The sequence below is a fragment of the Pseudomonadota bacterium genome (assembly GCA_008501635.1).
GTDB lineage: Bacteria > Pseudomonadota > Gammaproteobacteria > QQUJ01 > QQUJ01 > QQUJ01.
In genome coordinates, this window is record QQUJ01000029.1 from 1 (window position 1) to 115,343 (window position 115,343).

Sequence of the window (115,343 nt, forward strand, 5' to 3'; positions counted from 1 at the left end):
TCCAGCAGATGACGAAAATTGAGAATCGTCGTCTCGTCGGGAACCGGCTCACGCCCAAGGTCAATGCCGGCGAAAAGACACATGGAGCGAGATTCATACAACGCTTCCTCGGCGCCTGGATCCGACAGGTTGAACCAGTGTTGGAGGAAGTAGATGCGCAACATCCGTTCCAGTTCAATGGGTGGGCGCCCGTTTCCCGCTTTGGGGTAGTGGGGTTTGATGAGCTCACAAAGCTGATCCCATGGAACCACAGCATCCATCTCCGAGAGAAACTTCTCTCGCCGGGTTGGTTTTCGAAATTGCTCAAATTCCCCCGCGGCAAACGTTTGCTGTTTCATCGTTTTCTACCGGTTCCAAATAATGCGTGTATTGTCGCAAACTTTGGGACTTAATCAGAGATGCCTTAGATGTGTAACCCCCCCCTAAAAAAAATCGCGGCAGGATGTGGAATTTTCTAGCAATAGGAGATTCTATGAATGAAGAAGCCGAGATTTAAGGGGAATCAGATATCTCAGGCGTAAGCTTCCCTGAAAGTTGGCGGATTAACTCCCGTCGAAGCCCTACAACAGGCCAGAGTCTCTACTTTTGAGTTGTCTACTTGACGGGGAAGCTTACGACTAAAGCGGGCTTTTGGTACTCCCGTCCCTCACAGCAGGCGGTCCACGCCCGGCTCCAGGTCGATCTGCAACGCGTCGTTGAGCCGGTTGAAGAAGTTGGCAAGACCGATACGCACGGTCAGTTCGACCAGCTGGGCTGTAGAGAATCGAGCGCGCAACTCCTCGAAAAGGGCATCTGGAACCCGGCGGGCGTCGAGAGTCATCTGCCGGGCATAGGCAATGACCAGCCGCTCGACGGACGAAAAATGGGGGCTGTCGGGGGCCGGGCCATTCTCCAATTCGGCCAATGCAGCATCGGAAAGCCCCGCGGTCTGGCCCAGGGGCGTGTGATGGCTGACGCAGTAGACGCAGCGGTTCAGATGGCTCACAGTCAACACGGCTAGTTCGATCAGCCTGCGATCCACCAGACTTGTCGTTTGAAAGCCTAAATAAAGCGTGATCAGATCGTGGCAGATCTGGGGATGATGGGCCAGAGTGAGTACTTGATTGAGAAAGGCGGGCAGCCTTTCTTCGGCCTGGGCCACTAACGAGGCAAGTGACGGCTCAACGGAGGCAGGATAAAGGGGTGGAATGCGGGCCATAGATTACTCCGGAAGTAAAAAAGTAGGAAACTGAAAAATAGTCGGAACTAGCCAATGGCATCCGCGTATAAGAAGGGTAAAAGCCCTTTTCCACACTGGTCAACCGTCAACTCACAGGCAACATAGGGCTATACCTCCTACCATCATCACATAAAGCTCGCCAAATTCAATCCTTGTCAACAGAATTCGACACCGTCAGCGTCACTTGCCAGCCTGGAGGCTTCCCCGTCAAGATGATGGTTCAAAATCAGAGTATCTGGCGGCTTGTTGGCGGGTTTCGATGGGTGTCAGGTCACCAAGCCCATCGTGATCTCTCTCCTCGTTGTACTCGATTACCCGCCGGTAGGTCGCCCCTCCAATATTGTCGGGCGATGTAAACAGATGTTGATTGAGCTACTCGTCCCGATAAGTACGAATCAACATCTCGACATAGGCGTTTTGCTTCGACTTGCCGAGCTGGATGTAGTGAATCGCCATACCAGCCGTCTTCACCCAATTCGCAAAAAATCTCGCCGAGGGACGCGGAATCACTATCCGTGCGCAGCACCTGGGGCAACTCGTGATTGATCCGAAGTTTCACGAAGATCCGAACTCGCCGTATCGAGGTGTCGATTTCTATATGCAACACCTGGCGATTAAAGTCATCGACGACATTGTAAGGTGCGGAAACGTCGACCATGGAGCCGTGCATCGCTCATACTGTCAACGAGCAAACCGTATCCGAAAGCCTGGGAACATACAGCGGGACACGAAGCCGCTTGGGCAGACGTCGCTTCACCCAGCGGCGCAGATAGTGTGTCGCTCGGCAGTACACTCGATAGATCCGTGTGTAATTCCAAGGCCGGCCCTCAACCAAAGTCGCCAGCATAGCGATGATCTCAGCATGCTGCACGGTCCAATCCTCGGGCACTCGATACCAGATGAATCGTGACAGACTGACGCAGCGGCAACTGACGGCGATCGATAGGCCTTGCTGCGACAAAAAAATCAGTTGCTTGGCGATTCTTCGACGGCCTCAAAGCTTTCTTCCGATCAGCAACCTCATTACATCGTTCTCACCCGCAAGTTCCGCGCGCATCCGCTTGTACTGCGAGAGCTCCACCTCGAGTTCCTTCACGTGCTGGAGGTCCAAAGCTTCCATTTCGCGTATTGAATTGCCTCGGGCTTTAAAGTGGCTTCAACTCTTGAGCGAATGGAGCCATGGACAAGTCGAACAAGTTTTCACCTGAGGTCCGTGAGCGTGCAGTTCGGATGGGGCAGGAGCATCACAGATGTTATCCGTCGTGGTGGGCAGCAGTAGAGTCGATTACACCGCAGATCGGGTGTCTGCCACAGACATTGCTGGAATGGGTAAAACATGCGGAGGTCGATGCCAGAACGCGAACACGTACGACCACCGCCGAGGCGCAGCGCATCCAGGAGCTGTAACACGAGAACAGGGAATTGCGGCGTGCAAACGACATTCTGCGTACGGCATGTGCGTTTTCACCCAGGCGGAGCTCGGCCGCAAACTGAAGTCTTGAACGCCTGCATCGACCAGCACCGGAATACCTACGTGGGCGGGCTAATCTGCAAAGTATTGCAGATCGCCCCGTCGACTTACCGGCGTCATGCGGCCCGGCATCGCAACCCTGAACTGCGCAGCGCCCATGCCAAACACGATGAGGTGCTGATGCTGCACATCGAACGTGTCTGGCAAGCCAATATGCAAGTTTACGGTGCCGAGAAGGTCTGGAAGCAGATGAACCACGAAGACATCGTGGTAGCACACTGTGCCGTGGGGCGGCTCAAGCGCCGCCTGGGTCTGGAGGGCGTACGCCGTGGCAAAACCGTCCGCAGTACCATGCCAGACACAGCGGCGCCTTGCCCGCTGGATCGAGTCAATCGACAGTTCCAGGCGAATCGCCCCAACCAGCTCTGGGTTTCGGATTTCACGTACCTGTCGACTTGTCAGGGTTGGCTCTACGTGGCGTTCGTCGTCGGCGCGTTCACCCGATGCATTATGGACTGGCACGTCAGCACCACCATGACCACGGAGGAGGCAAACTACTACAGGCAACTTAGCCGTCAGCCCGCCCTTGCGGCGTGACTTAAACCAAACAGCCGCCACGATACCCGGAGCGATTCAATTCCTTGGTCAACAAGTGCGTCTAGTTGATCACAGTAGGCCTTTCCCTTTTCCTCATTATCAAAGCTCAGGCAAATCGGTTTTGGTAGCAATTTGCTGCGTTTGATCCAAAACTCAAAATGGTTGCCTCGCCTTCGACAGGCAGCCATCTGCATCCCCCAAAACTTGTGTACACAACAATTTGGTCCGATAAGGGTCATTTTGCTGCCCGGAATCGGGTGTTTTTAGACCATGTTAGGCGGTTTTATCAGGTATTATTTGTAATAATTACAATGGAAAAAGGCACCCGTAGGTGCCTTATCTATTTGTTTTGTTTGATCATTATAATGGAGGCTGGGGTCGGAATCGAACCGGCGTCCACGGCTTTGCAGGCCGCTGCATAACCACTCTGCCACCCAGCCTATATTGGAACGAAAACGGCCCGTGAGAGGGCCGTGTTCAGAATACAAGAACTTGGAGCGGGAAACGAGACTCGAACTCGCGACCCCAACCTTGGCAAGGTTGTGCTCTACCAACTGAGCTATTCCCGCCCGAACAGAGGCCGCTTATTCTACCGGCGGTCCCCTGGTTGTCAAGCGCTTGCAACCTTTTCATTTTTCGTTGGAATCCGACTTTCCGTGACCTGCCAGAATAGGCCAGGCAGCGCGCAGATAAAGGTACATAGACCATAAAGTCAGCACGGCTGCTGCATAAAGCGAAATCACCCCTACATCATGAGTTGGAAACCCCCAAAGCGGTTCGCGGTAGATCAACAACAGTAGTGCGATCATCTGGAATGTCGTTTTGATCTTCCCGATAACAGAAACTGCGACCTTGGTACTTTCCCCTACTCCTGCCATCCACTCGCGCAGAGCGGATACGGCAATCTCACGACCGATGATGACCACCGCCGGTAGAATCAACAGCCCGCTATTGTCGAGCTCCACCAGCAGCACCAGCGCTACAGCCACCATCAGCTTATCCGCCACCGGATCGAGGAAGGCACCAAACACCGAGCTCTGACGAAGTCGCCGTGCGAGGAAACCATCCAGCCAATCAGTCGCCGCCGCAAGCCCGAACACCGCCGTGCTTACCAGATTTGCCCAACTGAAAGGCAGATAGAAGACCACCATGAAAACCGGTATCAGCGCAATGCGCAGCAGGGTCAAGGCGTTAGGGATATTTAGCGGCAGGCTCATCGGGTTTCTTGTTGGGGCAAGATATGGTCGCAGCGCCCATTTCACTCCAGATGCAACGCATCGTAAATACGCTGCGCGAGGTTTTTGCTGATCCCCTGGATTCGAGCGAGATCTTCGACTCCCGCCCGGGTTACCCCGCGCAATCCTCCGAATTGCTTCAAGAGAACCTGGCGCCGTTTAGGACCGAGACCAGGGATCGCTTCCAGTGTCGATACCTGTCGACTCCGTCCGCGCCGTTGCCGATGTCCCGTGACGGCAAATCGATGCGCCTCGTCCCGGATCTGCTGAATCAGATGCAGGGCCGGTGAATCCGCTGGCAGTATAGTTGGGCCGGTGTGACCCCACAAGAACAGCTTCTCCATCCCGGGCCTGCGGCCTTCGCCTTTGGCGACACCCGCAAGCACGAGCCCGGTGACCTGTAATTCTTCCAGAGTTTCCGCCACCCGGGTGAGCTGCCCCTTGCCACCATCAATGAACAATACATCGGGAATCACGCCTTCGCCCTGTTGCACCCGCTTGTAACGTCTGTGGACTGCTTCGGCAAGCGCCAGGTAATCGTCACCACCGGTGGCGGCACGAATGTTATATCGGCGATAGTCGCTGTTTACCGGTCCTTCCGGTCCGAATACAACGCACGAAGCCACTGTCGCCTCGCCCATAGTGTGGCTGATATCAAAGCACTCCATGCGCGTTGGATAGTCATCGAGGCCCAAAGCTTCCTGTAATGCCTCGTAGCGCTGCCGCATGCCGGTGCGGCTGGCCAGACGGCTCTTGAGGGCCTGCTCTGCGTTGGTGTTCGACATGGCCAGCCAACGCGCCCGTTCGCCTCGCACGCGAGTTGCAATTGCCACGCGACGGCCTTTCTGCTCGGCAAGGACTGTTTCCAATACTTTTTGATCAGCCACAGGATGACTCAGCACGATACAGTCGGGTATGGTCCGGTCCAGATAGTGCTGACTGATGAAAGCTGCCAGTATCTCTGCCTCGTCACTCGATTCCGGCAACTTGGGGTAGTAGCTTTTATTTCCCAACACACGTCCCTGACGAATGAAGAGCACTTGAATACAGGCCATTCCCAGCTCTTGATGGCAGCTGACGATATCGACATCGCCCTGATCGCCGCTGACATACTGCTTCTCCTGCACCTTGCGCAATGCGCTGATCTGATCCCGTAGTCGTGCCGCCTCTTCATAACGCTGGGCACCTGATGCCGCCTCCATGAGGCGCACCAATTCATCGATAATCTCGAGATTCTTACCGAGCAGGAAAAGCTCTGTGCGACGCACATCCTCACGGTAAGCGTCGGATTCAATCAATCCAACGCAAGGACCAGAGCAACGTTTTATCTGATACTGGAGACAGGGCCGGGACCGGTTGCGGTAAAAGCTGTCCTCGCACTGCCGAACACCAAAAAGTTTCTGCAACAGCTGAAGGCTTTCACGAACCGCGTGAGAGTTGGGGTACGGGCCGAAGTAACGACCCTTTTTCCCCTTGGATCCGCGATGGAAACCGAGTCGCGGAAAATCGTCATCTGCTGAAAGAAATATGTAGGGATAACTCTTGTCATCGCGCAGCAGAATGTTATAGCGCGGGCGCAGAGCCTTGATCAGATTGTTCTCAAGAATCAGCGCTTCTGCTTCGGTGTGGGTAACGGTTATCTCGACGCTGCGTATCGACCCGACCAGGGCACGAGTCTTGGGGCTCGACAGATTGCGTTGGAAGTAGCTGGCTACGCGTTTTTTCAGATTGCTGGCTTTGCCGACATAAAGAACTTCGCCGTCGTCGGCAAGCATTCGGTATACGCCAGGGCGGGTCGTTAGCGATCTCAAGAAACCCCTGGCATCGAACTGTGCTGCTTGATCCGTTGACTGTCCCATAAGGTGTGATTCTATACTTCAGCCACTGGACTGGAGCCGTTCGCCAGCGAGGCGAAAGATCTCGCGGAACATCGATACGGTCAATCGCCGCGTTTGCGTGTTGTAGCGGCTGCAATGATAGGAATCGATCAGCCAATGTCCCGATCCAAGAGCGTGCTGATGTCCGTGACCGAACTTGAACTCGGAAACTTTGTGCCCACTGGCGCGCAACACCGCGTTGTGGGCTATCGTCCCGAGCGCGATCACCACGCTTGAACCGGGCAATTGCCTCAACTCGACTCCAAGATAGTCATTACATTGCGTGATTTCCCCCCCCAGCGGCTTGTTCTCCGGGGGCAGGCACTTGACTGCGTTGGTTATGCGACAGCCCCGCAGCTGCAAACCATCTTCACGACTCACAGATACCGGTTGGGTGGCGTAGCCAAAGTCGTACAGCGTCTGGTAAAGCAGTATTCCGGCATGATCTCCCGTAAAGGGGCGACCTGTGGCATTCGCACCATGCATGCCCGGTGCGAGCCCCACAATCAGCAGTCGTGACTTCACATCCCCAAAAGGGGCTACCGGCGCGCAGTAATAGGAGGGATGTTGCTTTTTTACCTGTTTAAGGAAGGCGGCGAGCCGAGCACATCGGGCACAGTTGGGATCGAATTGCGGCGCGTCAATCATGGGCACTGAGGAAATAGCTAACAGGCACGGAGCTGCAACATTCTAGCGCAGAACGTGTGGCGGCTGTGGCGGGCGGGTAGCGGGGTGCCGGATACGCTCAGGCCGAGCGCATTCCTTCGATGATCCCATGGCTGATGGCCAATCGAATCAGCTCCACATCGTTTTCGACATCGAGCTTGTCATACAATCTGTAACGATAAGTGCTCACCGTTTTGGGACTGAGACACAGACGATCCGAAATTTCCTGAATGCCCTGCCCCTCGGTGAGCATCAGTAGTACTTGCATTTCGCGCTGAGAAAGCGTGTCGAAGGGCGAGGATTCGGCACCGGGCAGCAGTGCCAACGCCAGATCCTGAGCCACGTCTGTTCCCACATAGCGCTGCCCGGCGTAAACGGCTCTTATCGCCTTTATCACCTCTTCGGCTGGGCACCCTTTGGTCAGGAATCCCTGCGCCCCGCCCTTGAGTAATTGGACGGCATAGGGTTTGTCGCCGTGCACTGTGAGCGCTATTACCTTGGTTTTGGCGTGAGAGCGCAGAATTTTGCGGGTCGCCTCAATGCCGCCTATGCCAGGCATATGAATATCCATGAGCACCACATCGGGTTTGTGGGCATTGGTGGCAGATACGGCCTCCTCACCACAACTGGCCTCCGCAACCACCGTGATTCCGCTCGCATCATCCAATATGCGGCGCACGCCTGTACGCACCAGTTCGTGATCGTCGACGAGAATCACTCGGATACTTGCCACTAACTACCCCCGCGCGATGAGCGTTCAGAATGACACTCTGAATCTGGCTGCCGAAAGCGCACCCGGTCATACCCCCTACTCACCTGGTGGCCATCTTCATACGTCGCCTTAAGCGGTTAAACATACACCATGATAAATATATTGCCTATCTATTGCACGGTGCCACGGTCCTTTGGCGAGCTTGCGTCAACCCATTGTAGCGAAGCGTATTTACCCTGAAGTGCCGGCTCAGCAGTTTTTCTGATCCGTTCATCGATTACCATCGACTAAATTGCAGAGATTCCGCCACTCTATACGCAGTGTTTGACAATCCTCGACATGATGAAAAATGCGGGCACGTAGCCTTGTTTTGATTCAAAAGGTGCGAGGAAGGCTGTGCCTGCCTGTAGTCTCCCAAGGCGGGTCAATCCAAACTTTCATAGGGGAACCCGAAGCCTCGAATCCGGCAATCGGGAAATGAAGGGTGCCCCACGCGGTGACTATTCTGTTTGGCTGAGAGGGCGGGTTGAAGGGCGTCGCCCCCTCGCCGCAGCGCATCCCGCCAAACCGGCTGACCGACTCCGGTTCGCATTGATGTTCGGCCATCCTCAAAAAACGGGGCACAAGGCCCCGCTCTTTGACAGCGATGGTGGAGAGGGTGTGATTACTCGGGCCCTTGGCCCTCACCCCTGCGGGGCCGCCGACGCTTGGCGTCGGCGTTCTGCGCCGCCTGCGGCAGCTGGTCGAACCCGCTGTTTGAATCGGCCCGTGGATTCGAATCCGGACCATCACAAACGATAGAAAACGGGGTGCAGGACCCCGTTTTTATTGTTGGCGGAGAGGGTGGGATTCGAACCCACGGAACCGCAAGGTTCAACGGTTTTCAAGACCGCCGCTTTCGACCACTCAGCCACCTCTCCAACACGGTTGAGCGATGCGCCGCAAGGCAGCGTTGTTCACCACTATGAAGTGGGGAGTGCACCCGCCAGGCATCACCGCAAAAACGGCTGGGAAGTCTAACATAGATAGGCCCGGTCTCTGAGTAGTACTCGCTGCCCACGAAGTCCGCTATTGATCTTTGATTGGCTACCGGTATGCTAGGAACCAATTCTACAAGAATCGTTCTAACTCACCCGAGTGGTATCCCATTATTTTCAGGAGGTTAAAGGCAATGAGACAGGTTCAATCGGCTGTTGCACGCAGCACCGAGAGCGTGCTTGGCACCAACAAGCTGATTCGCAACACCTACACGCTGTTATCGATGACACTGTTGTTCAGTGCGCTGATGGCCGGTGTATCGATGGTGCTGCAGCTGCCCCCCATGGTTTACATGATCAGTTTTGGCGGATCGATACTGTTGTTGTGGCTGGTGCTACCCCGTACCGCCAACTCCGCCGCCGGCATCGGCGTGGTATTTGCCATCACGGGCTTAATGGGCCTGGGTCTTGGTCCGATTCTCAATTTCTACGCCAACCTGCCCAATGGTCCGCAGATTATCGCGACGGCGATGGGTGGTACAGGTGCCATTTTCCTGGCGCTGTCGGGCTATGCGCTGACCACAAAACGTGATTTCAGCTTTATGGGCGGGTTTCTCTTCGCCGGACTGGTCGTGGTCCTCATTGCGATCCTGGCCAATATCTTCCTCGCCATCCCCGCGCTGTCGCTGGCGATCTCAACCATCGTGGTTCTGCTGATGAGTGGATTGATCCTGTTTGATACAAGCCGCATGGTTAATGGGGGTATTGATAACTACATCCTGGCAACGGTCTCCCTTTATCTGAATATCTATAATCTATTCATACACTTGCTGAGCCTGCTTGGCATCCTCGGCGGGGATGAGTAAGCACCTGATACGCCGCTCAAGCGCCCCGGCCCCGGCCGGGGCTTTTTCTGTCCGTGCACAGGAGTCATGCGTTGGAAACCTGGATGAAGATCGCCTGGGCGATTGCCATCGCGCTGATCATCGCTTTGACCTGGCCGATGGCACGACATTGGCTACGGAACGGCCCCAAGGGGAGCACTGATGACTGGAGTGCCGCCCTGCTTGCGCTCGCCGGCGTCGTGGTATTCGTGGTTCTCCTGATTTTGATGGTCAGGGGTTTTTAAGTGCCGCCAACGAATCGGATTATAGAATCTATCTCAACTCCACAGCCATCAGGCTGACGGCGGGACGCATGTATTGCTTGACCGCATAAGGGGCCTCCACTTCCACAACCTGTTCCATCAACCAGCGGCGATCGATTTCAGGGGCCGCTGCGCACACCCCCGCGCCCAGGCAACGAAAAAAGTTCATCCCCGGCGTATCCTCCTGCACCAGGCACTCAGCGTACTGACGCCCAATCTCGTTGACACGTGCGATAAACTTCTTGCGCCTGCCGACGCTGTCGACCCGATCCTGGGCGTTGTCTTCCAGCGTTTCCGCTAAACGGTTCGCCATGGCCTGTACCAGGCGTGCCCGTCGTAGATCATCCATACGACGCTGCGCCAGCCGATCGGTGAAGTGAATCAGGAATGCCAGCCATTCCTCGAGTATCGCAAACCGGTGTTGTTCGCCCAGGAAATCAAACTCGGCCGCCAACAGGCGTTCGACACTTTCGCGCGCCACCTTCCACGCGGATACGCCCAGCGCCTGCCCAACCTCTTCCGCCGTTCGGGCACGCGTGGTGCTGTGCCAGGCCTTACGCAGCCGCGCCATGGTCAATTCTCCACGAACAGATCGCGAACTGCTTTATGGGGTAGGAACACACCGCACCCCAAACGTCGCTCCTCTCCCATACCGAGTTGCTGGATTCGAATCGCATCCTCCTGGCGCAGATTGGCCAACATAAGGCTGCGCGTCTGGTAGCTGTGTCGCGGTGTCGAAATGACCGACTCGCGGCCTGCCATCATTTTGCGGCAGCGGATCCCCATCTCCTCCAGTGTTTCCGCGGCCCACGCCAGAAAGCTGGTCTCGGAAGGGTCTTGCGCGCCGCTCAACATATGACGGGCGTGCAGTGTGGTGTGGAGGCTGAGGAAACGAATCTCGCTTTCCCCGACCGTCAGCGGGTAACCGTCAATATCCAACGACCGGCCGGCAAGCAATCCCGCCTCCATAACGCGTTCTTGAGGAATCCTCAGGGTCAGTCGTGCACGACGCGGCAGGTACATAGTGATGCCATGAGCGTCCTCCGGGCAATACCACCCGTTCCCGGAAGCCGCGGGATGGATCAGATGCAACCCGTGGCACGGATCTTCGCCAAACCAGGGCAAATGTTCCCTGATTTCATTCATCAACGCCCAGGCATGGTCGCAGGGCAGCTCTCGCCCCTGAAGGTGAAACACCAGATCGACGATTTCGCCTGAGACCGTTTGTCCACCCGTTTCGGAATCTTCTTGCCAGTACATCGGCTGTTCACTCTCCTGTCGGCTGCCTGTCTGCCCAGTCCACCATCAACTGCCCCCAGTGCCGTGCGGTTTCAGCATCCAGATCGACCATGGTAAAGCGGCTCCGTTCCCGAATACGCACGCGAAGCAGATGAAACCCGTTGTCGTAGATCGCCTCCTGAACCTTGATTTGCTTGCTGAAGGGAGCAGGAAACTCCTCGATATCGATCACTTGCTCATTGGACATGCCAGCACCCTATTTGTTGGTAAACCGTGAAAACTGTTCAGGACTCATCGTACTGCAAGCTTAAGCCCCACGTTCGACCACCCAAAAGGAGATACGCTGCCCACCTCTTCGGCAAAGTCCCCTTTCTCATGCTTTATTACTTATAGTCATGTTTGTCGGATGTGTCGGACGCATTGCACCACCCGTCACTGACATACCGCCACAACCCTATCCATAGTGGATAGCTTGGGAAAGTGATCTATCTCCACAGAGACATGAGATTGGCCTTGCTCCCAAAAAGCAGTTCTCTTAGACTGCCACTACGTTAGGATCTACTTATATTCTAATACAAGATTCTAATTGGTAGGGTTTTTATGCATCTCGACAGGCTAGAGCCGCGAGGTGGAACTGAGGAGGAGGAAGGCAATACGCTCTAGGGGGCTACTGAAGCCTTCGGGATGCACGCAAGCCAAATTGTCGAGTCGAACTCGCTGCTGGCTGGAACGTCCCACCATGAGCCTGCCGCCATTCCTCTCCTTCGATTCATCAGACAGGAGCCCGGAATAATGGCAAAGAAACAGTACGACACACCGAATCTGGACCAGCTCGAAAGCGGTCCATGGCCCAGCTTTGTTACCGGCCTGAAGCGTCTGGCTGAAAACAACGACATGACCGTTGATCTGCTCGGACAGCTGGAAACCTCCTACCAGACCAAAAAGGGTTTCTGGAAAGGTGGTACCGTCGGTGTGTTTGGCTATGGCGGCGGCGTTATCCCGCGCTTTACAGAACTGCTGGACGAAAAGGGCAAACCCAAGTATCCAGACGCTGCCGAATTCCATACCCTGCGGGTCATGCCCCCACCGGGAATGCACTACGATACGGCCACGCTGCGCAAATTCTGCGACATCTGGGAGAAATACGGTTCAGGCCTGATCGCCCTCCATGGCCAGTCGGGCGATATCATGTTCCAGGGCTGCTCGACGGAAAATGTGCAGAAAGCCTTCGACGAAATCAACGAAATGGGATTCGATCTGGGCGGTGCCGGTCCCGCACTGCGCACCTCGATGTCCTGCGTTGGCCATGCGCGCTGCGAACACTCCTGCTACGATACGCACCGCGGCAATCGTCAGATCATTAACGCATTCCTTGACGATATGCATCGCCCGTCGCTGCCTTATAAGTTCAAGTTCAAGTGGTCGGGCTGCGCCAACGATTGCATGAACTCCATCCAGCGCTCTGACTTCGCCGTCATCGGAACCTGGCGTGACGACATTCAGGTCGATCAAAAAGAGGTCCAGGCTTTCGTCGCCCAAAAGGGCCGCAAGTATGTGGTCGACAACGTCATCACCCGCTGCCCGACCAAGTGTCTGAGCCTCAATGATGACGATACGCTGGATATCGATAACCGCAACTGCGTGCGCTGCATGCACTGCATCAACGTCATGACCAAGGCGCTGGCGCCGGGCAAAGACCGTGGCGTAACGGTGCTGATTGGCGGCAAACGTACGTTAAAGATTGGTGATCTGATGGGCACCGTGGTGGTCCCCTTCATGAAGCTCGAATCTGACGAGGATTGGGAGAAGATGGAAGAGTTGGGCGGCAAGGTCATCGACTTCTTCGCCGAGAACGCCCTGGAGCACGAGCGCACCGGGGAAATGATCGAACGTATCGGGCTTGCCAACTTCCTCGAAGGCATCGGTGTCGAGGTCGATCCCAACATGATCAGCCACCCACGTACCAATCCCTACGTCCGCGCCGACGGCTGGGAGGAAGAGGCTGCGAAATGGGAACAGCGCAAACGCACCGTGGGTAGCGACGAGTAACTGCAAGCAGCAGCGGTTCGTCTTTCGAATTAACGAGATCAGGATTAGTCGGAGGAAACGATGAGTCAGCCACGCCAACCTATTGAAAGCGGTGTACCGGACCACATGCCCTATCTGCACCCGCTGATGAAGAAGAATTACGGTCAGTGGAAGTGGCACGAACGTCCGCGCCCCGGTGTCCTGCGTCATGTCGCGGAGAGCGGCGACGAGATCTGGACCGTACGCGCCGGCACGCAGCGGCAGCTGGACGTCTTTACGATTCGCAAACTCTGCGATATCGCCGATGAGTTTGCTGAAGGCTTCGTGCGCTTCACCATCCGCAGCAACATTGAGTACATGGTGAGCGAACAGTCCAAGGTGCAGCCACTGATCGATGCACTGACTGCCGCTGGCTTCCCGATCGGCGGTACCGGTAACTCGGTGTCGATGATCTCTCATACCCAGGGCTACCTGCATTGCGATATCCCGGGAACAGACGCTTCGGGTGCAGTGAAGGCACTGATGGACGACCTTATTGAAGAGTTCACCAAAGAGGAGATGCCCAATCGCGTACGTATCACCACCTCCTGCTGCGAAATCAACTGCGGCGGTCAAGGCGATATCGCGATCAACATCCAGCACACCAAACCACCGAAGATTAACCACGATCTGGTGGCCAACGTTTGCGAACGCCCTTCCGTGGTGGCGCGTTGTCCGGTTGCGGCTATCCGCCCGGCACTGGTGAACGGCAAACCCTCGCTGGAAGTGGACGAGCGCAAGTGTATCTGCTGCGGCGCCTGCTACCCGCCCTGCCCACCTATGCAGATCAACGATCCGGAACATACCAAGTTTGCGATCTGGGTCGGCGGCAAGAACTCCAACACCCGCAGCAAGCCTACATTCCACAAGTTGGTCGCTTCGGGGATCCCCAACAACCCGCCACGCTGGCCAGAGGTCTCCGAGGTGGTGCGCAAGATCCTCTCTACCTACAAGCAAGATGCGCGCGAGTGGGAGCGGATGAGCGAATGGATCGACCGTATCGGTTGGCCGCGTTTCTTCGAGTTGACCGACCTACCGTTCACCAAGTATCACATTGATGATTGGCGCGGTTCGCGGGCGACATTGAACGCCTCAGCGCAGATCCGTTTCTAGGCCCTTGACTGTGGGGGGAAGGGCATGAAGTTTTCGATCATGGTCAGCGAAGGGCCATACACGCATCAAGCGTCGGACACGGCCTACCAATTCGCCAAGGCGGCGTTGGAGAAGGGGCACGAGATTTACCGTATCTTCTTCTACCACGATGGTGTGAACAACGCGACGTCCCTGACTACGCCACCGCAGGATGACCGTAACATCGTCAATCGGTGGTCGGAGTTGGCGGAAGCGCACAACCTTGATCTGGTGGTGTGTATTGCCGCTGCTCAGCGCCGTGGCATTGTCGATGAGGATGAGATGAAACGCCACCGTAAGGATGGCCATAATCTTGCCAAAGGGTTTCGAATCTCGGGACTGGGTCAGTTGATCGAGGCCGGCATCGATGCTGATCGCCTCATTGTATTCGGCGACTGAGGGGGCGGAACATGGCAACCAAAAAATTTCTCTATGTCAATCGCAAAGCCCCGTACGGGACGATCTATGCATTGGAATCACTTGAGGTCGTATTGATTGGAGCCGCTTTCGAGCAGGATGTCAGCCTGGTTTTCATGGACGATGGCGTCTTTCAACTCACCAAGGGCCAGAATGCCAAGAGCGCGGGGATGAAGAATTTTTCCCCAACTTATGCTGCTCTGGGAGACTACGATGTCAACAAAATCTATGTCGACAAAGAGTCCCTTGAAGAACGCGGCTTGACCCTCGACGATCTCCAACACCTGACCTGGGAAGACGAAAACGAAGATTGGGCGGAGAAGGATTCCATCCGTCTCGTCACTCGTGCCGAGATCGCCGAGATCATGGACACACAAGACGTTGTTCTTAGTTTCTGAGGGCCCCCAACAATGATGCTTCATGTGATCAACAAATCACCCTTCGAACGCAACTCGTTGGCCAGCTGCCTGCGGACAATCAAAGAGGGCGCCTCGGTACTGCTGATCGAAGACGGTGTCCTCGGGGCGCTTGAGGGTACCGCGGTATCCGGCAAAGTGCGCGAAGCGATGGAAAACGTGAAATTCTACGCTCTGCAGTCCGACCTTGAGACGCGTGGTGTCAGCGACAAACTCATGAAGGGTATCGAGTGTATAGATTTCGGCGGTTTTGTCGATCTAACCGCCGACCATGACCTGGTTCAATCCTGGTTGTAACGACTAGTTATCGGGGATTTGCTGCGACAGATACCCTGCCCAATAGAGCAAACCGGAAGGAGAGTACAATGGCAATTGAAATCAATGGCAAAGCGATTGAAACCGACGAAGAGGGCTACATCATCAACCTCGCCGACTGGAATGAAGACGTAGCCAACTACCTCGCCAAAGAGGAAAACGTGGATATGTCTGATAGCCACTGGGAGGTCGTCAACTTCCTGCGCGAGTACTACGATGAGTACCAGATCGCTCCCGCCGTGCGCGTGCTCACCAAGGCAATCGGCAAAAAGCTCGGGCCCGACAAAGGCAACAGCAAGTATCTCTACGAACTGTTCCCCTACGGACCAGCGAAACAGGCCTGTAAGATCGCCGGCCTGCCAAAGCCGACCGGCTGTATCTAGTTATAGATCGCACGTACTAAACAGCATATGACCGGGGGGCACCCGCCCCCCACGCTTTCACGACCAACGGAGGGGGAGATCCGCATGGCGTTGCTCGATATCGTCTACAGCTTGGCCTTTTACGCGGTCACGGCGGTGTTCGTACTCGGCCTCGCATTGCGTATTACGCTCTACGTCCGCTCCCCCGCGCCGCTCAAGATTCCCACCATGCCGGCACCGCTCACCAAACAAGGCGTGGCGTTGCGGATGTTCCGCGAGGTGGCGTTCTTCGAGAGCCTGTTCCGCTCCAACAAGTGGATCTGGCTCTTCGGTTGGGTTTTTCACGTCGCACTGGCTCTCGTGCTGTTACGCCACCTGCGTTACTTCACCGATCCGGTATGGAGTTGGGTGGTGCTGGTACAACCCTTTGGAATGTATGCGGGATTCGCCATGCTGGCAGGGCTTGTGGCCCTCTGGCTGCGCCGTGTGCTGCTGGAGCGGATTCGCTACATCTCGTCACCCTCGGATCATCTGATGCTGGCGCTGCTGATATTCATCGCCATCAGCGGTTTGATGATGAAGTTCGTCTCGCACACCGATGTCGTGGCGGTAAAGGCGTTCATGCTGGGTCTGATACGTTTCGATTGGCAACCCATGCCTCACGATGCACCATTCATGATCCATTTGACCCTGGTGATGCTGCTGATGGTAATCTTTCCGTACAGCAAACTTTTGCATGCGCCGGGGGTGTTCTTCAGTCCATCACGCAATCAGGCGGACGATTCACGTCAGCGCCGCCATCTCGCGACCTGGGCTCGCGATATGGAGGCTAACTAGTGGCCGACTTCGAGACACCGGCTCTGCGTGAATACCCCGTCATTCCGCATCTGAAGCGGGATGCGACGGCAGGGCTCTCACCCTTTGTTGCCAAACCCGAACACCAGGAGCGCCTTGGCTTTCCTGGTGAACTGCTGGACAACTGGGAAGATGTCGCCATCGCCAAGATGGGCGAGCTGCTGGAAAAGTATCGCGCACTCCGTGTCTATCTGGATAGCTGTGTCAAGTGCGGAGCCTGCACGGACAAGTGCCACTATTTCATCGGCACTGAAGACCCGAAGAACATGCCAGTCGCGCGCCAGGATCTACTGCGCAGCGTCTACCGCCGCTATTTCACCTTTGCCGGCAAATATTTCCCCAGGCTCGTCGGTGCCCGCGATCTGACGCGTGAAGTTCTCGATGAGTGGTACAGCTACTTTCACCAGTGTTCACAATGTCGTCGCTGTTCGGTCTTTTGCCCCTACGGTATTGATACCGCCGAGATATCCATGGCGGCGCGTGAAATCATGGATGCGGTTGGTCTCGGTCAGAAGTACTGCAACGAAATCATTGGCAAGGTTCACAAGATTGGCAACAACCTCGGACTTCCCGGTCCGGCAATGCAAGACACTCTGGAAGGCCTGGAAGAGGACATCAAGGATGACACCGGCATCGACGTAAAGCTGCCGTTGGATGTGGAAGGCGCCGACGTGCTGCTGGTCACCCCATCTGCCGATTTCTTCGCCGAACCACACATCGATGGACTGATCGGTTACGCCAAAGTGTTCCATCAGGCGGGCATATCCTGGACGCTGAGCACTTACGCTTCTGAAGCCGCTAACTTCGGGATGTTCATTGGCAGCTACGAGAACATGCGCCAGGTTTCACTGCGCATTCGCAAGGCGGCCCTCGATCTTGGCGTCAAGCGCATTATCTTCGGCGAGTGCGGACACGCCTGGCGTGTCGCTTACAGCTTCCTCGATACGCTGGCCGGACCCTTTGATTTTCTCGATCCGCGCTATCCGGTACCGCAACACATTTGCGAGTTCACCTACGATCTGATTCAACGGGGCGCACTGAACCTCGATCGATCCGCCAATGACCACATGGTGGTGACATTTCACGACTCCTGCAACGTGGCGCGCGCCTCGCGTATGGGGAGCATGCCGGGTGGCCAGTTCATCATCCCGCGCGAGGTGATCAAAGCGAGCTGCAACAATTTCGTGGATATGCGCCCTGACACCATTCACGATCAGACCTTCTGCTGCGGCGGCGGCGGAGGACTGCTGACCGACGACCTGATGGAGATTCGTGTCAAAGGTGCCCTGCCCCGCATGGAGGCACTGCGCGAAGTTCAGCAGGAGTACGGTGTAACCCACCTGGCAGCCATCTGCGCAATCTGCAAGAGCCAGTTTGCCAAGGTATTGCCCTACTATGACTTTCCTATGGACATGATCGTCAGCGTCCACCAACTGGTGAGTAACGCAATTCAATTGGGAACCAAAGAATAGCTGGAGTTTTCACTCCCCCGCTTCGCAGAGGAGACACTTACGATGGCCGCATCGCCCGACAAGATGGATCAGGAACAGAAAATAACTTGGCGCCGCTACAAGGATGGCGATTCCGAGTTCGATTCGATGACCGACATGATATTTCAGGCCAGCTGGACGCATAAGTGCCCGACCTATATTCAGCGCACGCCGCCGTGCCAGGCGAGTTGTCCGAGCGGGCACGATATTCGTGGCTGGCTCAACATCGTGCGCGGCCTGGAAAAGCCACCCGAAGGGATCACCTGGCAGGAATACGCCTTCCAGCGCTATACCGAGGCCAACCCCTTCCCTTCGGTGATGGGTCGAGTCTGCCCTGCTCCCTGCGAGGACGGCTGCAACCGCAATGAAGTGGACGATACAGTCGGCATCAACTCGGTCGAGCAGTTTATAGGCGACTACGCGGTGGCCAATAATTTCGCCTTCCCCACGCCGGAGAAGGAGAGCGGCAAGCGCGTGGCCATTATCGGTGGCGGACCTGCGGGACTCGCCTGCGCGCATCAGTTGCGCAGCATGGGCCACGGGTGCACGGTCTTTGAATCGGCCGCCGAACTGGGCGGTATGATGCGCTACGGAATTCCCGGCTACCGCACCCCGCGTGAACTGCTCGATGTCGAGATCAAACGCATCATCGACATGGGCGTCGAGGTCAGAACGAACTGCAAAGTCGGCCGCGATATCACCATGGACGAACTGGAAAAGGAGTTCGACGCCGTGTTCTGGGCCATTGGTGCGCAATCCGGTCGCGCACTGGATGTTCCCGGCGGTGATGCGCCCAATTGCATCACGGGCGTTGCGTTTCTCAACGCGTTCAACGATGGTCGACTCAAACACGTATCGGGCCGGGTGGTGGTAATCGGCGGTGGCGACACCTCCATCGATGTCGCTTCGGTCGCTCGCCGTTTGGGACACATCAAAAACATCCCCGAGAAGGATCGTCCCGAGAACGCCGTAATCGGTCAGGTCGCGCACGACGTTGCAACCACGGCCCGACGCGAGGGTGCCGAGGTCTTACTGGTAGCCCGCCGTCCGATCGAAAGCATGCACGCTGCCAAGAAAGAGATAGACGATGCCCTGCGCGAAGGTGTAGAGATCCGCGGCGGAATGAACCCGAGCGAAATCATACTTGGCGAAGACGGCCGTGCCGTAGCGCTCAAGCTCATTCAGTGCGAAGAAAAATCCGACGGCAGCGTGGTCTGCTACCCCGGAACCGATATCGAGGTGGAAGCGGATCTCGTGGTATCGGCCATTGGCCAGCAGGGTGACTTCGAGGGTATCGAGACACTCAAAAACAGTCGTAACCTTATCGATGCCGACAAGCACTTCCAGATTCCCGGCCACCAGGGTCACTTCGTTGCCGGCGACATCATCCGCCCGCATCTACTGACCACGGCGATCGGTCAGGCACGTATCGCCGCAATCAGCATCGATTATTACCTGCAGGGCAAGGAGATGCCCAAGCGGCCCAAGATCGACGCCAACCATTTCAGCCTGTTGCGCAAACTGCACGAGGCTGGGCTGGATCCAGAGGAGATTCACGAGCCCACGCACGGCACCTCTGAAGCCAAGTTCGCAGTTCATAATTTCGACTCGCGCGCAGCTCAGGAGGTAATATCCGCCGACGAGCTGTATCTCGGCTACTTTAACCACACGCCGCGTCTGCTCCGCGAGGAGCGTCACGTCACCGCCGACAATGTCTTGGGCGATTTCGGTGAACGCATCGTCAGCCTTACCGAGGAGCAAGCGATCGAAGAGGCTAAACGCTGCATGAGCTGCGGCCTGTGCTTCGAGTGTGACGCTTGCGTGATCTATTGCCCCCAGGTTGCCGTGTTCCGCGTTCCAAAGAACGAGCGTACCACCGGACGCTACGTGGACACCGATTACACGAAGTGCATCGGTTGCCACATCTGCCAGGATGTTTGCCCCACAGGCTATATCCAGATGGGTTTGGGTGAGTAGATACGGAGCCGGATGATGATGTCCTGCATGGTCAAACGCTTCACTTCGTTTCTGGCGTTGATGGCGCTGCTGGCAATCGCCGGAAGTGTCATTGCCGCAGAGTCGCGGGTACCGCTGCCACAGCTCAGTACCGCGTTGGGGGAGCGCTGCGTGGAAGAGACGGATTTCATGCGTCGCAACCATATGCAGCTCCTCAAGCACCAACGTGACGAGACCATGCACCGTGGCATCCGCACCGAGCGGCACAGTCTCAAGAACTGCCTTTCGTGTCACGCACCCGAGCGGCCGGCGGCTGATCAGCAGGAGCAACAACACTTCTGCCGGAGCTGTCATGTATACACAGGCGTGCGTCTTGACTGTTTTGGGTGTCATGCACGTTATGCCGAGCCCAAATAATAGGCAAACCGAGTCATGAGTGATACCAAATCTTCCACTCCGGGTGCCGTCAACGAAAACCGCCGCCGCTGGTTGCAGGGGGGTGCCGCTGCCGCGATGATCACAGTGGCACCTGGCGTGCTCCTCTGGCGCTCACCAGCCGCCCGCGAAGCGGATCAGGCCGTCACGTCAGCCGTACGTTGGGGCTTGTTGATCTACACCTCTCGCTGCGAGGAAAACTGTTCGGCGTGCGTTGACGGTTGCAACCAGGAGCACGGCCTGAAGGGTCATGGCCGTCCGCAAACAGATGCCCAATGGATACGCAAAATCACACTGCGTGACCCGACTAGCGGTCATGTCCGATCGCTGCCCGTGATGTGCCAGCACTGCGAACATCCTCCCTGCGTCGATGTCTGTCCGACAGGCGCCTCGTTCAAACGAGCCGACGGGATCGTGTTGGTTGACAAGCACATCTGCATAGGCTGCCGCTACTGCATGATGGCGTGTCCCTACAAAGCACGTTCTTTCGTTCATGAAGAACTGACCGATCAGAAACCCCACTCCCCTCGCGGCAAGGGGACCGTTGAGTCGTGCACGCTATGCGTACACCGCATAGATGCCGGAGGCATACCTGCCTGTGTCGAAGCTTGCGAACGTACCGGTCATCAGGCGCTGGTCTTTGGCGATCTGAACGATCCCGACAGCCTGATCAGCACGAAACTACGCGAACTGGGCGCCACTCAAATTCGCGACGATCTTGGAACCAACCCCGGCGTCTATTACCGCGGGATCTGAGACAGCGACGAGGACAGACCATGTCGATTACCAAGTTTCGCACCATCGAAGGCAGGAGTCCGGGCTACCTGGCGCTGCTCGGCGCACTCGGCGCATTGTTGCTGGCGGGACTGGGTTCGGCCTGGTATATGGAACACAATGGGCACTATGTTACAGGCATGAGCAACCAGATCGTCTGGGGCATGCCACACGTCTTCGCGGTATTTCTCATCGTGGCCGCTTCCGGCGCTTTGAATGCCGCCTCGATAGGTTCCGTATTCGGTAAACTCGAGTACAAACCGCTGGCTCCGCTCTCAGCACTGCTGGCAATGGCCCTGCTTGCCGGGGGCCTCGCTGTGCTGGTACTGGACCTGGGTCGACCCGATCGTCTGATCGTCGCCATGACCACTTACAACTTCAAATCTATTTTTGCCTGGAACATCTTTCTCTATGTTGGCTTTCTTGCCATCGTCGCGGTCTATCTATGGTGGATGATGGAGCGCCGAATGTACCGCTACCATCGGATCGCCGGATTCGTGGCTTTCATCTGGCGATTAACGCTGACCACGGGTACGGGCTCTATCTTCGGTTTTCTCGTCGCACGAGAGGCTTACGACGCCGCCGTAATGGCACCGCTATTTATAGCGATGTCGCTATCCTTCGGGTTGGCCATTTTCATACTGGTGCTCGACTTCAGTTGCCAACGCACCCATCTGCCAATCAATCACGAAATGCTGCAGCGTCTAGCGCGGCTACTCGCGATTTTTATCGCTGCCGTGCTCTACTTTACTGCCGTTCAACATCTGACCAATCTCTATGCCGCGGAACATCAAAACGTCGAGCATTTCATTCTCTTCTCCGGCAACAAGTACTCGCAGCTGTTCTGGATCGGTCAGGTTCTGTTTGGCGGCTTCATCCCGCTGTTAATACTGCTTCATCCTGACTACCGCGCAACACGAGCATGGGTAACGATTGCCTCGGTGCTCGTGATCATCGGTGGTCTTTGCCAGATCTACGTCATCATCATCGGCGGCCAGGCCTATCCCCTGGAAATGTTCCCGGGTAAAGAGGTGAGCAGCGGATTCTTTGACGGCGAGGTGAGCACGTACTCGGCTACCCTTCCGGAGTTTTTACTGGGCCTGGGAGGCGTTGCCCTCTCGCTGCTTATCCTGTCGCTTGCTGTCAGGGTGCTGCCGTTACTACCCCAATGTCTGGAACCCCCCCGTCCAGCGGGCGAAGAAACGCCGGCCTCCTGATATGCCCTAACAAATTCGGGGTTTTCTGCCTCCGCTCTGCCCCGTTTGTTAGACTGCGCTTATGCCCCACCTCTATATTTCCGCTACACGTCAGACCTCTGGTAAAACGGCGGTCAGCATAGGACTCGTTGCCGCACTGACCGCCCGTGGTGTAGTCACCCAACCGTTCAAGAAAGGTCCCGACTATATCGATTCCATGTGGCTGGGTCGTGCCGCCGATCGGTCGTGTATCAACCTCGATTTTCATACCATGTCCACGGACTGTATTAGTGCCACATTTGCGCGTTATACCGCATCCGCACAGATCGCCGTGATTGAGGGGACAAGAGGCCTTTTCGACGGACTTGACCTCGATGGCAAGGACAGCAACGCCGCTCTTGCCAAGCAGCTTAATGCACCGGTTGTACTGGTAATCGACTGCAAGGGCATGACTCGCGGCATTGTTCCACTCCTCCTGGGTCACATACATTTTGATCCCCAGGTAGCCATTGCAGGGATCATTCTCAATAATCTGGGTGGCACGCGCCACGAAGCCAAACTCCGTGCGGCACTATCCCGCTATACGGAACTCCCTGTGCTCGGCGCCATCCCCAATGATCCACGCATGGAGTTGACCATGCGCCATTTGGGATTGATGCCCAGCAACGAAACGCAGGACGTGGAGAGCCGCATAGCGGATCTCAGGGCGTGTGTCGAATCCCATGTGGATATCGATGCGCTACTTGCCATCGCCCACAAGTCATCTGCTCCCATGTACCATCCTCAAGCGCAACCCCAACGGCAGCCCCCGGCGCCGGTGCGCGTCGGCATCGCTCGCGATTCCGCATTCGGCTTTTACTACCCGGACGATCTTGAACGCCTGCGGGAAGCGGGCGCCGAACTTATCCCCATTAACATGCTGCGTGATAAACATCTTCCGGTGATTGACGGCCTGTTGATTGGAGGTGGGTTTCCCGAAACGCATCTGGCCGAGTTGCAGGCAAACACCACTTTGCGCGATGAGATCCGATCCGCCATCGAAGCCGGTTTGCCGTGCTATGCGGAGTGTGGCGGATTGATGTATCTCTCACGTTCAATCGCCTGGAAAGGGACGATCTTCGATATGGCGGGCGCATTACCGGGCGAAATCGTCATGCATGCCAGGCCGGTGGGCAAAGGCTATACACGTTTGGAGGAGACCCGGGATCATCCGTGGGGCTCGCTGTCCACAAGTGAGCATCCGCAGATATTCAATGCACACGAATTCCACTACTCCTCGATACAGGGTTTGCCCGCCGATACGCGCTTTGCTTTCCGGATTCACCGTGGAGTCGGTGTTAACGGCACCCATGATGGCATCGTGCACAATAACCTGCTGGCCTGTTACTGCCATCTTCGTGATGTGGGGGGGAATCAATGGACAAGACGTTTTGTCGACTTTATTCGCCATCACATGGGGCTCGCCCACACTCCCGACGCCAATGCGGGCGGCTGATACACGCTGAACATCCTGGTGATCTATCCCTTTTGGGTAAGTCGGTTGAGGGGTATACTCAACCCAGTAGCCTGAATTGCGAGTTCCGTGACACACAGCGATGACAACAGCCATCGAAACTCAGTCCATACCTAGCGCTGGTCGAAACGAGAGCGCGAACAGCGAGCCTAGGGGGCTCGGCCAAGAGGTATCGGGCGCTGTCATCGGGTTAGGTCTTGTATTTATTGCGCAGGCCACGCTCGGCTATGTCGGTTTGTCCGGCTGGCTGGCCGCGGGTTGGTTTCTGCTCGCGCAGGCTGCCTTGCTTGGCGTTGCCGCATGGCTGGCGTTTCGCCTGCTGCGAATCATACGCCAGCGATACTCCTCGCCCCTGAACGAGATCCGCCGCTGGGCACTGCGCATGCGCGGTGGCAACCTCAACGCTCGTCTACCCGCTGCCGAGGCAACCGCCGCTGGGAGTCTTGTCCACGACATCAATAGTCTGGCTGATGAGTTTCAGCGCCTCGCTCGTGATCTTGACCGCGAGGTAACCCGCCACACCGAACGCCTCGCACTTAAAACACGCTCGCTGCAGATCCTCTACGACGTAGCGGCCAGTGTGAACATGGCACGCGATCTCGACGAGCTTCTGACCCGTTTTCTCTACACATTGGTTGATCTGGTCAATGCTCGTGCCGGTGTGGTCAGATTGCTTAACGAAAATCGACAAATGCGTTTGATCGCCGCGACCGGTCTGGAACCCGAAGTACTGGAAAAGGAGGCTCTGGTACCGGTCGGGAGCTGTCTCTGCGGACAGGCGGCAGATACCAATCAGCTGCTTGTCGATAGTGAGAGCCGTTCCTGCCAAGGCTATTTGGGTCGCTCGGCACTGGACAACACTGCGGCGACCCTCATAGCGGTGCCCCTGCAGTATCGCGGTGAAACGCTGGGAGTCTACAATCTGTTTCTTGATCAGAATGTCGAACCAGGCGATGACCTTCGCGAACTGCTCATCAGCATCGGCCGTCATCTGGGTATGGCGATCGAAAAGGCACAGGTCGACAAGAAGGCCCAGTTCCTCTCCATCATGCAAGAGCGCACCATGCTCGCGCATGAGCTGCACGACTCCGTAGCCCAAACAATCGCCAGCCTGCGTTACAGGGTACGGGCCATGGATGAGTTATTGCCAGCGAATGCCACCGCCAAGGTACGGGCGGAACTGCTGCAAATCCGTAGCACGTTAGACGAGGCCCATACCGAACTGCGCGAGCTGATGGTTCACTATCGCGCCCCCATGGACGAGCGCGGATTACTGCCTGCGATAGAAGATCTGATCGATCGCTTTCGTCGTGAAACCGGCATCACTCTATTCGTACAACGCGACTGCGGGAGATCCAATCTCCCTGCCCTACTCGAGATGCAGGTTTTGCGCATCATTCAAGAGGCGCTTGCTAATGTGCGCAAGCATAGCAAAGCGCAAACAGTACGCATTCTCATGCGTTGTACCGATGGCGAATACTACCGTGTTCTTATCGAGGACGATGGCACTGGCTTCTCCAAATCCCCCGACAGTGGACGGCTAGGTGAACACGTCGGGCTCGGGATTATGCAAGAACGTGCCCAGCGTCTGGGCGGTACCCTCACCATCGAGAGCGAACCCAACGAGGGCACGCGCGTCGAGCTGACTTTTCGACATCGCCGAGATCCTTCTCATAATCCTGAAAGCAAAAGAGAGAATCATCATGCGTGTGCTGATCATTGATGATCATGCCCTGTTCCGGGTCGGGCTCCAGGAACTGCTGGAACGCCGCGGCATTGAAGTTTGCGGCGCGGTCGGCGATGGCGAAGAGGGTCTGCAGCTTGCCGGCGAGATAACGCCCGACATCGTGCTGTTGGATCTGCGAATGCCCAATACCGATGGCCTGACTGTGCTGAGAGCCATGCGCGCTGCAGGGCTGAGTATGCCTGTCGTTATGCTCACCACAAGCAGCGATGAACGTGATCTGGTCGAATCGCTGCGCTCGGGAGCGCAGGGCTATCTGATCAAGGACATGGAACCCGACGAGGTTGTGAACGCACTTGGCGAGATCATCACCGGTCATACTGTCGTCGCGCCCGGCCTGACCAGTGTGTTGGCCGATGCGGTTCGTTCTGACCACGGTGAGGGCAATGTGAGTTCCAGTCCTTTTGCCGAACTCACGCCGCGCGAAACCGAGATTTTATGCCATTTGGCCGAAGGTCAAAGCAACAAAGTAATCGCGCGCAACCTGGGTATCTCGGACGGTACTGTCAAACTTCACGTCAAAGCCATTCTGCGTAAACTTGGAGTGCACTCGCGCGTGGAGGCTGCGGTGATGGCGGTCCAACATGGTCTCAACCGCAAGCAGGTGGAGATCCAGAGCACCTGAGAAACTGTTTCTTTATACACCGTTCAGAATGGCTACTTTTCGTGATTTTGTCGAGGCGTGCCGGCGTGAAGTCGAAGAACTCTATCCATGGGATCTTGCCGACGCCCTAACGCGGGGGGAGCCCTTGCTCCTGATTGACGTTCGTGAGCCGTACGAATTTGCGGCGCTCAATATCGCCGGTTCTATCAATGTCCCGCGCGGAATACTCGAACCCACCTGCGACTACGGCTACGAGGAGACTCTGCCAGAATTGGTTGAGGCGCGGAATGCTCCCATCGTGCTCATCTGCCGCTCGGGAAATCGCAGCTTGCTGGCTGGTAGCGTTTTGAAGCAGATGGGTTTTCGCAACGTACGCTCCCTGGCTACCGGACTGAAGGGCTGGAACGACTACGATCAAGCCTTGGTCAACGAACAACAGGATACTATCGATGCGGATGTAGCTGAAACTATTCTTTCTCCCCCACTGAAACCCGAGCAACTCGCCCCAAAAGAATCGAGCTGATTAGACGTTACGAGATAACGCGATAAGCCTCTGCTTCGATAAACACCTTCACCAACCGTCGATCTATCTTGCCGGCGCCAACCTCCTGGTGAAGGATATCGAGTGCCTGATCTTCGGGCAGGCCGCGCTTGTAAGGTCTGTCACCCGCTGTGAGAGCGTCATAGATATCAGCGACCGTCATGATTTTCGACTGCAGCGGTATTTCTTCAGCACCCAAACCCAACGGATAACCCGAGCCATCCAGTTTTTCATGGTGTGCATAGGCAATATCCGGCACGTTCTGCAGGCTGCCACTCCACGGAATCAGGCTGAGAAACGCGTAGGTATGACTGACATGCGATTCGATCTGCAAACGCTCGTCCGGGCTCAGGCTGCCCTGAGCCGCAGTTAGATCCGAGAACTCAAAATCCTCCAGTATGGGCGCTTCCTTACCCTCTTCGGTGGGGAAGGTGTAAGAAAGCAGTTCGCTCAGTTCGGTGGGTACTTCACGGCGTGAAACGCTGGGTTCGTTACTTTTGAGTATCAGACCGAGGAAACGGTCGAGGCGTTTGCGCTCTTCCGATATGGCCTCTTCGGTCGCGCGCCGGCACTCTACCAGTTCCTTGTCGCTATAGGTCCCCATTTCGTGCATCTGTATCAACTTTTTATAAGCTCGTCGTTCATGACTGGCTCTGGCATAGGCAAAGCGCTGCTGAATCAGATTCAATTGATGAGGAAAAAGCTTTTTCGGTTTTGTCAGCACATGTTCCCGTACACCAACCTTGCCAAAATCATGCAACAACGAGGCGTAACGGAGTTCGCGCATCTGATCGACGGAAAAAATCGCATCCTTGAGACCGTGGTCCTGTGTACGATCGACAGCCGCCGCCAGCCGCTCGGTGTACTCTGCCACGCGGAACGAGTGGCCGGCGGTTACCGGGTCTCGCGCTTCTATGGCCTGCACCGAGGCTCTGATGAAGCTCTCGAACAACTCCTCGATATCAGAGTAGAGCTGCGCATTGCGCACAGCGATACCGGCCTGAGCACATATCCCCGTCAGAATCTCCAGATCGGCCTGATCGAATGCCTTGGGATCGGTCGCGTTATCGACCTGCATCAATCCCAACACCTCGTCACCTATCAGCAGTGGAGCGCACATCATGCTGCGAATCGAGAGATTGATTATCGAGTCACGCGCCCCAAACCGCTCATCGCCCAAGGCGTCAACCGACAATATGGCTTGTTTATGCGAGACCACCTGTTCGACGATAGTGCTGGAGATCGCGATCTCGGGCTCTTCGTCGTCGATGCCGCTTCTTGCTTTCTGGGCAATGGGCATCAGTTGATCGCTGTCACGGGACCTGAGAAGGACAAACGCCCGCTCAGCACCCGGGAAGATATCGAAGATGTAGTCCAACATCTTCTGCATCAGTAGCTCTCGATCGTCCACCGCGCCGAGTGCAACACTCACTTGAGCTAGTGCCTGCAGGCGACGCAATGCCTCCGCCAGCGATTCATCTGCCCGCTGATCCAGGCTAAGTCGGGCCATGACGCTTTTGGAGGCATCGAGCATCACGCTCATATGCGCGGGGGGTGCATCGTCCAGACGCAATCCAGTACGGCCCTGCTCGGGATGGCGACTGAAGACACCGCCGTGAGGTCGGCCCGTTGTGGTCAATCCTTGGCCAATCATGGAACTTTCATCCCGCTGCACCCGGTAAACCAGCATGGTCAGTGAGATGCGGATCTCATCACCATCCCTCAGGGCTCTTGGCTGCCTGGCGGGCAACGGCTCACCATTCACCAGCGTACCATTGGTGGATCCAAGATCCTCGATCACATATCCCTTGTTTTCTTTACGTATATGCGCATGCCGACGGCTCACCTGACCGTCGGGCAGGGGCAGAAAAATGCGCGGGTCGACCCCCTCCGGCGAGCGTCCCAAATAGACTTCACCGGACAGTTTGAAAACGCGTCCCGCATCGTGTCCTTCGCGAATTTGAAGGGTGGCCATTACCCTAGCCTCTTGTTTCCCCGGTGTTAACTTCATGCGTTACTATACCAATCACCCACAAGTTACCAGAATTGTTAGTGAAACTCGACAGTATTTCTGTGATTTTAACGGGATCTGCTGTCTGGTCGGTGATTCCAACACTATGGTAGAGTAGCCCCAAAGAAATCGCGTAAGTACGGGCCATTGGAAGGAATTTCCCACCCGTCGAGGGGCCCGACAGACTAAAGTTTCTGGACAGGACGCTCAACTGAGAATCCTCGCACTGGACGGCTGTGTGGCCAACCGGCCGATTCTCCACTTGTGTTGTTGCTTGCACATCGAAACCGAGACCACCAGAACTGGCCCGTGGGCGGAGTGTCCGAAAACAGGTAATTGTAGGGATAACAATGGGATCCGATAAACTAGTTGTTCCAAAACAGCTCAGCCAGGTGACACTGTGGGTGCACCCCGAAGGGATCGTGGAAGGCGCTCTGTTTGTCAGCATTGAGCACGACCCTTCGCATCCTGAGGACCCGGCGCAGGTGCTCAATCACACCTCTCCCTTCATTGTGGTGCGCCGCGAAAACCCGGACGAGCTGCGTTTTTACAACAAGAGTTCAATAGTGCGCGTGCACTATCGTGCGAACGAGTCAACGACACCCGATCTGCAACCGTTGAGATGCACTCTGCACATGATGGACGGCAGTCTGTTGCGCGGCGAAATTCGGCGCGAACTGCCACCCGATCGCTCCCGTTTCTATGATTTTCTGAATCTGGAGAAAGAGCGCTTCGCTAAACTCTATTTGGAAGAGGATCAGGTTTGTTTGGTCAATAAGTCGTATATCGTTTGCGGTTTGGACGAGAGCGTCCGCTGAATGGCCCTATCCAACATAGAGCCGAACACGATACTTGAAGCGGAAATCTACTGACTATGGGGATACTGGACGGGTTCCGCATCAACAAAGCGGTAGCAACTATCGTCAAGGCCAAAAGTGCAGCCACTTCGGATGTTGCGGACGCTGTATTGCAGCTTAAACAATCTGGCGAGGGCGCAACCGAGAAATTGATTGAGGCGCTGGGTCGCACCCGCACGCCAGGCACTGTCGTTGCCGTTCTCGGCACCTTTCTCGACAACTCGACGCTCCACTATTTCGCCAATGCGCTGACCAGCAAAGATGCAACTATCGTCGACGGCGTCGCGAAAGTGTTGGCCGCGGGTAAGCGTTATGACCCCAACCTCCTGCTCGAAATCTACGCCGACCCCGCCAGCCCTAAAGGCCTGTTGTCCCGAATTCTTCTGGCCCAGCGCGAACGCCTCAACATCCGATCGCTGCTGCGCTTGATGGGAAAGATCCCGCCCGAGGCGCGCACCGGTGTCTTCCGTATCATGGAGGAGGTTGCGTCGGCGGAAAACGTTAATGATCTAATCGGTTTCGTCGAGAGCGATGACCCTGTCATCCGGCTGCATACCGCACGCGTTTTACGTCGCTTCAGTACCGAAGCGGTGCGTGATGCATTGATGAAACTACTCAGTGACTCCGCGAAAGCCGTTCGACTTGAAGCGTTGACCGGTCTTAGCGAACTCAGCATCCCAGTCGACATCGAACCACTATGCAAAATGCTGCGCGATGCGGATATGACAGTGCAGAGCAAAGCCATCGACACGATCATACGCATCAATTCACCCGATTCCGTCCAATATCTCCTTGAAGTGCTCCAGGATGATTCCGAATATGTACGTCGCGCCGCTGTCGAAGTGCTCAACGAAGTCGGCAATACCAATGCGATCAAAGATCTAATCACCGCGTTGCGCGATCAGGATTGGTGGGTACGGGTGCGGGCTGCCGACGCTCTGGGCAGCATTGGCGGACCTCGTGTAGTCGAATCGGTGCTGTCCCTGATCAAGGATGAAGACGAATTCATTCGCCGTTTTGCTATCGAGATCCTGAATTCAACCAAGGACAGCCGCGCAAAGAACTATCTGGAGGAAGCACTCAAAGATGACGATTGGTGGGTGCGTGAGCGTGCCGTTGACGCTCTGGCCGCGATTGGCGATGTATCGGTCCTGCCTAAACTGGTCGAACTGATGAAACGCGACAGCCGGGCCGCGCCGGTTGTGATAAAGGCCCTGACAACCCTTGGCGACAGTCAGGCCGTCAAGCCCATTATGGAGATGTTACACAGCGCGGACACCGGCATCCGCAAGGAAGCGTTGCGGGCGTTGGCGGTCCTCGCGGATGAGAACAATGTCGACGAAGTCCGACGCGCCGCGCAAGAACTCTGCAACTCATCCAACGACGATATCCGTGCTCTAGCCGATACGACGGTCAATACCTTGATTGCCAAGCCGAATGCAGCACAACGCGCCAAAGACATCAGCAGGGAACCCGTGCGTACTGGATCAACAATGCTTCAGGCGCACTCGATGTTGGGTGGCGAAGTCTCCAGTAGTACCAGTGACGCAACGATCATCGCCGAAACCAAAATGACCAGCGAAGGGCATGCAGCGGTCGACGCGATCGATGCGGCAAAACTTAAACCCGGCGAAGTGATTGCCGATCGCTACCGTATTATTCGACACATTGGTCGCGGCGCATTCGGTGTTGTGGTACTGGTGCAGGACATGATGGTGCATGAGGACATCGTCCTGAAATTCATCACTCCCCAACTCACTTCGAGTGAAGATGTTATCAAGCGTTTCGTCCTGGAGATGAAATACGCCCGCAAAATCACTCACGAAAACGTTATCCGCATCTACGATTTCATCACCTTCGGCAGCTCCTACGCCATGTCCATGGAGTACTTTGAAAGCCACTCCCTGGCCGCCGAGCTCAAATCCGGCAAACCAATGAGTCTGCAGCGCGCCCTGCGCATTCTGCTGGACATCTGTTCCGGCATGATCGTCACGCATAAAGGAAATCTGGTTCATCGTGATCTCAAGCCCTCGAACATTCTCATCGATGAGAATGATCTGGTTAAAATCGTCGATTTCGGCCTGGCCGCAGCGGCTCGCGAAGGTGAGTCGCGTTTGACAAAAACGGGGATCATCCTCGGGACGCCGACTTACATGGCACCCGAACAGGTTAAGGGCGGGAAGGTGGATTCCCGCACCGATGTCTACAGCTTGGGGATCATAATGTACGAAATGTTCACCGGCCGCCCCCCTTATGTGGCCGACGATCCTATGGGCATTCTGTTCCAGCACATGGAAGGCAAGGCCAAGCCGCCGCGCGAACAAAACACCAGTCTGCCCGAAGACCTCGACGCTCTGATTCGCAAGGCCATGGCCCGCAAAGCCGAAGACCGCTTTGCCAATATGGATGAACTGCGTCAGGCGGTTGCACAACTCCTCGAAAAATTGGGGGATGATCGGGAATGACAGCGGCGCGTATCGATGCCTTCCTGCAATTAGGCCGCGAGCAAGGTTGCTCCGACATCCATCTTGCGGTTGGCATGCCACCCATTCTGAGGTTGCACGGTGAGCTGACACCGGTGCGTTATCGTGAACTCGATCCCGATGAGTTGGAGCGACTCCTCGACGAGATTCTCAATGACGAGCAGCGTACTCAATTCAATAAGGGAGGGGATCTCGATCTGTCCTACGAAAGCGAAGACGCTGGCCGCTTCCGCGTCAATCTATTCCGTAAGGTGGGCGGCCTCGGAGCGACATTTCGTGTCATTCCAGAAGAAATCCCGTCACTCGAAAGTTTGAACCTTCCACCTGTCATTCAAAAGTTTACGGATCTGCATCAAGGCCTCGTGCTGGTAACAGGTGCAACAGGCACGGGTAAAACGACGACGCTTTCATCGATGATTCATCACATCAATCAGCATCGAAAGCTCACCATCATTACCTTGGAAGATCCCATAGAGTTCGTGCATAAAAGCGCTGAATCACTGATCGTTCAGCGCGAGGTGGGAGTCCATGTGCCCAATTTTGCGGAGGGACTTCGGGCCGCGTTGCGCGAAGATCCAGATATCATTCTGGTAGGTGAGCTGCGTGATCTGGAAACGGTTTCGCTCGCGCTGATCGCGGCTGAAACCGGCCATCTGGTGCTCGGCACCCTGCACACCACTACAGCCACCAAGACGCTCGATCGTATTATCGACGCCCTGCCGGTAGAGCAGAAACTCCAGGGTATGACCTCGCTTTCGCAGAACCTGCGTGCTGTAGTCAGTCAATCATTAGTACGCACGCCGGACGGTCGGGGCCGCAAAGCTATTTGCGAAATCATGGTCATGACACCCGCCATTTCTCACCTGCTGATGAGCGGGAAAGTGTTCCAGATCCCCAGCAAACTGCAAACCGGCCGCGATCAGGGAATGCAGTTGCTTGATCAGGCATTGCTCGAGGCGGTTCAATCGAAGCAGATAGATCCTGATGATGCCTATCGTCACGCGGTGGACAAAAAACAGTTCCAGCGTTTCGTCACTGATCCCACCCTATTGCCGACAGTAAACCTGGTGGGACAGTAGGCCATGGAACCGCATGACACCCCAGCCACCTCCAGTTCCGCGATCCAACATCGCATAGACACCTTTCTCGAACTGGTGGTGAACCAGGGGGGATCCGACCTGCATCTGATATCGGGCAATCCACCTCGGATCCGGCTTTTTGGTGAAGTTGTCACCATCAAGTACCGCTCCCTTTCGCCCGACGAGACGCAGGACCTGCTCTACGAAATCATGCCACCCATGGCTAAACGTACGTTCGAGAGCGAACATGGTGTCGATTTCGCGTACGAGATCCCGCGCATGTCGCGCTTCCGCGTCAACGCGTTTCGCCATTTAGGCGGCATAGGCGCGGTATTTCGCGTCATACCCTCTAAGGTCCCCTCGCTGGAATCCATGCGTCTTCCCCCTATTTGCCGGGCTTTATGCGAAAACCGCAAAGGTCTGGTATTGGTCACAGGGCCCACCGGGTCGGGTAAATCCACCACATTGGCAGCCATGGTGGATCACATCAACGAGTCGCGAAAAGCCCATATCATCACCATCGAAGATCCGATCGAATACCTGCATGATCGCAAAAGCAGTTTGATCAGTCAGCGCGAGGTGGGTATTCACACCGAGAGCTTTGCCGCTGCTCTGCGCTCAGCTTTGCGTGAAGACCCGAATGTGCTGTTGGTTGGTGAGATGCGCGACCTCGAGACCATTCACTTGGCCGCAACGGCCGCCGAAACCGGTATTCTGGTAATGGGTACACTCCACACCAACGGGGCGGCGGCCGCGGTCGATCGCATGATTAACGTGTTCCCGGCCAAGGAGCAGGCGCTGATTCGAACCATTCTCTCTACCTCGCTGGTGGGGGTCTTGTCACAGCAACTGGTGAGGCGTATCGATGGTCGTGGGCGACTCGCCGCTATAGAGGTGATGCTTAACACTTCCGCAGCTTCGAACATGATCCGTGAGGGCAAGACTGAACAGTTAGCCAATGTCATACAGGGTGGCGGCCTGATGGGCATGCAGAGCATGGATACCGCGCTGCGGCGACTGCTGGATGCCAAGCAGATTACAGGGACCGAAGCGTACATGAAATCGACCAACAAGGCCGATTTCCAGCAGTACTGCGAGGATCCGCTGGAGTAGGTCTATCCCGCATAGGGACATTGCCAGCAATAATTTTTTGCTGATAATGGCTATAAGAACCTTGTGGGCCGAAGAAACAGGACAATTGAGCACAAATAGAGGCAGGAGTTTGACTTCATGGCAAAGCTGATATTGACCCTGGATGGAGCGGTCATTAAGGAAATTGTTCTGGATCGCGACACCCTCAGCATCGGTCGCCGTCCAGGCAACGACATTCAACTGAATGATCTGGCGGTCAGCGGACGCCACGCGCTGCTGACGGCGTTGCACAACACCTATGTTGAAGATCTGGGTAGCACCAATGGCACGCTGGTCAACGGTAAGAAGATCAAGAAGGCGATCATCAAGCACAGTGACGTCATCCAAATCGGCAGTCATCAGTTTACTTACCTGTCCAAGGAGGAGGTCGCGTACGAGCCGACCATGTTCCTCAAAGCTGAATTTGAACCCACCATGATGCTGGATACCGGAATGGGGAGCCGCAAGGTCACCGCGGATACCCGTGGCGGACCTCTGGGCGCGGTCAAGATTATGAGTGGGCCAATGAGCGGGAAAGTTCTGGAGCTGCGCAAACCGTTCAATACCGTCGGTATCAACGGGGTTAAAGTTGCATTGATCTCACGCGAAAGCGAAGGCTACACCATTCACGGTATCAAAAGCCGTAAACTGCGCCGCGCATCTGATTTGCCCACTGTAAACGGAACAGCTGTCGGTGATGGAAGTGTTCGTCTCAAAGAAAAAGACATCATCGAAATGGTGGAAACCAAAATGCAGTTCTTTTTTATGTAACAGAACCCGTGTGTTCTGTCGGTCACCAATAGCAGCGATCTAAGTGTTGGCTGCCTGCCAGCCCTCGAACCATTGCAGTTTCTCGCGTAGCCTGACCACTTCGCCCACGATAATCAGCGTGGGCGGTCGGATCTCCTGTCCTTCCATCACCTGATCCATGCTTTCCAGGGTACCGACCAGCACTCTCTGGTCGGCCGTCGTCCCCTTCTGCACCAATGCGATGGGTGTCCGGGGTGGCATACCATGGGCGATCAATTGTTTACAGATGATTTTCAGGCCGTGCAGCCCCATGTAGAACACCACCGTCTGTTGCGGGTGGGCCAGTGCCTTCCAGTTAAGATTGGCTGTCCCGTCTTTAAGATGCCCGGTGACGAAGACGCAGGCCTGGGCGTAATCGCGATGGGTGAGCGGTATACCTGCGTAGGAGGCGCAACCCGCGGCAGCGGTAATGCCGGGAACGACCTGAAAAGGTATCCCCTCCTCTGCAAGCGTTTCGATCTCTTCGCCTCCGCGGCCAAAGATAAACGGATCGCCGCCCTTCAGGCGCAGCACGCGCTTGCCATCCCGGGCCAATCTAACCATCAGTTGATTGATGTCGTCCTGCGGCAGGGTGTGACGATCGCGCTCCTTTCCAACATTGATTCTTTCCGCATCCCTGCGTGTCATATCGAGCACCTGCGGTGCCACCAGACGATCGAACAACACCACATCCGCCTGCTGCATGAGTCTCAATGCCCGGAAGGTCAGCAAATCGGGATCGCCAGGGCCACCGCCCACCAGATAGACCTCGCCGCTGGGTTGCTTGACGTGGTCTGCAGCCAACGCCTCTTCCAATGCCGCTTCGGCCGCTCGTTCCTGGCCACTGAAAACATACTCGGCGACCTGCCCCTGTAAAATCCGTTCCCAAAAGATGCGACGATCTTCACCGTTCGAGAATCGTGCTTTGACCCGATCACGATACCGGCTGACCAGCTCGGCCAATCTGCCATAAGCCGCAGGTACCATCGATTCCAGGCGCGCACGTATCAGGCGCGCGAGCACCGGCGAGGCACCACCACTGGAAACTGCGGCGATCACGGGTGAACGATCCACGATCGCCGGCATTATGAAACTGCACAAAGCAGGGTTATCGACGACATTGACCGGGATATTGCGTCGCTTGGCCTCCTCGGAAATCAACCGGTTCGTCGCCTCGTCGTCGGTTGCGGCATAGACCAGGGCATAGTCGCCATCGAGATCCTCGACCGCCGCCGTGCGTTCTGACCACTCGACTTGCCCCGCCGCATGCCACTCTTTCAGGCTGTGACTCAACTCGGGGGCCACTACCACGACCTGCGCACCTGCCTGCAGAAGCAGCGCTACCTTACGGGCTGCAACTTCGCCACCGCCGACCACCAGGCAACGGCGTTGTTTCAGATTGATAAAAATCGGCAAGTAATCCACGGGGACTCCCGTCTAGTTATCTCGATTGAGCACAGTTTCAGCCGATGAAATCGACGCCACCCATATAGGGTCGCAATGCATCCGGTACGCGGATGCGCCCGTCCGCTTCCTGGTAGTTCTCCATCACCGCCACGAGCGTTCGCCCCACCGCCAAACCCGAGCCGTTGAGCGTATGTACCAGCTCGGGTTTGCCGGTCGCAGGATTTCGCCACCGCGCTCCCATGCGGCGCGCCTGAAAGTCTTCAAAGTTGCTGCACGATGAAATCTCGCGGTATTTGGCCTGACCGGGCAGCCACACCTCCAGATCGTAAGTCTTGGCCGACGAAAATCCCATATCACCGGTGCATAGGGCCATGGTGCGATAGGGTAGCCCCAAGCGCTGCAGCACCGTCTCAGCATGTCCGGTCAACTCTTCGAGGGCATGATAGGAATCGGGCGCGCGAACCACCTGTACGAGTTCCACTTTTTCGAATTGATGTTGGCGAATCATGCCGCGCGTGTCTTTTCCATACGAACCCGCCTCGCTGCGAAAACAGGGCGTGTGACAAACAAAACGACGCGGCATGGCTGCGTCCTCGACAATCACATCGCGCACGATATTGGTGACCGGCACTTCAGCCGTCGGAATCAGGTAGAGTCCCTGTTCGCCGCGAATGGCGAAAAGGTCTTCCTCAAATTTGGGCAACTGTCCAGTGCCCTGCAAGCTCTGTGCGTTCACCAGATAGGGCGCGTAGGTTTCCAGGTAACCGTGCTCGGAAGTATGAAGATCGAGCATGAATTGTGTCAGCGCACGATGCATGCGCGCCAGGGGGCCGTGGATGACGGCAAAGCGCGAGCTCGCGATCTTGGCTGCCGTTTCAAAATCGAGCAGGCCTGTTTTCTCACCGAGGGCCACATGATCGAGTGGCTCGTAGTCGAACTCGCGTGGCTTACCCCAGCTGCGCACCTCGACATTATCATTCTCATCCTGACCGACCGGTACACTGCTGTGGGGAATATTCGGGATCCCCAGCAAGAAGGCATCCAACTCGGTTTGCACCGAACTGAGTTGGCCCTCGAGAGCCCGCAGCCGATCGCCAAGATCCGCCACCTGCGCCAGCAACGGTGCCGCGTCTTCGCCCTGCGCCTTGACCTGGCCGATCCGCTTGGAACTCGCGTTGCGTTCGTTCTGAAGTGCCTGGGTTTGTACCTGGAGCTCTTTGCGTCGTTGCTCCAGAACTAGATAGTGATCACGGCTGAAGTCGAATCCGCGACGCGCCAATCCGCGGATAGTTTCATCAAGTTCGTAACGCAGGCGTTTTGGATCGAGCATGACACCCCTTTTCAACCATTCACTTGTGCAGACCAACTCACCATATGCCCGGGTTCGATAGCACCTTGCAGGTGCGCCATGATCGCAGCTACCCGCTCGGGCAAGTCGAAAAACTCGATCACCAGAGGCAAATCCAGGGAGACATCCAACAGCGTGGAGGAGTGAAGTTTACCGGATTTTCCAAAGCCGGTGATGCCCCTGAACACCGTCAAGCCCCGTACTTTCTCATCATCGTGCAAGGTCTTGATCAGAGCGTTCAAGCGATGCTCGCCTTCCGTTAGAAATATACGTACTACGGTGACCGGTATCGTCTTCATCACAATTTCCCGTCGATGGTTGGCTGCTCGCAGCAGAACGGCATCATAGCTGGCGCGCCAGTGCAACTCCAACCCAGGCGGCACCTATGCACAATACGACGCTCAGCAGGACGTTGAGCCCGGCACGGAGCAGCGCCCCCTCCTCCAGCAGATTCAGTGTTTCCATGGAAAAGGTCGAGAACGTTGTGAAGGCTCCGAGAAAACCGATCAACAGGGCGGCCCGCCACTCTGCGCTAAGTGCCACACGGTCAAGCAGCCAGATATAGAGGAAACCCATCGCCAGCGAACCGACAACGTTGACTGCCAACGTTCCGTAGGGGAAACCCCGGCCCAGCAGTGCGTAGACCCCTGACGACATCCAGTAGCGTGCGAGCGCCCCTGAGGCGCCGCCCACGGCAATGGCTAATGTCTGATAGATCATTTCCTGCCGGTACTTCGGTCGCGAGCCCGCAGCGCCCTGAGATGCTCACCGATCCGTTGCTCCAGTCCCCGCTCCACCGGTTGATAGTAGGTACGTTCCGGCATCCCTTCCGGGAAGTAGCGCTCACCCGCCGCGTAACCGTCGCTCTCATCATGGGCGTAGCGGTAGTTCTCACCGTGACCGAGCGTTTTCATCAAAAGAGTCGGGGCGTTGCGCAGATGCATGGGCACTTCGAGCGATCCGTATTTCTCAGCATCCTTTTGAGCTGCACCAAAAGCGACGTAGCCCGCGTTACTCTTTGGTGCACAAGCGAGATAGAGTACTGCCTGGGCCAGCGCCAACTCCCCTTCGGGACTGCCCAGGCGCTCTTGCACATCCCAGGCCGCCAGAGCCAGCTGCAAGGCGCGTGGGTCTGCATTCCCAACGTCTTCGCTGGCCATGCGAACCAGGCGCCGGGCAATGTACAGAGGATCGCAACCCCCGTCCAGCATCCTTGCCAACCAGTAGAGGGCGGCATCGGGCGCGGAACCACGAACCGATTTATGCAGCGCCGAAATCTGATCGTAGAACGCCTCCCCCCCTTTGTCGAAGCGGCGTAAGCCGCCACTCAACACCTCGGTCAGTATCTCATTGGATATCCGGTTGTCATCGTCGGCAAGCTCAGCGGCGATCTCCAGAAAGGTCAATGCACGACGGGCGTCGCCATCGGCCGCCGCGGCCAGGAGTTCGAGTGCGCCCTTCTCCAACCGCAATTGGCGCGCCCCAAAACCACGGGCTTCATCGGCCACCGCTCGCGACAAGAGCGCTCGAATGGCTTCGTGATCGAGCGATTTCAGTACATGGGTGCGCGCCCTGGACAGCAGGGCGTTGTTCAGTTCAAACGACGGGTTCTCCGTCGTCGCGCCGATAAAGGTGATGGTCCCATCTTCGACAAAGGGCAAGAAGGCGTCCTGTTGCGCTTTGTTGAACCGGTGCACCTCATCGACGAAAAGCAGGGTGCCATTGCCGTAGAGATCACGATACTGATGTGCCTGGTCGATGGCAGCGCGAATCTCTTTGACACCGGATAAAACCGCCGAAAGCTGCAAGAACTGTGCGTTACCGCGGTTGGCGATGAGTTTGGCGAGCGTGGTCTTACCGGTACCCGGGGGGCCCCAGAGAATCATCGAATAGGGTTTGCCTGCCTCGATGGCCTTGCGCAGCGGTTTATCCGGGCCGAGAAGATGATCCTGACCTACGATGTCGTCAAGCTGCTGCGGGCGCATGCGGTCTGCGAGTGGACGCCCTGCCTCGCTTTCTTCGCGCGCAGGCACGGCAAAGAGATCACTGCCCGACGACATCGACACCCGCAGGAGGAACAAATTGGAACCGTGCTGCAGCGACGGGGGGATCGACCTCCACCTCGGTAAACCGGAATCGTGTCAATTGTCCAAAACTGTCCACCAACTCCATGGTGCTGAGTTTTCTTTTCACAAACCCGATACGCACTTTCTCGAAGTTGCTGTCAGGCTCCTTGGGTATCAATTCCACCCATTCAGCGCCGTCGCGCGTTCCCATGGGCTGATAGGTAAAGCTGGCGTCAAGTTCGATGCCGCCGCTCAACAGCAACGACGGGGCGCTGCCAAGAGCGGTTGAAAGTGGTTTTACAGTCACCTGTTCGAGTTCGGTGTCGTAAATCCATATGCGTTCCCCATCGGCAACAATCTGCTGCGGGTAGGGTTTCTGGTAGTCCCAGCGGAAGCGCCCAGGCCGCAGCAGTTCCAAGCGTCCCGACGAGCGTAATATGCGCTTGCTTTGGGAATCCTCCACACTCTGCTCGAAGGCGGCTTTGAGACTGCGGGTCTGCTCGACAAGGACGCGCAGCGAGGCCACTGCGTCGTCCGCTGCCGCTGCCGGCACCGTCCATGTCAGGAGCACTCCCACCATCAATATCGTGAGTCGCATAGCAGAGATCAATCCTTGGGTGGAGGGGGTGCCAGCACCTCGCGGGCGCCATTGGACTGCATGGAACTGACAATGCCAGCGCGCTCCATCGCCTCCACCAGGCGCGCCGCCCGGTTATAGCCGATCTTGAGATGACGCTGCACGCCCGAGACCGATGCCCGTCGCGTATCGGTCACTATCTGCACTGCCTGATCGTACAGCGGATCTTCCTCGGCATTGCCGTTACCACCGTTGCCATTGATACTGAACCCGCCGCCATCATCGCCACCCTCGACGAGAATCTCATCCAGGTAGTTGGGTTCGCCACTCGTCTTCAAGTGGCTCACCACCTCATGGACTTCGTGATCAGCCACGTACGCCCCGTGAACGCGCTGAGGGATTCCAGTACCCGGCGCCAGATATAGCATGTCGCCGTGTCCGAGCAGTTGTTCGGCCCCCATCTGATCCAGAATGGTGCGCGAATCAACCCGCGAGGAGACCTGGAACGCGATTCGCGTCGGTATGTTTGCCTTGATCAGGCCGGTAATTACATCCACCGAAGGCCGCTGGGTCGCCAGAATCAGGTGAATGCCCGAGGCACGCGCCTTCTGCGCCAATCGAGCGATAAGCTCTTCCACCTTCTTACCCACCACCATCATCATGTCGGCCAGTTCATCCACCACCACGACAATGAAAGGCATCGGCTCGAGGGTGGGAACCGCGGTCAATGCAGGATCGGCCCCGGTGGCCGCCAGATCCCACAAGGGATCGGGAATCGGCGCTCCACCATCGATTGCCTCCTGAACCTTGCGGTTATAGCCGGCGAGGTTGCGCACACCCAAAGCCGCCATCAACCGGTAGCGGCGCTCCATCTCCCCGATGCACCAGCGAAAGGCGCTCGCCGCCTCCTTCATATCGGTTACCACCGGTGTCAGCAGATGCGGAATCCCGTCGTAGATCGAGAGCTCGAGCATCTTGGGGTCGATCATGATGAGTCGCACCTGACTCGGAAGCGTCTTGTAGAGGATGCTGAGCAGCATGGCGTTGAGCGCCACCGACTTACCCGAGCCGGTGGTACCCGCCACCAGCAGGTGGGGCATTTTGCACAAATCCACCACCACTGGCTGGCCGCTGATGTCTTTCCCCAATGCCAGGGAGAGGGGTGAGATCGCCTTGTCGTAATGGCGTGACTTGAGGATCTCGCTGAGGTAGACCAACTCGCGGTGTTCGTTGGGAATCTCCAGGCCGACGACCGATTTTCCCGGCACCACTTCGACCACGCGCACGCTCACCACCGACAGCGAGCGCGCCAGATCCTTGGCCAGATTCGTGATCTGGCTGACTTTCACACCCGCCGCCGGTTGCACCTCGAATCGGGTAATGACCGGACCGGGATTGACGGCCACCACCTCAACTTCGACACCGAAATCATGCAGTTTGATCTCGACTAGACGCGACATCGCCTCGAGCGTTTCAGTGGAGTAGCCCTGGCCGGAGCTCTGCGCCTTATCGAGCAGCGTCAGCGGTGGCAATTCGTTGCTGGATGGCGCCCGAAAGAGTTCCACCTGGCGCTCTTTCTCGACTCGTTCGCTCACCTCCACCGGTTTGATCACCGGCTCGATCCGCACCGGTGTCCGTTCCCTGCGTTTGACGGTATCGGCAATCGTAACCTTCTCGCGTTCCACCTTGGATTGACGGCCCGCCCAGTAGTCGCGAACGCGGTCGAATCCGTGCGAGAGAGCACTCATCGCCGCGAGCGTGTAGTAGCCCACCGCATCCATCACCGCAAGCCAGGAAAGATTCGTAAGTAGCGTGACTCCGACCAGAAACAGCGCAAGAAGAAACAGCGTAGCCCCCAACACGTTGACTACATGGACCAAACCGCCCGCCACCCCGGCGCCCACTATCCCACCAGCCGTTTCCGGCAGCGCCAGCATCACCGGATTGAAGTGCAGTGCCGCCAGGCCGCATCCCCCCATCAGTGTCAGTAGAAATCCCCCGCCACGGAGACTCAGCCTCCGGGGATCGAGGTGCGGATCGGCCTCCGAATCCTTGAACACCAGCCAGCCGACATAGATGAAAAGTATCGGCAGGAGAAAGGCCAGATAGCCGAACAGGTAGAGCACGACGTCGGCAAACCATGCACCGGCCATACCCCCGCTGTTGGCCACCTGCGGATTGGTGCCGCTGAACGACCAGCCCGGATCGTTGGGATCGTACGATCCCAACGAAATGAGCAGATAGAGTGCGATAACGGCGCAGATCAACAAGACACCTTCGCGCAATCCGCGAGAGAGGTGTCGGGTGAGCTGCGGCCCGACGCTTTTCTTTCGTGTCGCTTGGGCCAATGTAATTAAACCGAGTTATAAAGTTAGTTTACTAAGATTCTTAATTTTAAGGCTTTTTACCATTCAATAACCACCCTTTTCTGGTCGGGGGACCAGCCTCGATCATCGATCCCGGCAGGGTGCAGCCGATGACCGTATCGATGGGTGGCCAGAATAGCAGATTCCACCCCCGGCGGGAGGTGACGGCGATCTCAGGCAGCTGGCATCTCCATGCGCGTGGCCCGCTTTACCCTCCCGTCGCGAATACGTACCATTGGGCACTTTCGCAGCGCAGCTTCCACCGCTTCTGCCGGGTGCGACGGCACCACCCGTTGACAGAGCCCTGCCGCTCGCGCCCGATCACCTTCTGACCCGCGGCACTCACCAATGCCGCGACTCTGACATTTGGAGACTCTTGCATGAGCGAACCGCGACACTGTCGGCTTCTGATCCTCGGCTCCGGCCCAGCCGGCTACACTGCGGCCGTCTACGCCGCCCGCGCCAATCTCGATCCCGTACTGATAACCGGCATGGAGCAAGGTGGCCAACTCATGACCACCACCGAGGTGGAAAACTGGCCCGGCGGCGGAGCGGATATGCAAGGGCCAGGTCTGATGGAAGATATGCGCAAACATGCCGAGCGCTTCAACACCGAGATGATCTTCGATCACATCCAATCGGCCGACCTGCAACGTCGTCCGTTTCTCCTGCGGGGCGACTCTGGCGAGTACACCTGTGATGCACTGATCGTGGCGACCGGGGCCTCGGCCATGTACCTGGGATTGGACTCGGAGCAACACTTTCGCGGCAAAGGTGTCTCGGCATGCGCCACCTGCGACGGTTTCTTCTATCGTGGGCGGAAAGTGGCGGTGATCGGAGGCGGCAACACCGCGGTGGAAGAGGCGCTCTATCTCGCCAATATCGCCGAACACGTGACCCTGGTGCATCGCCGTGACCAGCTGCGATCGGAAAAGATCCTCCAGGATCGCCTGATGGAGCGGGTCAGCAAGGGAACCGTCACCATCGAGTGGAATCACACGCTCGACGAAGTATTGGGCGACGACAGCGGAGTCACGGGTATGCGCCTGCGCAGCCGCGTGGACGATACGACCAAGGAACTCGATGTGCACGGTATCTTCATCGCCATCGGTCACCGCCCCAATACAGAAATGTTCAAGGGGCAGCTGGCGATGGACGACCACGGTTACCTCACTGTTCAGAGCGGGCTAAGGGGCAACGCGACGCAAACCAATGTGCCCGGAATCTTCGCTGCTGGCGATGTCGCCGACTCCGTGTACCGGCAGGCCATCACCTCAGCGGGTGCCGGGTGTATGGCAGCACTCGATGCCGAGCGCTATCTGGATGCGCTGGAATCGACCCAGACAGGGTAGTTCACTCCTCGATCAAGACTCGCATACCCACCGGTATCCGATCGAACAGTTCCACGATATCCGTGTTGCGCATGCGTATACAGCCGTGTGACTCCGGCCTTCCCATGGGCTCGCTGTCGGGGCAACCGTGGATGTAGATAAACCGGCGCATGGTATCAACAATGCCGAGTCGGTTGCGGCCAGTCTCGAGGCCGCTCAGCCATAGAATGCGGGTCAGTATCCAGTCTCGCCCCGGATGGGCGGCGGCCAACCGCGCTGTATAGACTTCACCCGTAGGGCGTCGCGCTGTGAACACTGCGCCGTGTGGCTGCCGCGCTCCGATCTTGGCACGCACCTGATGCCACCCCCTTGGGGTCTGCGCGCTGCCCGACCGTTCTCCGGCACCCGCTTTTCCCGTCGATACCGGGTAGCTCGCCAGGCACTGAGCATCCGCGATAATCTCCAACCGTTGCTGCTTGAGATCGATACGCAGGTAGTGCCGCGGGCGGTCGATGCTTGCTGTCATGCCCACTCCCGATAAGGGTGTTCCGCAAGATAGGCGTTGTAATAGCGTGGATCGTCGGAGACTTCCGCTCCCGCCCAATCGGGCAGGACGAATGTTTCGTCGGCATGCTGCAGTTCGATTTCCGCCAGCACCAACCCGCTGTTGCCACCCGCAAAAACATCGACCTCCCAGGTGTGCTCGGCGCAGGGCACCCAGTAGCGCGTTTTCGCAATATGTCGTCCACCACAATGAAATTCGAGTAACTGTTCAGCATCTTCCAGCGGAACCAGGTATTCAAATTCCGCTCGTGAGATACCGCTGCTGCACCCCTTGATCGTAATCCATGCCTGATCGCCGGCTACGCGCACTCTGACGCTGGCCTCCGGTCCGCGCGCCAGATATCCCTGACGTACCGCGACCGATCGCACCGCGCGCGCTTTCCAGCCATCCGATCGGGTCAGAAATTTACGTTCAATCTCGATTCCCATCGCCACGCCACCCGCCCCTGGTGCCGCCCAGTGTATCCTTGTGGGTAGGTTATGGTCAGCCTCCAAACCATGGAAAACCGCTCTACCCTGCTGTTCGTCTACGGCACCCTGCTTACCGGTACGGGTGATGCGGCGCTGGATCGTCTGTTAAAGCGCTGTCTTGTACCGCTCAACGATGCCGTCGTACGGGGTAGGCTATATCGATTGGGCGGCTATCCGGGTGCGGTTCCCGACCCCGAGTGCCAGACCAGGGTTCCTGGCGTCATCGTTCATGTCCGCCACGCCAGGTTCTGTTGGCCGAGATTGGATCGTTACGAAGATTGCGGAAGACTCTACACGCGGGAACGCATTACTGCTTTTGCGCTCCCGGGCGGCGTACCGGTCTCATGTTGGATCTATCGCTACCGCGGGCGAACCCGGTTCCGTCAACGCATTCGTTCCGCTGAATATCAGGCCGTGCGCAGGTACAAGTCACCCCCTGCTTAACCACCCGCCTGGGACGCCAACCAGCCGCATCCCCCGCGGTCATCCCCTGTCGAATACCGCAATCGATTCCACATGAGCGGTATGTGGAAACATATCCATTACGCCGGCTCCCGTCAGGCGGTACCCGTGCTCCTGCACCAGTAACCCGGCATCACGCGCCAGTGTCGCCGGATTGCACGAAACGTAGACGATGCGCGGCGCCGCAATGCGGGGGATATGCCGCAACACCTCGAGCGCTCCGACGCGCGGTGGATCGATCAGTAGACGATCGTAGGGTGCGTGCAACCAGTCGACATGCGCCAGGGTCGCTGTCAGATCCGCAACCTGAAACTCGGCGTTGGCAATACCGTTCAACCGGGCATTGTCGCGAGCCCGCGCGATCAACTGGGCATCGCCCTCGATTCCGACAACCTTCCCGGCTACGCTGCGTGCAAGCGGCAGCGTAAAGTTACCCAGTCCACAGAATAGATCCAGTATCCGGTCGCCCGGCGCGGGTTCCAGAAGCTCAAGTGCCCTGTCGACCATCTTCTGGTTCAGGCTGGTGTTCACCTGGGTGAAATCGGTCGGCAGGAACTGCAATCGAACGTCGTGAGTTTCCAGCCGGTAGTCCAGTTCGGGGCACTCCGGCCAGAGGGGCAGCAGTGAATCCGGTCCCGCTGGCTGGAGGTAGATCTGCATATCGTACCGCCGGCCGAAGGCTTTCAGCAGCTCACAATCCTCGGCCGTGGGTTGATCCAGGCTGCGAAACACCAATGCCACGGCATTGTCGCCCACGGCCACTTCGATTTGCGGAATCCTGTCGATCAGCGTCAGCTGACCTACCAATGAAGACAAATCGAGAAGACGGGTGCCAACCCGCGGATCCAGTACCTCGCACCGGTTCAGCTCGGCGACGTAATTGCTGTTTCTTTCCCGAAAACCCACCAGCACGCGGCCCTTCTTCGCCACATGGCGCACCCCCAGGCGTGCCTTGCGTCGATACCCCCACACTTGCGCCGTCAACGGTTCGAACACGTGCTGCGGTTCAATCTTACCGATCCGTTTCAGTTGTTCGAGCATGATTTGCTGCTTGGCTGCGATCTGGGCCATAGGCTCCATATGCTGAAGGCTGCACCCTCCACACCGATCGGCATGCAGGCACAGCGGGTCAACACGATCGCCCGCCGCCTCGATCACAGCAATGGCTTCCGCACTCTCGTACTCGCTGTAGCGCGCAACCATGCGCGCCTGAACCACCTCGCCAGGCAGTGCTCCATGCACCAGGACCGCTTTACCGTTGCGATGGGCGACCCCCCTGCCTTCGTGCGACAAGGACTCGATGCTCAGAAGAACCGGTTCCTCGGGTATTCGACGTCGATTTCGTCTATTACGAGCCATAAAGATTACCCGACGATCGCGGTCAACGGACCGCGAGCCATTTCACCGCGAGAAGATTCAAACTGAGAAGACGCCCGTAGAGAGATAACGATCGCCGCGATCGCAGACGATACATACAATAACCGCGTCCTCGACCTCGCCCGCAAGCCGCAGTGCTGCGGCCACGGCACCCCCGGAAGAGATCCCGGCAAATATACCTTCCCTTGCGGCCAGCGTTCGCGCGGTGTTCTCTGCTTCGGTTTGATCGACATCGATCACACGGTCAACCCGTTCGGGTTCAAAGATTTTCGGCAGATACGCCTCCGGCCAACGCCGTATCCCAGGGATACTCGACCCTTCGGTGGGTTGGACTCCAACTATTTGAATCGATGGGTTCTGCTCTTTGAGGTATCGCGACACCCCCATAATCGTTCCGGTGGTTCCCATGGAACTGACGAAGTGGGTGATGGTACCCTGAGTATCGCGCCAGATCTCCGGACCGGTAGCCTCATAGTGCGCAAGAGGATTGTCCTTGTTGGCGAATTGATTCAGCACCCACCCCTTCCCCTCACGCCCCATTTGGTCGGCCAGATCACGCGCGCCTTCCATACCCTGTTCACGGGTCATCAGGATTATCTCCGCACCATAGGCCTTCATAGAGGCCAGCCGCTCCGTACTCATATTGTCCGGCATGATCAGAACCATGCGATAACCACGTATCGCAGCGGCCATGGCCAACGCGATACCGGTGTTGCCGCTGGTCGCCTCGATCAGCACGTCACCAGGTTTTATCTCACCGCGGGCCTCGGCATACTGGATCATGCTCAATGCCGGTCGATCTTTCACCGAGCCGGCCGGATTGTTGCCCTCCAGCTTCACAAGCAGCGTGTTGCGCTTGCCAGTCGGCAAGCGCTGCAATCGGACCAGCGGTGTACCCCCGACAAAGGATTCTATTGTTGGATAGTTCATAGTACCCATTTTAGCGGATTGCGGTGTCCAAAACGACGCAATGATTGTCCTCTCAATGACATGCGGAATACTGCTGGGGTAGGATAAGCCAAAATTCGAAAAGGGATTTCGCACCAATTCGTTCATGTGGGGGGACCCATGCCACGAACTGCTGATTTTCCAAAGCAAGTATCAACCGGACTACACCGGTGGACCGTGCTTCTTGGGCTGCTGGTCCTGCAGACCCATGCGGCGACAGCCGGGGGAGAAACCGCCCCAGGTTCGGGGGAGGACGACGTCTATTTTGGCGACCTGCCCATCGTCCTGTCCGCCACGCGCCTCAGCCAGCCGCTAACTGAAGTGCCGGTTGCCATCACCGTAATCGACCGTGAGATGATCGAAGCATCGGGAGCCCGGGAACTCGCCGATGTGTTTCGGCTGGTACCGGGTTTCGTGGTCGGGTCCGTTAACGGCCACCAGCGCATGGTGGGTTATCACGGTCTTCTCGATGCATTCAATCGGCGTATGCAGGTTCTGGTCGATGGCCGCTCCGTCTATACCTCTACTTTTGGAGGTGTCAGGTGGACCGATCTCTCGCTTGCCTTGGAAGATATCGAGCGTATTGAGGTAGTACGCGGACCAAACGCAGCCACCTACGGTCCGAATTCATTTCTTGGGGTGATCAGCATCAAGACACGTCATGCGCTCGAAGATGGTGGCAACGCCGTCAAGTTCAACATGGGTAGCGATGGTATCGCCGACGCCTATTACCGACATGGGGGCAGCGTAGGCGATTTTGACTATCGAGTGAGCGTTAAGGCAGCAGCCGACTCAGGGTTTGAGAATCACCACGATGACAAGTTGGTACAGCTCATCACCTTCCGCGGCGACTACCAGGCCTCTAACGAGGACAGCTTCGAATTTCATGCCGGGGTAAACAAAGGGCCCCGTGAGGTAGAAGCAACCCTCGAGCGCGAAGAACAAGGTTCAAGCTATTTTGTCCAAGGATTGTGGCGACATGCCTTCAGTTCGGGCAATGAGGTTCGGCTACAGCTCTATCATAACAACTACACCACCAAGGATACTTTTTTTACATCCGAAACAGCGACCGTACCACCTTTTGGTCCCATTGCGATTAGTTCCGATATTGATTTCAGCCGCACCGGGCGGCGTACCGATATTGAATTTCAGCATGTCTTCACCGCATCCCCGGATATAGACGTAGTGTGGGGCGCCGAACTGCGTCGTGACGAGGCAATTTCTCAGACTTTCTGGAATTCACCCGACCCTATTACCAACGATGTATCGCGCCTGTTTGGAAATCTAAACTGGGAATTCTCACCGGGCACACATGTGAGCTTCGGTGTCATGGCGGAAGAGAACGACATTACGGGCACATCGGTTTCTCCACGTCTGGCGCTGAATCATCAAGTCAAACCTGGCCATACGTTGCGCGCATCCTACTCAACAGCAACACGTACGCCATCCCTTTTTGAATCACGTGCCTACTATGGGATCCTCATTGACACACCACTGGCCCCTCCGTTGGATCAACTGGCGCTTTTGCAGTATATCGGTCCCGATACATTGGATGCGGAGGAAATTGAAGCTATCGACCTGGGCTATATATTCTCGTTGCCCCGGTATCATCTGACAGGTGATCTGAGATTGTTCCGCGAAAAAATCGAAAATCTGTTCACCGACCGCGACCTGCTGCCTGCAGAGTACCCAGCCGATTTTAACGGTGTCCCCATTCTCACTGGTTCGTCTCAACTGCATACAGGTGTCAATGGCGATTCGGTAGTTATTCGTGGCCTTGAAGTCCAGCTTGAGTATCGCCCGACGAGCAGGGATCGGCTCTATCTGGGATATGCTAATTTAGATGCCGACAGCACCAATCTATACGACCGCTTTCAGACATCGGTTCCCGAAGAAACTTTCAGTCTGATGTGGCTGCATCGATACGCTGGAGGCGCTTCGACGGTTCTGGCCTACTACTCCGTCGACGAAATTCAGTATACCGACAACAGTCAAATAATCGAGGAACAACATCGTCTCGATTTTCGTGTTGTGCAGTCACTGAAACTGGGTGGGCACCCTGCCGAGTTTTCGCTCACATTTCAGAATATTCTCGGTCAATATCAAGACTATTCTTCCACCAATCTATTCGATACACGCGCCTATATCAGTATCTTAATGCAATTCTAGTAAACAACCGGTTCACTGAGGATGTAATTGGCAACAGGAATGCGCAAACTTCGCATCAAAGCAGTCATTATCAGAGCGTTCAGAGTAATTGTGCGGTCTGTTGCGATCGCGTGCTCCCTGCTTGTTTTGCCAATCGCCGATGCATCAGAAACCTCTGGATCGATAGGTGTTCTCTACTCAGGAGAATCCACTATCCACGAATCAGTTATTGCAGAGCTGGAAAAAAGACTCAACCGTATACTAACAATTGGCGGTGTCCCGCGAGTGGTTCGTTACGATAATGAACAGCTACCGCTCAACAACGCGACGCACTCTCTGTGGATAACCGTTGGGCTCAATGCCGCGCTTCAAACAAAAAGTCTCGAACGACGTACGCCCCTGGTGCATGGCTTATTGCCCAAATTGTCATTGGAAACATTTCTAAAAGACGTCGACGGTAGCACTCAGTCTGTTACAGGCATTCACCTCGACCAACCACCGTATCGTCTTCTCAACCTGATTAAACTGGCAATTCCGGATGCACGTGATTTGGGCGTGGTACTGGGCCCTTCTTCCGCCGAATCACTTCCTGAACTGCAGAAACACGCGAAGAGGTTAGGGCTGACCTTGCATATCGAACAGATATCTGATCAATCGGAACTGATCCATGCACTGGAACGTGTATTGCAGAAGGGGCAGGTTCTTCTGGCCCTGCCCGATCCCTTGATCTACAACCGGTTTACCGTACAAAAAATCCTTCTGACGACATACCGGCGCCGCGTTCCGATTGTTGCGTTTTCAGCCGCTCTGGTACGTGCAGGCGCTACGTTAGCGGTGCATTCGTCACCCGAACAGATAGGTCGCCATATGGCGGAGGAAGCCGCCTCTCTTCTCCGGACACCAGATAATGGACGTTTTCGCATACAGGCACCTCGTTACTACTCTGTATCCGTCAACCGGCAGGTAGCTCGTTCACTTGGCTTGAACATCGGTGAAGCAGAGGAACTACTCAATTCCATGCTGGAGTTGGAAAAACAGCACCAATGAAACTTGGGATTCGAAAACGCGTACTTTTGGTGGCTCTGGTACCCGCGCTGGTCATATCCCTGTTCATGTTGAGTTATTTCGTCGTCAGCCGCCTGGATGCGGCAGAAGAAAATCTAAGAAACCGGGGGCTTAGTTTCGCGCATCAGCTCGCTACCATGAGCGAGTACGCTGTTTTTTCCGGCAATCTTGCCTACCTGCGGTTCCCGGGTGTTACCGTACAAATTGACGAAGACCCGAATATTCAAGCTGCAATTATTCGCGACGCCAGCGGCATGGTGTTGATGACCTATGGCGACACCGATCTGCATCTGGGTGAAATTGATCAGATTGAAGAACAGCGCGGTTCTCGCACCACTGCTCGTGGAACAATACTTATTCATCAGCCCATTGACTTGACCTCGGTCGCGATGAGCGATTACGACGAAGAGATCAGGGCAGGACAGGAAAACCCCCGCCGCAGCACTCCGCAGTTAGGTTGGGTTAGCGTCGAAATGTCAATGGCGGCGTTAAAAAACGAACAACGAAGTATTGTCCTGCGAGCAGTCGGATTTCTGTTCGGCGGACTTTTATTGAGCGGGTGGGTTGCCTATCGACTGGGTCGTGGTGTAGTGGATCCTATACTTTCTCTGACGGAGGCTGTACGACGAATTGAGACCGGCGACCTCGCGACAAGGGTCAAGCAAAGTTCGGAAGGCGAATTGCTGGAACTCGAAACGGGAATCAATCGGATGGTCTCTACGCTGCAGTCTTCTCAGGCGCAGTTGCAGGAACAGGTGCAGAACGCCACTGAAGGCCTCCGCAATTCACTGGAAGCCCTGGCGGTTCAGGAGTCACGCTATCGTGAACTCGTGCAAAACGCCAACAGTTTCATAATGAAGCTGGACCCTGAGGGACGCATTCTTTACGTTAATCCCTACGCCGAAATGTTTCTCGGTGTCTCATCGGAACAACTGCTGGGGCGTGATGTCGTCGGCACTGTATTCCCGGAGGAGGCCGCTACCACTCTTACAGCAGTATTGAGCAATCCCGATTTGGCCTTGATACCCGACGATATTACGGTTACCAAGGACAATCGCCGCGTTTATATATCGTGGTCGAATCGTCCGGTTCTGGATATCGATGGCAACCTGGTCGACATCATCTGCATCGGACACGATATCACCGAACGCCGCAATATCGAGATAGCCATGGAATTGCTCGCTTCTGCAGGAGGTACCGACCGGCAGGTGTTCGACGACATCGCCCGATCCACTCAAGCAGGCCTCGATTCGTTTGCCGCTTTTGTATTGTCCAAGAGTGAGGAAGGGAAGGTTACTTGCACTGGCCACTGGGAGCGCAACAGAAAGGCGTCCCCCGCTTTTGCTGTTGAGAGTGTTGGAGAACTTTTGACCTTGGCGGAAAGCTCGGGAATTTCACTATTCAATAAATCTAACTGGAATCTTTTATCCGAGCGCAAATTCCTTGATTCGAACAATATTTCTTCGTTGGTCGTAGAACAGGTATTGGACAGCGGTTCCTCCGGAACTGTCTGGTTATTGGCTTACGACGTTAAGGCGATCTCCATGACACCGGCTCGGCAAGCCTTTCTTCATCTGGTTTCGCGGCGCGCGGCAATAGAAATACAACGCATAAAGGCCGAACGCGAACTTGCCGATGCCCGCGATAGGGCTTTATCGGCATCACGCGCCAAATCTGAGTTTCTTGCCAACATGAGTCATGAAATTCGCACGCCTATGAATGGTATCGTCGGCTTCACGAATCTTCTGCTACGCAGTCGATTGACGCGCGAACAGCAGAATTATGTATCTACTGTCAGAAAGTCGGCACACAACCTGCTATCTATCATTAACGATGTATTGGATCTCTCGAAAATCGAATCGGGGAAACTGAACATCGATGTTGTCTCTTTTGACTTGCGTGAGTGTGTTGAAGATGCCGTATCTCTACTGGCACCATCCGCCGCAGAAAAACAGTTGGAGTTGGTGACTTTGATCTACTCCGATGTACCATGTCAATTGTTTGGCGACCCGGTGCGGGTGCGTCAGATCCTTATCAATCTCATTGGCAATGCAATAAAGTTCACTCACGACGGATCAGTTATTGTTCGAGTCATGCTTGATGAACAGAACGGCGAAGACGTGTTTCTGCAAATAAGAGTTACGGACACCGGGATAGGGCTGAGCGAGCAGGATAAAAATCGCCTTTTCACCGCATTCGCACAAGCAGATACTTCTGAATCCCGCCGCTTCGGGGGTACAGGCCTTGGCTTAGCCATTTCGAAAAAACTCGTTGAACAGATGAACGGCGATGTTGGAATGGAAAGTGAATTGGGAGCGGGGTCCAGTTTTTGGTTCACGCTGCCTTTCAAACAAGATCTCTCTACTCAGTCCGCTATTCCAAAATCTCCTAATCCACTATCCGGTCTGCGTGCATTGGTGCTTGATGGATCATCCATCGCCCGTCTCGCCATACGGCATACATTGGAAGTCTTCGGTTTTACCGCGGAAGAGGCCCCCGATATCAAATCGGCACTGAAGTTAATCAAACAAGCAAAGAAGCGGAACAACGCGTTTGACGTCATTGTTGTTCTTTTACATAAGAGCAATTCTGAAAAAATGGAGTGCAGGGCATTTGTCAGGGAATCATCGGCACTTACAGAAGCGCCCGTGATTATTCTTTCCAATGCCTATACCCAGGAGGAGATCAACCACGAATGCCAGGAACTTGGTGCGCTGTGCGTATCCAAGCCTATACGTTCCGAACAGCTCTACAACCGCCTCGCGAGCCTCGTCTGCCCGGAGGTTCGAAAAAACGAATGCGATTATGCAACAGATTCATCCCTAATTGATGCTAAAAAAGGACCGCGACTCCATGGTTTGAAAGTATTGGTCGTAGAGGACAACCAAATCAACGCGCATCTTCTGAATATCATATTGCGAGATGCAGGCATAGATGTACATCATGTGGAGTCCGGAATGGCTGCCGTGGAAATCGCCAAAACACAGGACTTCGATCTCATCATTATGGATATACATATGCCTGAGATGAGCGGACTGCACGCAACCGAAGAAATACGGGTCAACGAGGGACCAGACAGGCACATTCCGATTATTGCATTGACAGCCAACGCTCAACCGGGCGAGCGCGAAAGAGTGCTGAAGGCGGGCATGGATGAATTTCTTGGCAAGCCTGTTGATGAGCAGCTTCTTCTACGGATGATATACCGACTGGTAGTAGCGAATTCCAATAGGGAGGACGTGCACGTTGCCACTCCTCCCGTATCACGTCTACTGATTCGTGATATCCCTGCAGCGACTCGAACCAGTGGCGGGAATACCAAACTGGCGGAAGAGTTGTTTGGTATGTTGCTCAATCAGCTGCAATCGCATCGTCTGACTATTCAGAAGCTCTTTAAAGAGGGCGCGTGGTCTGATCTGCGCGAAGAGATACACAAACTGCGGGGGTCGGCAGCCTACTGTGCGTTACCAGCGCTGCTACAGGCCACCCAGGCCTTGGAAATGACTCTTGATGAAGAATTGGGCGAAACCGTCTATCATCGGAACGTGCTCGCGATTTACCGCGAGATTGATCGGCTTTTGACTGCATACGATGCGCAATCCAGCCGCTAGAGTCTATACCTTTCGCAAGAGGGCATAATTCGTTCAATCGGTCTCCAGAACGACAAACGCCAGCGCGTAGTGCTTCTCATCAGACAGGCTCAACCAGGTTCGCGTGATCTGCATGCGCTCGCAGGCAACCCGTGAACCTCCGGTGACGACCAGGAGGGGTTTACCCAAATCATCGTGCCTCACGGATATATCGCGCTTCGCAATTCCGAGTTGGAATCCCGTTCCCAGTGCCTTTGCCGCCGCTTCTTTGGCTGCGAACCGTTTCGCCAGAAATGTCGCAGCCCGTTCCACCTGTAAATACTCCTCGTACTCGACATCTGAGAGAATCCGCTTTGCAAATCTGTCGCCATAACGTTGAACCAAGGCTTCTACTCGTGGAATCGAAACGATGTCCGTGCCAATTCCCGCTATCACCCCTTTCGTCCTTCGGTCATCAGACGTTTCATCTCCGCGACCGCTCTGTCCAATCCGACGAACAGCGCACGGCAGACAATGGCGTGTCCAATATTAAGTTCCCGGATCCATTTGAGTGCCGCTACTGACTTCACATTGTGGTAGTTCAAGCCGTGTCCTGCATTCACCTGAAGACCAAGTTCCTTCGCATACTCCACCCCTTCCGCGATACGAGTCAGCTCCTTTTCCGCTTCCTCTCGACTCGTGGCATCTGCATAGGCACCGGTATGAATCTCCACCACCGGGGCACCTACCGCCGCAGCAGCGTTGATCTGAACCGGATCCGGGTCGACGAAGAGAGACACGCAGATACCCGCCGCACTCAATTGCGTCACGGCCGCTCTTACTCGGTCCTGACTACCCGCCACATCGAGACCACCTTCAGTGGTCAACTCTGCTCGTTTCTCCGGCACCAGACAACAGTGCTGTGGTTTGATCTTGCAGGCCAGTTTCAACATTTCATCGGTAACCGCCATCTCCAGATTCATGCGAGTCTGCAAAGTTTCACGGAGTAATTGAATATCACGATCCTGAATGTGACGACGATCTTCTCGTAAGTGAACGGTAATTCCATCCGCGCCCGCCATCTCCGCCGCATACGCTGCCTGTATCGGGTCTGGGTATCTGGTACCACGAGCCTGCCGTAGGGTAGCAATATGATCAATGTTGACGCCTAACGCGATATCACCAGTGCAATTGAGTGTGTGATCAGTCATTGGTTAGTGTCACCCCTCCGAGTTGCCTGGCCCTGAAGGCCTTCCTGTTTTTTTCTGGTTATGTTGCACATGCAATAGCTCACGACTCTTTAACGGTTTTTCACCAAGATAGCGGGATAGCACTTTTTGGAGTAGAAATCGCGCCTCGCGCAACTGCTCCACGCTCATCGCTTTTCCATGATCCATAGCAATCAACGTCGCTCCACTGACACTGATACGACCATCGCCTTCCGTTGCAGAAGCCATGGGGCCCACCTCAGGATGATAATCATAGCGAATGTCTGCCTGAATAGCGGCACCACTACTGACATCGTGATCGAGGATCAGTCCATAGCCAATCTCATCCAGCAGCCTCCTTTCGAACAATCTTAGCGCATGGGTCTGCTGATCGTGATCCACGATGCTTTGCAAGGTCACTTCGTAACATTCGAAAAGCTGTGGATGTGGATCATGCCGCGTCAGCAATCGAATAAGCAACTCGTTGAGATAAAATCCGCAGGCTAGCGCGCGCCCTTGCAAACGATTAGGGGCAACTTCCCTCTCGACTGCAGTCAATGTCCCCAAATCTCCCCGGGCAACCCAGGAGATTTTTACTAATGAGAACGGTTGCAGTAGCGCTCCATGGGCGTACTTGCCTGAACGCGCACCTCTTGCAACCACACCGACTCGCCCAAAGCGGTGTGTAAAAAACTCTACCAAAAGACTGGTTTCACGGAACTTGCGGGCATGCAACACGAATGAGGGTTGCATTTCCGCGGTTTGCCTTTGCATTCAAAGTCTCCGTGACGAACCTGGATAGCCGTTTCGAGGCCTATGAACCCGAATAGCCCAACGAACGCAAAGCGCGTTCGTCGTCCGACCAGCCTTCCCGCACCTTAACCCACAATCGCAAAAATACTTTGTGGCCCAGCATGGCTTCTATGTCGATTCGAGCCAACTCACCCACCTTCTTCAACATATGCCCGCCCTTACCAATCACAATTGCCTTTTGTCCATCGCGCTCGACCCAGATAATTGAACTGATTGTTGTCAGCTCATCCTCTACTTCGAATTGTTCGATTTCTACAGTGAGCGCATAGGGTATCTCTTTGCCGAGAAGACGCGTCAGTTTCTCCCTGATAATCTCTGCCGCCAGGAACCGTTCGCTGCGGTCGGTTATTTGATCATCTGGGTAGAGAAATTCCCCTTGTGGCAATACATTTATCACAGCGTTTTCCAGCGTGCTTACCTGATCTCCGTTCAGGGCAGACAGCGGTACGATATCTTGATAGTCGCGCTTTTTCGACATTAACCCCAATACCGGTAACAGCTGATTCTTATCTTTAATCTGGTCGACCTTATTTACGGCCAGAAAGACGGGCGCTTTGACCCGCTTCAGCCGTTCAAGGACAGACTCGTCCTCTTCCGTCCACCGTGTTGCTTCGACGACAAATATTACGGCATCTACGTCTTCCAACACCGCGGCTGCCGTACGGTTCATATAGCGGTTCATGGCCCGCTTGGCGTCTGTATGAAGTCCTGGGGTATCGACATAAACCACCTGGGCGTTCTGGACGGTATGAATACCCAATATAGCGTGCCGTGTGGTTTGTGGGCGTCGGGAGGTAATACTGATTTTATACTTCAGTAGATGATTGAGCAGTGTCGATTTGCCAACATTGGGTCGACCAACAATAGCCACGTAGCCACTGCGTTTGTTATTCATCGTGAGCGTCGCTCAGTAGCGCGAGCGCCCTCTGTGCCGCCTGCTGTTCCGCACGGCGCCGACTACTACCCTCACCCGCAACGACATGTTCGAACCCAGGCACTCTACAAATAACACTGAAGATCTGGTCGTGAGGCTGACCCCTTACATCACTCACTTCGTACTCGGGCAATTCTCTCTGACGCGCCTGCAGATATTCCTGGAGCCTGGTCTTGGCATCCTTGAGTTCATCGACGTCCTCTAACTCATCAATTCGTTCGCCAAGCACCCGCAACACCAACGCAGCGGCTTTTTCAAATCCGACATCAAGATAGACAGCACCAATAATGCTCTCCAGTGCATCTGCGAGAATGGAGTCACGCCGAAAGCCACCGCTTTTCAGCTCACCTGATCCGAGGTAGAGGTACTCACCTAAATCAAGTTCTCGTCCTACTTCGGCCAACGTTTCACGCCGCACCAGACGTGCACGGTATCTGCTTAACTCCCCTTCGTCTGCCTGGGGGAATCGTCGATACAAAGCCTCAGAAACCGCTAACCCTAGTACGGCATCACCCAGAAATTCCAATCTTTCGTTGTTGCGACTATCCGCGCTACGGTGTGTCAACGCCTGCCTGAACAACGCTGAGTCGCCAAAATCAACTTCCAGCTTGCGCAGCAATCTGGAATGGTCGACCATCAGCGGGTCGCCACCTCGATACTGTCGGAGAAGACCACTACCGCATCGACATTCAACATAATGGGCACACGCACTTCGTATTCCACTGCAATCTTGAGCAGACCGCTTTTCGCATCCTTTGCCACAGTGACATTCTCTCTCTTCACATTAGTGACGTCATTGATATCGAAACGGCGCTGGAGAAGGTTTCTTATCTCTCCTGGACTCTTATCCTTGATGCCCACTTCCTGCTGCAGTGATTTCAACGACGAAGTAACGTTGAAGTTCTCCAGATAGGGTGGTACCAGTCGCAGCACCAGCAAGGTAAAAAAAGCGATCAAGGCCAAGACCATGAGGACACCGACCGCGGTCATCCCCTGTTGCTTTTTCATTGCGCTCATCCTGTGTTTCCCCCTTGGTGTTTATTCAATACTGTTACCTATTCGATCCCACTCTACTCCACCGTTCCAGTTCATCCAGATCATAAACGCCTTGCCGACCAGGTTTTCCTCGGGTACCGCGCACCAAACACGACTATCGTTACTGTTATCACGATTGTCCCCCATAACGAAGTAGTGACCCTCAGGGACTGTGTACTCGCCGTTTTGCAGGCAGGGAGTGGACATATCTCCTGTGGGATCGACAAGTATCTGATGCTCGACATCGCCCAGTTTCTCCCGTAGCAACGCCAACTCCAGCGAATAGCTTGGATTGTTGTCGATGATGTATTTGCCTTCAATCTTTAGATCGACCGGTGTTCCATTGATATAGAGGCGTTTTCGATCATAGCGCAAATGATCTCCCGGCAGTCCGATCACGCGCTTGATGTAGTCCAGTGAGGGATCGCGAGGAAACCGGAACACGACAACATCACCTCGCTGCGGTTCGCCAATATCCAATATCTTGGAATGCGCAACAGGCAGACGAAGTCCATAGGCATATTTTTGCACCAGTATGAAATCGCCGACCTGGAGCGTGGGTATCATCGATCCAGAGGGAATTCGAAAGGGCTCGATGACAAACGACCTGAGCACAAGAACCGCCAGTAAAATCGGAAAGAACGAGCGCGCATACTCGACAACAACCGGTTCGCCATGCCGAGAGTCCGTGGCATGTTCATCTGTTTGCGATTTTCCGCCTGCGTCGGATGCAACCCTGCGTTTTGGCGCCCACACCAGAGCATCGATGGCCCAGATCACGCCGCAAATGAGCGTGGTCAGAACGAGAATGGTTGCAAAATCAAAGTTCATGACGAAATCGTATTTCCTGTTGTTCGAATTACTACGTTGAGAAACACTGGCTACTGCTTTTTACCCACTTTGAGAACCGCAAGAAACGCGTCCTGCGGGATTTCCACCCGCCCTACCTGTTTCATGCGTTTTTTGCCCGCCTTCTGCTTCTCCAAAAGCTTGCGTTTGCGAGTCGCGTCCCCGCCATAGCATTTGGCGGTCACATTTTTGCGCAATGCCTTGACGGTGGTACGAGCCACCACCTTGGAACCAATAGCCGCCTGGATCGCCACCTCAAACATCTGCCGTGGAATGAGTTCCTTCATCTTCTCGGTGAGATCCCGGCCGCGCTGTTGCGAAAAATCGCGGTGCACAATAGTCGAGAGCGCGTCCACGGTCTCACCATTGATGAGAATATCCAATTTGACCAGCGGCGCCGCCTGGAAGCGGACAAACTCGTAATCAAAGGACGCATAGCCGCGGCTGACCGACTTAAGGCGGTCAAAAAAATCCAAAACCGCCTCATTCAAGGGCAATTCATAGCTTACTGCAACCTGATTTCCCAGGTACTGCAGCTTCTTCTGCACGCCTCGCTTCTCTATGCAGAGATTGATCACTGCACCAAGATGCTCCTGTGGAACCAGAATGTGTGCCTCGATGATAGGCTCACGGATTTCTTGAATCATGTTGGGCGTGGGGAGATGCGCCGGATTGTCAACGTAAACTGTGTTACCGCTGGTATCCAGTACTTCGTAGATGACAGTAGGCGCTGTCGTAATCAGATTGAGGTCGTACTCGCGTTCCAGCCGCTCCTGAACTATCTCCATGTGCAGCATACCGAGAAACCCGCAGCGAAATCCGAAACCCAATGCCTGTGAGGTTTCAGGCTCGTAATGAAGCGCGGCATCATTGAGGCGCAGTTTCTGCAGAGCGTCTCGAAAATCTTCGTAGTCATCGCTATCGACCGGATAGAGTCCAGCGAACACGCGGGGCTGAACCTGTTTGAATCCAGGAAGCTGCTTGACGGCCGCCCTGCCCGCCTCGGTGACGGTATCACCGACCGGCGCCCCGTCAATCTCCTTGATCCCCGCTATCAGATACCCAACCTCACCAGCACGCAGCTGCGGTTGGCGTACCATACGCGGTGTGAAGATCCCGATCTGCTCCGCCTGATAATTGCGGCCCGTGGACATGATGCGCAGCTTGGCCCCCTGCTTCATTACACCGTTCACCACACGCACCAACGAGATGACGCCGACGTAGTTGTCGAACCAGGAGTCTATGATCAGCGCCTGCAGGGGCGCATCCGGGTCGCCTTTGGGTGGCGGTATCCTCTGCACCAGTTGCTCAAGAAGATCGGGAACTCCCAATCCGGTCTTCGCGCTGACCCGTAGGGCGTTGCTTGCATCCAATCCGATGATTTCCTCTATCTCGTGGCAAACACGATCAGCATCAGCCGAGGGGAGATCGATCTTGTTGATAACGGGCAGTACTTCCAGCTCCTGGTCGATAGCTGTATAGCAATTGGCAACACTCTGCGCTTCGACCCCCTGGGCCGCATCCACCACCAGCAGCGCACCCTCACAAGCCGCTAATGAACGGGATACCTCGTAGGAGAAATCCACGTGACCCGGGGTATCGATAAAGTTGAGCTGATACGTCTGGCCGTCGCGGGCTGTGTAGCCCAAGGTGACACATTGCGCCTTGATGGTAATTCCCCGTTCGCGCTCCAGGTCCATCGAATCGAGAACCTGCTCCTTCATTTCACGCGCGTCGAGGCCCCCACATATCTGTATGAATCGATCTGCCAGTGTGGATTTACCATGATCGATGTGGGCAATGATGGAAAAGTTACGAATGAGATCGAGATAGCTCACGGCGCTGCAAATCGGCTTTGGTCGTGCATCAATGAAAACAGGCCGCGTCCGGGCGCAAGCCCCGGCGCGGCCTTCCTAAAGGCGCACTAGTATAGCCGATCCCCCCGTGGCGAGTCAGCGATCCAACGCTTGCGAAGGTCGGGTTTCCTCAAGCGCGGCCGCAAGCGCCGTTTCATCGAGAAAATAGTGGCAAATCTCCCGCTCACCCAGCATCAGCACCGGGATTCGCTCGCCAAAGCGCCGCTCCAGCGCTGTGTCCCCTTCGATGTCAACGAAGACCACTTCAAAACCATAGCGTTGACGCCACGGCTCCAAGGCACGGCGCATCTCATCGCACAAATGGCAGTAACAATTGCCGAACAGACGCAACAGCACCCCGGTCACTCAGGTATTTTCATCGCCAGGAACATCGGGCCGGTCTTGCGATAGACCAGAACCGCAACCGATTTGCCTTTGGGGAGCTTGTCTACCAGCTCATTGAACTGCTTGAGACCGGTAATCTTTTCATTGTTGATGCTGGTTATGACATCACCGGCACGCACGCCGGCCGCCTGTGCAGGCCCTTCCTTGAGCGACTTAACGATCAGTGCACCCTTATCGAGCCCCAGTTCCTGACGCTGTTCTTTTGTGAGCTCCTCAACTTCGATGCCTAACCGGTTGGTGCTGCGCTTCGACTCCTGGCTCTGACTGACGCGCACCTCGTCTTCGGCCGGCAATTCGCCGATCTTGACGCTCAATTTGGTTGTGCGTCCGTTACGCAGCACTTTGACCGGCACGCTGTTACCAACCGGCGTCTGCCCCACCAGCGGCGGTAATGCACTTGAGCTGCTGACCTCGCGGCCATTGAACTCGAGCACCACATCGCCCACCTCAAATCCGGCCTCTGCGGCCGGGCTGTCGGGTAGTACGCGCGCCACCAGTGCGCCGCGGGGCTTATCCAACCCGAAAGACTCCGCCAGTTCACGTGTCACATCCTGAATCAGGACACCCAGCCACCCGCGAACGACTTTGCCGCGCGTCTTGAGCTGCTCGACCACATTCATCGCCACATCCATGGGTATGGCGAATGACAGACCCATAAAACCGCCCGTACGGCTATAGATCTGCGAGTTGATGCCTATCACTTCGCCATCGAGATTGAACAGCGGCCCACCTGAGTTACCCGGATTGATGGCGACATCCGTCTGAATGAACGGTACATAATTCTCGCGCGGCAGACTGCGGCCCTTGGCACTCACGATCCCCGCCGTCACCGAATGATCGAATCCAAAGGGGGAGCCAATAGCAAGCACCCATTCGCCGACCTTGAGATCGCCGGAACTTCCCATCCGTACCACCGGGAGATCACCGTCGGTGGTTACCTTGAGCAGGGCGATATCGCTGCGCTCGTCGAATCCGATCACTTTGGCCTCCAACTCACGGCGGTCACTGAGGCGCACGATGATTTCGTCCGCCCCCTTCACCACATGGGCATTGGTCAGCAGGAATCCATCCTTGGAGATAAAAAACCCGGAACCAAGCGACTTCGAATCAAACTCCTCGGGAATTCCTCCTTCACCCTCCTCACCGAAGAAATGGCGAAAAAGATCGCCGAACGGGCTGTTTTCAGGCAGTTCCGGAACGCGCAATCCCGGCGGAATCCGGTTGCTGCGCTGCACCTTCTGAGTGGTGCTGATGTTGACGACGGCTGCACTGTTCTGCTCCACCAGTTTGGTGAAATCGGGCAGACTCCGGGCCTGCACCTCCTGTGCAATCAGCAACAGCGGCAGAATCACCCATGCACTTGTTCGTAAAAGACTATATGACATCACTCAACACTCCTCATGGACGATCCAGCCCTTGCCGATCGACGATCAAATCAATACCAGATGTTTCCCGTATACGGCTCCCGGTCACTACACGTCAGCGGGCGGAGGATCCCGCACGACGCAGGATGACAGGCTGATACCTCTGCAAGCGGGCTGCGCGCCCACCAAATCCACGCACCCACCACAGCCCGGCGACAAAACCGGCAACCCCGCCGAGCAGAGCGGACAGATCCCCGACACCGGATACGGCAGTCGCTCCCACCAGCGCACCCAACAGCAACCCGAGCAACGGGATCAGATAGACCGCGAACGAACTCTTCAGCAGCGCGTCTTCGCGCACACCCAAAACGATACACTCACCGGGTTTGAGGTGAGCGTTGTTGACAACCTGAACCTCGGCAAACTTTCTTCCGAAGGTTTTGCCGAGCAGCGCATGACCGCAGCCCGCTTGCGCAGAGCAGTCACCGCAGCTCGAACGTCGCTCGGTCTCCACCCAGGCGCGTTCCCCATCGACGCGTACTACAATGCCTGCCTGCTCGATCATTGTGTATCGGGTCCGAGTACTATCGCCCGACCAATGAACTCGACGGTCGCGGGCGGGACCTCTCCCACCACGGTGACTTGATAGTCTTCGAGATTCAAGCCAAAAGCGCTGAAGGCGCCCAGGCGTGATATTCCGCTGAGGCCTTTGCGGTCGGACATGGGCTCCATATAGGCGGAGACCGATACCAGTCCATCACTGAAGACAACGTGGTCGACAGGCTGGCTGCTGCCAGGCAGCGTCTCTTTGATGTGTGAAAAAAGCTCGAAACCATCGGGTAGCGCCTTGATTTTCCAGGGTGTTGCCGCAATCTCCCTACGGGCTCTCCGCGCCGGCTCCGCAGACAGGACAGGCGGAACAGTGAGAGACTCTGCTGGACGGCTGGCGGATTCTTCCTCTTGCATAAGACGGAAGGAGGTGAACATGACCTGCTCCAGCGGGTACCCCTCTTCATCGAGCAACGCAACCTTCAGGGGGATCGCTGTTTGCCGGTCGAGCCAGAGTCGATAACCATAACGATAGCTGTCTCGCGGGTTGACGTGAATTTGTTGCGTTTCCCGGTCAGCGATGCGTTCGTTATCTCCCAATTGGAAACTGTAGAACTGATCGAGGTGCGTAAACGCCTCGCCCAACGCCATGGGGAACGTGGCAGAAGGCGTGTCGGGTTGGCTAAAGATCGATGATGTGTCGGGCAGGATTCTGGTGACGGCGGCCCCGTCGCGCAACACCTCGCGAGGTGCACCGTTCAACGCGATCAGATGTTCGCGCTCGCCATGCTCATCGACAGTGTGTTGAAGACTGATCGTCTCCATACGGGGTCCGCTGGCGTAAACGAAAGTGCCCTGATAGTTCAAGGTGTGCAGGGATCGCGCCATCCTTTCCAACCAATGCTGCGGCGTTTCCGTGCTACGCCCAGTAGCCCCGCCACTTTGGAATGAGGCAACCAGCAAAACGGCCGCAACTGCGATCAGACGCATGACCGGGAACTAATCGCTCTGTTCGTGACCGACTATGCGCACATGCGGCGGCATGCCCGATGTCGTCGCCCGCTCGCTGTGCTTGGCCAGGTAGTCATTCAGGCGCCGTGCCACTTCGGGATCGGTGACCTGCCATCGATTGACGGTGGCTCGCTGTACTACCGTCTGGGGTACGATGACCGAAGGCGGAGCCGCGACCTGCTGCGCAGCAACCGGCGGTTGCGTCGTGGAATTGACCATCTGCACCCCGACAATCGCAAGCAGTGCGACCGATGCAGCGATCCCCGCCCCAATCAGGGGTTGGAACCATTTTCCTGCTCCGCGCGGAGCATTGACCGGGGCAACGGCAACAGCAGGCTCGTTGCGGATATCCGCATCGACGCGATCGGCCATACGACAGTTGACGAATTCGGGCAAACCGCCCTTCATGGCGTCACGGATCAGTTGAAACCGCTGTAAACGCAGGCGTAGATCTCGATCCTCTTCTAGACGTTTCAGTAGCAGCGGCACTTCTTCATGCGGAAGTTCGCCATCCATCCACGCCGATAACTGCTCACCGACTTTGTCAGTCATCGCCTTCCCCTCACTCATCGTTCCAAATCCTTGAGTCGTTTATCGATTGCCTCGCGTGCGCGAAAGATCCGCGAACGCACGGTACCCACCGGACAGGACATGGTCTGGGCAATCTCTTCGTAACTCATACCTTCCATCTCTCTCAAGGTCACCGCGGTACGCAGATCCTCTGGCAAATCCTCTATGGCCTGGTAGATGGTGCGCTCGATCTCGTCGCGCAGCATCAGGTGTTCCGGTGTATCAATATCCCTCAGATGTCCCATACCGCCGTTTTGTTCCAAAACCTGGGAATCGATGTCTGTCTCCAAAGGCCTTCTCCCCTGCGCAATCAGGTAGTTTTTCGCTGTGTTGATAGCGATACGGTAGAGCCACGTGTAAAAAGCGCTGTCACCGCGGAATTTGGGTAGCGCACGATACGTCTTGAGGAACGCCTCCTGAGTAACGTCCATCGCCTCGTGGGGGTCGTGGATATAACGCGACACCAGCTTGATGATCTTGTGCTGATATTTGCGGACCAGCACATCGAATGCACCTCGCTCACCTTGCTGTACACGCTCTACCAGATCCTGATCAATGTTCCGTTCGCCCATCCGGGCACGCCCCTTTTCCTGTTTAGGCGCACCCTCCCGCCTGGTTGGATAGACATCCTCACCAGGGGATAGTTCGCCTAGAGACCCTATTTTCCTTATGTTTGTACCGAGATCGCGTTTGCCCACCCAGCCAAGTGTACGGTAACCTACCGCCGCACCCAGACGGGCACACAAAGTAGCTCAAAATACCCCATAGCCACCCCCCCAACAAGGCATGAAGCAGTCGGACTACTACGATGTTCTCGTAATCGGCAGTGGCGCAGCGGGACTCACCCTGGCGCTGCGACTCGGTGGTGCGCTGCGCATTGCCGTGCTCTCCAAAGGTCCGCTGACCGAGGGCAGCACTTTCTACGCTCAAGGCGGCGTAGCCGCTGTGATCGATGAAGCGGACTCTATCGAAAGCCATATCGCAGATACCCTCGATGCCGGTGCCGGGCTGTGCGACCCGGACGCTGTGCGCTTTACTGTCGGTCGTGGTCGTGAGGCCATTGAGTGGTTGATTGCGGAGGGTGTCCCCTTTACCCGTGCCATCGGCTCCGAGAGCGCCGGCGGCTATCACCTGACGCGAGAAGGGGGGCACAGCCGGCGCCGGGTGATCCACTCGGCCGACGCCACAGGGCGCGCGATGGAGACCACTCTGGCCGATCAGGCGCGCAATCGCAGCAACATCGAGATTTTCGAGCACCACGTGGCCATCGACCTGATAACCGGCGAGAAGTTCGGGCTGCCGCACAATCGCTGTGTTGGCGCCTATGTGCTCGATAGCAAAAGAGGCAAAGTCAATCTCCTTAGAGCGCGCTTTGTCGTACTGGCAACAGGCGGTGCCAGCAAGGTCTACCTCTACACCAGCAACCCTGACGGCGCCTCAGGTGACGGAATCGCAATGGCTTGGCGTGCCGGCTGCCGGATTGCCAATATGGAGTTCAATCAGTTTCACCCTACTTGCCTCTACCACCCTCATGCCAAATCCTTTTTGATCAGCGAAGCAGTCCGGGGTGAGGGCGGACGACTGCTGCTACCCGACGGCACCCGTTTTATGCAGCGCTTCGATTCCCGGGCCGAGCTGGCACCCCGCGACATCGTGGCGCGAGCGATCGACCACGAGATGAAGCGGCTTGGCAGCGATTGCATCTATCTGGACATCAGCCACAAACCTGCCGAATTCATCCGCGAACATTTTCCTACCATCTATCAGCGCTGTTTGGATTTTGGGTTCGACATCACTCGCGAACCGATTCCGGTGGTGCCGGCAGCACACTACACTTGCGGCGGCGTGGTGACCGATTTGCGGGCGCGTACCGACGTGGAATCACTTTATGCCGTTGGTGAAACCGCCTTCACGGGACTCCACGGCGCCAACCGCATGGCCAGTAACTCGCTCCTGGAATGCCTGGTATTCGCAATGGCGGGAGCGGATGACATACTCGCCCGGCTCTCCCACGTCCCACCGCCACCGGAACTCCCGGCGTGGGACGAAAGCCGGGTCACCGATTCCGACGAAGAGGTGGTGGTCTCCCACAATTGGAATGAACTACGCCACTTTATGTGGGATTACGTGGGGATCGTGCGCACCAACAAGCGCCTGCAACGAGCCTGCAGCCGCATCGAACTGCTACAACGCGAAATTGACGAGTACTACGGCAATTTCCGGGTCACCAGTGACCTGCTGGAACTACGCAACCTTGCCATGGTGGCCGAGTTGATCATCCGCTCCGCCATGCAGCGCAAGGAGAGCCGCGGCCTGCATTTCACGCTCGATTACCCGGAAACCGACCCGCTACTGACGCCTGCACCCACTATCCTGGAACCTCACTGACGATTCATCTGCTGGTGGCCCAGGGTGTCGCGATAAGCGTGCCAGGTAGCGTGACCGATCAGCGGCAGCATCACCAGCAGTCCCAGCAGAAAGGTCACCAGACCGATCCCGGTGAACGCCGCAATGATGGTGGCCCACAGCAGCATGGGGCGCGCATTTCGACGTACGGCCTGGACGCTGAGGCGCATGGCATCCAGGGCGTTGATGGTACGGTCCATGAGCAGCGGCACCGCCAGGGCGCTCATGGCAAACACGATCGTCGCCAATACGCCGCCCAGCAACAAAGCGGCCAGCAGCAGCGGAAAGGAATCGGGTTGCAGAAAAACCACCCGCACGAAACTCTCCCAGGTCGGAGTCACCCCCTGATGCAAAAGGGCGAAAATCAGCATCACCAACTGCATCCAGGCGATAAACACCAGCATTAGAACCATGCCGAAGACGGCGATCTGCCCGCCATTGGCACGCCAGGCGCCAAGCGCATGACCTAACGAAACCGGTTGTCCGCGCTCATGACGACGGCTGATCTCGTAGAGCCCGACCGCAGCTACAGGACCCACCAGAAAAAACCCGCTGAGCAACGGGAGCAGCAGGTAGAAAAGCTCCGCGTAGACGATCACGGCAAACAGCGCATACCCGGCGAGTACAAAAATCAGGCCGTAACCCAAGCTTGGCAGGGGTGCATGGCGCAGATCGCTCCACCCCCTGGCGAGCCAGCTCCACGGATGATCGAGTGTCAGTTCCTGGATCTTGAAATCGGAGGGAGCGGCCTCGGCAGCTGAGTTGGTCGACGTCATTCGGCGGGTCTCGGTCGGTACTTCTGAGGTTGGTTCGTCATGGGACATCAGGACTCCCACTACACCCTATTCCCGAGTGTTTGTATCGACTAGAGCGTACCACCCTCCTCCCGCATTAAACAACGTCGCAGCCAGCGCCAGGACTCGGCATCCGTCTGATCAGCCAGGAAAGGTAACCGATAGCGGCCCATTTCAACGAGTTCCACCTCGATGATCACCAGCGTCGAGGTCAGGTAGGTACAACGCCAGCTCCTGGCGTCGTGCCACTCGTGCGACACCAGCAACGACCACCCTGATACGGGTTCCTTTCTCACTGCCTGTGGGTAGCGGGAGGTCACGCCCCGCCACCGCCACGCGCTGACGATCACCACCAGTAAGGCGCCCGTCAACCGCTGCCAAAGAGGGAGGGGTAAAACCGCAACCGAGAACAAGGCGCCAAGCAGCCCTACCCCCAACCACCAACGCAGACGAACGGATGGAATCAGCTCAACGCAGCGAGGCGTCGCGGATCTTGTCGACGAGGTTTCGATAATCGCCATCCTCTGGCTCGGCCTGCAGCAACATCCAGTCGAGGAGTTCCTGATCCTTGCACTCCAGCATGTGTTCGAAGGTGTCTCGCTCCGAGTCGCTCAATCGATGGTAGCCGTGGTCGAGAAATGCAGCGAACAGCTCATCAAGCTCCAGCATCCCGCGCCGACACCGCCAACGCAAGCGGCGTTTACGGGCGGCTGTGTCTTCGGTAATGGAGGACATTTTCGTTGGCGTAGCACCTCAAACGACAGAGGACCCTATATACCGCGTTTTAACATCAACTGCTTGATGTGACCGATCGCTTTGGTGGGATTCAACCCCTTGGGGCACGCCTCCACACAGTTCATGATGCTGTGACAGCGAAACAGTTTGTAAGGATCCTCCAGATTATCCAGGCGTTCGTCAGTCGCCTGATCTCGAGTATCGGCCAGAAAGCGCCAGGATTGCAGAAGTGCCGCCGGACCCATGTACTTGTCCGGATTCCACCAAAATGAGGGGCAGGCGGTGGAACAACAACCACAAAGTATGCATTCGTAAAGCCCATCCAACTGATCGCGATCTTCCGGGCTCTGCAAACGCTCCTTTTCCGGCACTGGGTCGCTATTGATGAGGTATGGCTTGGCAACCCGGTATTGCTTGTAAAACTGGCTCATGTCCACGACCAGATCGCGGATGATGGGTAGCCCCGGCACCGGGCGAACCTGCACCGGCTCCTTCAGCTTCACCACCGGAGTGATGCAAGCAAGGCAGTTTCGGCCATTGACATTGACGGCATCGGATCCGCACACGCCCTCGCCGCAGGAGTGGCGAAAGGTCAGCGACTCGTCCCTGGCCTTGAGCAGGATCAGTGCCTCGCGGACCATCATCTCGGAGTTGACCTCCAATTCGAAGTCCTGCATGTAAGGTGCGCTGTCTGTGTCCGGATTGTAGCGATAGATCGAAAAACGCATGGTTACCGTTTCCAATTCTGAGTATAGCTAGGACCTGTCAACCATTCCCGAGCGTGTGTCGACGTCGACCTGCCCCTGTGATCAGTAAATGCGCTTCTTCGGCGGAAACGGATCAACCGTCAATGGCTGCATCTGCACCGGCTTGAAGTCGATCTTCCGACCCTCCCTGAAAAACAGCGTGTGCTTCAGCCAGTTCTCGTCGTCCCGATCCGGGAAGTCGACGCGGGCGTGGGCACCGCGGCTCTCCTTGCGCACCAGAGCAGATGAGACTGTCGCCAGAGCCACGTCCACCAGGTTCTCCAGCTCCAGCGCCTCGACCCGAGCCGTGTTGAAGGTGGCGCTGTGATCGCGCAGGCGCACATCGGACAGGCGTTGCTCCACCTCGATCATCTTCTCCACTCCCTCGGCCATGATCTCCTCGGTACGGAACACGCCGCAGTGATCCTCCATCACCTTCTTGAGATCATTGCGCAACGCGTCGACGGTTACGCCGTCACCCTTCTGGTCCCAGCGGGCCAGGCGGGCATGGGCTTTATCGACAACTTCCTGAGCGAGCGTGCGATGATTCGGATTCTTACCCAGGTATTCGATCATGCTGTTGGCGGCGGCGCGTCCGAAGACCACCAGGTCAAGCAGCGAGTTACCCCCCAAGCGGTTGGCACCGTGAACCGACACGCAGGCGCACTCGCCGGCGGCATAGAGGCCGGGCGCTACATCTTCGCTGGCATTGCCGGTTGTTTTCACCACTTCGCCGAAACGGTTGGTGGGGATACCGCCCATGGCATAGTGAGCGGTCGGGTAAACGGGAATCGGCTTTTCGATGGGATCGATATGCGCAAAAATCATCGAGCTTTCGCGAATGCCTGGCAGTCGCTTCATGATGGTTTCGGCGCCCAGGTGATCGAGACGCAGCAAGACATGATCTTTGTTGGGGCCGACACCGCGGCCCTCCTTCACTTCGGTGTACATGGAGCGCGCGACCACATCGCGACTAGCGAGGTCTTTAGCGTTGGGCGCGTAACGTTCCATGAAGCGCTCGCCGTCACCGTTCACCAGGTAACCCCCCTCCCCGCGACAACCCTCGGTCATCAGCATCCCCTTGCCAGCGATGCCGGTGGGATGGAACTGGAAGAACTCCATGTCCTGGAGCGGGATCCCGGAGCGCAGCGCCATCGCGGCGCCATCGCCCGTGTTGATCTTGGCGTTGGTGGTTGTGCGGAAGATCTGACCAAATCCTCCCGTGGCCAGTAGCGTGGCTTTGGCCTGAATCACCAGTGGTTTACCCGTCTCGATCTCCATCACCACTGCGCCCTGGAAACAACCCTCCTCGTCGCGCAGCAGATCGACAGTGAAATACTCATCGAAGAAGTTGGTCTGCGCACGCAGATTCTGCTGGTACAGTGTGTGCAGCATGGCATGACCGGTGCGATCGGCCGCGGCGCAGGTGCGAGCCGCCTGCTCACCACCGAAATTCTGGCTCTGCCCCCCAAACGGACGCTGGTAGATACGCCCCGCATCGGTGCGCGAAAATGGTACGCCGAAATGTTCCAACTCGTAAACGATCTCGGCGGCTGCACGACACATATACTCGATGGCGTCCTGGTCGCCCAGGTAATCGCTGCCTTTGATGGTATCGAACATGTGCCAATGCCAGTTGTCCGGCTGTACATTGGCCAGAGCCGCGTTGATTCCACCCTGCGCCGCAACGGTATGCGAGCGCGTAGGGAAAACCTTGGAGACCACTGCCACGCTGATTCCGGCATCCGCCAGTTGCAGCGCGGCCCGCAGCCCGGCACCACCAGCGCCGATTACCAATGCGTCGAATTTTTGTACAGGGATGCTCATGAATTCACCACCACGAAAAGTACCCGGGCCGCCCAAACACCATAGCCCAGCAGGGCGAAAGCCGTGAGGCCGAGCAGGGCCAGCCGTAACCCAAGCGGATTCACATAATCGAGAAACACATCGCGAATACCCACCCAAGCGTGAAGCAGCAACGAAAACATCGCCAGCACCCACAGCACGCCTACCAATGGGTCGGCCATCCACGCCTTCCACTCAACGAACGAGGCAGGCGCGCTGGTCAGAAAATGGAACACCACATAGAGAACAAAGAGCCCCAGATAGATCGCCGAGACGCGCTGCGCCACCCAGGCGCGAAGTCCATGTGCCTTGCGGCTCATAGGAATACCCCCACTAAAGTGATCAGGGCGGCGACACCACCTATGACAATCACGCCGATCGCGGACTGACGGGCTGCGGCTTTCTCGATGCCCACATCAATATCGAGCAGCAGGTAGCGGATTCCCGCACACAGGTGATGCACCAATGCCCAGACCAGCGCCACGACGATCAATTTGAACACCACGCTGCTCATCAAGGCGGCCACCTGCGCAAAGCCTTCCGGATGGGATAGCGAGAGCTCCAGGAGATAGAGAAACAGGGGTATGGCGAGAAACATCAATACCCCGGAGATTCGGTGCGCGATCGACGCGTAGCCAACCGCAGGCAACCGAAAACGCAACAAATCGAGATTCTTTGGACGCGTCTGAGAGGCCATTGCCTGATCCACTGTGATGGTACAGATGAAGGGAAAAGGCGCCGAGTCGGAGACGCCAAAAACCGCGGCAAATTTTAATCAGTTATGCTTGCATAAGCAAATGTGATTTTAAGGTACCACAAGCTTATCAAACCGTTCCTTTCGAGAATGCACGCAGACACCGTGATTACGCGTAGCCTTGGACAGCGGGCACGGCATTGTCTAAGCTTTCCGCTGTAATTTAGTCGGGAAAATGAGCATGAAGAGTGACTGGCAACGTCTACTGATCGACCAGGGCGCGGTAACGAACGGGGACCGAATTGAACACTTCGGCGCACCGCAGGAAGAGCTGTCAGCGGCGGTCTCCGCGACGGCGGTGTGTGACCTGTCCCACTATACGCTGCTGGAGATCAGCGGTGTCGACGCCGGCGAATTCCTCCAGGGTCAGCTGACCAATGATGTGCGTCAGCTCCAGGACAATCACAGTCAACTGAGCGCCTACTGCGACCACAAGGGGCGCATGCTGGCCCTTTTCCGCATCTGGCCCTGGCAGGAAGGCTTCCGCGCCACATTGCCGAGCGAACTCGCCGACGAGGTGGCCGGGCGCTTGCGGATGTTTGTGCTGCGCTCGAAGGTGGAGATCCATGACCGCAGTACCGGGATCGCCCGCCTTGGCATCGCCGGATCTGCTGCCGCCGCGCTGCTTGAGCAGCACGTTGGCCCGGTCCCCCAGGCAGTCAATCGCTTCACCGATCAGCGCTCGACACGTATTACACGGCTACCGGGCGAGCATCCTCGGTTCGAGCTGCATTTGCCTGTCGAACATGCCGGCAGGTTATGGCAATCGTTGAGCAGCGAGGCCAGGCCCGTCGGTGCGCCCTGTTGGGATCTCCTTATGATACGGGCAGCGCAGCCCGAGGTCGTCGCGGCCACGCGTTCCCTGTTCACTCCGCAGATGCTCAATCTGGAGGTCCTGGACGGGGTGAGTTTCAACAAGGGGTGTTACACCGGGCAGGAGGTCGTGGCACGGACCCAGTTCCTTGGAACCATCAAGCGCCGCATGTTCCCCGGTAAAGCGGCAGCAGAAACCCAGCCGCCCGCGGGTGGCGAACTGATCGGCGCCGAGGCTGCCTCCGGTCAAGCCACGGGGCGCATCGTCCTTTCCGCACCGAGCCCCGATGGCGGTTACGAGGTGCTGGCCATGGTGCAGATCAGCGCTCGCGAAGCGGGTTCCCTGCACATTGAGGGCGCGCCAGCAGCGACAGTCGAGTTACGTGATCCCCCCTACTCGTTGGAACAGATCAAACCGGGCAGTCAATAACGATTCCGGGTCGGAAAGGGTATCTGCTAGACTGCCCCCTCAGCCGACAGCCCAGAACAACCAGTTCGCTCCAATCGGGGAGGAGTACACCCAACGCCATGACTGACGCCTCTGATCAATTCCTGCAACGGCTACTCGATGATCTGGCGCACAATCGCCTGGTGTTGCCGACCCTTCCCGAAGTGGCCCTCAGGGTGCGCGACACCGTCGAAGACGAGATGGCCTCGGCCGGCCAGATTGCCGAGATCGTCGCTACCGATCCCGCATTGGCGGCACGGCTTTTTCAGATCTCCAACAGCCCGCTCTACCGAGGCAACAAACCCATCGATGACCTGAAGATGGCAATCACGCGTCTCGGGCTCGGCGTGGTACGCAACGTGGTAACCAGTCTGGCGATGCAGCAGATTTTTCAGCCCACCACCGATGCGCTGGATCAGCGCTTCCGCAAGATCTGGGAGCACAGTACCGAGGTGGCCGCCATCAGCTCCGTGCTCGCCAAGCAGTACACCCGACTACGCCCCGACGAGGCGATGCTGGCGGGTCTGGTGCACGACATCGGTGCATTGCCGATCCTGAGTCGTGTAGAAGAGGATTCCTCCCTGGTAGCGGACGACGATCAGCTGGATGAGCTGTTGAAGAATGCCGCCGGCACCATCGGTGAAGCCATCCTCAAGGCCTGGGGGTTCTCCGACGCGCTGGTACAAGTTCCCAACGGGGTGCGCGATCTGCGGCGCCAAAGTGGCGACAAACCCGACTATGTCGACGTCGTGCAGGTCGCCAAACTTCAAGCGCTGTTCGGCAGCCAGGATCCCCTGGGCAGGGTGGACTGGGCCACGGTGCCAGCCTTTGCCAAACTGGGCATAGACTGCTCGGTAGAGGAGATTTCCATCGACGTCCCCAGCGAGGACGTTGGCGCAGTCCGCGAATTGTTGACGGGCTGAGCGCCACAGCCGGCATCAAACCGAAAGGCCCGCACCGCGGGCCTTTCGGTTTTGCGGCTGATGTGCCAGCTCAACTCTTGCTTTCCGGACGCATGTGGGGAAACAGCAGCACATCGCGGATCGACGGCGAATCGGTAAAGAGCATCACCAGCCGATCGATCCCGATGCCCTCACCCGCCGTGGGCGGCATGCCATGCTCCAGGGCAGTGATATAGTCCGCGTCGAAATGCATCGCCTCTTCATCGCCCGCCTCCTTCTCTGCCACCTGCTTGCGAAAACGCTCGACCTGATCCTCGGCATCATTGAGTTCCGAAAAGCCATTGGCAATCTCGCGCCCGCCAACGAAGAACTCAAAGCGATCGGTAACAAAGGGGTCGTCGTCATTACGCCGCGCCAGCGGTGAAACCTCGGTGGGGTACGCGGTGATAAAGGTCGGATCCCTGAGCCGCTGCTCGACGGTCTTTTCAAAGATCTCGATCTGCACCTTGCCCAATCCCCAACTCGCCTTCAGCGGAATCCCCAGGCGTTCAGCGACGGCACGCGCGGACTCCAGCTGGTCGATCTCGGCAGCCGAGATATCGGCATTGAAATGCAGGATCGAGTCGCGCACGCTCATGCGCGCGAAAGGCGTGCCGAAATCGTAGCTCTCGCCCTGATGTTGGATCGTGCTCGAACCGATAATATCGGTGGCGATTCCGCGCAACAGCGTCTCGGTCAGATTCATCAGGTCTTTGTAATCGGCGTAAGCCTCGTAGAACTCCAGCATGGTGAACTCGGGATTGTGCTGGGTCGAGAGCCCTTCGTTGCGAAAGTTGCGATTGATCTCGAACACCTTCTCGAATCCCCCCACCACCAGGCGCTTGAGATAGAGTTCCGGCGCGATACGCAGATAGAACCCCATATCGAGTGCGTTGTGGTGAGTGACAAAGGGGCGCGCCGCCGCACCTCCCGGGATCAGCTGCATCATCGGTGTCTCGACTTCGAGAAATCCGCGCTCGACCAGGAAATCGCGGGTGTAGTTGATGATGGCGGAGCGCAGGCGAAAGGTGTTGCGTGTCTCCTCGTTCATGATCAGATCGAGGTAGCGCTGCCGGTAGCGGGTCTCGGTATCGGTGAGACCGTGAAACTTTTCCGGCAACGGGCGCAGGGATTTGGTCAGCAGGCGCAGCTCATCCACTTTTACCGAAAGTTCACCGGTCTTGGTCTTGAACAGAACACCCTCGGCACCGACGATATCGCCCACATCCCAGCCTTTGAAATTCTGGTAGACACCTTCCGGCAGCGCATCACGTTGCACGAAAAGCTGGATCCGTCCCGACATATCAAGCAGATGAACAAAGCTTGCTTTGCCCATCACTCGCTTACCGATCATGCGTCCGGCCACACTCACCCGCAGCGCATCGGTTTCCAGCTCCGCGGCGCTTTTTGCGCCGTATTCGGCGTGCAGCTCGCCGGCCACCACGTTGCGGCGGAAATCGTTGGGAAAGGCGACGCCCTCCTCGCGCAACTGTTGGAGCTTTGCCCGGCGCTGGGCGATCAGTGTGTGCTCTTCGTCATTGTTCATGGTGAGGTCTCTTGATCTCTTTCGCAGAGGCGCGAAGCGCGCCACGCAAAAACTCTAAACAATCTTTGCGATCCTGGTGTCTTTGCGAGAGCACCCGTTACAAACCGCTTTTCAGGCTCGCTTCGATGAACTGATCCAGATCACCGTCCAGCACCGCCTGGGTATTGCCCACTTCCACGCCGGTGCGCAGATCCTTGATGCGGGACTGGTCGAGCACGTAGGAGCGAATCTGACTGCCCCAACCGATATCGGCCTTGGTATCTTCCAGCGCCTGTTGCTTCTCCGTGCGTTTTTGCATCTCCGACTCGTAGAGTTTGGCGCGCAGCTGCTTCATGCAGCGATCCTTGTTCTGGTGCTGCGAGCGCTCGCTCTGACACTGCACAACGATACCCGAAGGCGCGTGGGTGACGCGCACAGCCGACTCGGTGCGGTTGACATGCTGTCCACCGGCACCGCTGGCACGGTAGACATCGACGCGCAGATCCGCCGGATTGATCTCGATATCGATGTCGTCGTCCACCTCCGGGGAGACAAACACCGCGGCAAACGAGGTGTGGCGTCGGTTACCCGAATCGAAGGGCGATTTGCGCACCAGTCTGTGAACCCCGATCTCCGTGCGCAGCCAGCCAAATGCATAGTCACCGCTGAAGCTGATCGTCGCGCTCTTGATCCCGGCCACCTCGCCCGGTGAGACCTCGATCAGCTCGGTCTTGAAGCCGTGCCGCTCCCCCCAGCGCAGGTACATGCGCAACAGCATCTCCGCCCAGTCCTGCGCCTCGGTACCGCCAGAGCCCGCCTGGATATCGAGGAAGGCATTGTTGGGATCCATTTCGCCCGAAAACATACGGCGGAATTCCATCTCCGACACCCGTTTCTCATACCCTTCGAGATCACTTTCCACCGAGGCGATGCTCTCCTCATCGTCCTCCTCTGCCGCCATATCCAGCAACTCGCCGGCATCATTGAGTCCGCTGCTCAGTGTTTGCAGGGTCGTGACGATCTCTTCGAGCCGCGAACGTTCGCGGCCCAACTCCTGCGCATGGGCGGGATTGTTCCAGATCTTGGGATCTTCCAGCTCGCGCTCGACCTCGATCAGGCGTTCGCGTTTGAGATCGTAGTCAAAGATACCCCCTCAGGGCCTCTGTGCGCCCTTGCAGGTCCTTGATCTGCTGATAGATGGGGTTGAGCTCGGCCATGCCGTTTTCCGCCTGCTGATAGAGACAAAGCGCGCAATTGTACCGAATTCAGCCAACGCTTTGTATGAACCTGTCTCATCCCGCACAGCGCACGGGGATTTTGAGAGGGGTTCATGTAAGTCACCGACCCGGTGACGCTTCCAGATGATCGACGATCAGTTGTAGGGTACGCCGCCCGCGGTATTCATTGACGTCCAGCCGATAGACCATGCGCACCTGATCGCCGATACGCACCGATTCCGGATCCCGCGCGCGAAACCAGATTGCATCGAGTTCCCTGCCACCGGCACAGGACTGAACCATGAGCTTGAGATGCTGCCCCCCGACGATGCGACGATCGACCACCACGAAGCGCCCATCGAACCGCGGTTCGGGAAAGGCCTGCCCCCACGGTGCCGCCTCACGCAGGCATTGGGCAAAATCGAGGGTCAGATCGGCGGGGGCCACTTCCCCGTCACTCCATACCACGCCCTCCAGTTCGTCCGCGCCCAGATGGCGCCGCACTTCCGCATCGAAGGCGCTGCTGAAGCGATCCAGGTTCTGCGGCAGCAGGGTCAATCCTGCCGCCATGGCATGTCCTCCGAAACGCACCACCAATCCTGGATGCCGGGCCGCAACGGCGTCCAGCGTATCGCGGATATGCACACCCGGTACCGAGCGGGCTGACCCTTTCAGCTCGTCCGCCTCACCTGGGGCAAAGGCAACCACCGGACGATGGAGGCGGTCCTTGACCCGTGAGGCGATGATCCCTACCACACCCTGGTGCCATGCCGGATCGAACAGGCAAAGCCCGAAAGGCAACCCCGAATCGCTCTCCAGATGAAGAGTGCGCAGCGCATCCCACGCCTGCTCCTGCATCGTTTGCTCGATCCCACGGCGTTCGCGATTGAGGGTGTCGAGCCGGGTTGCCGTCTCGAAAGCGGCCTCCGGGGTCGAGCTCAGGAGGCACTCGATGCCCAGTGACATCTCGGTGAGGCGCCCGGCTGCGTTGAGACGCGGGGCCACCGCAAAGCCCAGATCCGACGCCACCAGACCGGCCGGATCGCGGCCTGCCACCGTCAGCAGTGCCCGGATTCCGGCACAACCGTGCCCGGCACGGATACGCCGCAGCCCCTGCTCCACCAGGGCGCGGTTGCAACGGTCCAGGGCGACCACATCGGCAACCGTCCCCAGCGCAACCAGATCGAGCAGCTCCGCCAGATTGGGCTCCGGCACAGCGGCAAAATGCCCCGCCTCGCGCAGCGCCGTGCGCAACGCCATCAGCAGGTAAAACATCACCCCGACTCCCGCCAGATGCTTGGTCGGGAAGCCGCACCCGGGTTGATTGGGATTGACGATGGCGGCTGCGTCCGGCAGCCCGTCCCCCGGCAGGTGATGATCGGTAACGAGCACAGGGATTCCCATTGCCTGAGCCGCCGCCACCCCCTCGATACTGGAGATACCGTTGTCCACGGTAACGATGAGATCGGGATGCTGCCGGGCTGCCACCGCGACGATCTCGGGGCTGAGACCATAACCGTAGCGAAAACGGTCGGGAACCACATAGCTGACCCGTCGCGCCCCCAGCGCGCGCAGCCCCCTGACCGCGACGGCACAGCTGGTGGCGCCGTCGGCATCATAATCGGCGACGATGAGTATATGTCGATCCTGCTCCATCGCTGCGATGAGCAGCGTCACCGCAGCATCGATGCCCTTGAAACAGTGCGGGTCGGGCAAGGTGCCGAGCGCGATATCCAGATCGGCGGCGCTGCGCACGCCGCGCGCGGCAAACACCCGATGCAGGACCGGGTGCAGTTCCGCCGGCAGCTCCAGCGGTACCTCCGGTACGCTGCGACGGCGGATGACGATCCGCACCTGGGGAAGACTCACGCTAGGCCTCCACTTCCAATCGCAGCCGGTTCGGCAATGGTCGCGACCGGCGCCAGAATCGGCGCAGCGCACGGCGGGTCATGCGCCACGCCTGGCCATCACCGCTGTGCAGCACCAGGCTGCGCAATCGGTTGCGCTGCAGCAGATCGGCCAGGTCAGCGAACCACTTCAACTCCAACGATTCCAGCCATGCGCCCCAAACCTCCGGATCACGGGCAGCCCGGGCGTTGTCCAGGTCCAGCCAGATCAGATGCTCGCCCGCAGGCAGACCCTGCGCAAGCCAATCGTCCAAAGACTCACTAGCCACTACGGCACTGACGCCGCCAAGCCGTGCAAGCCCGCGCACGATCGGCGCGGCGGCACAGACACTGCGATAACGAGGCTCTGCCACCCGGGGTGTCTGGCCCCAGCCCCATGGCCAGATGCTGTTGATGGCCGGAAGCCCCTGCTGCTCGCGTTGCTGGTTGACAGGATGTTCAAAGAGCAGCATCTGGATCTCGTTGATTCGCGTACGCCACGCCCGGCCCGCCTCCCCCTCGGGTAACCGACCCTGAGTGTCTCGTCCCGCCACCCGCTCCACCGGGACCGTTGCGAGCGGGGTGGAATTTTTGAGCTTGAGATACCACCGGGTCGGGTGGGGCATCGTCAACTCCCCCCACTCCTCCAGGCAGGATGAAACGGTTGCCGCCAGGGCCGTGGCCTCTGCCCCGGTCAGGGAAAAGTCGGGAGGAGCAAAAAGCAGCAGCTGCGCCATATCGGGACGCAGATGCACGGGATCGATACGCAGCCAGCATCCTGCCCGCTGACCGTTCGTCTCCCCGGCGAGCGCCAGCGCGGCCCACGGCGGTTGCGTGCCCTCGCGCAGTGTCGGCCCAAAGAACGCGAGCGGCGCCTCGAGTGCTGCGGTGGCAAGCGGGCTGCCAAGCCGATCGGCCCGTGCCAGCATGCGTTCCAGGGCAGGTGTCGCGGGAATCAATCCCGCGTGATCGAACCAGGCAGGCAGCGCACGGGAGAGCCGCGGTGCGGCCAGATGCAGATCGTAAGCGTTGTGGTGCTCCACGGGTGCCCGGACAGCCCCCTAGGCGAGATGCCCGAGTATGGCGTCCTTCACCGCACCAAGTTCGGCTCTCACCTTGCGCACCTGATCACCGCTCTGGCGGATGGCGGTATCCGGATCCTTCAGCCCATGGCCGGTCAAGGTGCAGACCACCTGGCTGCCGGCGACGATCTTGCCACTTTGTATGTCGCGCAATGCACCGGCCAGCGAGATCGCCGAGGCGGGTTCGCAAAAAATGCCTTCGCGTTGCGCCAGCAGCTTTTGAGCGGCGAGGATCTCCTCATCGCTGAACTCATCGAACCAGCCGCCCGATTCCTGTTGGGCATTGACCGCCTTGTCCCAGCTCTGTGGATTGCCGATACGGATCGCAGTCGCCACCGTCTCCGGATTCTCCACCGGATGACCGCGCAGAAACGGCGCCGCGCCTGCGGCCTGATAGCCGCACATCGTCGGTCGGCGGGTGACCAGTCCATCGGTGAAGTACTCGGTGTAGCCCATCCAATAGGCGCTGATATTGCCGGCGTTGCCCACCGGCAGGCAGTGATAGTCGGGCGCGCGACCGAGCTGCTCCACGATCTCGAAGGCCGCGGTTTTCTGGCCCTGCAGTCGGTAGGGATTGATCGAGTTGACAATGGTCACCGGCGCCTCACCCGCCACCTCTTTCACCAGCCGCATGCCATCGTCGAAATTGCCTTCGATCTGCAGTACCAGGGCACCGTGCATCATCGCCTGGGCCAGTTTGCCCAGCGCGATCTTGCCCTCCGGAATGAGGACAAAGGCCGTGATCCCCGCACGTGCTGCGTACGCCGCCGCCGCCGCACTGGTATTGCCGGTGGAGGCGCAAATGATGGCGCGGCTGCCCTCATCCACAGCTCGGGTCACCGCCATGGTCATGCCGCGATCCTTGAACGAGCCGGTGGGATTCAGCCCTTCGTACTTGACGTAGATATCCACATCCCGGCCGAGATCACGGGTGATGTTGTTGAGCCGCAGCAGCGGCGTGTTGCCCTCGTTGAGGCTGATGATCCGCGTGTCATCATGCACCGGCAGGCGTTCACGGTATTTGTCGATCAAGCCGAGGTAGCGGCGGCTGGGGGTCATGTAACAGTCCTTTATCAGGCTCGGGCCGAAACTTCAGAAATACAGTCCCGCGCAGGCTTAAAAATGCTCCACGCGTATGCGCATCACCGGGGCAGTGATGCTGTCGAGTGCCTCGATGCGGCGCATCGCCTCGTTCACCGCGCGTTCCTTGACCGGGTGGGTGAGCAGGATTACCGGCACGGAAGTGGCACCCGCCTCCGGCTCTTTCTGCAGAATCGCCTCGATACTGATCTCCAGATCGGCGAGGATGCGGGTCACGTCCGCCAGCACACCGGGTTTGTCGAGGGCCTGCAGGCGCAGGTAATAGGCACACTCCACCTCGTCCATGGAGACGATGGTCATGTCCTGCAACGCATCGGGTTGGAAGGCCAGGTGGGGCACCCGGTTTTCCGGATCGGTCGTCAACGCCCGCACCACATCGACCAGATCCGCAACCACGGCCGATGCGGTCGGCTGGGCCCCCGCACCCGCCCCGTAGTAAAGGGTGGGTCCGACGGCATCGCCTTCGACCAGAACCGCGTTCATCACCCCATCCACGTTGGCGATCAGGCGCCGCCTGGGAATCAGGGTGGGATGAACCCGCAGTTCGACCCCGCCGTTATTGCGCCGGGCGATACCCAGGTGCTTGATGCGGTAGCCGAGTTCCTCCGCATACCCCACGTCGCCTTGCGTGAGCCTGCTGATGCCCTCGGTATAGACCCGATCGAACTGCAGCGGAATGCCGAAGGCGATCGATGCCAGGATCGTCAGTTTGTGCGCGGCATCGATCCCCTCCACATCGAAGGTGGGATCGGCCTCGGCGTAGCCCAACCGCTGGGCCTCGGCCAGCACGTCATCGAACTCACGCCTTTCGTCGCGCATCGCGGTCAGGATGAAATTTCCAGTGCCGTTGATGATTCCCGCGACACCGAGGATTTCGTTGCCGGCGAGCCCCTCGCGAATCGCCTTGATGATCGGAATCCCGCCCGCCACCGCCGCTTCGAAGGCCACCACGACGCCTTTGCTCTGAGCGGCGGCGAAGATCTCGTTGCCATGCAGCGCGATGAGCGCCTTGTTGGCGGTGACCACGTGCTTGCCCTGTTCGATCGCGCGCAGCACCAGATCCTTGGCGGGGTCATAACCGCCGATCAGCTCCACCACCACTTCCACGTCCGGATTGTTGACCACCTCGTAGGGATCGGTGGTTAGCTGGATGTCCTTGCTCCGCTGAAAGCGGCTGCCCTCGATCTCGCGCGCCGCGGCGTGGGCGATGACGATTCCGCGCCCCGCACGTCGGGTGATCTCCTCGGCATTGCGCAGCAATACATCGTAGGTGCCGCCACCGACGGTGCCCAGGCCCAGCAGGCCGATTCTAACCGGATTCACTGGCTTCCTCCACTTGATGCCGTGGCCACCAGACCGTCTTTACGCAACATGTCGCGCACCCCCCGAATCGCCTGCCGGGTGCGATGTTCGTTCTCAATCAACGCGAAGCGCACATGATCGTCGCCGTATTCGCCGAAGCCAATGCCGGGTGAAACCGCCACTTTGGCGTCACGCAGCACCTTCTTGCAAAACTCCAGCGAACCCATCTCGCGGTAGGGTTCCGGGATCGGTGCCCAGACGAACATGGTCGCCTTGGGCTTCTCCATCTCCCAGCCGGCGGCATTAAGACCATCGCACAGCACATCGCGGCGACTCTCGTAGCGCTCGCAGATCTCCTTGACACACTCCTGCGGACCATCCAGCGCCATGATCGAGGCCACCTGGATCGGTGTGAACATGCCGTAGTCCAGATAGGATTTCATGCGCGCCAGCGCCGCCACCAGGGTGGCATTGCCGCACATGAAACCGACGCGCCAGCCGGGCATGCTGTAGCTCTTGGAGAGCGAGAAAAATTCGACAGCAACGTCGCGCGCACCCGGCACCTGGAGGATCGAGGGCGCCACATAGCCGTCGAAGACGATATCGGCGTAGGCGATGTCGTGAACCACCCAGATTTGGTGCTCGCGGGCGATCTCCACCACTTTCTCGAAGAAATCCAGTTCCACGCACTGCGTCGTCGGATTGCCTGGAAAATTGAGCACCAGCATCTTGGGTTTAGGCCAGGAATCCTTGATCGCCTTTTCCAGTTCGACGAAGAAATCGATATCCGGCACCAACGGGACGTGACGAATGTCGGCGCCGGAGATTACGAAACCGTAAGGGTGTATCGGATAGGCGGGATTGGGAACCAGCACCGCATCACCGGGGCCCATGGTGGCCAGGGACAAGTGGGCCAGACCCTCTTTTGAGCCGATGGTGACAATGGCCTCGCGCTCGGGATCGAGATCCACGTTGAACCGGCGTCCGTACCAGTTGGCAATGGCGCGGCGCAGGCGCGGGATACCCTTGGACTGCGAATAGCGATGCGTGTCGTTGCGACGCGCGGCCTCGACCAGCTTTTCGACGATATGGGCGGGGGTGGGCTGATCCGGGTTGCCCATCCCGAAATCGATGATATCCTCCCCGCGCGTACGAGCGGCCGCCTTCAACTCGTTAACGATGTTAAAGACATAGGGCGGTAGCCGCTTAATTCTAGGAAATTCGTCGATCAAGTGCGTAGATCCCCAAAACAAGAAACCCCTCCTGCGGAAGGGTGAACGTTTGCCAAAGTAAAAGCATTGTACGTTACTGGCGGTGCCTTACAGCTGTCAATTGCCAAACCACGGTTTAAAATTAGTGCTCTACAAGGCGAATCGCCTGCTGTTGCAGACCCGGCTCCAAGTTCTGTCACCAAACTTTGGGAATCGTATGAAGCTTAACCTCCACGGGCCCGGCGATCAGTACCACATCCGCGCCTACCGCCCCGGTGCCATCACGGTCAACGACCAGCTCTTCTACCGCAGCCTGGTCATCGGCGGCGGGGAGCTGCTCGCTGACTGGGCACCACAACACATCGGCGAGCTGCAAGCGGAGCATTTGGCGCCCATTCTGGAGATGGCGCCGGAGGTGGTGCTGATCGGCACCGGAGAGCGACTCGTCTTTCCCGATCGGATGCTCACCGCGCCGCTCTACGGGCGCGGCATAGGTGTCGAGATCATGGATACAGGCGCTGCATGCCGCACCTACAATGTCCTGATTTCCGAAGGACGTGCGGTAGTGGCAGCGCTGATCATCGAGGCGGGCCCGCAGCCGGAGCGCTAAAGTCAGATCAGGTTTGCCGTATCCTGGCCAATCTGGTATAGAATCCGTTTTTTTGTTGGGCAGGAGTGTCCCGCATGGCTGCTAAGAAACCAACCGCCGCTACTCCAGATTCGAACGTGGGAGTAATCAAGGACGTCACGCCCTACACCCCGAAAAAGGGTGAGGCGTATATGAATGAGAAGCAGGTGGAGCATTTCCGCCAGATGCTGCTGGCGTGGAAGCGCGAGCTGATGGAAGAGGTCGATCGCACCGTTCATCACATGAAGGACGATGCGGCGAATTTTCCCGATCCCAACGATCGGGCCACCCAGGAATCCGAGTTCAGTCTGGAACTGCGCACCCGTGACCGCGAGCGCAAGCTGATCAAAAAGATCGACGAATCACTGGCCGCTCTCGAAAGCAACGACTACGGCTATTGCGAATCGTGTGGCGTCGAGATCGGCATCCGCCGTCTGGAGGCCCGCCCCACGGCCACGCTGTGTATCGATTGCAAAACACTCGACGAGATTCGCGAAAAACAGATGGGTTGACACCGCGGGTGCCAACCGGCACCCGCAACCCGTTGCTCGCTCATCCCCCCCCTTGGGCAATCGTCGCTAGCGCTCTCAAGCACCCGGTGCCCGCCTGTTTCCGCCACGCCGAACACGGTTTGGTATGTGCATGAGTGGCATCCCGCATTACCGCGGCCGCTTCGCTCCCTCCCCCACCGGGCCGCTGCACTTCGGGTCATTGGTCGCGGCGCTCGGGAGCTATCTGCAGGCGCGAAGCTCAGGAGGAGAATGGCTGGTTCGTATCGAGGACCTCGATCCCCCTCGCGAGATAGCGGGTGCGGCTGACGCCATTCTTTTCACACTCGATCACCTGGGGCTGGAGTGGGACGGGCCGGTCGTGTACCAGAGCACGCGGCAACACCGTTACCGGGAGGCCCTGGATCGGCTCGATACCCTCGGTGTTCTCTACCCCTGCAGCTGCAGCCGCAGCGAAATCGCCGCCCGTGCATCTCCCGGCACTGAAGGCTGGATCTATCCGGGGACGTGTCGCAACCGTACTGCGGTCGGCAAACACCTTGCGCTGAGAACGCGTACGCACAACGATCCCATCGCCTTTATCGACACCATTCAAGGTGAGTACGGTCAGCGCCTGGAGACAGGTGTCGGTGATTTCGTCGTAAAACGGGCCGATGGATTGATCGCTTACCAGCTGGCGGTGGTGGTGGATGACGCCGCGCAGGGCATCACCGAGGTGGTACGTGGCAGCGACCTGCTCAACGCCACTCCACGGCAGCTTTACCTGCAGCAACTGCTCGGATTTCCACCACCGCGCTACGCTCACCTACCCGTCGCCACGAACGATTTGGGGCACAAACTGAGCAAGCAGACCGGTGCCCAGCCTCTGACCCAGGGTGCCGGCAACCGCTATTTGCTGGAGGCACTGACCTTTTTGGGGCAGGCGGTCAGTGACGACCTGCGCTATGCTACCCAAGCTGAGATTCTGCGCTGGGCGGTCGATCACTGGGATCTCCATCGCGTGCCGAGATCAAGCGGCCTGGTGTGGCATCCGCCAGAGGCGTGGTCTCGCTAGATTGCTACTATTTGTAACAACATCTGTTAAGCTTGCGCAATCCGCACAGCCCCGGTGAGCGCATGCAACTCAAACCCGAACCTGGACGACCGCTAACCAGCCTGGTACTGGTCTTTTTGTTCGGGCTCATGATGTACGCCACGCCCTTTCTCACATGGTGGGCGGTCGAAGACAGCCCGTGGTACCTCCCGTATCTCATCTGGTTGGTGATCATCGTATTGGTGGCGATAGCGCAGCTGCGCCGAGGGAGCGATGACATTTGATATCGGGCAACTCTTCCTGGCGGTTGTCGCCTATCTGGCGCTGCTGTTTCTGATCGCTTACGCGGTTGATCGCGGCTGGATCTCAAGCCGGGTCGCCCGCCACCCGCTGACCTATGTACTATCGCTGGGCGTCTACGCCACCTCGTGGTCTTACTACGGCAGCGTGGGATTCGCCCAGGCCCAGGGCTACAATTTCCTGACCATCTATCTGGGCGTGACGCTTGCCTTCGTACTGACGCCTTTCTTGTTGCAGCCCATCCTGCGCCTGACCCGGGATTACCAGCTCAGCTCACTCGCAGACCTGTTCGCCTTTCGTTTTCGCAGCCAGGCTGCCGGTGTACTCGTCACTCTGTTCATGCTCGCAGGAACCCTGCCCTATATCGCGCTGCAGATCCGCGCCGTCACCGAATCGCTGCGCATTCTGACCAAAGAGTCTGCGACGGGTGAACTTGCGCTGGGTTTTTGTCTGATCCTCACCGCTTTTGCCATCCTCTTTGGCGCACGGCATATATCACCCCGTGACAAACACGAGGGCCTGGTGGTGGCCATCGCGTTTGAATCGCTGTTCAAGCTTCTCGCGTTAATGGTGGTGGGTTTGTTCGCGGTCTTCGGGGTATTTGGCGGTTTTGACCAGCTGAACCTCTGGCTGGCCGAGAATCCCGAAGCGCTGGAGGCTTTGTACGAACCTGTAAAGAATGGACCCTGGTCCACCTTCATGGTGCTCTCGTTCGCTGCCGCGTTTCTGCTGCCGCGCCAGTTTCATATGGCGTTCGCCGAGAACATCGACGAGCGCACGCTGCCGATCGCCAGCTGGGGCTTACCCTTCTATCTGCTGCTGCTCAACCTGGCGATCCCGGTCGTGCTGTGGGCTGGAACCGCCCTGGGGCAACCCACCGAACCTGACTACTACGTACTCGGTATCACCCTGAGCAGCGGAAGCGCTCTGCTGCCCACCATGGCTTTTCTTGGGGGGGTTTCCGCCGCCAGCGCGATGATGATCGTCACCACACTCGCCCTGGCCGCTATGTGTCTCAACCACCTGCTGCTCCCGGCGAGCTATCCCGATCCCAAGCTCGACATCTACCGCTGGTTGCTATGGGGCCGGCGCGTGCTGATCGCCGTCATCATCTTTACCGGTTACTTCTTTTCGCTGCTTCTGGAGAAACACCAGGGCCTGGTGCAACTGGGCCTGATCTCCTTTGTGGCGGTGGCTCAGTTCCTTCCCGGGGTTGTCGGCCTGCTCTACTGGCCGCGCGCAACCGCCTGGGGCTTCATCGCCGGTCTGCTGGGGGGTGGATTGGTGTGGGCCGTTACCTTGCTGTTCCCGTTGCTTCAGAGCAGTGGATTCCTGACCTATGACTTCGATGCGCAGACGCTGATGACGGCCGCCGGTCAGGACAAATGGACCTTCGCCACTTTCTGGTCGTTGCTGGTCAATGGCGTGTTGTTTCTTGGCGTGTCACTGATCACCCGCCCTTCGCGCGAGGAGCAGGATGCCGCCAACGCCTGCTGCCGCCATATCCTTGTCCCGGCCAGCGGCGCCCTCACCGCCTTCTCTCCCGACCAGTACCGCGAACAGCTTTCCCGCTACATGGGCGACGTGGCCGCCAACAAGGAGGTGACGCAGGCATTGCGTGATCTGGAGATGGGTAATGAGGAGCGCCGGCCCGCCCAGCTGCGTCGTCTACGGGACAAGATCGAACGCAACCTCTCCGGGCTCGTGGGTCCCCAGATGGCACGGATGTTCGTGGAAAATCCCATCAAGATGAGCAGCCGCGCCCAAAGCGCTCTGGCCGACGGGATGCGGTTCATTGAAGAGCGCGTCGAGGAGTCGCGCATCGAACTGCAGGGTCTGGCGGCCGAGCTCGATGCACTCCGCCGCTATCATCGTCAGATTCTGCAGGACCTGCCGCTTGGCGTCTGCTCCCTGGGTCCCAGCCAGGAGATCGTGGTCTGGAACCTGGCGATGGAACTGCTCTCGGGGATCGAGCGCAACGAGGTGCTGGCCACACCCATCCAGGAACTGCCGCCTCCCTGGGGGCGGCTGTTCAGCGATTTCATCCGCACCAAAGATCGCCACCTCCACAAACAACGCATCACGCTGGAGGGTCGTACCCGATGGCTGAACCTGCATAAGGCGGCCATTGAGGCCCCGCAAAACCGCTACCGCAATGGCCGCGATACAACCGATCGTAGCGGTCTGGTGCTGCTGGTGGAGGATCTCACCGACCTGCAACTGCTGGAAGACGAGCTGATGCATAGCGAGCGCCTGGCCTCTATCGGGCGCCTGGCGGCCGGCGTGGCGCACGAAATCGGCAATCCGGTCACCGGGATCGCCTGCCTCGCACAAAACCTGCGCGATGAGACCGAGTCCGAACAGACCAGAGACCATGTGACGCGCATCCTGGAACAGACCCAACGCATCGGCGACATCGTCCACTCGCTGGTCTCATTCAGTCACGGCGGTATGCCCGATGGCTCGACCAGCACCCGCTTCGACCTGCGCGATTGTATCGACGAAGCCGTCCGCCTGGTGCGCCTGAGCCACGCCGGCAAGCTGGCGGAATTACAAAACAACTGCACACAGGGGTTTGAGATCCTTGGTGATCGCCAGCGCTTGATTCAGGTGTTCGTCAATCTGCTCACCAACGCCTGTGACGCCTCCGCACCCGGCGATCGTGTCACTCTCGAAGCACACCGCGAGGAAGATTGGCTGCGTATCGAGATCACCGACCAGGGATGCGGTATACCGCTGGAGTTGCAGGAGCAGATCTTCGAGCCGTTCTTTACCACCAAGGAACCCGGCAAGGGCACCGGACTGGGCTTGCCGCTGGTCTACAGCATCCTGCAAGACCACGACGGCACCATTCACATCGACAGCGAACCCGGACGTGGCTCCTGCTTCATCATTCGCTTGCCCGCGGGCAGTGTGACAATCCACCCCTCACTGAACAGCCAGGACGGAGCGACCATCCCATGAATCGGATCCTCATCGTCGAGGACGAAAAAGTCATACGCCAGGCACTGCTGCGTCTCCTGGAGCGCAACGGTTATGAAGTGGCCGATGCCGGTTCGGTGGCCGAGGCAGTCGAGAACCACGACCTGACCTCTTTCGATCTCGTCATCGCCGACCTGCGCCTGCCGGGGACGCCGGGCACCGATATCATCGCCCACTGCGAGAACACACCGGTAGTCATCATGACCAGCTACGCCAGCGTGCGCTCCGCCGTGGACTCGATGCAATTGGGTGCCGCCGACTATATCGCCAAACCCTTTGATCACGATGAGATGCTGCTGTTGGTGGAGCGTCTGCTGCAGCAGAATCGAATGGCACGCCAGAATATCGCACTGAAAAGCGATCTCGAGCGCAATTACCCGGTCTCCGGTCTGGTAGGCGAATGCCCGCCCATGAAAGAGGTTTTCAACCGCATCAGTAAAGTCGCGCCAACCGATACCACAGTGCTTATTTTGGGTGAATCGGGTACCGGCAAAGAGCTGGTAGCTCGCGCCCTGCACGAAACCAGCCCCCGCAAGGACGGCCCCATCATCACCGTCAATTGCGCTGCCATCCCAGAAAGTCTGATCGAGTCGGAGCTCTTCGGCCACGAGAAAGGCGCTTTTACCGGTGCCGTAGGCATCCGGCACGGCCTGGTAGAGGCGGCCGACGGGGGTACGTTGTTCCTCGACGAGATCGGCGAGTTGCCGCTGACCGCGCAGGGCCGTTTGCTGCGCGTACTGCAGGAGGGAGAGATCCGGCGTATCGGCTCACCACACGAGCGCAAGGTCGATGTAAGGTTGGTCGCCGCCACGCATCGCGATCTTCAACAGCAGGTGAAGACCGGCGAGTTTCGCGAAGACCTCTATTTTCGCCTGCGTGTCATGGAGATTCACCTGCCGCCGTTGCGCGAGCGCGGCGAAGACGTGGCTCAGCTTGCAGAATTCCTCTTAGAGAAGAGCTGCCGCCGTTTGAATCGGGCTCCGTTGCAGTTTACACCCGCCTCCATGGAGACCCTGCTCAAGTACCCCTGGCCGGGTAATGTGCGGGAGATGGAGAACGCGATCGAGCGCGCCGTCATCCTCTCCGATGGCCACAGCATCACTCCCGAGATGCTCTCGATCGAGCCCGCCCGGCTCCCCGATAAAAACGCCGAGGTGTCCCCAAGTACAGACCTTGATCTTTCCCTGGAAGACTATTTCCGCCGTTTCGTCCTCGAACACCAGGATGAACTCACCGAGACCGCACTCGCCAAACGTCTTGGGATTAGCCGCAAAGCACTTTGGGAAAAGCGGCAGCGCCTGGGAATCCCGCGGAGAAAATAGCAGCCGACCCGACCCCGGCATCTCCCTGAAAACGGCGGTTTGGAGAACTTGATCTGCAGGCCAAAGGGGCCATTGCCAGGCAAACTCGCATCGGAAAAGTGTTACCTATGTTACTTTACGTTACTTTTATTTGTTTCATTTCGTTACATTTTTAGCTTCTCTTGACATCTTTTACATTAATTAACCATTCTATCTCATTGATTATTAGTTATTTAACTTTTCTGCATATTTTTTGCTTGCACTTTGCGCCAAGGGATGATTTGACCACAACAAAATGCTATGGAGGGCAATCACGAGGAGGAGGAATAAATCAACATCGGCTAAATCAGCAGCTGTTCGCAAATAACAATGATCGGCGTTTCATCTCTGCATTATTACTTCAATAAATAAGGAGGAAGGTCGGTGAATTCAGAAACTACTGCTATGAGGGAGGCCCACTGGAATCGGACGCGAAACCTGATGATTATTCATTTGAGCATCTGGTTTGTTTTCGCGTATCTGGTCCATTGGTTTGCACCCCAACTCAACGAAATCAGGTTCATGCACTTTCCCTTGGGATACTACATGGCGGCCCAGGGTTCCCTGTTCGCGTTCGTCATCCAACTGTTCATCTTCGTGAAACAGCAGGACAAGGTCGATCGCGAATGCGGTATGGCTGAAGAAGACTAAGGGGGGGGCGCACAAATGAGCTTTTTCAGAATGCAAGGGGACTTCATCACCAACCTCCCCAAGATCTACGGCTTCTATACCGGGGGCTTCATAGTCTTCATCCTGCTGATGGCAGTGCTGGAGCAGATGGGATTGGGTGCCGACACCATCGGCATACTCTTTGTGGCTTTCACAATTCTCATCTACGCCCTCATCGGGTGGCTGTCGCGAACCATGCAGATCGACGCGTACTACGTCGCCGGCCGACAGGTGCCGCCGGTGTTCAACGGTATGGCGACCGCTGCGGACTGGATGTCCGGTGCTTCATTCGTGGCCATGGCCGGCGGCATCTACATGGGCGGTCACTCCTACCTCGCCTTCGTGGTCGGCTGGACCGGCGGCTACGTGCTGGTCGCGGTGCTGATGGCGCCGTACCTGCGCAAGTTCGGCTGCTACACGGTGCCGGACTTCATCGGTACCCGTTATGGCGGCAACACGGCACGCTTGCTTGCGGTGGTGGTGCTGGTCATCGCATCGTTCACCTATGTGACGGCGCAGATCAACGCTACAGGGACTATCGCCTCGCGCGCGCTGGGCGTTCCGTTCGAGGTGGGTGTCTGGTTCGGGCTGGTGGGAATCCTGATCTGCTCGATGCTGGGCGGCATGCGCGCGGTGACCTGGACCCAGGTGGCGCAGTACATCGTGCTTATCATCGCCTATCTGGTTCCGGTTATCTGGATGTCGAACAAGCAGGGCTTCGGCGTGATTCCGCAGTTCGTCTACGGTGACGCGGTGGCCCGCATCCAGGAACTGGAGCCAATGCTCGGGGTGGGTACGCTGAAACCGGTCGCGGGTGCCGCAACCGGCTTCCCGGGTCTCGTGGCGCTGACCAACCTGCACGCCGAACCCGGTGGTGGGCTGGCAGCCTGGAAGTTCGTGACCCTGGTGGCATGCATGATGCTCGGTACGGCATCGCTGCCGCACATCCTGATGCGCTACTTCACCACGCCTTCCGTGCGTGCAGCGCGTGTCTCGGTGGCCTGGTCGCTGTTCTTCATCACCCTGCTCTACTTCACCGCACCCGCGCTAGCTACCTTCACCAAACTGCAGGTGCTGGATCCCACCCTGGCGACCAGCATCATCGGCAAGGCGATAGCGGATGTGAATGCACTGGAGTGGATCCAGAAGTGGGCAGCGGTCGGAATGTTGGGCATCAACGACGCCAATGGCGACGGCTTGCTGCAGATCAACGAGTTCTTCATGCGCGGCGACATCGTCGTGCTGGCGACACCCGAGATTGCCGGCCTGCCTTACGTCATCTCCGGCCTGGTCGCCGCCGGCGGCCTGGCCGCGGCCATGTCCACGGCCGACGGCCTGCTGCTCGCCATCGCCAATGCCCTGTCCCACGATCTGTACTACAAGATCATCGATCCCAAGGCGGAGACCAGAAAGCGGTTGATCGTCGCCCGCGTCCTGCTGCTCGGAATCGGTGCGGCGGGCGCTGCGGTGGCCAGCTTGAAGCTGACCGGTATCCTCGGTGCGGTGGCCTGGGCCTTCGACTTCGCCATGTCGGGTCTGTTCTTCCCGCTGGTGCTTGGGGTCTGGTGGAAACGGGCCAACCGGCCGGGGGCCATCGCCGGTATGGCGCTGGGTCTTGCTGCAGGGACCTGGTACCTCTACATGGTCCGCTTCGCCGGCATGGAACCGTGGATCGGTATCGATCACCTGCGCTTCGGCATCATCGGTGCCTCGGTGAGTCTGGTGGCCATGGTGGTGGTTTCGTTGATGACCGCAGAGCCTGACAAGGAGACACAGGCGATGGTCGACGAGATCCGCATCCCCAGAGGTGAGACGATCGTCGGTTCGCACCATTAATAACAACTAGTCTGTGTTGTCTTGAGCCGGGGCGAGGTCTACTCGCCCCGGCTTATTTTCGTTATATAAAGTGGCAAATAAGTGTGATTAACCGGGGGGCTCTGAAATGACAGAGGTATTTCCACTGTGGGTACTGGTATTCGATTACCTCATGGGCATGATTATGTGGACGCTGATCGGTCGTTTCGGCATGCGTCTGTTTCTTCCTGAAGAGAGCAAATTCTTCTTCATGCGATTCTTCGTGCGGGTGACCGATCCACTGCTGAAACTGTTCGCACCCATTACGCCCGCGTTCTTGATCCCTCAGATGATTCCGCTCTATGTGGCTTGGTTCTTCTTCATGATTCGCTTCTACCTGATGCCCTGGCTGCTCGGTTATTCAGTCATGGGCATGCTGTCATTCCCCCTCGAGAGTGAAATAGCGCAAGGCGTCAATCACTTGCTCGGGTTGATCCTCAAATAGCCTCACTGCCATGGCGGGCCGCATACCTCCTCCAAGCCAGGCACCGCTGATCACGCTGCCGACGCTGATCCTGGCGGTAGAGACCAGCGATTCCAACGCAGAGCGCGGCCGCATCCTTCAAGTGAGCGCCGTTGCCATGAAGGGCGGCGCCCAACTCGATCAGCCGCGATTCAGCCATCGATTTAAACCCGGGATACCCCTCTCGCCGCAAGCAGACGACACCTCGACAACAGATAGTGCCGACTTCGCCGAGGTCGCCAAAACACTGCGGGAGCTATTCGTGGGGCGGATCGTCGTCGGCCATACGATCGCGGCCGATCTGGCCGCGCTGTGCGCAGCAGCCGCGCAGGCGGGAATCCCATGGCGCGATCCACCGGCGCTCGATATTGCGCACCTGACGGGAATATTGGATCCGGCATTGCCGAATCCAGGTCTGAAATCACTGGCTGAACGTCTGGGCGTCACCATCGATCACAACGATCCACTGCTGGGCGAGTGTCTGGCCATCGGTAAAATCTGGGGCAAACTGCTAGCCTTGCTGCGCGAAGCGGATATCCGAACGCTGGGTGAGGCGCAGTCCTTCGCCGAACATCGCGTCGAGTCCGTCAGCCGCGATGCGGAAGCGGGCTGGTACGATGGCAAGGTGCAGGCCGCGCCCAGCAACGTGCCCCTACCGGTAACACACATCGACAGTTACGCATTCCAGCGTCGACTGAGTGACCTGATGAGCGCACCGCCGATCATGACCGGTGCCGACACTCCGCTGCGCGAGGTGGCACGCACACTATGCAGGGAGCGCATCGGCGCGCTGCTTATCGGCGACCCCAGTGCACCGCCCCAGGGTATAGTCACCGAGCGTGATCTCCTGCAAGTCACCGCCACCGGAACTCAGGATCTCGACACCGTCACCGCTGCCGAGATCATGAATACACCGGTCGAGTCCATGGCGGGCAATGAAATGCTCTATCGTGCACTCGGGCGTATGGACCGCCTGGACATACGCCATCTCTGCATCGTCGATAGTACCGGCAACGCAGTCGGTATGATCTCTCAACGCAACCTGCTGCAGCACCGGGCACGCAGCGCCGACATGCTGGGTGATGAAATCACAATGGCGGAAGACGCAGAGGCTTTAGCGACCGCCTATGCGCGGGTTCCGGAGATCGCATCACGCCTGGTCGACGAAGGTTTGGACGGTCTGACAGTCGCGCGTTTCATCTCCAGCGAGTTGCGTGCGCTCACTGCGCGAGCCTCTGAAATAGCCGCTGGTGAGTTGGCGGCGGAAGGCCTGGGAACAGCGCCAGCACCGTGGTGCCTGCTCGTCCTGGGGTCCGGCGGACGCGGTGAAAGTCTGCTGGGTGCTGATCAGGACAATGCATTGATCCACACTGGTTCACCCGACGACGATGATTGGTTTGCCCGGTTTGGTGCCAAGCTGGCCGACCGACTCGATACCGCCGGCGTACCGCGCTGCAAAGGCGAAGTCATGGTTGTTACACCCCGTTGGCGAGGCACCGCTGAGGAGTGGTTGACGCGGGTGGAAAGCTGGTTACGGCGAGCCCGTCCCGAAGATCAACTCAACGTCGACATCTTCTTCGATCTGATCCCGGTGGCGGGCGATGCGCGGCAGGCGCGCGAACTCCACGCCCATGCCGTGCGCAATGCATCCACCAATCTGCCCTTCATCGGCCTGCTCGCAGAATCAGTCAATGCCGTGACACCGCGACTGGGTATGCTGGGGAGCCTGCCCACGGATCAGGGACGGATCGACCTCAAGCGCGATGGCCTGCTGCCGCTGGTCAGCCTGGCCAGAACCCTGGCCCTGCGGGCCGCCTCCACCGCGCGCTCGACGCCCGAGAGGCTGCGCGATGCAGTGGCAGCGGGACGTCTTCCGGAGGGCGATGCGGCAGCGCTGATCGAGCTGCATGTCGAACTGCTTACCTTGGTACTGCAACAGCAGCTCGTCGATCTCGAAGCAGGGCGAGCGCCGTCCAGCCGAGTGGAACTGAAAGCCCTGAGCCGGCAGCAGCGCTCGAGCCTGAAACACCGACTCAAACACCTCGACACGGTAGTAAGAGAACTTCGCAGCGCGATCGCAGGTTAATCTTCTGAACTCAAAACGGCCCCTGCATCGAGGTCACGGCGCAGATCGCGACGGATCTCCTGCCAGCGGAAGCGGACCGAGTTCTTGACGATCGGCTCGTCGAGTTGTTTCAGCTCATCGATGACGGGTGCCCAACGCACCAGCGCCACCGGACTCTCGGAAAACGCTGTTTCATCATCGGTAATCTGCGTCCAATCGCACTGCGCGACACGGCCAAGCACACGCTCGGCGTGCGCTGCAAACTCCTCGTCGGCATCTGCGGGGGAACCAGCGGCCGTAACGACCTCTTCGACCAATTCCCGAATAAGATTCTCCACCTCACCTATCGACGCCGATGTGCGCTGGACCAGCAAGCCTCCAGCGTAGACAGCCAGATCCGAGACACAGGCAAGCCAAATATGCCACTTGGCGATGTTGATCGACCTGACGAACACATCATCGTCAAACAGTTCGGGATAGCGCATACCCGTGCGTGTGCGCAAGTAGCCATACAGCGAAGTTTGTGCGACAAAACTCGCGCGCGTCTCCAGAAACTGCCGTAGGCGGATACGGTTGTCGACGGGTTCGCGGCGGCGTCGGCGGCCCAGGCCGATGTACTCCCGCACCAGCCCCCACAACTCCGCAGGCTTGCCCCACTCCCCGATACGTCGATTCAGATCGTTACTCACAGAATCCAGAACACCCATGGCCAGGCTATCTCGTTATTGTTCCCCGTGTTGTACCACTCCTTCCCGATACTCACCAGCACGACGGCAACTTCCGCGCCTGAGCTGAGCCGCTCGCGTTTAGGCTCTGAATCCATGCGGGCAACGATCGCAACGCGATGGCGATTCCCGGTCAATCGCTACCTGCATTCGTGCTGGGCCAAGCCCAACGCCTATCCCTGCCCCCAACGTTTGTCTTACGTTCCCTCATCCGCATAAACAAAAGATATAGGCATTGACATTAATAGTTATGGGTAGAAAAATGTCTTCTCGATGCCTTACCGTACCCTCGGGTTCCACCACCAGGCGGCAGAGTGCCACAGGATCGATTGGACCTCACCGATGCCATGGAGACCGGAGCCAATCGTGCACGTCTGGACGGTGGCCTCGTCGGCCGCAGGAGAGTAGTATTTCTTTAGAATTCCAAGCAGTTGAACGCCCAGACGGTGGGTTTGAATACGCGTACAAAACCAGTTACACCCGCTTTGACTTTGATTTCGCGTGTGAATCGCCTTAGTCCGTATCCCGATGCAGAGGGGCCTCACTTAACGGGATGGTGGGCGGAACCAGATGAGCCATTATCAGACCGAATCCCGCTCGAACAGACGGGACAGAAAAACCAGCAGAGGAGAGTGACGCATGTCCGAAGTACACGTCTATGACGTCCCGGCGGAATTCGCCGCTAAAGCCCATATCAACGAGGCCTTGTACGATTCAATGTACAAGCGCTCGGTCGAAGATCCGGAGGGATTCTGGGCGGAACAGGCCGAAAAATTCATCACCTGGTTCAAGCCCTGGGACAAGGTCACCGAACATAATTATGACAAAGGCCATATCCGCTGGTTCGAAGGCGCCAAACTAAATGCGTCGTTCAACTGCCTGGACCGCCATCTTGAAACCCGTGGCGACCAGGTCGCCATCATCTGGGAAGGTGACGACCCGGCCGACGACAAGAAGATCACCTACCGCGAGCTGCACGCAGAGGTTTGTAAATTCGCCAATGTGCTGAAGAAGCGCGGCGTCAAGAAGGGCGACCGCGTCTCGATCTACATGCCGATGATTCCGGAAGTCGCGGTGGCAATGCTCGCCTGCACACGGGTTGGCGCGGTCCATTCCATCGTCTTCGGGGGGTTCTCACCGGAATCGCTTAAAGACCGTATCCTGGATTCCGACTGCCGCGTGGTCATCACTGCAGACGAAGGCCTGCGCGGTGGCAAAAAGGTACCGCTAAAAGTCAATGCCGACAAAGCGTTGCTCGAATGCCCGAATGTACATTCCGTCATAGTGGTCAAACGCACCGGCAGCGACATTTCCTGGAACAGTGATCGCGATATCTGGTACCACGAGATCATGGCAGATGCGTCGACCGACTGCCCCGCCGAAGAGATGGATGCCGAGGATCCGTTGTTCATCCTCTACACCTCCGGATCCACTGGGATGCCCAAGGGTGTGTTGCACAGCACCGGCGGCTACCTGCTCTTTACCGCCATGACCCACAAATACATCTTCGATTATCACGATGGCGACATCTACTGGTGTACCGCCGACGCGGGCTGGGTCACGGGTCACTCCTACATCATTTACGGCCCTCTCGCCAACGGCGCCACCACCTTGATGTTTGAAGGTGTTCCCAACTATCCAAGCCACTCCCGCTTTTGGGATGTGGTGGACAAACACAAGGTCAATATCCTCTACACCGCACCCACCGCTATCCGTGCACTGATGGGTCAGGGTAACGATTTTGTCACCAAGACGTCACGCAAGACCCTGAAACTGCTGGGCACCGTCGGTGAACCGATCAATCCCGAGGCCTGGGAGTGGTACTACAACGTGGTCGGCGATAAGCGCTGCCCGATTGTCGATACCTGGTGGCAGACCGAAACCGGTGGCATCCTGATTTCACCGCTGCCGGGATGCACCAAACTGAAACCGGGCTCTGCCACGCGACCCTTCTTCGGTGTCGTTCCCGATATCGTCGACACCGATGGCAACGTGCTGGAGGGTGCCGCTTCCGGCAACCTGGTCATCAACCGCCCATGGCCGGGGCAGATGCGTACCGTGTACGGCGATCATCAGCGCTTCATCGATACCTACTTCAAGACCTACCCGGGCAAGTATTTCACTGGCGATGGCGCGCGCCGTGATGAGGACGGTTACTACTGGATCACCGGTCGTGTCGATGATGTCATCAACGTCTCGGGACACCGCATGGGTACAGCCGAGGTGGAAAGTGCACTGGTACTGCACGAGAGCGTCGCCGAAGCCGCCGTGGTGGGTTATCCCCACAATATCAAAGGTCAGGGCATCTATGCCTACGTCACACTGATGACGGGTGTCGAGCCCAGCGATGCGTTGAAGAAAGAACTGGTAGGTCTGGTGCGCAGCGAGATCGGACCGATTGCATCACCCGATGTCATTCAGTGGGCGCCGGGGCTGCCGAAAACCCGCTCGGGTAAGATCATGCGCCGCATCCTGCGTAAGATCGCGGCCAATGAAATCGATGCCCTGGGCGATACCACCACGCTGGCAGATCCTTCGGTGGTGTCGAACCTCATAGATAACCGTGCGGTGAAGTAACTATCTATCAAATTGCGCATTGAGAAACCCGGTCGCTCTTTGGGCGATCGGGTTTTCTTATACCGGCGCCATCTTTGGCACCCTATCCACTACTCGTAACGAACCGCTTCAATCCAGGTGCCGAAACAGGGCACTGTTTTTTGTAAACCACCTTACCGTCCACCCTTGTAACCTGCGCTTCAGTCGGTCTGCTTTCGCTCCGCTTGCAATCGCATCGCCTGACTCAGCGGCAATGTAAACGCGAAGGTCGAACCCTTGCCGATCTCGCTTTCCGCCCAGATAGTACCTCCGTGATGTTGAATGATTCGGCGACATATCGGAAGACCCAATCCGGTTCCCCGCGGCTTACCATCCTGTGCGTCGCTGACCTGGTGGAATTTCTCGAAAATACGCTCTAGTTCTCCAGGTGCAATACCCACACCATTGTCGTTCACGGCAACGGTCACCGTGTCATGGTCACTCAAAACCCGTACTTCAATTCTCCCTGTTCCCGAATCGCAAAACTTTGCAGCGTTGGATACCAGATTGATTACCACCTGTATGAGACGATCTTTGTCGACAACTACGTTTACGGCACCCGCCGGCACATCCTTGACGAGTTCGATACCAAGGTCTGAAATAATCTGCCGCGTAGCAATCAACGCGTCGTTTACGATTTCGCGCAGATCGACTACTTTCATATGCCATTCGACGTGACCCGATTCGATTTTTGCCAGATCCAGGACCTCATTGATCAGTCGTGTCAAACGTTCGCTTTCCTTGACGATGACATCGAGAAATTCTTGACGTTGCTCCCGCGACATATCCGGACTATCACGCAGAATTTCCGAAAAAGCGCGAATTGAAGTAAGTGGTGTTCGCAACTCATGACTCACCGTAGAGACAAAATCATCCTTTAAACGATCCAACTCCTGCAACTGTTCGTTGGCTGCTTTCAGCTCGCGGGTAGCCGCTTCCAGCTCACGCGATTTCAATTCGAGACGCCGACTGTACTCGATGACCTGGGTGGTTTCGTCGAGTATCTTCATCACCCCTTCGATGCTCAACTCTTCTCCCTTGACCACCGATCCCATCATCACGTGTGCTGACGCCGCGCCGATCGCACCGGCAAGTTGTCTTTCAGCGTACTCAACCAGCACGCCCTCCGCGTGATCTTCACCAAGCAGTACTTTTCCACGCGATGCCGCAAACCTATCGAATACTGCTTGCGCTCTATCAGGTCCGATAAAGCGCCTTAATAGATCGCGCACTTCCGCAATGGTCGCAGTGCTCTCCCAGATGCGCGAATCCCGCGCTTCGGTGCCCTGTTTGAATACATCGACAAAAAGGGTGGCTTGAATTCGTTCTATGGGGCTTTCGCGCGCAAATAACGACACCCCAACCAATAAGCCGATGTTGATCAACATGCTCCAGAAGACAGCATGAGTAATAGAGTCGAACTCCCCGAGTCCGAACAATGCATAGGGTTTTAACCAGCTCCAACCCAACAACCCCTCCTCGAGAAAGGCGATGGGCAACCAGCCCGAAAGCGCAAATCCTGGTAATACCAGCGTATATATCCAAATGATAAATCCGCCAACCAGACCCGCAATGGCACCAGCGCGCTTGGCCCCTTTCCAGTAAATACCGATCAAAATTGCAGGTGCGAACTGCGCTGCCGCAACAAAAGAGACTAGTCCGATACTTACCAGGGTGTAGGATTCGCCTATCAGGTGAAAATAGAGGTATCCAAGCAACAGCACAAAAATGATGGCGCCCCGCCGGATCGTCAGCAGAAGACTTGTCAGGTTTTCGCGATACAACAAACCGAAACGAAACAGAATCGGCATTATCAGATCATTGCAAACCATGGTGGCGATCGCGACGGTCGCCATAATAACCATACCCGTTGCTGCCGAAAGACCACCAGTGAAGGCAAACAACGCCAGCCACTCCGCATTGTTTGCCAGAGGAATCGTCAGCATGAAGGTGTCGGGATCAATCGCCCCATCAGGAAAGAAAATCAATCCGGCAATCGCAAGCGGCAGAACAAAGATGTTAATGACCAACAGATACAGGGGAAACAGCCAGCTGGCTTTGCGAATGTGATCTTCGTTCACATTCTCTACCACCAACACCTGAAACTGGCGGGGGAGAAACATGATCGCCATCATGGAAAGGAAGGTCAGTGACAACCAGCTGGAATAACCTCCTGGCATGGAATCGAAACTGAATAGCTTGGCGATATCCGGAATTGCGCTCGCTTGTGCAAATAGATCGGTGGGCCCCTGGAAGAGAATAAAGGTGACAAACAAACCCACTGTTAGAAACGCCAGCAGTTTCACCACTGACTCAAAAGCGATCGCCGCCACCATGCCCTCGTGTCGTTCGGTGGCATCGATGTGCCGGGTTCCGAACAATATGGTAAAGAGGGCCATGGCCAGAGCCACATATAAAGCGGTATCGCCTACCAACTGCCATTGCGGTGTCGGACCACCCACCACATTGGAGGTTCGCAACAAAACGTCGCTCAATGCCACTGCTTTCAATTGGAGAGAGATATACGGCATGATGCCGATAACGGCGATCACGGTAACCAGCCCCCCGACCAATCCACTCTTGCCATACCGTGAACCAATAAAATCGGCAATGGATGTGATACGGTGCACCTTGCTGATACGTACAATCTTGCGCAGCACATACCACCACAAGCATGCCATCAGCGTCGGACCCAGATAGATGGGAAGAAATCCGACACCCGAACCAGCCGCGCGCCCCACACTGCCGTAAAATGTCCAGGCAGTGCAATAGACGGCAATCGAAAGGGTATAGATATACGGGTTACTGATGATCGAGCGCCCGCGATCGGCACGTAGATCGGCATAGAAGGCGATGGCAAACAACAAACCCACATAACCGAACGCGGTCAGGAGTATCGCCCAATCAGTGAGCACAGCTAACTCCTGTTGAATCGCCCACTATCGACCCCTACTTTTTCTGCGCTGCTTTTACGTTCGAAAACAACTGCGATAAGGGCGATGATCACAGCCCAGCAACCGAAGAGATAGAGATAGAGCAACGGCACCCCCAGAACCAGTTTGCCCGTACCGAACAGATGCAACAGGGGATAGTTGATCAGGATAACTCCGACAGCAAACAACGCCGCCAATCTTTCGCGAGAACGTGTGGTACTCATGACTCGCCGGTCCCCGTCCACCACGTTATTTTTGCCACTGTACTGGAGAGTGTGGCTGTCATCAGGTTAGCACTCCACGCATTATATCGAGAACCTGTCTCACAATCCCACGCGAGCGGTACGGCACGCGGGAGATGTGAGATAGGTTCTAGCGTTTACCCCATTTGGGAGTCGTCCCAAGCCAGATTCAGAACAGCAGCCTCCCCGGTCTCGTGCGGCAAATAAACCCATGATTTCGCCCAGCGCCAAGCAATTCTGCTCGCAAGGCGTCCCGGTTACTGACGACCGGTTTCGAGCAGAAGACGCACTTTCTCCACCAAATCCCTGGTGGCGAACGGCTTCGTCACATAGTCATCGGCACCCAGTGCCAGGCCTTTTTCGCGTTCGACTTCGCGCCCCTTGGCCGTCAGCATCAGAATCAGCATATCATTCAGTTGCGGATCGCTGCGCACCGTCTGACACACTTCATAGCCATCCATGCGCGGCATCATCACATCGAGCAATACCAAATCGGGCTTGGATTCTCGGATGATCTGCATCGCCTCCTCACCGTTGCTCGCGGTTCTCACCCCGTAACCCTCCTTCTTCATTAGAAACTCTAAAGAAAGGACGATGTTAGGTTCGTCGTCGACCACCAGAATTTCCCCCGCCATGGCAAATTCCTCCTCTTTTACTTCACCCTGCCTACGCGACCCTGCGGTTGATCTGTTTAAGCTTCTCGACCGCCAGGTCGGCCTTCCGGACTTCGTGCAGGGTCGGAGGATAGTTGTAACACAATTCCCGGATCTACGCGCCCGGTCCCCCTGTTCACCACGGTGCCAACAGATAAAAAGAAAGGGGCCAATGGCCCCTTTCTTTACGACGCTATCGACGAGCTACTCGTCGCCGATGGCCTTCATGCTGAGGCGAATTCGGCCCTGCTTATCCACTTCCAGGACTTTTACTTTAACGACATCGCCTTCGGTCAGTTTGTCGCTGACATTCTGTACGCGTTCGTTGGAGATCTGCGAGATGTGCACCAAACCATCGCGCCCAGGCAAAATTGATACGAAAGCGCCAAAATCCATCAACTTAACGACTTTGCCCTCGTATATCTTGCCTACCTCGACATCGGCTGTGATCAGTTCGATGCGGCGACGTGCCTCGTCGGCATCCAATTTGTTTACCGACGCCACCCGGATGGTGCCATCGTCATCGATATCTATTGTCGTGCCGGTTTCTTCGGTGATCGAACGTATGGTGGCACCGCCCTTGCCGATTACATCACGGATCTTCTCCGGATCGATCTTGAAAGCGGAAATACGTGGAGCGAACTCGGACATCTCTGCGCGCGGGGCACTGATCGCCTTGCCCATCTCGCCCAGAATATGCAACCGGCCGTCGCGTGCCTGAGCCAGCGCAGCCTCCATGATCTCCTTGGTGATACCGTCGATCTTAATGTCCATCTGAAGAGCGGTAACGCCCTGATTGGTACCGGCGACCTTGAAATCCATGTCACCAAGATGATCCTCATCACCCAGGATATCGGTCAGCACCGCAAACCGGTCCTGCTCCTTGATCAGTCCCATCGCGATGCCAGCGACAGGGGCGTGGATCGGTACACCGGCGTCCATCAACGCGAGGCTGGTGCCGCACACGCTGGCCATAGAGCTGGAGCCGTTGGACTCGGTGATCTCCGAAACCACTCGAATCGTGTAGGGAAACTCTTCTCGCGTCGGCATCATGGCCTGGATCCCGCGGCGGGCCAGGCGGCCGTGACCAATTTCACGGCGTTTCGGACTGCCGATGAAACCGGTCTCGCCCACGCAATAAGGGGGAAAGTTGTAGTGCAGCATGAACGGGTCGCGATACTCGCCTTCGATCGCATCGATGATCTGGGCATCGCGATCGGTGCCGAGCGTGGTCACTACGATCGCCTGGGTTTCACCACGCGTGAACAAAGCGGAACCGTGGGTACGCGGCAAGACCCCGACGCGTGCCGAGATCGGACGCACCGTGCGTGTGTCGCGCCCGTCGATACGCGGTTCGCCGGCGAGTACGCGTTGACGCACCACACGTTTTTCGAGCTTCTCCACCGCGCCACGCACCGCTTCCACGCTCCACTGTGGCTCATCGCCTGCCGCCAACTGCTCCGCAGCCGCGGCCCGTATTTCGCTGACGCGCTGCTGGCGTGCCATTTTGTCCTTGATCTGGTACGCGGCCACGACATCGGCCTCCACTGCCGCGGCAACGGCTTCCACCAGTGCATCGTCGGTGGCGGGCTTCTCCCAGTTCCAGGCGGGTTTGCCTGCTTCGGCCGCCAGTTCTTTGATGGTCTGAATGGCAACCTGCATTTGCTCGTGACCGTAGAGTACCGCACCCAACATGACCTCTTCGGCCAGCTCCGCTGCCTCCGACTCCACCATCAACACCGCATGCTCGGTACCGGCGACCACCAGATCGAGCTTCGAATCGGCACGCTGCGAGGCGGAAGGATTGAGCAGATACTGGCCATCCAGGTAGCCGACACGGGCGCCGCCGATGGGACCACTGAAGGGTACCCCGGAGATAGCGACCGCAGCGGAAGCACCCAGCATGGCCGGAATATCGGAATCGATCTCCGGATCCAACGACATCACGGTGGTGATGACCTGAACTTCATTGTAGAAACCCTTGGGAAACAACGGGCGCAGCGGGCGATCGATCAGACGTGAGTTGAGGGTCTCTTTCTCCGAGGGGCGTCCTTCGCGCTTAAAAAAACCGCCGGGGATCTTGCCACCGGCGTAGGTCTTTTCCTGATAGTTGACGGTCAACGGGAAGAAGTCACGTCCGGGCGCCGCCTCTGTTCGGGCAACCACGGTTGCCAGAACGACAGTGTCTCCCATACTGATCATGACCGCGCCATCAGCTTGGCGCGCGATCTCCCCTGTCTCTAGAGTGACCGTGTGGTCACCGTACTGAAACTGTTTTCTGATTGATGTCACGAGCTATACCTTCCGACGTGGTTGCGTCGATAAGCGCCTAACGGCGAATACCCAAGCGTTTGATGAGATCACGATAGCGCTCCACGTCATTGCTTTTGACGTAATCGAGCAACTTACGGCGCTGATTGACCATGCGCAGCAGGCCCTGGCGGGAGTGATGATCCTGCTTGTGCTTGCTGAAGTGCTCGGTGAGCTGGTTGATATTGGCGGTCAGCAGGGCTACCTGGACCTCCGGGGAACCGGTATCGGTGGCGGAGAGTTGATACTCCTTGACGACATCGGCCTTCTGCTGGGTGCTCAGTGACATGTAGTGAAACTCCTGGATTCTTGAATGGTCGCTTCTATGAAGCCGGGTATTTTAACTTCCAGCCATTTGTTAAACAAGGAAAAACCTTGGGGCGAAAAGCGGTGCCGAAACCCCGGCAGCGGGTCACGATCCGTTCTTTTGCAACATACGCCGTGGTGCGATACGGCCGTCGTCCAACACCTCCCCCACCCCGATAAAGCGTCGTGCAGCGGTATAGATGCGCACCCAACCACTGGTGGGTGCACGGGGCACCATCACCGGCTGGCCCATCTGCAGGTAATAGGCGGAATCGGCGGACAACTGAACCTCGGGCCACTGCTGAACGCTGGATTCGATGGGTAACAGAAGGGCATCCAGCGCCTGCTCGCCCGCTTCGGCCGAGGCCTGGAGCTCTTCCAGAGTCACCATGCCGTCGCCGGGATACGGCCCCACGCCAATGCGGCGCAAGGCGATCACGTGTGCACCGCAACCGAGTCTGGCGCCGATGTCCTCGACCAGGGTACGCACATACGTCCCCTTCGAGCAGTGCACGGTGAACTCTGCTTCCGTATTCTCCACTCGCAGCAGCTCCAACGCATGAATCGTGACCACCCGGGGTTTACGCTCGACCTCCTCGCCCTTGCGTGCCAGCTCGTAAAGCCGTTTTCCCTCGTGGCGCAGCGCCGAATACATCGGTGGGATCTGTTCGATAGCGCCAAGAAAGTCCCCCATTACCTGGCTCAGGCTATCGAAATCCAAGGACGGTACGGGCTTGGTAGTGATCAGTTCGCCATCCGCGTCGCCGGTCGTCGTCGTCTCACCGAGTTTCATCCGTACCCAATAGCGTTTGTCGGCATCGAGCAGGAATCCTGAAAATTTGGTGGCTTCGCCCAGACAAATGGGCAGCAGTCCACTGGCCAGCGGATCCAGACTTCCGGTGTGCCCTGCTTTGCGGGCGTTGAAGAGACGTTTGACCATCTGCAACGCCCGATTGGATGTCGGACCCACCGGCTTGTCGAGCAGCAGGACTCCATGGACATTGCGGCGCTGGCCATTGCGGGGGGGCATCGGTACCTCGTCTACGTCAGGCTGGCTGGCGGTGGGATCTATTCTTCGGAGGGCCGCTGTTTCTTGGCCTGCTCGAGCAGTTCGTTGATGCGTGCCCCCTGTTCCATCGAGGTATCGTGCAGAAAGTGCAGATGCGGAATCGTACGGATACTCATCCTGCGGCCCAGTTCACGGCGCAGAAAACCCTCGGCACGCGTAAGCCCTTCGAGCGCCGCGGCGACCGCTTCACGATCGCCCAGTACACTGACATAGACCTTCGCATGTCCCAGATCACGACTGACTTCGACACCGGAGAGCGTGACCATCCGTACCCGCGGGTCCTTGACCTCTTCGCGCAACAGTACCGCCATCTCGCGGCGCAACTGCTCCGCAACACGCCGCAGGCGATCGCCAGGGCGATTCATAATCGTATGCAACCGGACAAAGACACCTTACAGGGTCTTGGCAACCTGAACGCGCTCATACACCTCGATCTGATCACCGGGTTTGACGTCATTGTAATTCTTTACGCCGATACCGCATTCGGTACCGGAACGGACCTCATTGACGTCGTCCTTGAAGCGGCGCAACGACTCAAGTTCGCCCTCGTAAATCACCACATTGTCGCGCAGCACACGGATCGGATTGTGCCGCTTGACCGCGCCCTCAACCACCAGACAGCCGGCAATGGCACCCAGTTTGGAGGAGCGGAACACGTCGCGCACCTCGGCCAGGCCAACGATCTGCTCGCGCATCTCGGGCTGAAGCTTGCCGACAATCGCCTGCTTGACCTCGTCAATCGCCTCGTAGATGACGCTGTAATAGTGCAGATCCACACCCGCTTCGCTCACCAGGCGGCGTGCGGCGGAATCGGCGCGAACGTTAAAGCCGATGATGATGGCATTGGAGGCCAGCGCCAGATTGACGTCAGACTCGGTGATCCCGCCGACACCGGCCGCTACGACCTTGACCTTTACCTCCTCGGTGGAGAGGTTCTCCAGCGAATCGCGCAGCGCCTCGACGCTACCCTGGACATCCGCCTTGATCAGCAGATTGACCTGCTGGACGTCGCCCTCCTGCATCTGCGTGAACATATCTTCGAGCTTGGCCTGCTGCTGTTTGGCGAGGCGCACATCGCGGAACTTGCCTTGACGGAACAGCGCCACTTCGCGGGCCTTGCGCTCGTCGGTCACTACGATCATGTCGTCACCGGCATTGGGGGAACCGGAGAGACCCAGGACCACTGCCGGCATCGACGGCCCTACCTTGTCGATAGGCTTACCGCTTTCATCGAACATGGCGCGAACGCGGCCGTACTCCATGCCCGAGAGTATGATGTCGCCCCGGTTGAGCGTGCCCTTCTGGACCAACAGCGTCGCGACCGGGCCACGGCCCTTGTCAAGACTCGACTCCAGCACCACACCCGCGGCGGGCCCCTCCGCGACAGCGGTCAGTTCCATCACCTCGGCCTGGAGCAGAATCGCATCAAGCAGCTTGTCGACGCCATCACCCGTCTTGGCCGAGACGTAGACAAACATGGTGTCGCCACCCCAATCGTCCGGAATCACCTTCTGGTTGACCAGCTCCTGCTTCACGCGGTCGGTCTCGGCATCCGGTTTATCGATCTTGTTGACCGCCACTACCAGCGGTACCTCGGCGGCACGGGCATGTTGGATCGCCTCGATGGTCTGGGGCATCACGCCGTCGTCGGCAGCCACCACCAGCACCACGATATCGGTAATCTGGGCGCCGCGCGCACGCATCGCGGTAAACGCCGCGTGGCCAGGCGTATCCAGGAACGAGATGACACCCTTGTCGGTCTCAACGTGATACGCGCCGATATGCTGGGTAATGCCGCCGGCTTCGCCCGCGGCCACGCGGGTGCGTCGGATGTAATCGAGCAACGACGTCTTGCCGTGATCGACATGACCCATAATGGTCACTACCGGAGGCCGCGGCTGCTGTTCGCCCTCCGCCACCGCACTCAGGGAAAGTTCGTCCTCAAGGCTGCTATCGGCCATCAGCTTGGCCTTGTGCCCCATCTCCTCGACGATCAGCGTTGCGGTCTCCTGATCGAGCACCTGATTGATGGTGGCCATCACCCCCATCTGCATCATCACTTTGATGAGTTCGGCGGCCTTAACGGCCATCTTCTGCGCCAGTTCAGCTACCGTGATGGTTTCGGGAATCGCGACCTCACGAACGACAGGGGCGGTTGGGCGTTCGAACCCATGGGTCTGTGAGGGGGCGACACTGGGAACGCGCGTACGACCCTTCTTCTTGCGGCGGCCGCTCTTGCTTTCGGCCACATGGAGTTCCTTGCGACCGAAGCGGCTTTCCCGGTCGTCGCGGCGTGTCTCTTTCTCTTTTTCCTTCTTGGGTGCCCGGCTTTTCGTCTCGGTGGCAACCTTTGCTTCCGCATCGACCCGCGCCTTCTGGGTCTCTTCCTCGGCCTGGCGACGAGCCTCTTCTTCGGCCTGCTGACGGGCTTCCTGCTCGGCCTGCTGCAGCGCTTCCTGCTCGGCCAGCTGTCGTGCCTCCTCCTCGGCCTGATTCTGCCTTTCGAGGTCCTGCTGTGCGGCAATACGCTCTTCGTCGATCTTGCTTTGCTTATCGACCTCGGGCTGCTCGACAACGCGCTCCTCTTCAGCCGGGACAGCCTTGACTGCCTCTGCCTCTGCCTCAGCATCGGCCTCGGCACGCTGCCGTTCTTCGTCGAGCACCGCGCTACGCTTTATGTAGGTGCGTTTCTTGCGCACCTCAACACTGACGGTCTTGACCTTGCCACGATCCCCGGTCTGGCGGATCTCACTGACCAGTTTGCGTTTGAGAGTGATCTTTTTCGGCTCGGCAACACCCTCCCCCGTTTTCTTGCCATGCGCCTTGCGCAAGTGGCTGAGCAGGTCCAACTTCTGCTGCTCAGTGATGCTGGAGTCAGCGGTATTGACATCAACACCTGCCTCCTGCAACTGAGCAAGCAAGCGGTCTACGGAGATACCGACCACATCCGCCAATTGTTTTACGGTCAATTCGGTCATTGGTTCCCCCTCCTAGAGACTAGCCCTGCTGTTCGTCGGCAAACCACGGGGCACGTGCCGTCATGATCAGTGCCGCGGCACGCTCTTCATCGACACCTTCGATATCGATTAGCTCATCCACCGCCTGCTCTGCCAGATCCTCCATGGTGCAGATGCCACGGCTTGCCAGCACGAATGCCAATTCACGGTCCATGCCCTCCATGCCGAGCAGATCTTCAGCGGGTTCGGATTCTTCCAGCTTCTCTTCGTTGGCTATGGCGCGCAGCAACAAGACATCACGCGCGCGATTGCGCAGTTCCTCGACGATACTCTCGTCGAATTCCTCAATTTCCAGCATCTCCTGAGGCGGTACGTAGGCAACCTCCTCAATCGTGGAGAAACCTTCCTGCACCAGGATGGCGGCCAGCTCTTCGTCGACATCCAGCTGTTCCTTGAATATGGCCTGGAGCCGCTCGGCCTCCTGCTCGCTCTTCTCCTCGGCCTGGCCCTCGGTCATGACGTTGAGGTCCCATCCGGTCAGTTGGCTCGCCAGCCGGACATTCTGCCCGCCACGGCCAATCGCCTGCGACAGCTGCTCTTCGGCGACTGCCACGTCCATGCTGCCGCTCTCCTCATCCACGACGATGGAGACGACATCAGCCGGGGACATGGCATTCACCACCCACTGCGCCGGATTCTCGCTCCAGTTGATGATATCGACGCGCTCGCCGGAGAGTTCGTTGGACACCGCCTGGACGCGCGAGCCGCGCATGCCGACACAGGCGCCGATCGGATCAATGCGCTGATCCTTGGCGCGCACAGCAATCTTGGCACGCAGGCCGGGATCGCGGGCAGCACCCATGATCTCGATCAACCCTTCACCCACCTCCGGGACCTCAAGCTTGAACAGCTCGATCAACAACTCCGGTGCGGTACGGCTGATGAAGAGTTGCGGGCCGCGCTGTTCCGAACGAACCTCGTAGAGATAGCCCCTGACGCGGTCACCCGGGCGCACCGGTTCGCGCGGGATCATGTTCTCGCGGGTGATGATTGCCTCGGCATTTCCACCGAGATCCAGATAGACATTGCCGCGTTCGATGCGTTTGACCACGCCCATGACCAGGTCACCGATGCGATCCTTGTACGCCTCGACCACTTGGGCGCGTTCCGCCTCGCGGACCTTTTGCACGATAACCTGCTTGGCCGCTTGCGCGCCAATACGACCAAAGGCAACCGATTCGATCGGCTCCTCGATATAGCCATCCACTTCGATATCGGGTTGGACCTTGCGTGCCTCGCTCAAGCGAATCTCGGCGTCCGGATTTTCGGGCTCTTCGGTTTCGTCGGGGATGACCAGCCAGCGACGAAAGCTCTCATAGGCGCCCGTATCGCGATCTATAGCGACCCGTGCGTCGATATCACCGGCATGCTTCTTGCGCGTTGCCGACGCCAGGGCGGCTTCTATCGCCTCGAAAATAACGCTCTTCTGGACGCCCTTTTCGTTGGAAACGGCGTCTACCACCATCAAAATCTCTTTGTTCATCGCTTCAAGCCTCCAGGCCGGATATCGACACGCTTGCGGGGATCTGACGAGCCCTCCGCCTGTCGATCAGAACTCCGGCGCCAACCGAGCCTGCTCAATCTCAGCAAGCGGCAGTTTCACCGTCTCGCCATCCTGTACCAAAACCACGCTGTCTCCCTCCAGACCCTGGAGGAGACCTTCAAATTTCCGGCGCCCCTCCTGCGGGATCGCCATTCGCACCTTGACCCGTTGACCGCTGAAACGCTCGTAATGCGTGCGGTCGAATAACGGCCTGTCCAGGCCGGGCGACGAGACCTCCAGATTGTAGTTACCGGGAATCGGGTCCTCGACATCCAGTACGCCGCTGATCTGATAGCTGACCCGCTGGCAATCGCTGACGCCGATACCCTCCGGGCGGTCGATGTAGATCCGCAGCAAACCACCGCGTGGCCCTGCCGCGAACTCGATACCCACCAACTCATAACCCATGCCGACAATCACGGGTTCTAATAGCTGATAGAGCTTATCGGGTGCGCGCCGCATCGCCTCGCCATAAACAAAAAAAGGGCCTACGGCCCACGTTGAAATCCTCGTGACTGCTCGGCAAGAACCGTCTATCAAGCCCTCTCGCCGTCTCAGCTCCGGCCGTCCCCAAGGTCAGTGCCATCGCATCGGGGACCCGCGAGGGACCCCTAATAAAAAACCCCGTAAACGGGGTTCTTCTTACTAACCTCGAATATTGGTAGCGGGGGTAGGATTTGAACCTACGACCTTCGGGTTATGAGCCCGACGAGCTACCGGGCTGCTCCACCCCGCACCGGAAAACGAGCGGAATTTTACATACTCCCCTGCGCCGAATCAACCTTGGCGGAAAACTACGCCACTACCGAGGCACAGAGTGCCATCAGCGCCCCGGGGGAAATGCCGAGTGCCAGAATAGCCAACCCATTGGCGCTCATCATCAATCTAACGTCTGCCGCAGGATTCACCGCGGAGTCGTCTTCCGCCGCGTCGAAGTAGATCAGCTTGACGACACGGATGTAGTAAAACGCACCTACGACGGAGAACGCCACCGCCACCACCGCCAGCCAGACAAGATCGGCGTTGATCACGGCCTGCAGCACCGAGAGTTTGGCGTAGAATCCCACGGTCGGCGGAACACCGGCCATGGAAAACATGAGCAACAGCATGATGAAAGCAAACCATGGGCTGCGCTTACCCAAGCCCTTGAAACTATCAAGTTCATCCGCTTCATAGCCGGCACGGCTCAACAGGATGATCATGCCGAAGCCCCCCGCCGCAGTGAGCGCGTAGACCACCGTGTAGAACATGGAGGCCGCGTACCCTTGCGCCGTACCCGAAAGGATGCCCAGCAAAATAAATCCAACGTGAGCAATGGTCGAATAGGCCAGCATACGCTTGATGTTGGACTGGGCGATGGCGACCACGTTACCGATACCGATCGAAAGTACCGCGAGCATCACCAGCATCTGCTGCCATTCCCCGTGCAGACCCTGCAGCCCGTCTACCAGGAGTCGCATCACCATAGCGAAAGCCGCAATCTTGGGGGCGGTGCCGATATAGAGTGTCACCGACGTGGGGGCGCCATGGTAAACATCCGGTACCCACATATGAAAAGGTACGGCACCCAACTTGAACGCCAGGCCGACGATGATGAACACCGTCCCAAAAACCAGTATCAGATTACCCTCCAGGATCGAACCCGCCGCTATGCTTTGCGCGACAGCGGCGATATCGAGTGTTCCCGTAGCACCGTAGATCATCGACATCCCGTAGAGCAGCATTCCTGAGGCAATTGCGCCCAGCACGAAGTATTTCATGGCCGCTTCGGAGGCCACCCGATTGTCACGGTCAAAAGCAACCAGCGCGTAAAGCGACAGCGATAGAGTCTCCAGTCCCAGATAGACGGTAAGCAGATTGCGCGCCGAAATCATGATCATCATGCCCAGCACGCCGAAAAGACCGAGCACGTAATACTCACCCTTGAGCAGATTACGCACACGCAGGTACTCGCGGGAGTAAAGAAACACACCGGCGGTAATGATGAAGACCGCCAACTTCAAGACGTCGGCCATCGGATCACGCACAAAGGTGTTGTTAAAGGTCAGTATCTCGGTGCTGCTGAACGTGACGACAATAATGATCGCTGTCATCACCAGAGTCAGCTGTGACAACAGATAAGCCACATTCCGGTTCCGCTCGCCAACGAACAGATCGACCACCAACACAACGCAGGCCATGGCCAGGAGGAAGATCTCCGGGGCTGCCGGAGCGAAATCAGGAATCACGAAATTCATTCCCAAACCTTATGTCGTTTTTATTCACAATGTTCGAACAGGCCGCGCATGCGTCCCACCGTTAGATCTTTGACACCAGGATGTACTGGAGCAGGTTCTCCACCGTGGCGTGCATCACCTCGGTCAGCGGCTGCGGCCAGACACCCAACAACAGCACCGCCACGGCCAGCACACCAAGAATCAGGAACTCCCGATTGTTCACGTCATCCAGAGCCGCGACATGCTCGTGCACCACCGGGCCAAACACCACGCGCTTGACCATCCACAGGGTATAGGCTGCACCGAGCACCAAGATGGTGGCCGCGAGAAACGCATACCAGATGTTTGCCTGGTAACTGCTGAGGATGACCATGAACTCCCCGACAAAACCCGAGGTGCCCGGCAATCCGGAATTGGCGAGTGCAAACAGCACCATAAACCCCGCGAAGATCGGCATGCTGTGCACCACACCGCCATAGGAGGCGATCTCGCGACTGTGCACGCGGTCGTACATCACCCCGACACAGAGAAACAGGGCGCCGGAGATGAAGCCGTGCGAAATCATCTGCACCATGCCGCCTTCAATACCCATGATAATGGCGTCCGTGCTCCCGGAGGCACGGACGATACCGTAGGCGATGAAAAAACCCAGGGTGACGAATCCCATGTGGGCAATCGATGAGTAGGCGATCAGTTTCTTCATGTCACTCTGCACCAGCGCAACGAAGCCGATATAGACTACAGCTATCAACGAGAGCGCGATGACCAGCCAATCGAGCGTCTGACTCGCGTCAGGAGCAATTGGCATGGCGAAGCGCAGGAAACCGTAGCCACCCAGTTTCAGCAGCACTGCCGCCAGGATCACCGAGCCACCGGTGGGTGCCTCAACATGGGCATCAGGCAACCATGTGTGCACCGGCCACATCGGCACCTTGACGCCAAAGGCAAGCAGGAAGGCGAGGAAGATCAGTATCTGCGCCGTAAGACCCAGCGGCAGACGGTAAAAATCCACCAGCGCGAAGCTACCGGTCTGCGTGTACATGTAGATCAACGAGATCAACATGAACACCGAACCGAGAAATGTGTAAAGAAAGAACTTGATCGTGGCGTAGACGCGACGTGGGCCACCCCAGATGCCGATGATCAGGAACATGGGGATCAGCAGCGCCTCCCAGAAGACATAAAAGAGCATGGCATCCAGGGCGCTGAAGACACCGATCAGGATGCCTTCCATGATCAGGAATGCCGCCATGTAGAGATTGGGACGATCCTTGATCACCTCCCACGCCGACAGTACCACCAGCACCGTACAGAAAGTGGTCAACAAGATCAGCGGCATGGATATACCGTCGATTCCCAGATGATAGTTGATGGCAAAGGTTTCGATCCACGGCGCAAACTCAGCGAACTGCATCTCCGCGGTGGCGCGATCGAAACCGCTCCACAGCGGCAGACTCAGCACGAAGGTGATGGTTGAGACCACGAC

At 57.4% G+C, this 115,343-nt stretch carries 105 protein-coding genes and 4 tRNA genes (1 of these 109 running past the window's edge); 43 read left to right on the forward strand and 66 right to left on the reverse strand.

The annotated features are described in order from the left end of the window. Together DWQ09_16460 and DWQ09_16465 are read right to left on the reverse strand one after the other, a co-directional pair. On the reverse strand, positions 1-338 hold a 338-nt coding region (locus DWQ09_16460), incomplete at its 3' end, for a transposase (protein KAA3626424.1). A 308-nt stretch (positions 339-646) separates the two neighbouring features. After that, complete coding sequence (locus tag DWQ09_16465; GenBank protein KAA3626285.1) at positions 647-1,198, reverse strand: carboxymuconolactone decarboxylase family protein; 552 nt, start codon at positions 1,196-1,198, stop codon at positions 647-649. Positions 1,199-2,555: 1,357 nt separating this feature from the next. Here DWQ09_16465 and DWQ09_16470 point away from each other — a divergent pair. Then, positions 2,556-3,287, forward strand: coding sequence for a hypothetical protein (locus DWQ09_16470; protein ID KAA3626286.1), 732 nt, complete (start codon positions 2,556-2,558; stop codon positions 3,285-3,287). A 366-nt stretch (positions 3,288-3,653) separates the two neighbouring features. On the opposite strand, the gene DWQ09_16475 is transcribed toward DWQ09_16470, so the two are convergent. From DWQ09_16475 to DWQ09_16505, 7 genes are all read right to left on the reverse strand, one after another. After that, positions 3,654-3,727: transfer RNA gene (locus DWQ09_16475), tRNA-Cys, on the reverse strand. A gap of 53 nt (positions 3,728-3,780) precedes the next feature. Next, positions 3,781-3,856, reverse strand: a tRNA-Gly gene (locus DWQ09_16480). Between the two features lie 60 nt (positions 3,857-3,916). Beyond that, on the reverse strand, positions 3,917-4,498 hold the full coding sequence (gene pgsA / locus DWQ09_16485) for a CDP-diacylglycerol--glycerol-3-phosphate 3-phosphatidyltransferase (protein KAA3626425.1): 582 nt from the start codon (positions 4,496-4,498) through the stop codon (positions 3,917-3,919). 47 nt (positions 4,499-4,545) lie between these two features. After that, positions 4,546-6,381, reverse strand: a complete 1,836-nt coding sequence (locus tag DWQ09_16490) for an excinuclease ABC subunit UvrC (GenBank protein ID KAA3626287.1) — start codon at positions 6,379-6,381, stop codon at positions 4,546-4,548. Between the two features lie 18 nt (positions 6,382-6,399). After that, positions 6,400-7,047 (reverse strand): uracil-DNA glycosylase, encoded by a 648-nt coding sequence (locus tag DWQ09_16495; protein ID KAA3626288.1) that lies wholly within the window; start codon positions 7,045-7,047, stop codon positions 6,400-6,402. A 97-nt stretch (positions 7,048-7,144) separates the two neighbouring features. Beyond that, positions 7,145-7,789: a two-component system response regulator UvrY gene (locus DWQ09_16500; GenBank protein ID KAA3626426.1), complete on the reverse strand. Its 645-nt coding sequence runs from the start codon at positions 7,787-7,789 to the stop codon at positions 7,145-7,147. 820 nt (positions 7,790-8,609) lie between these two features. Beyond that, positions 8,610-8,697: transfer RNA gene (locus DWQ09_16505), tRNA-Ser, on the reverse strand. A 251-nt stretch (positions 8,698-8,948) separates the two neighbouring features. Here DWQ09_16505 and DWQ09_16510 point away from each other — a divergent pair. Next, on the forward strand, positions 8,949-9,620 hold the full coding sequence (locus tag DWQ09_16510; protein KAA3626289.1) for a BAX inhibitor (BI)-1/YccA family protein: 672 nt from the start codon (positions 8,949-8,951) through the stop codon (positions 9,618-9,620). 71 nt (positions 9,621-9,691) lie between these two features. Beyond that, positions 9,692-9,883 (forward strand): hypothetical protein, encoded by a 192-nt coding sequence (locus tag DWQ09_16515; GenBank protein ID KAA3626290.1) that lies wholly within the window; start codon positions 9,692-9,694, stop codon positions 9,881-9,883. Between the two features lie 28 nt (positions 9,884-9,911). On the opposite strand, the gene DWQ09_16520 is transcribed toward DWQ09_16515, so the two are convergent. From DWQ09_16520 to DWQ09_16530, 3 genes are read right to left on the reverse strand one after another with little or no spacing between them, the layout of a single operon-like run. Then, entirely contained in the window at positions 9,912-10,472 is a 561-nt protein-coding gene (locus DWQ09_16520; protein KAA3626291.1) for a hypothetical protein, read from the reverse strand. 2 nt (positions 10,473-10,474) lie between these two features. Continuing rightward, positions 10,475-11,161: a type I-MYXAN CRISPR-associated protein Cas6/Cmx6 gene (gene cas6, locus DWQ09_16525; GenBank protein KAA3626292.1), complete on the reverse strand. Its 687-nt coding sequence runs from the start codon at positions 11,159-11,161 to the stop codon at positions 10,475-10,477. 7 nt (positions 11,162-11,168) lie between these two features. Beyond that, complete coding sequence (locus DWQ09_16530) at positions 11,169-11,387, reverse strand: hypothetical protein (protein KAA3626293.1); 219 nt, start codon at positions 11,385-11,387, stop codon at positions 11,169-11,171. 545 nt (positions 11,388-11,932) lie between these two features. Between DWQ09_16530 and dsrA the strand changes: the two genes are divergently transcribed. The 16 genes from dsrA to DWQ09_16610 all read left to right on the forward strand — a co-directional run bounded on the left by dsrA (position 11,933) and on the right by DWQ09_16610 (position 26,938). After that, positions 11,933-13,189 (forward strand): dissimilatory-type sulfite reductase subunit alpha, encoded by a 1,257-nt coding sequence (gene dsrA, locus DWQ09_16535; GenBank protein KAA3626294.1) that lies wholly within the window; start codon positions 11,933-11,935, stop codon positions 13,187-13,189. A gap of 60 nt (positions 13,190-13,249) precedes the next feature. Next, positions 13,250-14,320 (forward strand): dissimilatory-type sulfite reductase subunit beta, encoded by a 1,071-nt coding sequence (dsrB, locus tag DWQ09_16540; protein ID KAA3626295.1) that lies wholly within the window; start codon positions 13,250-13,252, stop codon positions 14,318-14,320. Between the two features lie 24 nt (positions 14,321-14,344). Beyond that, complete coding sequence (gene tusD, locus DWQ09_16545) at positions 14,345-14,737, forward strand: sulfurtransferase complex subunit TusD (GenBank protein ID KAA3626296.1); 393 nt, start codon at positions 14,345-14,347, stop codon at positions 14,735-14,737. An 11-nt stretch (positions 14,738-14,748) separates the two neighbouring features. Further along, positions 14,749-15,153, forward strand: coding sequence for a sulfurtransferase complex subunit TusC (tusC, locus tag DWQ09_16550; GenBank protein KAA3626297.1), 405 nt, complete (start codon positions 14,749-14,751; stop codon positions 15,151-15,153). Positions 15,154-15,168: 15 nt separating this feature from the next. Continuing rightward, a complete protein-coding gene (gene dsrH, locus DWQ09_16555; GenBank protein KAA3626427.1) occupies positions 15,169-15,468 on the forward strand; it encodes a sulfurtransferase complex subunit TusB in 300 nt (99 codons plus the stop codon). 68 nt (positions 15,469-15,536) lie between these two features. Further along, entirely contained in the window at positions 15,537-15,869 is a 333-nt protein-coding gene (gene tusE, locus DWQ09_16560) for a TusE/DsrC/DsvC family sulfur relay protein (protein KAA3626298.1), read from the forward strand. 84 nt (positions 15,870-15,953) lie between these two features. Next, complete coding sequence (locus tag DWQ09_16565; GenBank protein ID KAA3626299.1) at positions 15,954-16,685, forward strand: nitrate reductase; 732 nt, start codon at positions 15,954-15,956, stop codon at positions 16,683-16,685. Further along, positions 16,685-18,175, forward strand: coding sequence for a (Fe-S)-binding protein (locus DWQ09_16570; protein ID KAA3626300.1), 1,491 nt, complete (start codon positions 16,685-16,687; stop codon positions 18,173-18,175). Before DWQ09_16565 ends, DWQ09_16570 begins: the two co-directional genes overlap by 1 nt. A 42-nt stretch (positions 18,176-18,217) precedes the next feature. Beyond that, the gene (locus DWQ09_16575) at positions 18,218-20,170 is read left to right on the forward strand and encodes a 4Fe-4S dicluster domain-containing protein (protein KAA3626301.1); all 1,953 of its coding nucleotides are present in this window, start codon (positions 18,218-18,220) and stop codon (positions 20,168-20,170) included. 12 nt (positions 20,171-20,182) lie between these two features. Continuing rightward, positions 20,183-20,566, forward strand: a complete 384-nt coding sequence (locus DWQ09_16580; protein KAA3626302.1) for an Hdr-like menaquinol oxidoreductase cytochrome c subunit — start codon at positions 20,183-20,185, stop codon at positions 20,564-20,566. 15 nt (positions 20,567-20,581) lie between these two features. Next, positions 20,582-21,340, forward strand: coding sequence for a 4Fe-4S dicluster domain-containing protein (locus DWQ09_16585; protein KAA3626303.1), 759 nt, complete (start codon positions 20,582-20,584; stop codon positions 21,338-21,340). A 20-nt stretch (positions 21,341-21,360) separates the two neighbouring features. Beyond that, the gene (locus tag DWQ09_16590; protein KAA3626304.1) at positions 21,361-22,575 is read left to right on the forward strand and encodes a molybdopterin oxidoreductase; all 1,215 of its coding nucleotides are present in this window, start codon (positions 21,361-21,363) and stop codon (positions 22,573-22,575) included. A gap of 61 nt (positions 22,576-22,636) precedes the next feature. Then, positions 22,637-24,049, forward strand: a complete 1,413-nt coding sequence (locus DWQ09_16595; protein KAA3626305.1) for a cobyrinate a,c-diamide synthase — start codon at positions 22,637-22,639, stop codon at positions 24,047-24,049. A gap of 100 nt (positions 24,050-24,149) precedes the next feature. After that, on the forward strand, positions 24,150-25,790 hold the full coding sequence (locus DWQ09_16600) for a GAF domain-containing protein (GenBank protein KAA3626306.1): 1,641 nt from the start codon (positions 24,150-24,152) through the stop codon (positions 25,788-25,790). Further along, on the forward strand, positions 25,765-26,436 hold the full coding sequence (locus DWQ09_16605) for a response regulator (protein KAA3626307.1): 672 nt from the start codon (positions 25,765-25,767) through the stop codon (positions 26,434-26,436). The genes DWQ09_16600 and DWQ09_16605 overlap by 26 nt, the downstream gene beginning before the upstream one ends. Positions 26,437-26,464: 28 nt before the next feature. After that, complete coding sequence (locus DWQ09_16610) at positions 26,465-26,938, forward strand: rhodanese-like domain-containing protein (protein ID KAA3626308.1); 474 nt, start codon at positions 26,465-26,467, stop codon at positions 26,936-26,938. Between the two features lie 7 nt (positions 26,939-26,945). Here the strand turns inward: DWQ09_16610 and DWQ09_16615 are convergent, their stop codons facing one another. Then, positions 26,946-28,967 carry an FHA domain-containing protein gene (locus tag DWQ09_16615; GenBank protein KAA3626309.1) on the reverse strand — a complete coding sequence of 674 codons (2,022 nt, stop codon included), beginning with the start codon at positions 28,965-28,967 and terminating at the stop codon, positions 26,946-26,948. Between the two features lie 350 nt (positions 28,968-29,317). Between DWQ09_16615 and DWQ09_16620 the strand changes: the two genes are divergently transcribed. The 5 genes from DWQ09_16620 (at position 29,318) to DWQ09_16640 (ending at position 35,288) form a co-directional block, all read left to right on the forward strand. Beyond that, a complete protein-coding gene (locus tag DWQ09_16620) occupies positions 29,318-29,785 on the forward strand; it encodes a hypothetical protein (protein KAA3626310.1) in 468 nt (155 codons plus the stop codon). A gap of 56 nt (positions 29,786-29,841) precedes the next feature. After that, positions 29,842-32,289, forward strand: coding sequence for a serine/threonine protein kinase (locus DWQ09_16625; protein KAA3626311.1), 2,448 nt, complete (start codon positions 29,842-29,844; stop codon positions 32,287-32,289). Beyond that, positions 32,286-33,386 (forward strand): PilT/PilU family type 4a pilus ATPase, encoded by a 1,101-nt coding sequence (locus DWQ09_16630; protein ID KAA3626312.1) that lies wholly within the window; start codon positions 32,286-32,288, stop codon positions 33,384-33,386. Before DWQ09_16625 ends, DWQ09_16630 begins: the two co-directional genes overlap by 4 nt. Positions 33,387-33,389: 3 nt before the next feature. Continuing rightward, positions 33,390-34,499 carry a type IV pilus twitching motility protein PilT gene (locus DWQ09_16635; GenBank protein ID KAA3626313.1) on the forward strand — a complete coding sequence of 370 codons (1,110 nt, stop codon included), beginning with the start codon at positions 33,390-33,392 and terminating at the stop codon, positions 34,497-34,499. Positions 34,500-34,616: 117 nt separating this feature from the next. Further along, positions 34,617-35,288, forward strand: a complete 672-nt coding sequence (locus DWQ09_16640) for an FHA domain-containing protein (GenBank protein ID KAA3626314.1) — start codon at positions 34,617-34,619, stop codon at positions 35,286-35,288. A 39-nt stretch (positions 35,289-35,327) separates the two neighbouring features. Here the strand turns inward: DWQ09_16640 and cobA are convergent, their stop codons facing one another. From cobA to DWQ09_16675, 7 genes are read right to left on the reverse strand one after another with little or no spacing between them, the layout of a single operon-like run. Beyond that, on the reverse strand, positions 35,328-36,731 hold the full coding sequence (gene cobA / locus DWQ09_16645; protein ID KAA3626315.1) for a uroporphyrinogen-III C-methyltransferase: 1,404 nt from the start codon (positions 36,729-36,731) through the stop codon (positions 35,328-35,330). A 37-nt stretch (positions 36,732-36,768) separates the two neighbouring features. Then, positions 36,769-38,043, reverse strand: coding sequence for a serine--tRNA ligase (locus tag DWQ09_16650; protein KAA3626316.1), 1,275 nt, complete (start codon positions 38,041-38,043; stop codon positions 36,769-36,771). Between the two features lie 11 nt (positions 38,044-38,054). Then, on the reverse strand, positions 38,055-38,360 hold the full coding sequence (locus DWQ09_16655; protein ID KAA3626317.1) for a DUF190 domain-containing protein: 306 nt from the start codon (positions 38,358-38,360) through the stop codon (positions 38,055-38,057). 43 nt (positions 38,361-38,403) lie between these two features. Next, positions 38,404-38,781, reverse strand: a complete 378-nt coding sequence (locus DWQ09_16660; GenBank protein ID KAA3626318.1) for a fluoride efflux transporter CrcB — start codon at positions 38,779-38,781, stop codon at positions 38,404-38,406. After that, on the reverse strand, positions 38,778-40,121 hold the full coding sequence (locus tag DWQ09_16665; GenBank protein ID KAA3626319.1) for a replication-associated recombination protein A: 1,344 nt from the start codon (positions 40,119-40,121) through the stop codon (positions 38,778-38,780). Before DWQ09_16665 ends, DWQ09_16660 begins: the two co-directional genes overlap by 4 nt. Continuing rightward, positions 40,105-40,725 (reverse strand): outer membrane lipoprotein carrier protein LolA, encoded by a 621-nt coding sequence (gene lolA, locus DWQ09_16670; GenBank protein KAA3626320.1) that lies wholly within the window; start codon positions 40,723-40,725, stop codon positions 40,105-40,107. Before lolA ends, DWQ09_16665 begins: the two co-directional genes overlap by 17 nt. Positions 40,726-40,733: 8 nt before the next feature. Next, positions 40,734-43,052, reverse strand: a complete 2,319-nt coding sequence (locus DWQ09_16675; GenBank protein KAA3626321.1) for a DNA translocase FtsK — start codon at positions 43,050-43,052, stop codon at positions 40,734-40,736. 398 nt (positions 43,053-43,450) lie between these two features. On the opposite strand from DWQ09_16675, the gene trxB reads away from it, so the two are divergent. Continuing rightward, positions 43,451-44,422: a thioredoxin-disulfide reductase gene (gene trxB / locus DWQ09_16680; protein KAA3626322.1), complete on the forward strand. Its 972-nt coding sequence runs from the start codon at positions 43,451-43,453 to the stop codon at positions 44,420-44,422. Position 44,423: 1 nt separating this feature from the next. Here the strand turns inward: trxB and DWQ09_16685 are convergent, their stop codons facing one another. Beyond that, positions 44,424-44,927, reverse strand: coding sequence for a L,D-transpeptidase (locus DWQ09_16685; protein ID KAA3626323.1), 504 nt, complete (start codon positions 44,925-44,927; stop codon positions 44,424-44,426). Next, positions 44,924-45,394 (reverse strand): CYTH domain-containing protein, encoded by a 471-nt coding sequence (locus DWQ09_16690; protein ID KAA3626324.1) that lies wholly within the window; start codon positions 45,392-45,394, stop codon positions 44,924-44,926. The genes DWQ09_16685 and DWQ09_16690 overlap by 4 nt, the downstream gene beginning before the upstream one ends. A 51-nt stretch (positions 45,395-45,445) precedes the next feature. Between DWQ09_16690 and DWQ09_16695 the strand changes: the two genes are divergently transcribed. Continuing rightward, complete coding sequence (locus tag DWQ09_16695; protein KAA3626325.1) at positions 45,446-45,880, forward strand: gamma-glutamylcyclotransferase; 435 nt, start codon at positions 45,446-45,448, stop codon at positions 45,878-45,880. A gap of 39 nt (positions 45,881-45,919) precedes the next feature. Here the strand turns inward: DWQ09_16695 and DWQ09_16700 are convergent, their stop codons facing one another. Then, on the reverse strand, positions 45,920-47,257 hold the full coding sequence (locus DWQ09_16700; protein KAA3626326.1) for a 23S rRNA (uracil(1939)-C(5))-methyltransferase RlmD: 1,338 nt from the start codon (positions 47,255-47,257) through the stop codon (positions 45,920-45,922). A gap of 57 nt (positions 47,258-47,314) precedes the next feature. Next, entirely contained in the window at positions 47,315-48,205 is an 891-nt protein-coding gene (locus DWQ09_16705; protein KAA3626428.1) for a cysteine synthase CysM, read from the reverse strand. A gap of 138 nt (positions 48,206-48,343) precedes the next feature. Between DWQ09_16705 and DWQ09_16710 the strand changes: the two genes are divergently transcribed. The 3 genes from DWQ09_16710 to DWQ09_16720 are packed head-to-tail and all read left to right on the forward strand — an operon-like array spanning position 48,344 to position 55,047. Next, the gene (locus tag DWQ09_16710) at positions 48,344-50,392 is read left to right on the forward strand and encodes a TonB-dependent receptor (protein KAA3626327.1); all 2,049 of its coding nucleotides are present in this window, start codon (positions 48,344-48,346) and stop codon (positions 50,390-50,392) included. Positions 50,393-50,431: 39 nt separating this feature from the next. Then, the gene (locus DWQ09_16715; GenBank protein KAA3626328.1) at positions 50,432-51,418 is read left to right on the forward strand and encodes a hypothetical protein; all 987 of its coding nucleotides are present in this window, start codon (positions 50,432-50,434) and stop codon (positions 51,416-51,418) included. Further along, positions 51,415-55,047, forward strand: a complete 3,633-nt coding sequence (locus DWQ09_16720; GenBank protein KAA3626329.1) for a response regulator — start codon at positions 51,415-51,417, stop codon at positions 55,045-55,047. The genes DWQ09_16715 and DWQ09_16720 overlap by 4 nt, the downstream gene beginning before the upstream one ends. A 33-nt stretch (positions 55,048-55,080) precedes the next feature. On the opposite strand, the gene DWQ09_16725 is transcribed toward DWQ09_16720, so the two are convergent. The 14 genes from DWQ09_16725 to rpoE all read right to left on the reverse strand — a co-directional run bounded on the left by DWQ09_16725 (position 55,081) and on the right by rpoE (position 66,171). Next, positions 55,081-55,461: a holo-ACP synthase gene (locus DWQ09_16725; GenBank protein ID KAA3626330.1), complete on the reverse strand. Its 381-nt coding sequence runs from the start codon at positions 55,459-55,461 to the stop codon at positions 55,081-55,083. Then, the gene (locus DWQ09_16730) at positions 55,458-56,216 is read right to left on the reverse strand and encodes a pyridoxine 5'-phosphate synthase (GenBank protein ID KAA3626331.1); all 759 of its coding nucleotides are present in this window, start codon (positions 56,214-56,216) and stop codon (positions 55,458-55,460) included. Before DWQ09_16730 ends, DWQ09_16725 begins: the two co-directional genes overlap by 4 nt. Before the next feature lie 9 nt (positions 56,217-56,225). Next, positions 56,226-56,987 carry a DNA repair protein RecO gene (gene recO / locus DWQ09_16735; GenBank protein ID KAA3626332.1) on the reverse strand — a complete coding sequence of 254 codons (762 nt, stop codon included), beginning with the start codon at positions 56,985-56,987 and terminating at the stop codon, positions 56,226-56,228. Positions 56,988-57,027: 40 nt separating this feature from the next. After that, positions 57,028-57,921, reverse strand: coding sequence for a GTPase Era (locus DWQ09_16740; GenBank protein KAA3626333.1), 894 nt, complete (start codon positions 57,919-57,921; stop codon positions 57,028-57,030). Continuing rightward, entirely contained in the window at positions 57,914-58,597 is a 684-nt protein-coding gene (locus tag DWQ09_16745) for a ribonuclease III (GenBank protein ID KAA3626334.1), read from the reverse strand. Before DWQ09_16745 ends, DWQ09_16740 begins: the two co-directional genes overlap by 8 nt. Beyond that, entirely contained in the window at positions 58,597-58,977 is a 381-nt protein-coding gene (locus DWQ09_16750) for a DUF4845 domain-containing protein (protein ID KAA3626335.1), read from the reverse strand. Before DWQ09_16750 ends, DWQ09_16745 begins: the two co-directional genes overlap by 1 nt. A gap of 21 nt (positions 58,978-58,998) precedes the next feature. Next, positions 58,999-59,826, reverse strand: a complete 828-nt coding sequence (lepB, locus tag DWQ09_16755) for a signal peptidase I (GenBank protein ID KAA3626336.1) — start codon at positions 59,824-59,826, stop codon at positions 58,999-59,001. 50 nt (positions 59,827-59,876) lie between these two features. Further along, positions 59,877-61,682, reverse strand: a complete 1,806-nt coding sequence (locus tag DWQ09_16760; protein ID KAA3626337.1) for an elongation factor 4 — start codon at positions 61,680-61,682, stop codon at positions 59,877-59,879. A gap of 114 nt (positions 61,683-61,796) precedes the next feature. Beyond that, positions 61,797-62,009 carry a glutaredoxin family protein gene (locus DWQ09_16765; protein KAA3626429.1) on the reverse strand — a complete coding sequence of 71 codons (213 nt, stop codon included), beginning with the start codon at positions 62,007-62,009 and terminating at the stop codon, positions 61,797-61,799. Positions 62,010-62,062: 53 nt separating this feature from the next. Further along, on the reverse strand, positions 62,063-63,490 hold the full coding sequence (locus DWQ09_16770; protein KAA3626338.1) for a DegQ family serine endoprotease: 1,428 nt from the start codon (positions 63,488-63,490) through the stop codon (positions 62,063-62,065). 94 nt (positions 63,491-63,584) lie between these two features. Further along, the gene (locus tag DWQ09_16775; protein ID KAA3626339.1) at positions 63,585-64,034 is read right to left on the reverse strand and encodes a Fis family transcriptional regulator; all 450 of its coding nucleotides are present in this window, start codon (positions 64,032-64,034) and stop codon (positions 63,585-63,587) included. Continuing rightward, a complete protein-coding gene (locus DWQ09_16780) occupies positions 64,031-65,008 on the reverse strand; it encodes a hypothetical protein (protein ID KAA3626340.1) in 978 nt (325 codons plus the stop codon). The genes DWQ09_16775 and DWQ09_16780 overlap by 4 nt, the downstream gene beginning before the upstream one ends. A gap of 9 nt (positions 65,009-65,017) precedes the next feature. Then, a complete protein-coding gene (locus DWQ09_16785; protein ID KAA3626341.1) occupies positions 65,018-65,599 on the reverse strand; it encodes a hypothetical protein in 582 nt (193 codons plus the stop codon). Then, positions 65,596-66,171 carry an RNA polymerase sigma factor RpoE gene (gene rpoE / locus DWQ09_16790; protein ID KAA3626342.1) on the reverse strand — a complete coding sequence of 192 codons (576 nt, stop codon included), beginning with the start codon at positions 66,169-66,171 and terminating at the stop codon, positions 65,596-65,598. The genes DWQ09_16785 and rpoE overlap by 4 nt, the downstream gene beginning before the upstream one ends. A gap of 214 nt (positions 66,172-66,385) precedes the next feature. Between rpoE and DWQ09_16795 the strand changes: the two genes are divergently transcribed. After that, a complete protein-coding gene (locus tag DWQ09_16795) occupies positions 66,386-67,987 on the forward strand; it encodes an L-aspartate oxidase (GenBank protein ID KAA3626343.1) in 1,602 nt (533 codons plus the stop codon). Here the strand turns inward: DWQ09_16795 and DWQ09_16800 are convergent. From DWQ09_16800 to sdhC, 7 genes are all read right to left on the reverse strand, one after another. Beyond that, complete coding sequence (locus DWQ09_16800) at positions 67,981-68,829, reverse strand: DUF2189 domain-containing protein (GenBank protein KAA3626344.1); 849 nt, start codon at positions 68,827-68,829, stop codon at positions 67,981-67,983. The two genes, DWQ09_16795 and DWQ09_16800, sit on opposite strands and share 7 nt — an antisense overlap. A gap of 41 nt (positions 68,830-68,870) precedes the next feature. Next, positions 68,871-69,065, reverse strand: coding sequence for a hypothetical protein (locus DWQ09_16805; protein KAA3626345.1), 195 nt, complete (start codon positions 69,063-69,065; stop codon positions 68,871-68,873). A gap of 202 nt (positions 69,066-69,267) precedes the next feature. After that, complete coding sequence (locus tag DWQ09_16810) at positions 69,268-69,534, reverse strand: succinate dehydrogenase assembly factor 2 (protein KAA3626346.1); 267 nt, start codon at positions 69,532-69,534, stop codon at positions 69,268-69,270. A 35-nt stretch (positions 69,535-69,569) separates the two neighbouring features. Further along, on the reverse strand, positions 69,570-70,262 hold the full coding sequence (locus DWQ09_16815; protein ID KAA3626347.1) for a succinate dehydrogenase iron-sulfur subunit: 693 nt from the start codon (positions 70,260-70,262) through the stop codon (positions 69,570-69,572). Positions 70,263-70,343: 81 nt separating this feature from the next. Beyond that, the gene (gene sdhA / locus DWQ09_16820; GenBank protein ID KAA3626348.1) at positions 70,344-72,107 is read right to left on the reverse strand and encodes a succinate dehydrogenase flavoprotein subunit; all 1,764 of its coding nucleotides are present in this window, start codon (positions 72,105-72,107) and stop codon (positions 70,344-70,346) included. Beyond that, a complete protein-coding gene (sdhD, locus tag DWQ09_16825) occupies positions 72,104-72,445 on the reverse strand; it encodes a succinate dehydrogenase, hydrophobic membrane anchor protein (GenBank protein KAA3626349.1) in 342 nt (113 codons plus the stop codon). Before sdhD ends, sdhA begins: the two co-directional genes overlap by 4 nt. Further along, a complete protein-coding gene (sdhC, locus tag DWQ09_16830) occupies positions 72,442-72,822 on the reverse strand; it encodes a succinate dehydrogenase, cytochrome b556 subunit (GenBank protein KAA3626350.1) in 381 nt (126 codons plus the stop codon). Before sdhC ends, sdhD begins: the two co-directional genes overlap by 4 nt. A gap of 232 nt (positions 72,823-73,054) precedes the next feature. Between sdhC and DWQ09_16835 the strand changes: the two genes are divergently transcribed. Both DWQ09_16835 and DWQ09_16840 read left to right on the forward strand, forming a co-directional pair. Then, the gene (locus DWQ09_16835; GenBank protein KAA3626351.1) at positions 73,055-74,122 is read left to right on the forward strand and encodes a folate-binding protein; all 1,068 of its coding nucleotides are present in this window, start codon (positions 73,055-73,057) and stop codon (positions 74,120-74,122) included. A 98-nt stretch (positions 74,123-74,220) separates the two neighbouring features. Next, complete coding sequence (locus DWQ09_16840; protein ID KAA3626352.1) at positions 74,221-75,063, forward strand: HDOD domain-containing protein; 843 nt, start codon at positions 74,221-74,223, stop codon at positions 75,061-75,063. A 70-nt stretch (positions 75,064-75,133) separates the two neighbouring features. On the opposite strand, the gene lysS is transcribed toward DWQ09_16840, so the two are convergent. From lysS to DWQ09_16875, 7 genes are all read right to left on the reverse strand, one after another. Beyond that, positions 75,134-76,627 carry a lysine--tRNA ligase gene (gene lysS, locus DWQ09_16845; GenBank protein ID KAA3626353.1) on the reverse strand — a complete coding sequence of 498 codons (1,494 nt, stop codon included), beginning with the start codon at positions 76,625-76,627 and terminating at the stop codon, positions 75,134-75,136. 97 nt (positions 76,628-76,724) lie between these two features. Beyond that, a protein-coding gene (prfB, locus tag DWQ09_16850) for a peptide chain release factor 2 (GenBank protein ID KAA3626354.1) occupies positions 76,725-77,823 on the reverse strand; the annotation gives its coding sequence in 2 pieces (ribosomal slippage) (positions 76,725-77,747 and positions 77,749-77,823; 1,098 coding nt in all). Between the two features lie 120 nt (positions 77,824-77,943). Next, a complete protein-coding gene (recJ, locus tag DWQ09_16855) occupies positions 77,944-79,671 on the reverse strand; it encodes a single-stranded-DNA-specific exonuclease RecJ (protein ID KAA3626430.1) in 1,728 nt (575 codons plus the stop codon). A gap of 22 nt (positions 79,672-79,693) precedes the next feature. Then, positions 79,694-80,752 carry a hypothetical protein gene (locus tag DWQ09_16860; protein ID KAA3626355.1) on the reverse strand — a complete coding sequence of 353 codons (1,059 nt, stop codon included), beginning with the start codon at positions 80,750-80,752 and terminating at the stop codon, positions 79,694-79,696. A gap of 18 nt (positions 80,753-80,770) precedes the next feature. After that, on the reverse strand, positions 80,771-81,850 hold the full coding sequence (locus DWQ09_16865; GenBank protein ID KAA3626356.1) for a threonine synthase: 1,080 nt from the start codon (positions 81,848-81,850) through the stop codon (positions 80,771-80,773). Between the two features lie 57 nt (positions 81,851-81,907). Then, the gene (locus DWQ09_16870; GenBank protein KAA3626357.1) at positions 81,908-83,215 is read right to left on the reverse strand and encodes a homoserine dehydrogenase; all 1,308 of its coding nucleotides are present in this window, start codon (positions 83,213-83,215) and stop codon (positions 81,908-81,910) included. Then, complete coding sequence (locus DWQ09_16875) at positions 83,212-84,423, reverse strand: alanine transaminase (GenBank protein ID KAA3626431.1); 1,212 nt, start codon at positions 84,421-84,423, stop codon at positions 83,212-83,214. Before DWQ09_16875 ends, DWQ09_16870 begins: the two co-directional genes overlap by 4 nt. A 199-nt stretch (positions 84,424-84,622) precedes the next feature. Here DWQ09_16875 and DWQ09_16880 point away from each other — a divergent pair, with 199 nt between their 5' ends. The 10 genes from DWQ09_16880 (at position 84,623) to DWQ09_16925 (ending at position 96,269) form a co-directional block, all read left to right on the forward strand. Further along, complete coding sequence (locus DWQ09_16880) at positions 84,623-85,015, forward strand: hypothetical protein (protein ID KAA3626358.1); 393 nt, start codon at positions 84,623-84,625, stop codon at positions 85,013-85,015. 74 nt (positions 85,016-85,089) lie between these two features. Next, complete coding sequence (gene dksA / locus DWQ09_16885) at positions 85,090-85,545, forward strand: RNA polymerase-binding protein DksA (GenBank protein ID KAA3626359.1); 456 nt, start codon at positions 85,090-85,092, stop codon at positions 85,543-85,545. A gap of 130 nt (positions 85,546-85,675) precedes the next feature. Further along, complete coding sequence (locus DWQ09_16890) at positions 85,676-86,596, forward strand: tRNA glutamyl-Q(34) synthetase GluQRS (protein KAA3626432.1); 921 nt, start codon at positions 85,676-85,678, stop codon at positions 86,594-86,596. Between the two features lie 62 nt (positions 86,597-86,658). Further along, complete coding sequence (locus DWQ09_16895) at positions 86,659-86,859, forward strand: UTP--glucose-1-phosphate uridylyltransferase (protein ID KAA3626360.1); 201 nt, start codon at positions 86,659-86,661, stop codon at positions 86,857-86,859. Next, positions 86,849-89,839: a GHKL domain-containing protein gene (locus tag DWQ09_16900; protein KAA3626361.1), complete on the forward strand. Its 2,991-nt coding sequence runs from the start codon at positions 86,849-86,851 to the stop codon at positions 89,837-89,839. Before DWQ09_16895 ends, DWQ09_16900 begins: the two co-directional genes overlap by 11 nt. After that, on the forward strand, positions 89,836-91,179 hold the full coding sequence (locus DWQ09_16905; protein KAA3626362.1) for a sigma-54-dependent Fis family transcriptional regulator: 1,344 nt from the start codon (positions 89,836-89,838) through the stop codon (positions 91,177-91,179). Before DWQ09_16900 ends, DWQ09_16905 begins: the two co-directional genes overlap by 4 nt. A 423-nt stretch (positions 91,180-91,602) precedes the next feature. Then, positions 91,603-91,848 (forward strand): DUF4212 domain-containing protein, encoded by a 246-nt coding sequence (locus DWQ09_16910; GenBank protein ID KAA3626363.1) that lies wholly within the window; start codon positions 91,603-91,605, stop codon positions 91,846-91,848. Positions 91,849-91,863: 15 nt separating this feature from the next. Then, positions 91,864-93,702 (forward strand): cation acetate symporter, encoded by a 1,839-nt coding sequence (locus DWQ09_16915; GenBank protein KAA3626364.1) that lies wholly within the window; start codon positions 91,864-91,866, stop codon positions 93,700-93,702. 106 nt (positions 93,703-93,808) lie between these two features. Continuing rightward, positions 93,809-94,165 carry a hypothetical protein gene (locus tag DWQ09_16920; protein ID KAA3626365.1) on the forward strand — a complete coding sequence of 119 codons (357 nt, stop codon included), beginning with the start codon at positions 93,809-93,811 and terminating at the stop codon, positions 94,163-94,165. Positions 94,166-94,175: 10 nt separating this feature from the next. Further along, positions 94,176-96,269 carry a CBS domain-containing protein gene (locus DWQ09_16925; protein KAA3626366.1) on the forward strand — a complete coding sequence of 698 codons (2,094 nt, stop codon included), beginning with the start codon at positions 94,176-94,178 and terminating at the stop codon, positions 96,267-96,269. Here the strand turns inward: DWQ09_16925 and DWQ09_16930 are convergent. Next, positions 96,266-96,937, reverse strand: a complete 672-nt coding sequence (locus DWQ09_16930) for an esterase (protein KAA3626433.1) — start codon at positions 96,935-96,937, stop codon at positions 96,266-96,268. The genes DWQ09_16925 and DWQ09_16930 overlap by 4 nt on opposite strands. A 675-nt stretch (positions 96,938-97,612) precedes the next feature. Here DWQ09_16930 and acs point away from each other — a divergent pair. Further along, positions 97,613-99,550, forward strand: coding sequence for an acetate--CoA ligase (acs, locus tag DWQ09_16935; GenBank protein KAA3626367.1), 1,938 nt, complete (start codon positions 97,613-97,615; stop codon positions 99,548-99,550). Positions 99,551-99,729: 179 nt separating this feature from the next. Here the strand turns inward: acs and DWQ09_16940 are convergent, their stop codons facing one another. From DWQ09_16940 to DWQ09_17000, 13 genes are all read right to left on the reverse strand, one after another. Further along, entirely contained in the window at positions 99,730-102,483 is a 2,754-nt protein-coding gene (locus DWQ09_16940) for a histidine kinase (protein KAA3626368.1), read from the reverse strand. Between the two features lie 2 nt (positions 102,484-102,485). Continuing rightward, on the reverse strand, positions 102,486-102,725 hold the full coding sequence (locus tag DWQ09_16945; protein ID KAA3626369.1) for a hypothetical protein: 240 nt from the start codon (positions 102,723-102,725) through the stop codon (positions 102,486-102,488). Between the two features lie 275 nt (positions 102,726-103,000). After that, positions 103,001-103,378 carry a response regulator gene (locus DWQ09_16950; GenBank protein KAA3626370.1) on the reverse strand — a complete coding sequence of 126 codons (378 nt, stop codon included), beginning with the start codon at positions 103,376-103,378 and terminating at the stop codon, positions 103,001-103,003. A 222-nt stretch (positions 103,379-103,600) separates the two neighbouring features. After that, positions 103,601-105,688, reverse strand: coding sequence for a polyribonucleotide nucleotidyltransferase (gene pnp, locus DWQ09_16955; protein KAA3626371.1), 2,088 nt, complete (start codon positions 105,686-105,688; stop codon positions 103,601-103,603). 37 nt (positions 105,689-105,725) lie between these two features. Further along, positions 105,726-105,995 (reverse strand): 30S ribosomal protein S15, encoded by a 270-nt coding sequence (locus DWQ09_16960; protein KAA3626372.1) that lies wholly within the window; start codon positions 105,993-105,995, stop codon positions 105,726-105,728. Positions 105,996-106,118: 123 nt separating this feature from the next. Beyond that, positions 106,119-107,042 carry a tRNA pseudouridine(55) synthase TruB gene (locus tag DWQ09_16965; GenBank protein ID KAA3626373.1) on the reverse strand — a complete coding sequence of 308 codons (924 nt, stop codon included), beginning with the start codon at positions 107,040-107,042 and terminating at the stop codon, positions 106,119-106,121. 38 nt (positions 107,043-107,080) lie between these two features. Then, positions 107,081-107,446, reverse strand: coding sequence for a 30S ribosome-binding factor RbfA (locus DWQ09_16970; GenBank protein KAA3626374.1), 366 nt, complete (start codon positions 107,444-107,446; stop codon positions 107,081-107,083). Positions 107,447-107,473: 27 nt separating this feature from the next. Further along, positions 107,474-110,059, reverse strand: a complete 2,586-nt coding sequence (locus DWQ09_16975) for a translation initiation factor IF-2 (protein KAA3626375.1) — start codon at positions 110,057-110,059, stop codon at positions 107,474-107,476. A gap of 19 nt (positions 110,060-110,078) precedes the next feature. Beyond that, complete coding sequence (locus DWQ09_16980; protein KAA3626376.1) at positions 110,079-111,581, reverse strand: transcription termination/antitermination protein NusA; 1,503 nt, start codon at positions 111,579-111,581, stop codon at positions 110,079-110,081. A gap of 66 nt (positions 111,582-111,647) precedes the next feature. Next, positions 111,648-112,103 carry a ribosome maturation factor RimP gene (locus tag DWQ09_16985; protein KAA3626377.1) on the reverse strand — a complete coding sequence of 152 codons (456 nt, stop codon included), beginning with the start codon at positions 112,101-112,103 and terminating at the stop codon, positions 111,648-111,650. 197 nt (positions 112,104-112,300) lie between these two features. After that, positions 112,301-112,377, reverse strand: a tRNA-Met gene (locus DWQ09_16990). Positions 112,378-112,435: 58 nt separating this feature from the next. After that, a complete protein-coding gene (locus DWQ09_16995) occupies positions 112,436-113,878 on the reverse strand; it encodes an NADH-quinone oxidoreductase subunit NuoN (protein KAA3626378.1) in 1,443 nt (480 codons plus the stop codon). A 61-nt stretch (positions 113,879-113,939) separates the two neighbouring features. Continuing rightward, on the reverse strand, positions 113,940-115,343 hold the 3' portion of the coding sequence (locus tag DWQ09_17000) for an NADH-quinone oxidoreductase subunit M (protein KAA3626379.1). Its footprint extends 108 nt past the window's final position; 1,404 of the gene's 1,512 nt are visible here — the last part of the coding sequence; the start codon falls outside the window, past its right edge; its stop codon occupies positions 113,940-113,942.

What these genes read in the sequence shown, in the direction of transcription:
- tusD (KAA3626296.1), top strand. Translation starts at nt 14,345, where the DNA reads ATGAAGTTTTCGATCATGGTCAGCGAAGGGCCATACACGCATCAAGCG.
- DWQ09_16615 (KAA3626309.1), bottom strand. Translation starts at nt 28,967, where the DNA reads ATGAAGTTAACACCGGGGAAACAAGAGGCTAGGGTAATGGCCACCCTT.
- lepB (KAA3626336.1), bottom strand. Translation starts at nt 59,826, where the DNA reads ATGAACTTTGATTTTGCAACCATTCTCGTTCTGACCACGCTCATTTGC.
- DWQ09_16650 (KAA3626316.1), bottom strand. Translation starts at nt 38,043, where the DNA reads ATGCTCGATCCAAAACGCCTGCGTTACGAACTTGATGAAACTATCCGC.
- cas6 (KAA3626292.1), bottom strand. Translation starts at nt 11,161, where the DNA reads ATGTACTGGCAAGAAGATTCCGAAACGGGTGGACAAACGGTCTCAGGC.
- DWQ09_16470 (KAA3626286.1), top strand. Translation starts at nt 2,556, where the DNA reads ATGCGGAGGTCGATGCCAGAACGCGAACACGTACGACCACCGCCGAGG.
- trxB (KAA3626322.1), top strand. Translation starts at nt 43,451, where the DNA reads ATGAGCGAACCGCGACACTGTCGGCTTCTGATCCTCGGCTCCGGCCCA.
- DWQ09_16840 (KAA3626352.1), top strand. Translation starts at nt 74,221, where the DNA reads ATGACTGACGCCTCTGATCAATTCCTGCAACGGCTACTCGATGATCTG.
- DWQ09_16890 (KAA3626432.1), top strand. Translation starts at nt 85,676, where the DNA reads ATGAGTGGCATCCCGCATTACCGCGGCCGCTTCGCTCCCTCCCCCACC.
- DWQ09_16495 (KAA3626288.1), bottom strand. Translation starts at nt 7,047, where the DNA reads ATGATTGACGCGCCGCAATTCGATCCCAACTGTGCCCGATGTGCTCGG.
- DWQ09_16910 (KAA3626363.1), top strand. Translation starts at nt 91,603, where the DNA reads ATGAGGGAGGCCCACTGGAATCGGACGCGAAACCTGATGATTATTCAT.
- DWQ09_16800 (KAA3626344.1), bottom strand. Translation starts at nt 68,829, where the DNA reads ATGTCCCATGACGAACCAACCTCAGAAGTACCGACCGAGACCCGCCGA.
- DWQ09_16580 (KAA3626302.1), top strand. Translation starts at nt 20,183, where the DNA reads ATGATGATGTCCTGCATGGTCAAACGCTTCACTTCGTTTCTGGCGTTG.
- DWQ09_16730 (KAA3626331.1), bottom strand. Translation starts at nt 56,216, where the DNA reads ATGACTGATCACACACTCAATTGCACTGGTGATATCGCGTTAGGCGTC.
- DWQ09_16740 (KAA3626333.1), bottom strand. Translation starts at nt 57,921, where the DNA reads ATGAATAACAAACGCAGTGGCTACGTGGCTATTGTTGGTCGACCCAAT.
- DWQ09_16465 (KAA3626285.1), bottom strand. Translation starts at nt 1,198, where the DNA reads ATGGCCCGCATTCCACCCCTTTATCCTGCCTCCGTTGAGCCGTCACTT.
- DWQ09_16520 (KAA3626291.1), bottom strand. Translation starts at nt 10,472, where the DNA reads ATGGCGCGGCTGCGTAAGGCCTGGCACAGCACCACGCGTGCCCGAACG.
- DWQ09_16995 (KAA3626378.1), bottom strand. Translation starts at nt 113,878, where the DNA reads ATGAATTTCGTGATTCCTGATTTCGCTCCGGCAGCCCCGGAGATCTTC.
- DWQ09_16715 (KAA3626328.1), top strand. Translation starts at nt 50,432, where the DNA reads ATGCGCAAACTTCGCATCAAAGCAGTCATTATCAGAGCGTTCAGAGTA.
- DWQ09_16920 (KAA3626365.1), top strand. Translation starts at nt 93,809, where the DNA reads ATGACAGAGGTATTTCCACTGTGGGTACTGGTATTCGATTACCTCATG.
- DWQ09_16590 (KAA3626304.1), top strand. Translation starts at nt 21,361, where the DNA reads ATGTCGATTACCAAGTTTCGCACCATCGAAGGCAGGAGTCCGGGCTAC.
- DWQ09_16895 (KAA3626360.1), top strand. Translation starts at nt 86,659, where the DNA reads ATGCAACTCAAACCCGAACCTGGACGACCGCTAACCAGCCTGGTACTG.
- acs (KAA3626367.1), top strand. Translation starts at nt 97,613, where the DNA reads ATGTCCGAAGTACACGTCTATGACGTCCCGGCGGAATTCGCCGCTAAA.
- DWQ09_16970 (KAA3626374.1), bottom strand. Translation starts at nt 107,446, where the DNA reads ATGAATCGCCCTGGCGATCGCCTGCGGCGTGTTGCGGAGCAGTTGCGC.
- DWQ09_16795 (KAA3626343.1), top strand. Translation starts at nt 66,386, where the DNA reads ATGAAGCAGTCGGACTACTACGATGTTCTCGTAATCGGCAGTGGCGCA.
- DWQ09_16640 (KAA3626314.1), top strand. Translation starts at nt 34,617, where the DNA reads ATGGCAAAGCTGATATTGACCCTGGATGGAGCGGTCATTAAGGAAATT.
- DWQ09_16510 (KAA3626289.1), top strand. Translation starts at nt 8,949, where the DNA reads ATGAGACAGGTTCAATCGGCTGTTGCACGCAGCACCGAGAGCGTGCTT.
- DWQ09_16565 (KAA3626299.1), top strand. Translation starts at nt 15,954, where the DNA reads ATGGCGTTGCTCGATATCGTCTACAGCTTGGCCTTTTACGCGGTCACG.
- DWQ09_16815 (KAA3626347.1), bottom strand. Translation starts at nt 70,262, where the DNA reads ATGCGTTTTTCGATCTATCGCTACAATCCGGACACAGACAGCGCACCT.
- DWQ09_16660 (KAA3626318.1), bottom strand. Translation starts at nt 38,781, where the DNA reads ATGATCTATCAGACATTAGCCATTGCCGTGGGCGGCGCCTCAGGGGCG.
- DWQ09_16980 (KAA3626376.1), bottom strand. Translation starts at nt 111,581, where the DNA reads ATGAACAAAGAGATTTTGATGGTGGTAGACGCCGTTTCCAACGAAAAG.
- DWQ09_16785 (KAA3626341.1), bottom strand. Translation starts at nt 65,599, where the DNA reads ATGAGTGAGGGGAAGGCGATGACTGACAAAGTCGGTGAGCAGTTATCG.
- dsrA (KAA3626294.1), top strand. Translation starts at nt 11,933, where the DNA reads ATGGCAAAGAAACAGTACGACACACCGAATCTGGACCAGCTCGAAAGC.
- DWQ09_16960 (KAA3626372.1), bottom strand. Translation starts at nt 105,995, where the DNA reads ATGTCACTGAGCACCCAGCAGAAGGCCGATGTCGTCAAGGAGTATCAA.
- DWQ09_16750 (KAA3626335.1), bottom strand. Translation starts at nt 58,977, where the DNA reads ATGAGCGCAATGAAAAAGCAACAGGGGATGACCGCGGTCGGTGTCCTC.
- DWQ09_16865 (KAA3626356.1), bottom strand. Translation starts at nt 81,850, where the DNA reads ATGACCCCCAGCCGCCGCTACCTCGGCTTGATCGACAAATACCGTGAA.
- DWQ09_16975 (KAA3626375.1), bottom strand. Translation starts at nt 110,059, where the DNA reads ATGACCGAATTGACCGTAAAACAATTGGCGGATGTGGTCGGTATCTCC.
- DWQ09_16695 (KAA3626325.1), top strand. Translation starts at nt 45,446, where the DNA reads ATGGTCAGCCTCCAAACCATGGAAAACCGCTCTACCCTGCTGTTCGTC.
- DWQ09_16965 (KAA3626373.1), bottom strand. Translation starts at nt 107,042, where the DNA reads ATGCCCCCCCGCAATGGCCAGCGCCGCAATGTCCATGGAGTCCTGCTG.
- DWQ09_16655 (KAA3626317.1), bottom strand. Translation starts at nt 38,360, where the DNA reads ATGAAGACGATACCGGTCACCGTAGTACGTATATTTCTAACGGAAGGC.
- DWQ09_16950 (KAA3626370.1), bottom strand. Translation starts at nt 103,378, where the DNA reads ATGGCGGGGGAAATTCTGGTGGTCGACGACGAACCTAACATCGTCCTT.
- DWQ09_16700 (KAA3626326.1), bottom strand. Translation starts at nt 47,257, where the DNA reads ATGGCTCGTAATAGACGAAATCGACGTCGAATACCCGAGGAACCGGTT.
- DWQ09_16635 (KAA3626313.1), top strand. Translation starts at nt 33,390, where the DNA reads ATGGAACCGCATGACACCCCAGCCACCTCCAGTTCCGCGATCCAACAT.
- dsrB (KAA3626295.1), top strand. Translation starts at nt 13,250, where the DNA reads ATGAGTCAGCCACGCCAACCTATTGAAAGCGGTGTACCGGACCACATG.
- DWQ09_16585 (KAA3626303.1), top strand. Translation starts at nt 20,582, where the DNA reads ATGAGTGATACCAAATCTTCCACTCCGGGTGCCGTCAACGAAAACCGC.
- DWQ09_16905 (KAA3626362.1), top strand. Translation starts at nt 89,836, where the DNA reads ATGAATCGGATCCTCATCGTCGAGGACGAAAAAGTCATACGCCAGGCA.
- DWQ09_16810 (KAA3626346.1), bottom strand. Translation starts at nt 69,534, where the DNA reads ATGTCCTCCATTACCGAAGACACAGCCGCCCGTAAACGCCGCTTGCGT.
- DWQ09_16880 (KAA3626358.1), top strand. Translation starts at nt 84,623, where the DNA reads ATGAAGCTTAACCTCCACGGGCCCGGCGATCAGTACCACATCCGCGCC.
- DWQ09_16595 (KAA3626305.1), top strand. Translation starts at nt 22,637, where the DNA reads ATGCCCCACCTCTATATTTCCGCTACACGTCAGACCTCTGGTAAAACG.
- DWQ09_16770 (KAA3626338.1), bottom strand. Translation starts at nt 63,490, where the DNA reads ATGTCATATAGTCTTTTACGAACAAGTGCATGGGTGATTCTGCCGCTG.
- tusE (KAA3626298.1), top strand. Translation starts at nt 15,537, where the DNA reads ATGGCAATTGAAATCAATGGCAAAGCGATTGAAACCGACGAAGAGGGC.
- DWQ09_16765 (KAA3626429.1), bottom strand. Translation starts at nt 62,009, where the DNA reads ATGCGCCGTGCCTTGGAGCCGTGGCGTCAACGCTATGGTTTTGAAGTG.
- DWQ09_16745 (KAA3626334.1), bottom strand. Translation starts at nt 58,597, where the DNA reads ATGGTCGACCATTCCAGATTGCTGCGCAAGCTGGAAGTTGATTTTGGC.
- DWQ09_16625 (KAA3626311.1), top strand. Translation starts at nt 29,842, where the DNA reads ATGGGGATACTGGACGGGTTCCGCATCAACAAAGCGGTAGCAACTATC.
- sdhD (KAA3626349.1), bottom strand. Translation starts at nt 72,445, where the DNA reads ATGAGCCGCAAGGCACATGGACTTCGCGCCTGGGTGGCGCAGCGCGTC.
- DWQ09_16530 (KAA3626293.1), bottom strand. Translation starts at nt 11,387, where the DNA reads ATGTCCAATGAGCAAGTGATCGATATCGAGGAGTTTCCTGCTCCCTTC.
- DWQ09_16780 (KAA3626340.1), bottom strand. Translation starts at nt 65,008, where the DNA reads ATGCGTCTGATCGCAGTTGCGGCCGTTTTGCTGGTTGCCTCATTCCAA.
- lolA (KAA3626320.1), bottom strand. Translation starts at nt 40,725, where the DNA reads ATGCGACTCACGATATTGATGGTGGGAGTGCTCCTGACATGGACGGTG.
- DWQ09_16620 (KAA3626310.1), top strand. Translation starts at nt 29,318, where the DNA reads ATGGGATCCGATAAACTAGTTGTTCCAAAACAGCTCAGCCAGGTGACA.
- DWQ09_16720 (KAA3626329.1), top strand. Translation starts at nt 51,415, where the DNA reads ATGAAACTTGGGATTCGAAAACGCGTACTTTTGGTGGCTCTGGTACCC.
- lysS (KAA3626353.1), bottom strand. Translation starts at nt 76,627, where the DNA reads ATGAACAATGACGAAGAGCACACACTGATCGCCCAGCGCCGGGCAAAG.
- DWQ09_16490 (KAA3626287.1), bottom strand. Translation starts at nt 6,381, where the DNA reads ATGGGACAGTCAACGGATCAAGCAGCACAGTTCGATGCCAGGGGTTTC.
- sdhA (KAA3626348.1), bottom strand. Translation starts at nt 72,107, where the DNA reads ATGAGCATCCCTGTACAAAAATTCGACGCATTGGTAATCGGCGCTGGT.
- DWQ09_16685 (KAA3626323.1), bottom strand. Translation starts at nt 44,927, where the DNA reads ATGACAGCAAGCATCGACCGCCCGCGGCACTACCTGCGTATCGATCTC.
- DWQ09_16915 (KAA3626364.1), top strand. Translation starts at nt 91,864, where the DNA reads ATGAGCTTTTTCAGAATGCAAGGGGACTTCATCACCAACCTCCCCAAG.
- DWQ09_16610 (KAA3626308.1), top strand. Translation starts at nt 26,465, where the DNA reads ATGGCTACTTTTCGTGATTTTGTCGAGGCGTGCCGGCGTGAAGTCGAA.
- DWQ09_16600 (KAA3626306.1), top strand. Translation starts at nt 24,150, where the DNA reads ATGACAACAGCCATCGAAACTCAGTCCATACCTAGCGCTGGTCGAAAC.
- DWQ09_16575 (KAA3626301.1), top strand. Translation starts at nt 18,218, where the DNA reads ATGGCCGCATCGCCCGACAAGATGGATCAGGAACAGAAAATAACTTGG.
- DWQ09_16985 (KAA3626377.1), bottom strand. Translation starts at nt 112,103, where the DNA reads ATGCGGCGCGCACCCGATAAGCTCTATCAGCTATTAGAACCCGTGATT.
- dsrH (KAA3626427.1), top strand. Translation starts at nt 15,169, where the DNA reads ATGCTTCATGTGATCAACAAATCACCCTTCGAACGCAACTCGTTGGCC.
- DWQ09_16705 (KAA3626428.1), bottom strand. Translation starts at nt 48,205, where the DNA reads ATGAACTATCCAACAATAGAATCCTTTGTCGGGGGTACACCGCTGGTC.
- DWQ09_16710 (KAA3626327.1), top strand. Translation starts at nt 48,344, where the DNA reads ATGCCACGAACTGCTGATTTTCCAAAGCAAGTATCAACCGGACTACAC.
- DWQ09_16665 (KAA3626319.1), bottom strand. Translation starts at nt 40,121, where the DNA reads ATGTCGTCGGGCAGTGATCTCTTTGCCGTGCCTGCGCGCGAAGAAAGC.
- DWQ09_16690 (KAA3626324.1), bottom strand. Translation starts at nt 45,394, where the DNA reads ATGGGAATCGAGATTGAACGTAAATTTCTGACCCGATCGGATGGCTGG.
- DWQ09_16945 (KAA3626369.1), bottom strand. Translation starts at nt 102,725, where the DNA reads ATGAGTACCACACGTTCTCGCGAAAGATTGGCGGCGTTGTTTGCTGTC.
- DWQ09_16900 (KAA3626361.1), top strand. Translation starts at nt 86,849, where the DNA reads ATGACATTTGATATCGGGCAACTCTTCCTGGCGGTTGTCGCCTATCTG.
- DWQ09_16835 (KAA3626351.1), top strand. Translation starts at nt 73,055, where the DNA reads ATGAGCATGAAGAGTGACTGGCAACGTCTACTGATCGACCAGGGCGCG.
- DWQ09_16925 (KAA3626366.1), top strand. Translation starts at nt 94,176, where the DNA reads ATGGCGGGCCGCATACCTCCTCCAAGCCAGGCACCGCTGATCACGCTG.
- sdhC (KAA3626350.1), bottom strand. Translation starts at nt 72,822, where the DNA reads ATGGCCTCTCAGACGCGTCCAAAGAATCTCGATTTGTTGCGTTTTCGG.
- rpoE (KAA3626342.1), bottom strand. Translation starts at nt 66,171, where the DNA reads ATGGGCGAACGGAACATTGATCAGGATCTGGTAGAGCGTGTACAGCAA.
- DWQ09_16775 (KAA3626339.1), bottom strand. Translation starts at nt 64,034, where the DNA reads ATGATCGAGCAGGCAGGCATTGTAGTACGCGTCGATGGGGAACGCGCC.
- dksA (KAA3626359.1), top strand. Translation starts at nt 85,090, where the DNA reads ATGGCTGCTAAGAAACCAACCGCCGCTACTCCAGATTCGAACGTGGGA.
- tusC (KAA3626297.1), top strand. Translation starts at nt 14,749, where the DNA reads ATGGCAACCAAAAAATTTCTCTATGTCAATCGCAAAGCCCCGTACGGG.
- recO (KAA3626332.1), bottom strand. Translation starts at nt 56,987, where the DNA reads ATGCAAAGGCAAACCGCGGAAATGCAACCCTCATTCGTGTTGCATGCC.
- DWQ09_16630 (KAA3626312.1), top strand. Translation starts at nt 32,286, where the DNA reads ATGACAGCGGCGCGTATCGATGCCTTCCTGCAATTAGGCCGCGAGCAA.